Annotated in this window: 116 protein-coding genes and 2 pseudogenes (2 of these 118 cut by a window edge); 49 read left to right on the top strand and 69 right to left on the bottom strand. The window is 69.7% G+C overall.

Features of this window, described 5'->3' with window-relative positions:
• Together JJ685_RS15975 and JJ685_RS15970 are read left to right on the top strand one after the other, a co-directional pair.
• Positions 1-339 carry the 3' portion of an ATP-binding protein gene (locus JJ685_RS15975; RefSeq protein ID WP_201675252.1) on the top strand. Its footprint begins 1,623 nt before the window's first position, so only the last 339 of its 1,962 coding nucleotides appear in the window; its start codon lies off the left edge, out of view; the stop codon is at positions 337-339.
• Between the two features lie 100 nt (positions 340-439).
• Positions 440-2,380, top strand: coding sequence for a PAS domain-containing hybrid sensor histidine kinase/response regulator (locus tag JJ685_RS15970; RefSeq protein WP_236599021.1), 1,941 nt, complete (start codon positions 440-442; stop codon positions 2,378-2,380).
• Here JJ685_RS15970 and JJ685_RS15965 read toward each other — a convergent pair.
• From JJ685_RS15965 to JJ685_RS15950, 4 genes are all read right to left on the bottom strand, one after another.
• A complete protein-coding gene (locus JJ685_RS15965) occupies positions 2,367-3,785 on the bottom strand; it encodes a multicopper oxidase family protein (protein ID WP_201675251.1) in 1,419 nt (472 codons plus the stop codon). The two genes, JJ685_RS15970 and JJ685_RS15965, sit on opposite strands and share 14 nt — an antisense overlap.
• A gap of 15 nt (positions 3,786-3,800) precedes the next feature.
• On the bottom strand, positions 3,801-6,038 hold the full coding sequence (locus tag JJ685_RS15960; protein WP_201675250.1) for an alpha,alpha-trehalose-phosphate synthase (UDP-forming): 2,238 nt from the start codon (positions 6,036-6,038) through the stop codon (positions 3,801-3,803).
• Between the two features lie 74 nt (positions 6,039-6,112).
• Positions 6,113-6,721, bottom strand: coding sequence for an aromatic-ring-hydroxylating dioxygenase subunit beta (locus JJ685_RS15955; protein WP_201675249.1), 609 nt, complete (start codon positions 6,719-6,721; stop codon positions 6,113-6,115).
• 10 nt (positions 6,722-6,731) lie between these two features.
• On the bottom strand, positions 6,732-8,021 hold the full coding sequence (locus JJ685_RS15950) for an aromatic ring-hydroxylating oxygenase subunit alpha (protein WP_201675248.1): 1,290 nt from the start codon (positions 8,019-8,021) through the stop codon (positions 6,732-6,734).
• A 169-nt stretch (positions 8,022-8,190) separates the two neighbouring features.
• Here JJ685_RS15950 and dctP point away from each other — a divergent pair, with 169 nt between their 5' ends.
• The 6 genes from dctP to JJ685_RS15925 all read left to right on the top strand — a co-directional run bounded on the left by dctP (position 8,191) and on the right by JJ685_RS15925 (position 14,742).
• Positions 8,191-9,162, top strand: a complete 972-nt coding sequence (gene dctP / locus JJ685_RS15945; protein ID WP_201675247.1) for a TRAP transporter substrate-binding protein DctP — start codon at positions 8,191-8,193, stop codon at positions 9,160-9,162.
• Entirely contained in the window at positions 9,159-9,692 is a 534-nt protein-coding gene (locus JJ685_RS15940; RefSeq protein ID WP_330901781.1) for a TRAP transporter small permease, read from the top strand. The genes dctP and JJ685_RS15940 overlap by 4 nt, the downstream gene beginning before the upstream one ends.
• Before the next feature lie 13 nt (positions 9,693-9,705).
• The gene (locus JJ685_RS15935; protein WP_201675246.1) at positions 9,706-11,025 is read left to right on the top strand and encodes a TRAP transporter large permease; all 1,320 of its coding nucleotides are present in this window, start codon (positions 9,706-9,708) and stop codon (positions 11,023-11,025) included.
• Between the two features lie 110 nt (positions 11,026-11,135).
• Entirely contained in the window at positions 11,136-12,371 is a 1,236-nt protein-coding gene (locus JJ685_RS15930) for a virginiamycin B lyase family protein (RefSeq protein WP_201675245.1), read from the top strand.
• Positions 12,372-12,517: 146 nt separating this feature from the next.
• Complete coding sequence (locus tag JJ685_RS29855) at positions 12,518-13,738, top strand: virginiamycin B lyase family protein (protein WP_236599020.1); 1,221 nt, start codon at positions 12,518-12,520, stop codon at positions 13,736-13,738.
• Positions 13,735-14,742 carry an alpha/beta hydrolase gene (locus JJ685_RS15925; protein ID WP_330901780.1) on the top strand — a complete coding sequence of 336 codons (1,008 nt, stop codon included), beginning with the start codon at positions 13,735-13,737 and terminating at the stop codon, positions 14,740-14,742. The genes JJ685_RS29855 and JJ685_RS15925 overlap by 4 nt, the downstream gene beginning before the upstream one ends.
• 9 nt (positions 14,743-14,751) lie before the next feature.
• On the opposite strand, the gene JJ685_RS15920 is transcribed toward JJ685_RS15925, so the two are convergent.
• Positions 14,752-16,008: a YihY/virulence factor BrkB family protein gene (locus tag JJ685_RS15920; protein WP_201675243.1), complete on the bottom strand. Its 1,257-nt coding sequence runs from the start codon at positions 16,006-16,008 to the stop codon at positions 14,752-14,754.
• Positions 16,009-16,171: 163 nt separating this feature from the next.
• Here JJ685_RS15920 and JJ685_RS15915 point away from each other — a divergent pair, with 163 nt between their 5' ends.
• The 3 genes from JJ685_RS15915 to JJ685_RS15905 are packed head-to-tail and all read left to right on the top strand — an operon-like array spanning position 16,172 to position 19,420.
• On the top strand, positions 16,172-17,320 hold the full coding sequence (locus tag JJ685_RS15915; RefSeq protein WP_201675242.1) for a mandelate racemase/muconate lactonizing enzyme family protein: 1,149 nt from the start codon (positions 16,172-16,174) through the stop codon (positions 17,318-17,320).
• 19 nt (positions 17,321-17,339) lie between these two features.
• On the top strand, positions 17,340-18,314 hold the full coding sequence (locus tag JJ685_RS15910; protein ID WP_201675241.1) for a Bug family tripartite tricarboxylate transporter substrate binding protein: 975 nt from the start codon (positions 17,340-17,342) through the stop codon (positions 18,312-18,314).
• Entirely contained in the window at positions 18,311-19,420 is a 1,110-nt protein-coding gene (locus JJ685_RS15905) for an enolase C-terminal domain-like protein (protein WP_201675240.1), read from the top strand. The genes JJ685_RS15910 and JJ685_RS15905 overlap by 4 nt, the downstream gene beginning before the upstream one ends.
• Here the strand turns inward: JJ685_RS15905 and JJ685_RS15900 are convergent, their stop codons facing one another.
• From JJ685_RS15900 to JJ685_RS15885, 4 genes are all read right to left on the bottom strand, one after another.
• Positions 19,421-20,149 carry an ABC transporter substrate-binding protein gene (locus tag JJ685_RS15900; protein WP_201675239.1) on the bottom strand — a complete coding sequence of 243 codons (729 nt, stop codon included), beginning with the start codon at positions 20,147-20,149 and terminating at the stop codon, positions 19,421-19,423. It lies immediately after the preceding gene.
• A gap of 143 nt (positions 20,150-20,292) precedes the next feature.
• Positions 20,293-21,087: a MetQ/NlpA family ABC transporter substrate-binding protein gene (locus tag JJ685_RS15895; protein ID WP_201675238.1), complete on the bottom strand. Its 795-nt coding sequence runs from the start codon at positions 21,085-21,087 to the stop codon at positions 20,293-20,295.
• A 35-nt stretch (positions 21,088-21,122) separates the two neighbouring features.
• Positions 21,123-21,788, bottom strand: a complete 666-nt coding sequence (locus JJ685_RS15890; RefSeq protein WP_201675237.1) for a methionine ABC transporter permease — start codon at positions 21,786-21,788, stop codon at positions 21,123-21,125.
• A complete protein-coding gene (locus JJ685_RS15885) occupies positions 21,778-22,809 on the bottom strand; it encodes a methionine ABC transporter ATP-binding protein (RefSeq protein ID WP_201675236.1) in 1,032 nt (343 codons plus the stop codon). The genes JJ685_RS15890 and JJ685_RS15885 overlap by 11 nt, the downstream gene beginning before the upstream one ends.
• Positions 22,810-23,137: 328 nt before the next feature.
• On the opposite strand from JJ685_RS15885, the gene JJ685_RS15880 reads away from it, so the two are divergent.
• From JJ685_RS15880 to JJ685_RS15870, 3 genes are all read left to right on the top strand, one after another.
• Positions 23,138-23,488: a hypothetical protein gene (locus JJ685_RS15880; protein WP_201675235.1), complete on the top strand. Its 351-nt coding sequence runs from the start codon at positions 23,138-23,140 to the stop codon at positions 23,486-23,488.
• A gap of 110 nt (positions 23,489-23,598) precedes the next feature.
• Entirely contained in the window at positions 23,599-24,036 is a 438-nt protein-coding gene (locus JJ685_RS15875) for a copper chaperone PCu(A)C (RefSeq protein ID WP_201675234.1), read from the top strand.
• A 170-nt stretch (positions 24,037-24,206) separates the two neighbouring features.
• Entirely contained in the window at positions 24,207-24,644 is a 438-nt protein-coding gene (locus JJ685_RS15870) for a four-helix bundle copper-binding protein (RefSeq protein ID WP_201675233.1), read from the top strand.
• Between the two features lie 8 nt (positions 24,645-24,652).
• Here JJ685_RS15870 and JJ685_RS15865 read toward each other — a convergent pair whose 3' ends face one another.
• The gene (locus tag JJ685_RS15865) at positions 24,653-25,219 is read right to left on the bottom strand and encodes an RBBP9/YdeN family alpha/beta hydrolase (RefSeq protein ID WP_201675232.1); all 567 of its coding nucleotides are present in this window, start codon (positions 25,217-25,219) and stop codon (positions 24,653-24,655) included.
• 2 nt (positions 25,220-25,221) lie between these two features.
• A complete protein-coding gene (locus JJ685_RS15860; protein WP_201675406.1) occupies positions 25,222-26,235 on the bottom strand; it encodes a sulfate ABC transporter substrate-binding protein in 1,014 nt (337 codons plus the stop codon).
• Between the two features lie 123 nt (positions 26,236-26,358).
• Here JJ685_RS15860 and JJ685_RS15855 point away from each other — a divergent pair, with 123 nt between their 5' ends.
• The gene (locus JJ685_RS15855) at positions 26,359-27,285 is read left to right on the top strand and encodes a pseudouridine-5'-phosphate glycosidase (protein ID WP_201675231.1); all 927 of its coding nucleotides are present in this window, start codon (positions 26,359-26,361) and stop codon (positions 27,283-27,285) included.
• Between the two features lie 286 nt (positions 27,286-27,571).
• Here JJ685_RS15855 and JJ685_RS15850 read toward each other — a convergent pair whose 3' ends face one another.
• Positions 27,572-27,964, bottom strand: coding sequence for a response regulator (locus JJ685_RS15850; RefSeq protein ID WP_201675230.1), 393 nt, complete (start codon positions 27,962-27,964; stop codon positions 27,572-27,574).
• A 118-nt stretch (positions 27,965-28,082) separates the two neighbouring features.
• Positions 28,083-28,400 (bottom strand): 2Fe-2S iron-sulfur cluster-binding protein, encoded by a 318-nt coding sequence (locus JJ685_RS15845; RefSeq protein ID WP_201675229.1) that lies wholly within the window; start codon positions 28,398-28,400, stop codon positions 28,083-28,085.
• Positions 28,401-28,536: 136 nt separating this feature from the next.
• Here JJ685_RS15845 and JJ685_RS15840 point away from each other — a divergent pair, with 136 nt between their 5' ends.
• The 3 genes from JJ685_RS15840 to JJ685_RS15830 all read left to right on the top strand — a co-directional run bounded on the left by JJ685_RS15840 (position 28,537) and on the right by JJ685_RS15830 (position 31,309).
• Positions 28,537-29,517: a cyclase family protein gene (locus tag JJ685_RS15840; RefSeq protein WP_201675228.1), complete on the top strand. Its 981-nt coding sequence runs from the start codon at positions 28,537-28,539 to the stop codon at positions 29,515-29,517.
• A 69-nt stretch (positions 29,518-29,586) separates the two neighbouring features.
• On the top strand, positions 29,587-30,915 hold the full coding sequence (locus JJ685_RS15835; protein WP_201675227.1) for a 3-oxoacyl-ACP reductase: 1,329 nt from the start codon (positions 29,587-29,589) through the stop codon (positions 30,913-30,915).
• A 175-nt stretch (positions 30,916-31,090) separates the two neighbouring features.
• Complete coding sequence (locus JJ685_RS15830) at positions 31,091-31,309, top strand: hypothetical protein (RefSeq protein WP_201675226.1); 219 nt, start codon at positions 31,091-31,093, stop codon at positions 31,307-31,309.
• A gap of 181 nt (positions 31,310-31,490) precedes the next feature.
• Here JJ685_RS15830 and JJ685_RS15825 read toward each other — a convergent pair whose 3' ends face one another.
• Complete coding sequence (locus JJ685_RS15825; protein WP_201675225.1) at positions 31,491-31,832, bottom strand: hypothetical protein; 342 nt, start codon at positions 31,830-31,832, stop codon at positions 31,491-31,493.
• A 322-nt stretch (positions 31,833-32,154) separates the two neighbouring features.
• Between JJ685_RS15825 and JJ685_RS15820 the strand changes: the two genes are divergently transcribed.
• On the top strand, positions 32,155-32,388 hold the full coding sequence (locus JJ685_RS15820) for a hypothetical protein (RefSeq protein WP_201675224.1): 234 nt from the start codon (positions 32,155-32,157) through the stop codon (positions 32,386-32,388).
• Between the two features lie 13 nt (positions 32,389-32,401).
• Here JJ685_RS15820 and JJ685_RS15815 read toward each other — a convergent pair whose 3' ends face one another.
• Positions 32,402-32,887, bottom strand: coding sequence for a GNAT family N-acetyltransferase (locus JJ685_RS15815; RefSeq protein ID WP_201675223.1), 486 nt, complete (start codon positions 32,885-32,887; stop codon positions 32,402-32,404).
• Between the two features lie 103 nt (positions 32,888-32,990).
• Here JJ685_RS15815 and JJ685_RS15810 point away from each other — a divergent pair, with 103 nt between their 5' ends.
• Together JJ685_RS15810 and JJ685_RS15805 are read left to right on the top strand one after the other, a co-directional pair.
• Positions 32,991-34,007: a TGS domain-containing protein gene (locus tag JJ685_RS15810; protein WP_201675222.1), complete on the top strand. Its 1,017-nt coding sequence runs from the start codon at positions 32,991-32,993 to the stop codon at positions 34,005-34,007.
• 162 nt (positions 34,008-34,169) lie between these two features.
• Positions 34,170-34,487 (top strand): ATPase with chaperone activity, encoded by a 318-nt coding sequence (locus JJ685_RS15805; protein ID WP_201675221.1) that lies wholly within the window; start codon positions 34,170-34,172, stop codon positions 34,485-34,487.
• A gap of 13 nt (positions 34,488-34,500) precedes the next feature.
• Here the strand turns inward: JJ685_RS15805 and JJ685_RS15800 are convergent, their stop codons facing one another.
• The 4 genes from JJ685_RS15800 to JJ685_RS15785 all read right to left on the bottom strand — a co-directional run bounded on the left by JJ685_RS15800 (position 34,501) and on the right by JJ685_RS15785 (position 36,674).
• A complete protein-coding gene (locus JJ685_RS15800) occupies positions 34,501-34,821 on the bottom strand; it encodes a hypothetical protein (RefSeq protein ID WP_201675220.1) in 321 nt (106 codons plus the stop codon).
• A 421-nt stretch (positions 34,822-35,242) separates the two neighbouring features.
• Positions 35,243-35,884: a hypothetical protein gene (locus JJ685_RS15795; RefSeq protein ID WP_201675219.1), complete on the bottom strand. Its 642-nt coding sequence runs from the start codon at positions 35,882-35,884 to the stop codon at positions 35,243-35,245.
• Positions 35,885-36,036: 152 nt separating this feature from the next.
• Entirely contained in the window at positions 36,037-36,435 is a 399-nt protein-coding gene (locus tag JJ685_RS15790) for a hypothetical protein (RefSeq protein WP_201675218.1), read from the bottom strand.
• Between the two features lie 89 nt (positions 36,436-36,524).
• Complete coding sequence (locus tag JJ685_RS15785) at positions 36,525-36,674, bottom strand: hypothetical protein (protein WP_201675217.1); 150 nt, start codon at positions 36,672-36,674, stop codon at positions 36,525-36,527.
• Positions 36,675-36,873: 199 nt separating this feature from the next.
• Here JJ685_RS15785 and JJ685_RS15780 point away from each other — a divergent pair, with 199 nt between their 5' ends.
• The 3 genes from JJ685_RS15780 to JJ685_RS15770 are packed head-to-tail and all read left to right on the top strand — an operon-like array spanning position 36,874 to position 38,556.
• Positions 36,874-37,188: an NIPSNAP family protein gene (locus JJ685_RS15780; RefSeq protein WP_201675216.1), complete on the top strand. Its 315-nt coding sequence runs from the start codon at positions 36,874-36,876 to the stop codon at positions 37,186-37,188.
• Entirely contained in the window at positions 37,185-37,874 is a 690-nt protein-coding gene (locus tag JJ685_RS15775) for an ArsR/SmtB family transcription factor (RefSeq protein WP_201675215.1), read from the top strand. Before JJ685_RS15780 ends, JJ685_RS15775 begins: the two co-directional genes overlap by 4 nt.
• 10 nt (positions 37,875-37,884) lie before the next feature.
• Positions 37,885-38,556: an aspartate/glutamate racemase family protein gene (locus tag JJ685_RS15770; RefSeq protein ID WP_269117404.1), complete on the top strand. Its 672-nt coding sequence runs from the start codon at positions 37,885-37,887 to the stop codon at positions 38,554-38,556.
• 43 nt (positions 38,557-38,599) lie between these two features.
• Here JJ685_RS15770 and JJ685_RS30120 read toward each other — a convergent pair whose 3' ends face one another.
• A complete protein-coding gene (locus tag JJ685_RS30120; protein WP_201675213.1) occupies positions 38,600-38,866 on the bottom strand; it encodes a cupin domain-containing protein in 267 nt (88 codons plus the stop codon).
• Positions 38,867-39,362: 496 nt separating this feature from the next.
• Between JJ685_RS30120 and JJ685_RS15760 the strand changes: the two genes are divergently transcribed.
• Positions 39,363-39,596: a hypothetical protein gene (locus JJ685_RS15760; RefSeq protein ID WP_201675212.1), complete on the top strand. Its 234-nt coding sequence runs from the start codon at positions 39,363-39,365 to the stop codon at positions 39,594-39,596.
• Between the two features lie 54 nt (positions 39,597-39,650).
• On the opposite strand, the gene JJ685_RS15755 is transcribed toward JJ685_RS15760, so the two are convergent.
• The gene (locus JJ685_RS15755; RefSeq protein WP_201675211.1) at positions 39,651-40,202 is read right to left on the bottom strand and encodes a sugar O-acetyltransferase; all 552 of its coding nucleotides are present in this window, start codon (positions 40,200-40,202) and stop codon (positions 39,651-39,653) included.
• Positions 40,203-40,255: 53 nt separating this feature from the next.
• Entirely contained in the window at positions 40,256-41,635 is a 1,380-nt protein-coding gene (locus JJ685_RS15750; RefSeq protein WP_201675210.1) for a TAXI family TRAP transporter solute-binding subunit, read from the bottom strand.
• Positions 41,636-41,808: 173 nt separating this feature from the next.
• Between JJ685_RS15750 and JJ685_RS15745 the strand changes: the two genes are divergently transcribed.
• Positions 41,809-42,054, top strand: coding sequence for a hypothetical protein (locus tag JJ685_RS15745; RefSeq protein WP_201675209.1), 246 nt, complete (start codon positions 41,809-41,811; stop codon positions 42,052-42,054).
• A 7-nt stretch (positions 42,055-42,061) separates the two neighbouring features.
• On the top strand, positions 42,062-42,619 hold the full coding sequence (locus tag JJ685_RS15740; protein WP_330901779.1) for a thermonuclease family protein: 558 nt from the start codon (positions 42,062-42,064) through the stop codon (positions 42,617-42,619).
• On the opposite strand, the gene JJ685_RS15735 is transcribed toward JJ685_RS15740, so the two are convergent.
• A complete protein-coding gene (locus tag JJ685_RS15735; RefSeq protein WP_236599018.1) occupies positions 42,616-44,118 on the bottom strand; it encodes a M48 family metalloprotease in 1,503 nt (500 codons plus the stop codon). The two genes, JJ685_RS15740 and JJ685_RS15735, sit on opposite strands and share 4 nt — an antisense overlap.
• Before the next feature lie 156 nt (positions 44,119-44,274).
• Here JJ685_RS15735 and aqpZ point away from each other — a divergent pair, with 156 nt between their 5' ends.
• Positions 44,275-44,997 (top strand): aquaporin Z, encoded by a 723-nt coding sequence (aqpZ, locus tag JJ685_RS15730; protein WP_201675208.1) that lies wholly within the window; start codon positions 44,275-44,277, stop codon positions 44,995-44,997.
• A gap of 25 nt (positions 44,998-45,022) precedes the next feature.
• On the opposite strand, the gene JJ685_RS15725 is transcribed toward aqpZ, so the two are convergent.
• On the bottom strand, positions 45,023-45,271 hold the full coding sequence (locus JJ685_RS15725; RefSeq protein WP_201675207.1) for a hypothetical protein: 249 nt from the start codon (positions 45,269-45,271) through the stop codon (positions 45,023-45,025).
• 189 nt (positions 45,272-45,460) lie between these two features.
• On the opposite strand from JJ685_RS15725, the pseudogene JJ685_RS30410 reads away from it, so the two are divergent.
• Together JJ685_RS30410 and JJ685_RS15715 are read left to right on the top strand one after the other, a co-directional pair.
• A pseudogene (locus tag JJ685_RS30410) lies at positions 45,461-45,847 on the top strand (GAF domain-containing protein); the annotation flags it as partial.
• Positions 45,848-46,058: 211 nt separating this feature from the next.
• Positions 46,059-46,865: an N-acyl homoserine lactonase family protein gene (locus JJ685_RS15715; RefSeq protein WP_201675206.1), complete on the top strand. Its 807-nt coding sequence runs from the start codon at positions 46,059-46,061 to the stop codon at positions 46,863-46,865.
• Between the two features lie 36 nt (positions 46,866-46,901).
• On the opposite strand, the gene JJ685_RS15710 is transcribed toward JJ685_RS15715, so the two are convergent.
• From JJ685_RS15710 to JJ685_RS15695, 4 genes are all read right to left on the bottom strand, one after another.
• The gene (locus JJ685_RS15710; protein WP_201675205.1) at positions 46,902-47,561 is read right to left on the bottom strand and encodes a beta-class carbonic anhydrase; all 660 of its coding nucleotides are present in this window, start codon (positions 47,559-47,561) and stop codon (positions 46,902-46,904) included.
• 89 nt (positions 47,562-47,650) lie between these two features.
• Positions 47,651-48,997 carry a sensor histidine kinase gene (locus tag JJ685_RS15705; protein WP_201675204.1) on the bottom strand — a complete coding sequence of 449 codons (1,347 nt, stop codon included), beginning with the start codon at positions 48,995-48,997 and terminating at the stop codon, positions 47,651-47,653.
• Positions 48,994-49,671, bottom strand: coding sequence for a response regulator transcription factor (locus JJ685_RS15700; RefSeq protein ID WP_201675203.1), 678 nt, complete (start codon positions 49,669-49,671; stop codon positions 48,994-48,996). The genes JJ685_RS15705 and JJ685_RS15700 overlap by 4 nt, the downstream gene beginning before the upstream one ends.
• A gap of 84 nt (positions 49,672-49,755) precedes the next feature.
• Positions 49,756-50,118, bottom strand: coding sequence for a DUF4148 domain-containing protein (locus JJ685_RS15695; RefSeq protein WP_201675202.1), 363 nt, complete (start codon positions 50,116-50,118; stop codon positions 49,756-49,758).
• A gap of 190 nt (positions 50,119-50,308) precedes the next feature.
• Between JJ685_RS15695 and JJ685_RS15690 the strand changes: the two genes are divergently transcribed.
• Positions 50,309-51,409: a hypothetical protein gene (locus tag JJ685_RS15690; RefSeq protein WP_201675201.1), complete on the top strand. Its 1,101-nt coding sequence runs from the start codon at positions 50,309-50,311 to the stop codon at positions 51,407-51,409.
• On the opposite strand, the gene JJ685_RS15685 is transcribed toward JJ685_RS15690, so the two are convergent.
• From JJ685_RS15685 to JJ685_RS15660, 6 genes are read right to left on the bottom strand one after another with little or no spacing between them, the layout of a single operon-like run.
• Positions 51,390-52,397 carry a transketolase family protein gene (locus JJ685_RS15685; RefSeq protein ID WP_201675200.1) on the bottom strand — a complete coding sequence of 336 codons (1,008 nt, stop codon included), beginning with the start codon at positions 52,395-52,397 and terminating at the stop codon, positions 51,390-51,392. The two genes, JJ685_RS15690 and JJ685_RS15685, sit on opposite strands and share 20 nt — an antisense overlap.
• Positions 52,394-53,239 (bottom strand): transketolase, encoded by an 846-nt coding sequence (locus JJ685_RS15680; protein WP_201675199.1) that lies wholly within the window; start codon positions 53,237-53,239, stop codon positions 52,394-52,396. Before JJ685_RS15680 ends, JJ685_RS15685 begins: the two co-directional genes overlap by 4 nt.
• 18 nt (positions 53,240-53,257) lie before the next feature.
• On the bottom strand, positions 53,258-54,517 hold the full coding sequence (locus tag JJ685_RS15675) for a TRAP transporter large permease (protein ID WP_201675198.1): 1,260 nt from the start codon (positions 54,515-54,517) through the stop codon (positions 53,258-53,260).
• Positions 54,514-55,032, bottom strand: coding sequence for a TRAP transporter small permease (locus tag JJ685_RS15670; protein ID WP_201675197.1), 519 nt, complete (start codon positions 55,030-55,032; stop codon positions 54,514-54,516). The genes JJ685_RS15675 and JJ685_RS15670 overlap by 4 nt, the downstream gene beginning before the upstream one ends.
• A gap of 15 nt (positions 55,033-55,047) precedes the next feature.
• The gene (locus JJ685_RS15665; RefSeq protein ID WP_201675196.1) at positions 55,048-56,031 is read right to left on the bottom strand and encodes a TRAP transporter substrate-binding protein; all 984 of its coding nucleotides are present in this window, start codon (positions 56,029-56,031) and stop codon (positions 55,048-55,050) included.
• A 31-nt stretch (positions 56,032-56,062) separates the two neighbouring features.
• Positions 56,063-56,812, bottom strand: a complete 750-nt coding sequence (locus tag JJ685_RS15660; RefSeq protein WP_201675195.1) for an SDR family NAD(P)-dependent oxidoreductase — start codon at positions 56,810-56,812, stop codon at positions 56,063-56,065.
• Positions 56,813-56,929: 117 nt separating this feature from the next.
• On the opposite strand from JJ685_RS15660, the gene JJ685_RS15655 reads away from it, so the two are divergent.
• Positions 56,930-57,817 (top strand): LysR substrate-binding domain-containing protein, encoded by an 888-nt coding sequence (locus JJ685_RS15655; RefSeq protein ID WP_201675194.1) that lies wholly within the window; start codon positions 56,930-56,932, stop codon positions 57,815-57,817.
• Between the two features lie 154 nt (positions 57,818-57,971).
• Entirely contained in the window at positions 57,972-58,520 is a 549-nt protein-coding gene (locus JJ685_RS15650; protein WP_201675193.1) for a hemerythrin domain-containing protein, read from the top strand.
• A 17-nt stretch (positions 58,521-58,537) separates the two neighbouring features.
• Here the strand turns inward: JJ685_RS15650 and JJ685_RS15645 are convergent, their stop codons facing one another.
• The 6 genes from JJ685_RS15645 to JJ685_RS15620 all read right to left on the bottom strand — a co-directional run bounded on the left by JJ685_RS15645 (position 58,538) and on the right by JJ685_RS15620 (position 65,471).
• Positions 58,538-59,314, bottom strand: coding sequence for a ParA family protein (locus tag JJ685_RS15645; RefSeq protein ID WP_201675192.1), 777 nt, complete (start codon positions 59,312-59,314; stop codon positions 58,538-58,540).
• A 73-nt stretch (positions 59,315-59,387) separates the two neighbouring features.
• Positions 59,388-62,117 carry an MGH1-like glycoside hydrolase domain-containing protein gene (locus tag JJ685_RS15640; protein ID WP_201675191.1) on the bottom strand — a complete coding sequence of 910 codons (2,730 nt, stop codon included), beginning with the start codon at positions 62,115-62,117 and terminating at the stop codon, positions 59,388-59,390.
• A 43-nt stretch (positions 62,118-62,160) separates the two neighbouring features.
• Positions 62,161-63,627 (bottom strand): alpha-amylase family glycosyl hydrolase, encoded by a 1,467-nt coding sequence (locus JJ685_RS15635; protein ID WP_201675190.1) that lies wholly within the window; start codon positions 63,625-63,627, stop codon positions 62,161-62,163.
• A 21-nt stretch (positions 63,628-63,648) separates the two neighbouring features.
• Positions 63,649-64,620: a hypothetical protein gene (locus JJ685_RS15630; protein WP_201675189.1), complete on the bottom strand. Its 972-nt coding sequence runs from the start codon at positions 64,618-64,620 to the stop codon at positions 63,649-63,651.
• A gap of 82 nt (positions 64,621-64,702) precedes the next feature.
• Positions 64,703-65,263 carry a DUF1643 domain-containing protein gene (locus tag JJ685_RS15625; protein ID WP_201675188.1) on the bottom strand — a complete coding sequence of 187 codons (561 nt, stop codon included), beginning with the start codon at positions 65,261-65,263 and terminating at the stop codon, positions 64,703-64,705.
• A gap of 25 nt (positions 65,264-65,288) precedes the next feature.
• Positions 65,289-65,471, bottom strand: coding sequence for a hypothetical protein (locus JJ685_RS15620; protein ID WP_201675187.1), 183 nt, complete (start codon positions 65,469-65,471; stop codon positions 65,289-65,291).
• 288 nt (positions 65,472-65,759) lie between these two features.
• Between JJ685_RS15620 and JJ685_RS15615 the strand changes: the two genes are divergently transcribed.
• Positions 65,760-65,960, top strand: a complete 201-nt coding sequence (locus tag JJ685_RS15615; RefSeq protein ID WP_201675186.1) for a hypothetical protein — start codon at positions 65,760-65,762, stop codon at positions 65,958-65,960.
• A 201-nt stretch (positions 65,961-66,161) separates the two neighbouring features.
• On the opposite strand, the gene JJ685_RS15610 is transcribed toward JJ685_RS15615, so the two are convergent.
• From JJ685_RS15610 to JJ685_RS15560, 11 genes and pseudogenes are all read right to left on the bottom strand, one after another.
• Positions 66,162-66,686: an ATP-binding cassette domain-containing protein gene (locus JJ685_RS15610; protein WP_201675185.1), complete on the bottom strand. Its 525-nt coding sequence runs from the start codon at positions 66,684-66,686 to the stop codon at positions 66,162-66,164.
• Positions 66,683-67,312 (bottom strand): annotated as a pseudogene (locus tag JJ685_RS15605) (3'-5' exonuclease). Before JJ685_RS15605 ends, JJ685_RS15610 begins: the two are co-directional and overlap by 4 nt.
• Before the next feature lie 62 nt (positions 67,313-67,374).
• Entirely contained in the window at positions 67,375-67,674 is a 300-nt protein-coding gene (locus JJ685_RS15600) for a hypothetical protein (protein ID WP_201675184.1), read from the bottom strand.
• Positions 67,674-67,931 (bottom strand): MoaD/ThiS family protein, encoded by a 258-nt coding sequence (locus JJ685_RS15595; protein WP_201675183.1) that lies wholly within the window; start codon positions 67,929-67,931, stop codon positions 67,674-67,676. Before JJ685_RS15595 ends, JJ685_RS15600 begins: the two co-directional genes overlap by 1 nt.
• Positions 67,932-67,937: 6 nt before the next feature.
• Positions 67,938-69,212 carry an NAD(P)/FAD-dependent oxidoreductase gene (locus tag JJ685_RS15590; protein ID WP_201675182.1) on the bottom strand — a complete coding sequence of 425 codons (1,275 nt, stop codon included), beginning with the start codon at positions 69,210-69,212 and terminating at the stop codon, positions 67,938-67,940.
• A gap of 9 nt (positions 69,213-69,221) precedes the next feature.
• Positions 69,222-71,072, bottom strand: a complete 1,851-nt coding sequence (locus JJ685_RS15585; protein ID WP_201675181.1) for an aldehyde ferredoxin oxidoreductase family protein — start codon at positions 71,070-71,072, stop codon at positions 69,222-69,224.
• Positions 71,073-71,085: 13 nt separating this feature from the next.
• Positions 71,086-71,562 (bottom strand): 4Fe-4S dicluster domain-containing protein, encoded by a 477-nt coding sequence (locus JJ685_RS15580; protein ID WP_201675180.1) that lies wholly within the window; start codon positions 71,560-71,562, stop codon positions 71,086-71,088.
• Positions 71,563-71,670: 108 nt separating this feature from the next.
• Positions 71,671-72,696: a serine hydrolase domain-containing protein gene (locus tag JJ685_RS15575; protein WP_201675179.1), complete on the bottom strand. Its 1,026-nt coding sequence runs from the start codon at positions 72,694-72,696 to the stop codon at positions 71,671-71,673.
• 22 nt (positions 72,697-72,718) lie between these two features.
• The gene (locus tag JJ685_RS15570) at positions 72,719-73,123 is read right to left on the bottom strand and encodes a YciI family protein (protein WP_201675178.1); all 405 of its coding nucleotides are present in this window, start codon (positions 73,121-73,123) and stop codon (positions 72,719-72,721) included.
• 40 nt (positions 73,124-73,163) lie between these two features.
• Positions 73,164-73,643, bottom strand: coding sequence for a VOC family protein (locus tag JJ685_RS15565; protein ID WP_201675177.1), 480 nt, complete (start codon positions 73,641-73,643; stop codon positions 73,164-73,166).
• 194 nt (positions 73,644-73,837) lie between these two features.
• Complete coding sequence (locus JJ685_RS15560) at positions 73,838-74,050, bottom strand: hypothetical protein (protein WP_201675176.1); 213 nt, start codon at positions 74,048-74,050, stop codon at positions 73,838-73,840.
• An 86-nt stretch (positions 74,051-74,136) separates the two neighbouring features.
• Between JJ685_RS15560 and JJ685_RS15555 the strand changes: the two genes are divergently transcribed.
• Positions 74,137-74,421, top strand: a complete 285-nt coding sequence (locus JJ685_RS15555; RefSeq protein ID WP_201675175.1) for a DUF2277 domain-containing protein — start codon at positions 74,137-74,139, stop codon at positions 74,419-74,421.
• A gap of 33 nt (positions 74,422-74,454) precedes the next feature.
• Here JJ685_RS15555 and JJ685_RS15550 read toward each other — a convergent pair whose 3' ends face one another.
• The gene (locus tag JJ685_RS15550) at positions 74,455-74,841 is read right to left on the bottom strand and encodes a hypothetical protein (protein ID WP_201675174.1); all 387 of its coding nucleotides are present in this window, start codon (positions 74,839-74,841) and stop codon (positions 74,455-74,457) included.
• A gap of 218 nt (positions 74,842-75,059) precedes the next feature.
• On the opposite strand from JJ685_RS15550, the gene JJ685_RS15545 reads away from it, so the two are divergent.
• Entirely contained in the window at positions 75,060-76,352 is a 1,293-nt protein-coding gene (locus JJ685_RS15545; RefSeq protein ID WP_201675173.1) for an acetyl-CoA hydrolase/transferase family protein, read from the top strand.
• A 31-nt stretch (positions 76,353-76,383) separates the two neighbouring features.
• Here JJ685_RS15545 and JJ685_RS15540 read toward each other — a convergent pair whose 3' ends face one another.
• From JJ685_RS15540 to JJ685_RS15525, 4 genes are all read right to left on the bottom strand, one after another.
• Positions 76,384-76,851 (bottom strand): hypothetical protein, encoded by a 468-nt coding sequence (locus JJ685_RS15540; RefSeq protein ID WP_201675172.1) that lies wholly within the window; start codon positions 76,849-76,851, stop codon positions 76,384-76,386.
• 127 nt (positions 76,852-76,978) lie between these two features.
• Positions 76,979-77,521, bottom strand: coding sequence for a DUF4256 domain-containing protein (locus JJ685_RS15535; protein ID WP_201675171.1), 543 nt, complete (start codon positions 77,519-77,521; stop codon positions 76,979-76,981).
• A 262-nt stretch (positions 77,522-77,783) separates the two neighbouring features.
• Positions 77,784-79,385 carry a SulP family inorganic anion transporter gene (locus JJ685_RS15530; protein ID WP_201675170.1) on the bottom strand — a complete coding sequence of 534 codons (1,602 nt, stop codon included), beginning with the start codon at positions 79,383-79,385 and terminating at the stop codon, positions 77,784-77,786.
• Between the two features lie 87 nt (positions 79,386-79,472).
• On the bottom strand, positions 79,473-80,168 hold the full coding sequence (locus tag JJ685_RS15525; protein WP_201675169.1) for a carbonic anhydrase: 696 nt from the start codon (positions 80,166-80,168) through the stop codon (positions 79,473-79,475).
• A 645-nt stretch (positions 80,169-80,813) separates the two neighbouring features.
• On the opposite strand from JJ685_RS15525, the gene JJ685_RS15520 reads away from it, so the two are divergent.
• Entirely contained in the window at positions 80,814-81,167 is a 354-nt protein-coding gene (locus tag JJ685_RS15520; RefSeq protein WP_201675168.1) for a heavy metal-binding domain-containing protein, read from the top strand.
• Positions 81,168-81,219: 52 nt separating this feature from the next.
• Here the strand turns inward: JJ685_RS15520 and JJ685_RS15515 are convergent, their stop codons facing one another.
• Genes JJ685_RS15515 through JJ685_RS15505 form a run of 3 tightly spaced genes read right to left on the bottom strand, consistent with a single transcriptional unit; the run spans position 81,220 to position 83,749 of the window.
• Positions 81,220-82,104: an NAD(P)-dependent oxidoreductase gene (locus tag JJ685_RS15515; RefSeq protein WP_201675167.1), complete on the bottom strand. Its 885-nt coding sequence runs from the start codon at positions 82,102-82,104 to the stop codon at positions 81,220-81,222.
• A 3-nt stretch (positions 82,105-82,107) separates the two neighbouring features.
• Positions 82,108-82,803 carry an SDR family NAD(P)-dependent oxidoreductase gene (locus JJ685_RS15510; protein WP_201675166.1) on the bottom strand — a complete coding sequence of 232 codons (696 nt, stop codon included), beginning with the start codon at positions 82,801-82,803 and terminating at the stop codon, positions 82,108-82,110.
• Positions 82,793-83,749, bottom strand: a complete 957-nt coding sequence (locus tag JJ685_RS15505) for a Bug family tripartite tricarboxylate transporter substrate binding protein (RefSeq protein ID WP_201675165.1) — start codon at positions 83,747-83,749, stop codon at positions 82,793-82,795. Before JJ685_RS15505 ends, JJ685_RS15510 begins: the two co-directional genes overlap by 11 nt.
• Before the next feature lie 118 nt (positions 83,750-83,867).
• On the opposite strand from JJ685_RS15505, the gene JJ685_RS15500 reads away from it, so the two are divergent.
• Both JJ685_RS15500 and JJ685_RS15495 read left to right on the top strand, forming a co-directional pair.
• Complete coding sequence (locus JJ685_RS15500; protein ID WP_201675164.1) at positions 83,868-84,773, top strand: LysR family transcriptional regulator; 906 nt, start codon at positions 83,868-83,870, stop codon at positions 84,771-84,773.
• Positions 84,774-84,973: 200 nt separating this feature from the next.
• Positions 84,974-85,195 carry a hypothetical protein gene (locus tag JJ685_RS15495; RefSeq protein WP_201675163.1) on the top strand — a complete coding sequence of 74 codons (222 nt, stop codon included), beginning with the start codon at positions 84,974-84,976 and terminating at the stop codon, positions 85,193-85,195.
• Between the two features lie 31 nt (positions 85,196-85,226).
• Here JJ685_RS15495 and JJ685_RS15490 read toward each other — a convergent pair whose 3' ends face one another.
• A complete protein-coding gene (locus tag JJ685_RS15490) occupies positions 85,227-86,138 on the bottom strand; it encodes a pyridoxamine 5'-phosphate oxidase family protein (protein WP_236599016.1) in 912 nt (303 codons plus the stop codon).
• A 107-nt stretch (positions 86,139-86,245) separates the two neighbouring features.
• Here JJ685_RS15490 and JJ685_RS15485 point away from each other — a divergent pair, with 107 nt between their 5' ends.
• Complete coding sequence (locus tag JJ685_RS15485) at positions 86,246-87,139, top strand: LysR family transcriptional regulator (protein ID WP_201675162.1); 894 nt, start codon at positions 86,246-86,248, stop codon at positions 87,137-87,139.
• 11 nt (positions 87,140-87,150) lie between these two features.
• On the opposite strand, the gene JJ685_RS15480 is transcribed toward JJ685_RS15485, so the two are convergent.
• From JJ685_RS15480 to JJ685_RS15470, 4 genes are all read right to left on the bottom strand, one after another.
• On the bottom strand, positions 87,151-88,719 hold the full coding sequence (locus tag JJ685_RS15480; protein ID WP_330901778.1) for a cation:proton antiporter: 1,569 nt from the start codon (positions 88,717-88,719) through the stop codon (positions 87,151-87,153).
• 65 nt (positions 88,720-88,784) lie between these two features.
• Positions 88,785-89,732 (bottom strand): S1C family serine protease, encoded by a 948-nt coding sequence (locus tag JJ685_RS29845; RefSeq protein WP_236599015.1) that lies wholly within the window; start codon positions 89,730-89,732, stop codon positions 88,785-88,787.
• A 99-nt stretch (positions 89,733-89,831) separates the two neighbouring features.
• Positions 89,832-90,332 carry a C40 family peptidase gene (locus JJ685_RS15475; protein ID WP_201675160.1) on the bottom strand — a complete coding sequence of 167 codons (501 nt, stop codon included), beginning with the start codon at positions 90,330-90,332 and terminating at the stop codon, positions 89,832-89,834.
• A 375-nt stretch (positions 90,333-90,707) separates the two neighbouring features.
• A complete protein-coding gene (locus JJ685_RS15470) occupies positions 90,708-91,112 on the bottom strand; it encodes a PPC domain-containing DNA-binding protein (RefSeq protein ID WP_201675159.1) in 405 nt (134 codons plus the stop codon).
• A gap of 275 nt (positions 91,113-91,387) precedes the next feature.
• Here JJ685_RS15470 and JJ685_RS15465 point away from each other — a divergent pair, with 275 nt between their 5' ends.
• Entirely contained in the window at positions 91,388-92,272 is an 885-nt protein-coding gene (locus JJ685_RS15465; protein WP_201675158.1) for a sulfurtransferase, read from the top strand.
• A 170-nt stretch (positions 92,273-92,442) separates the two neighbouring features.
• On the opposite strand, the gene JJ685_RS15460 is transcribed toward JJ685_RS15465, so the two are convergent.
• Positions 92,443-93,378 (bottom strand): LysR family transcriptional regulator, encoded by a 936-nt coding sequence (locus JJ685_RS15460; RefSeq protein WP_201675157.1) that lies wholly within the window; start codon positions 93,376-93,378, stop codon positions 92,443-92,445.
• Positions 93,379-93,489: 111 nt separating this feature from the next.
• On the opposite strand from JJ685_RS15460, the gene JJ685_RS15455 reads away from it, so the two are divergent.
• The 5 genes from JJ685_RS15455 to JJ685_RS15435 all read left to right on the top strand — a co-directional run bounded on the left by JJ685_RS15455 (position 93,490) and on the right by JJ685_RS15435 (position 98,640).
• Positions 93,490-94,467 carry a tripartite tricarboxylate transporter substrate binding protein gene (locus tag JJ685_RS15455; RefSeq protein WP_201675156.1) on the top strand — a complete coding sequence of 326 codons (978 nt, stop codon included), beginning with the start codon at positions 93,490-93,492 and terminating at the stop codon, positions 94,465-94,467.
• A 34-nt stretch (positions 94,468-94,501) separates the two neighbouring features.
• The gene (locus JJ685_RS15450) at positions 94,502-95,971 is read left to right on the top strand and encodes an amidase (protein ID WP_201675155.1); all 1,470 of its coding nucleotides are present in this window, start codon (positions 94,502-94,504) and stop codon (positions 95,969-95,971) included.
• The gene (locus JJ685_RS15445) at positions 95,968-97,398 is read left to right on the top strand and encodes an FAD-binding oxidoreductase (protein ID WP_201675154.1); all 1,431 of its coding nucleotides are present in this window, start codon (positions 95,968-95,970) and stop codon (positions 97,396-97,398) included. Before JJ685_RS15450 ends, JJ685_RS15445 begins: the two co-directional genes overlap by 4 nt.
• 125 nt (positions 97,399-97,523) lie before the next feature.
• A complete protein-coding gene (locus JJ685_RS15440; RefSeq protein WP_201675153.1) occupies positions 97,524-98,123 on the top strand; it encodes a hypothetical protein in 600 nt (199 codons plus the stop codon).
• 19 nt (positions 98,124-98,142) lie between these two features.
• Positions 98,143-98,640, top strand: coding sequence for a flavodoxin family protein (locus JJ685_RS15435; RefSeq protein ID WP_201675152.1), 498 nt, complete (start codon positions 98,143-98,145; stop codon positions 98,638-98,640).
• Positions 98,641-98,722: 82 nt separating this feature from the next.
• Here JJ685_RS15435 and msrB read toward each other — a convergent pair whose 3' ends face one another.
• Positions 98,723-99,196, bottom strand: a complete 474-nt coding sequence (gene msrB / locus JJ685_RS15430; protein ID WP_201675151.1) for a peptide-methionine (R)-S-oxide reductase MsrB — start codon at positions 99,194-99,196, stop codon at positions 98,723-98,725.
• A gap of 164 nt (positions 99,197-99,360) precedes the next feature.
• Between msrB and JJ685_RS15425 the strand changes: the two genes are divergently transcribed.
• Positions 99,361-99,756: a hypothetical protein gene (locus tag JJ685_RS15425; RefSeq protein ID WP_236599014.1), complete on the top strand. Its 396-nt coding sequence runs from the start codon at positions 99,361-99,363 to the stop codon at positions 99,754-99,756.
• A 148-nt stretch (positions 99,757-99,904) separates the two neighbouring features.
• On the opposite strand, the gene JJ685_RS15420 is transcribed toward JJ685_RS15425, so the two are convergent.
• From JJ685_RS15420 to JJ685_RS15410, 3 genes are all read right to left on the bottom strand, one after another.
• Positions 99,905-102,529: an Ig-like domain-containing protein gene (locus JJ685_RS15420; RefSeq protein ID WP_201675150.1), complete on the bottom strand. Its 2,625-nt coding sequence runs from the start codon at positions 102,527-102,529 to the stop codon at positions 99,905-99,907.
• A gap of 395 nt (positions 102,530-102,924) precedes the next feature.
• Positions 102,925-104,460 carry a flavin-containing monooxygenase gene (locus tag JJ685_RS15415; protein ID WP_201675149.1) on the bottom strand — a complete coding sequence of 512 codons (1,536 nt, stop codon included), beginning with the start codon at positions 104,458-104,460 and terminating at the stop codon, positions 102,925-102,927.
• A complete protein-coding gene (locus JJ685_RS15410; RefSeq protein WP_201675148.1) occupies positions 104,421-105,401 on the bottom strand; it encodes an alpha/beta fold hydrolase in 981 nt (326 codons plus the stop codon). Before JJ685_RS15410 ends, JJ685_RS15415 begins: the two co-directional genes overlap by 40 nt.
• A 147-nt stretch (positions 105,402-105,548) precedes the next feature.
• On the opposite strand from JJ685_RS15410, the gene JJ685_RS15405 reads away from it, so the two are divergent.
• Positions 105,549-106,382 carry an isocitrate lyase/PEP mutase family protein gene (locus JJ685_RS15405; RefSeq protein ID WP_201675147.1) on the top strand — a complete coding sequence of 278 codons (834 nt, stop codon included), beginning with the start codon at positions 105,549-105,551 and terminating at the stop codon, positions 106,380-106,382.
• Positions 106,383-106,792: 410 nt separating this feature from the next.
• Positions 106,793-107,255 carry the 5' end (the start) of a ferritin-like domain-containing protein gene (locus JJ685_RS15400; RefSeq protein ID WP_201675146.1) on the top strand. 848 nt of this gene lie beyond the right edge of the window, so 463 of the gene's 1,311 nt are visible here — the first part of the coding sequence; the start codon lies at positions 106,793-106,795; the stop codon falls past the right edge of the window.

The raw sequence follows: 107,255 nt of genomic DNA, 5'->3' as shown, positions 1-107,255 counted from the left end.
GATGCCGTGTTCGACCGCGCCCACGCGCTGGAGCGCCTCGGCGGCGACCGGGAACTGCTGCAGGTCGGGCTCGCGGCCTTCCGCGCCAACGCGCCCCAGCTGCTGCAGTCCGTCCGCGCCGCCCTGGCCGGTGGCGCGGCCGCCGACCTGCGCCGCCACCTCCACTCGCTGGCGGGCTCCGCGTCCATGGTGGGCGGGCCCGCGCTGCACCGGCTGGCCAAGGAGCTGGAAGCGCATGCCGCAACCGGCGCACTGGCGTCGGTGGAAGCGCGGCTCGCCGAGCTCGAGGCGCTGCTCGCGCGCTTCCTCGACGAGACCGCCTCGCTCGAGCGGGATTGAGAAGAACGTTTGCCGGGCCCAGCGCGTCTGTAGGACGCCGCCTGATTTACGGCTTGCCGCCCCGCCCGGGCTGGCTCGCTGCCGATAATGGCCTGCTCCCATGACCATGATCGCCGAGTCCCGCCCGGAAAACACGCTCGAGCAGCGGCTGCAACTGCTGATCGAGGCGGTCACCGACTACGGGATCTTCATGCTGGATCCCGGGGGCCACATCGTCTCCTGGAACAGCGGCGCGCAGAAACTGAAGGGCTACAAGCGCGAGGAGATCCTCGGCAAGCACTTCTCCATCTTCTACCCGCCCGACGCCGTGGCCTCGGGCTGGCCCGAAGAGGAACTTCGGCTCGCGAAGCTGCGCGGCCGCTTCGAGGACGAAGGCTGGCGCCTGCGCAAGGACGGCACGCGCTTCTGGGCCAACGTCACCATCACCGCCCTGTACGGCCCGATGGGCGAGCTCGCCGGCTTCGCCAAGATCACGCGCGACCTGACGGAGCGCCGCCGCCACGAGGAAGAACTGCGCGTCAGCGAGGAACGCTTCCGCCTGCTGGTGGACTCCGTGCAGGACTACGCCATCTTCATGCTCAGCCCGTCCGGCATCGTGGAGAGCTGGAACGCGGGCGCCGAGGCGATCAAGGGCTACCGCCCCGACGAGATCATCGGCCATGACTTCCGCGTGTTCTACGCCCCCGAGGACCGCGCCGCCGGCAAGCCGGATGCGGCGCTGAAGACGGCGCTGGAGCACGGCCGCTTCGAGACCGAGGGCTGGCGCGTGCGCAAGGACGGCGGCATGTTCTGGGCCAACGTCGTGATCACGGCGGTGCGCAGCCCGGCCGGCGACCTGCGCGGCTTCGCGAAGGTCACGCGCGACATGAGCGAGCGGCGGCGGCTGGAGGAGCTGGAGAACTCCAGCCGGCGCATGAACGAGTTCCTGGCGATGCTCGCCCACGAGCTGCGCAACCCGCTCGCGCCGATCCGCAATGCCGTCACCATCATGCAGCTGGAGACGCTGACCAGCCCGGTGCTGCGCAACTGCCGCGACGTGATCGACCGCCAGCTCTCGCACGTGACGCGGCTGGTCGACGACCTGCTGGACGTGGGGCGGCTCTCCACCGGCAAGGTCACCTTGCGCAAGGAACTGGTGCGCCTGTCGGACGTCGTGTCGCGCAGCGTGGAGACGGTGCGCCCCCTGATCACCACGCGCCGCCACGTGCTGGAAGTGCACCAGCCCGAGGAGCCGGTGTACGTCAACGGCGACTCCACGCGCCTGTCGCAGGTGCTGCAGAACCTGCTGGTCAACGCGGCCAAGTACACGCCCGACAACGGCCGCATCGACCTGCGGGTGCGCACCGACGAGGGCATGGTGTACGTCTACGTGCAGGACAACGGGCGCGGCATCGCGGCCGAGGACCTGCGGCGCATCTTCCAGCTGTTCATGCAGGCCGAGGCGGCGCAGTCCGCCGCGGCCGAAAGCGGGCTGGGCATCGGCCTGACGCTGGCGCGCTCCCTCGCGGAGATGCACGGCGGCAGCATCGAGGCCACGAGCCCCGGCCTCGGCCAGGGCAGCACCTTCACGCTGCGGCTGCCGCGGGCGACCCAGGTCCTGGTGCCGAGCGAGAAAGAGGACTCGGACGAGACCGCCGGCGGCCTGCGCGTGCTCGTCGTCGACGACAACCGCGACTCCGCCGACAGCGCGACCGACGTGCTGCGCCTGCTCGGCAACCAGGTCGAGTCGGCCTACGGCGGCGAAGCGGGCATCCAGGTGGCGCGCCGCTTCCACCCGCACATGATCCTGCTGGACCTGGCCATGCCGGGCATGGACGGCTACGAGGCGCGCCGCCGCATGATCGCGGAGGCGGGCGCCTCCACCGCCTACCTGGTCGCGATGACCGGCTTCGGCAACGAGGAAGACAAGAAGCGCACGCGCGGCGCCGGCTTCGACGCGCACCTCACCAAGCCGGTGGAACTCGACGCGCTGATCGCGCTGCTGAACGAGGCGCGCACGCGCTTCGGCAAGGAAGCCGCGCCGGCCTTCACGTCACCGTGAACTGGCCCATCATGCCGGCGTCCTCGTGCTCGAGGATGTGGCAGTGGTACATGAACGGCACCCGCGGCGCCGGCTGCGTGAAGTGCACCAGCAGTTCCACCGCTTCCTGGACCAGCACCGTGTCGCGCCGGCCCGCGTCCAGCGGCCCCGGCGGCTGGCCGTCGCGCCGCAGCACCTCGAAGTGCACGCCGTGCATGTGGAAGGGATGGGGCTGGTCCATCATCATCCCGGGCAGCGCCGACACCTCCCACACCTCCACGTCGCCGAGCTTCACGCGCTGGTCGATGCGCGCCATGTCGAAGGGCTTGCCGTCGAAGCCGTGCGGCATCGGCATGCCGTGCATGCCCTGCATCCCGCCCGTGCCTTCCATGCCGGTGGTCATCGTGAGGCGCCGCCGCTGGGCGACCGCCCCGCGCGAAGGCGTCTGCCAGCTGGCGAGCTTCCGCGGCAGCGCGGTCGGCCTGCGTTCGCCGGCCGGGGCGAAGTGCAGCAGCGGCTGCACCGCGGCGGGGGTGCGGTTCACCAGCAGGGCCGGACGCGCGTCGGAAAAGTCCACCAGGATCTCGGCGCGCTGGGCCGGCGCCAGCGGCAGCCGCTGCAGCGGCACCGGTTCGCGCAGCAGCCCGCCGTCGCTCGCGATCCAGTGGAAGCTGCGGCCGTCCTCGAAGGCGAGGTCGTAGACGCGCGCATTGGCGCCATTGAGCAGGCGCAGGCGGACGAGACCGGCGGGCACCGCCGCGCGCGGCGCGCGGACGCCGTTGACCAGCAGGGTGTTGCCGTGCACGCCGTGCATCAGCGCCATGGGGCCGCGCGGATAGATCAGGCGCTGGCCGCGGTCGAACACCTTGTCCTGCAGGAGCAGCGGCAGGTCGTCCACGCCGTAGCGGGAGGGCAGGCCCAGCGCCTGCTCCTCGCGGTCCGTCACGATCAGCATGCCGGCCAGCCCGCCGTACACCTGCAGCCCCGTGCGGCCATGCGGGTGCGGGTGATACCAGCAGGTGGAGGCCGGCTGCCGCACCGGCAGCACCGCTTTCCAGCCCGCGCCGGGCTCGATCGGGTCGTGCGGCCCGCCGTCCGCCGTCGCCGGGACCAGCAGGCCGTGCCAGTGCACCGTGGTCGCCTCCGGCAGTTCGTTGCGCACCTCCAGGGCGACCTCGTCGCCGCTGCGCACGCGCAGGGTCGGCCCGAGCAAGCTGCCGTTGTAGCCCGCCGTGGGGCTGGGCTTGCCGGGGAAGAACTCCGTGGCGCCGACGCGCGCGGTGAGCGTCGCCGGCACGCCGGGCTGCAGCTCCACCAGCGGCGGGACCGGCAGGGCGGGGGGTTCCGGGGCCGCGGAACGCCCCGGCACGGGAGCGAGGCCCGCGACCGCCAGGCCCTGCAGGATATCGCGGCGACGCAGGGGCATGGCGCGAATCTCCGTCTAATCCACGGCGTGGTGCCGCTGCACGCGCTCCGACACGCGCTGGCGCAGGCGCAGGCGGGCCGCATCCGTCAGCATCCGCCCCGCCCAGCGGTAGACGTTGAATTCGTGCACCGTGCTGCGCAGGCTGGCCATGCGCTCGCGCTGCTCCGCCGGCGGCATGGTCAGCGCCTGCTGCAGCGCGTCGGCCGTTTCCTCCACGTGGTACGGGTTGACGATCAGCGCCTCGGGCATCTCGCGCGCCGCGCCGGCGAAGCGGCTGAGGATCAGCACGCCGCGCTCGTCGTCGCGGGCCGCGACGAACTCCTTGCACACCAGGTTCATGCCGTCGTGCAGGCTGGTCACCAGGCACACGTCGGCCGCGCGATAGAGCTTGTTCACCTCCTCGTGCTCGTGGTGCTGCGCGAGCAGGCGGATCACCGGCGCCTCGGGCCGACCGAAGCGGGCGTTGATGCGCTCGGTGGCGCGCTCGATGCGCTCGCGGAAGCTGCGGTACTCCTCCAGCGCGCTGCGCGAGGGAGCGGCCACCTGCACGAAGGTGATGCGATCCCGCCACTCGGGGTACTTCTCGAGCATGCGCTCGACGGCGTTGAGGCGCTCGAGGATGCCCTTGGTGTAGTCGAAGCGGTCCACGCCGACGGCGACCCGGTGCGCGTGCGGGATGCCGAGCCGCTCGAACACCTCGGCGCGGCACTGGCCGGGGCTGGGCCACTCGCGCGCCGCCTCCGGCGAGGGCCACTCGATCGAGATCGGGTAGGCCTCCACCAGCGTCTGCTCGCCGCCGAAGGAGATGGTGGAGTGCTCGTGCTCGATCCGCGCTTCGAGGTAGCGGTCGACCGTCTCGATGAAGTTCTTGCAGTGGAAGCGCGTGTGGAAGCCCAGGATGGTGCTGCCCAGCATCCCTTCGAGGATCTCGCTGCGCCAGGGGCAGATGCCGAAGGACTCCGGGTTGGGCCAGGGGATGTGCCAGAAGGTCAGGATAGTTGCGCGTGGCAGGCGGCGCCGCACCATCGCCGGCAGCAGCGCGAAGTGGTAGTCCTGCACCAGCACCACCGGGTCCTCGCTGCGCGCCTCGGCCACCACCGCATCGGCGAACAGCTGGTTCACGGCGCGGTAGTGCTCCCAGTCGCCCTCGCGGAACACCGGTCGCACGTGCGCCACGTGGCACAGCGGCCAGAGCCCTTCGTTGGCGAAGCCGTAGTAGTAGCCCTGCTCCTGTTCGGGGGTGAGCCAGATGCGGCGCAGCAGATAGTCCTGCTGCCCCGGCGGCAGCGCGACGCGGTCGTGCCGGTCCACCGCCTTGCGGTCGCCGCTGCCGCTGCCGTGCGCGATCCAGGTGCCGGAGCAGGCGCGCATCACGGGCTCCACCGCCGTGACCAGGCCGCTCGCCGGCCGGCGCACCACCAGCTCGCCGTCGTTCACCTCGTGCGTGTAGGGTTCGCGGTTGGAGACCACGATCACCTCGTCGCCGCGCAGCTGCGTGCGCAGCAGCGCCTGCAGCCGCTCGGGTCCCCACACGTCCTCCGGGCGCTGCGCGCGGCGGTATTCGTCCTCCAGGTCGCGCAGCCGCTGCCGCAGGTCGGCGGCGAGCGGGGCCAGTTCCGGCGCGGCCGGGACCATGGGACGCACCAGCCCTTCGCCGCGCAGCAGCGCGCGCGCACCCGAGACCCAGCCGCGCCAGCTCAATTGCGCGACCACCACCGTCACCAGCGCGATGGACGCGCCCAGGATCGCGAAGAGGATGATCATGTACTTGCGCGTCTGCTGGCTGCGGCGTTCGATGAAGCTCAGGTCGTGCATCAGCACCAGGTTGCCCGCGGGGCCCGCCTCGCCGGTGATCGTGTGGAAGCTGACGTGCACCGGCCCGCCCTCGATGTGCAGCTCGGCGTCCTTGCCGGCCGCCACCTCGCGCGCCTCCTCGCAGGTGAGGCTGTCGGGGAAGCGCTGCGTGTGCCGCAGCACCTTGCCATCGACCGAACACCAGCCGATCGCCACCAGGCGTTCGTCCTGCAGTGCGCGCTCGAACAGCGCCTGCAGGCGGCGGCCGCGCGGTTCCTGCAGGGCGTCGGTGAGCGAATCCGACAGCGCATTGGCGACCAGCGCGCCGCGCATGTCGAGGTCGCGCGCGAACCAGCGCAGCGTCAGCTTGTCCATCACGGGCAGCGCGAGGTAGGCGGTGGCGGCGAGGATGATCACCAGCGGCACCAGGAAGCGCAATTGGAGGCGGAAAGTCTTCATGAGGTCCGTCACCCGGCGTGGCCGGATGTGTTTGGACGACTGTAAGCCCGCTTGGTTCTGCGGGGGGCCGGGATTCAGACCCAGACCTGCAGCACGTAATCGTACGGCGCCTGGCTGTTGAACAGGTCCACGCGCTGCAGGCGGATGCGCAGCTGCCCGGCATCGTCGCGCACCAGCGTGTGCCGGTAGCTGCCGCCGAAATGCCGGACCTGGTCGCGCCGCAGCTCCATCATGTGGAAGCGCGAGCGCACCTGCAGCTGCTGCCCGTCGCCTGCCTCGATGACGACGTGGCTCACGAGGTGGCTGGTGGCCCACTGCGGGGCCTGCGACCACGCGTTCGGATGCGTGACCCGGCCCCGGCGGATCTCCATCATCTGCCTGTCCTCGGCGAAGATGGAGGGCGAGCCTTCCCAGTCGGACTGCTCCGGCGTGATCGGCATCCAGTACACGCCGGCGGCGTCGAACAGGTCGATCCACGCCTGCCAGTGCTTGCCGTCGAGCAGCTCCGCCTGGCGGTAGAGGAACTGCTCCACCTCGCGCTGCAGGTCGAGCCCGGCGGAGAGGCCCGGGCGCGGCAGCGTCGGGAGGGTCCGGGCGCCCGCGGCGCCGGAGTTCGCCGCCTCCTGCGCCACCAGGTGCTCGAAATCGGGCCCGGCGTCCGGGATCGCGCGGCTCTCGTTCATCGCGGGCTCCTCATTGCGCCATGTAGCCGGTCCAGGCCCGGAACTGGTTGCGCATGACCGCCTCGGACGTTCCGTGCCGGGACGCCACCACGCCGTCCTCCTCCTGGTCGTCGCCGTACCAGCGGTGGAAGCTGACCCAGTCCAGCCCGTTGGACTGCAGGCCCCATTGCGCGCGGGTCCAGTTCTCCAGGTCGTCGGCGTTGATCATGGTGGCCGGCGAGTTGACCAGGTTGAAGTACCACAGGCTGCGGCGGTAGATCGCCTCCGGCGCGCCCTTCAGGCGGAAGTGCCAGATCTCCGACAGCGTCCGGTCCGGCGCGATCGGCCGCAGGCAGCGCAGTTGCTGCAGCGGGCTCTGCACCGACAGGTAGGGGTACACCAGCACGTGGTGGATGCTGCGTGACAGGTACTCCTCCATCTTCTCCTTGCCGTAAGCCCGTTCCAGCAGCGCCTCGTAGGCCTTGGTGTCGGCGTCCTGCGGACGCAGGCCCATGTAGGCCTTCAGGATGCCGTGGCCGCGCGGGAAGTTGAGGGTCTGCACGCTGTCCCACTGCGCGAAGCTGGAGGCGAAGGCCGAGAGGTAGTGGTAATAGAGGGGCGGCGTGCCGCCCTCCGCCTTCAGGCGCCGCTCGACGCGGCTCGCCGCAATCCCGGTGGACTGGTGCGTCACGGACGGGTGCAGCGCGTCGAGCTGGTTCTCCATGAAGAACTTCCAGTTCGACTGCTGGATCACGCGGTGGCACCAGGGCACGACCTCCACCTCGCCCTCGGGCGAGCGGTCGCACATGTCGTCGAAGGCCACCTTCGCCTCGCCCAGGAATTCCGGCAGCGAGGGGCCCTCGGCCGCGAGGCTGGCGAACACGAAGCCGCGGTAGCTGTCCACGCGCGCCGCGCGCTTCATCGAGCAGTCCGGGTTGTCGCGCGTCATGCGCGTGTTCTCGTAGCCCTGCGCCAGCGGGATCGCGCGCACGCGGCCGTCGAGGTGGAAGCTCCACGCATGGTAGGAACAGACCAGCGCGCTGCCGGCATTGCCGCTCTGGTTGCCCACCACCTGCACGCCGCGGTGCGGGCAGCGGTTGTACAGCACCTGGATGCTGCCGTCCGGCTGCCGCACCATCAGCATGGGCTGGCGCCCGATCGTGACCGCGTGGTAGTCGCCCGGCGCCTTGACCTGCGAGGCGTGCCCGCAATAGACCCAGGCCCGCTCGAAGATCCTTTCCATCTCGGCATCGAAGATCGCCTGGTCCGTGTACACGGTGCGGTGCACGCGGTCCGGCTCGACGAGGTGGTCGACTTTCATCGGAAGAAGGCCTCCATGCTGGCGGAGACTGCGCAGGCTGCTCTCGTCGCCCGCGGGCCAACACTGGTGAAAACCCTGAACGCCGGCGCCCGCCGGACGTCGCGTCTCCCTGAATTGACCCCGCCCGCCCCTGCGGCTAGTGTCTGCCCCACCGCAAGGAGACCAGACCATGGAAAGACGCACCCTCGTGCGGGCTGCGGCCGCCCTGCTCGCCACCGGCCTGGCCGGAGGAGCGGCCGCGCAGGAAGTCACCCTCCGGCTCGTGAGCGCGTTCGCCGAGAACGGCATCTACGTGCAGCGCCTGCAGCCCTGGATCCAGAAGTTCAACGCCGAGGGCAAGGGCCTCCTGCAGATCAACTTCATCGGCGGCCCGCGGGCCATCCCCACGTTCGAAGTCGGCAACGCGGTGAAGACCGGCGTGGTGGACCTGGCGATGTCCACCGGCGCGTTCTACACCAACGTGATGCCCGAGGCGGACTTCCTCAAGCTCACGCAGGTGCCGATCGCGGAGCAGCGCAGGAACGGCGCCTGGGAGGCGATCAACCAGGTGTGGAACGAGAAGGGCAACATGCAGTACCTGGGGCGGATGGTGGAGAACCAGCCCTTCCACATCTACGTGAACAAGCCGGTGAGCAAGCCGGACCTGACGGGGCTGAAGATCCGCATCACGCCCGTGTACCGCGACTTCTTCCAGGCCCTCAACGCCAACGTGATCACCACCGCGCCGGGCGAGGTCTACACCGCGCTGGAACGCGGCGTGGTCGACGGCTACGGCTGGCCCATCGGCGGCATCTTCGACCTGAACTGGCAGGAGAAGACCAAGTACCGCATCGACCCCGGCTTCTACGACGCCGAGGTTTCGCTGGTGATGAACCTGCCGGCGTACCGCAAGCTCACGCCGCAGCAGCGCGACTTCCTGCAGAAGCAGGTACTGGCGCTGGAGGGCGAGAACACCTTCTGGACGAAGTACGCGGCGGACGAGGCCGCGCGCCAGGAGAAGGCCGGCATCCAGGCGATCCGCTTCGACGCCGCCAGCTCCAAGGCCTTCGTCGACAAGGCCTACCAGGTGGCCTGGGCGAGCGCCGAGAAGCAGAGCCCGGACGTGGCGAAGCGCTTCAAGCCGCTGTTCGCGCCCAAGTGAGCCGCGCCCGCTTCGAGCGCGGTTTCGGCTCCCTCCTCGCCGGCCTCGCCTGGGCCGGCGCCCTGGTCCTGCTGGCGATGATGCTGGTCATCGTCGGCGACGTCGCGCTGCGCAACATCGCGGTGCCGGGCCTGCCGCGCGGGCTGGCCTGGAGCAACGAGGTCTCCGAGCTGATGCTGTACCTGCTCACGATGTGCCTCGCGCCCTGGATGCTGCGGCGGGGCCAGCACATCCGGGTCGACGTGCTGCTGCAGGCGCTGCCGCGCCGCACGGCCTGGATGCTGGAGTGGGTCGGCGACGTGCTGGGGCTCGCGTGCTGCCTCGTGATGACCTGGTACGGCGCGCGGGCGGCGCTCGCGAGCCACGCCGCGGGCGCCGTCAACATCAAGACGCTGGTCACGCCGGAATGGTGGTCGCTGGCGCCGCTGCCCATCGCCTTCGCCCTGCTGTCCGTGGAGATGCTGTTCCGCATGGCGCGCCTGCACGCGGGGCCGCGCGCGCCGCGCCACGACGCGGTGAGCACGGGATGAGGAGGCGCCCTCCATGAGCGGTTGGGGCCTGGCGGCCTGGCTGATGCTGGGCGGCTCGACGCTGCTGCTGTTCATCGGCATGCCGGTGGCCTTCACCTTCATGACGGTCAACATCGCCGGCGCCTGGCTCTACATGGGCGGCGAGGCGGGGCTGGCGCAACTCGCGCGCAGCAGCGTGAGCTCGGTCGCGGCCTTCTCGCTCACGCCGATCCCGCTGTTCATCCTGATGGGCGAGATCCTGTTCCACAGCGGGCTGGCAGTGAAGGTGATCGAGGGCATCGAACGCCTGATCCGCAAGGTGCCGGGGCGGCTGGCCGTGGTGGCCGTGGTGGCCGGCACCGTGTTCTCCGCCATCTCGGGGTCCACCATCGCGACCACGGCCATGCTCGGCTCGCTGATGCTGCCGGTGATGCTGGCGCGCGGCTACCACCCGACGCTCGCCACCGGCCCGATCATGGCCATCGGCGCGGTCGACATGCTGATCCCGCCTTCCGCGCTGACGGTGCTGCTCGGGTCGCTCTCCGGCATCTCGATCTCCAAGCTGCTGGTGGGCGGCGTGCTGCCGGGGCTGATCCTGTCGGTCGCGTTCGTGCTCTGGATCGTGGCGCGCGTGAAGCTCTCGCCCGGCCTCGCGCCGGCGGAAGAGGAACAGCCCGCCTACGCCGGCTGGGAGCGCTTCCGCCCCTTCGTGCGCTACGTGCTGCCGACACTGTCGATCTTCGCCGTCGTCGTGGGCGCGCTCACCCTGGGGTGGGCCACGCCGACCGAATGCGCCGCCGTCGGCGCCTTCGCGACGCTCGTGCTGGCGGTCGCCTACCGCTCGCTGACGCGCGAGGTGCTGATGAAATCGCTGCAGGGCACGGCGGCGATCTCGGGGATGATCCTGTTCATCATCGTGGGCGCCACCACCTTCGCGCAGATCCTGTCCTTTTCGGGAGCGAGCAGCGGGCTGGTGCAGGCGATCACCGGCCAGGGGCTGTCGCCGGGGCTGATCGTGGGGGGCATGATGCTCACGCTGATCTTCCTCGGCGTCTTCGTGGACCAGGTCAGCATGATGATGATCACCCTGCCGATCTTCATGCCGATCGTGCAGGGGCTGGGCATCGACCCGGTCTGGTTCGGCGTCATGTTCCTGATCTGCATGCAGCTCGGGCTGCTGCTGCCGCCGCACGGACTGCTGCTCATGACGATGCGCGGCGTGGCGCCGCCGGCGGTGACCATGGGCCATATCTTCCGCGCCGTGGTCCCCTACGTCGCCATGAGCCTGCTGCTGCTGGCGGCGGTGTTCTGGATCCCCTCGATCGCCACCTGGCTGCCGGCCCGCATCGGCTGAAGCTTCGTCCGCCTCCGGGCGGCCGAGCGACAAAACAGCGGTTTGTGCGGTTGACTTCGGCGCCTGGACCGCTAGCCTGCAGGCATCAAGAGGAGCCGAGGGGAAATTCCATGCAATCACTGCGTGCCGTGCACACGGGCACCGCTGCGGCCTTGCTGCTGCTGGCCGGCGGCGCCGCCTTCGCCCAGGACCGGTTGCCGCCGGGCCCCGGGCGCGACGTGGTCGCGGCGAAGTGCTACGCCTGCCATGCCTTCGAGGCACGCGTGGGCAACGGCTACACGGCCGAAGGCTGGCAGACGGTGCTGCGGATGATGACCAACCACGGCGTCGAACTCGCCCCGGCGGAGATCGCGCAGGTCACCCCCTACCTGGTGCAGAACTTCCCGGAGAAGAACAAGGTTCCGGCGGTGATCGTCCCCGGCCCGGTGCAGGTGACCATGACGGTCTTCCAGTCCGGCATCACGCCGGGATCCCGGCCCCACGATCCGCTGGCGGCCCGCGACGGCTCCCTCTGGTACACCGGCCAGATGACCAACACGCTGGGGCGGGTCGACCGGAAGACCGGCCAGGCGAAGGAGTTTCCGCTCAAGACCCCGCATTCCGGCCCCCACGGCCTGGTGGAGGACCGCCGGGGCAACATCTGGTACACGGGCAACACCGGTGCGCTGGTCGGCATGCTCGACCCCCGGACCGGCGCCGTCACCGAGTACAGGATGCCGGAGGCCAAGGCCGACCCGCACACGCTGGCGATCGACGCCCGCGGCCTGGTCTGGTTCACGCTGCAGAACGCCAACCAGGTGGGGCGGCTCGATCCGCGGACGGGCGAACTGAAGTTCGTCGCCATCCCCACGCCCGGCGCGCGCCCCTACGGCATGGCCTTCGATCCGCGCGGCGTCCTGTTCGTCGTGGAGTTCGGCACCAATGGCATCGCGATGATCAGCCCGGACAAGATGACCGTGCGCGAGTTCAAGCTGCCCGACGCGGGCTCGCGGCCGCGCCGCATCGCGGTCACGCCGGACAACATGGTCTGGTACACCGACTACGCCAAGGGCCGCCTTGGCCGGCTCGATCCCGCCACCGGCGAGGTGAAGGAATGGCCGTCGCCCGGCGGGCCGAAGTCGGCGCCCTACGCCATCTCGGCCATCGGCACCGTGCTCTGGTACAGCGAATCGGAAACCACGCCCAATACGCTGGTGCGCTTCGACACCGAGACCGGCAAGTTCCAGAGCTGGGCCATTCCGGGCGGCGGCAACATCGTGCGCAACACCTCGGTCACGACCGAGAACGACGTGGTGCTGGCGAACAGCCTGATGAATGCGGTGACGCTGGTGAAGCCCCAGCGCTGAGGCTCATTCGCGGCAGGCCGCACAACGGCCGAGCTGACGGACGCGCAGATCAGGGTTCTCCCGATGAACTTTGGTCTGCACGCCGCTAGCCTGCATCCCTCCCCGCCAAATTTTTCAGGAGGATGCATATGCGTGGACACCGTGCAATGAACCCGCGCACCGTCGCCGCCGGCGCGCTGCTGCTGGCCGCGGGCGCCGCCTCCGCCCAGCAGGCCCTGCCTCCCGGGCCGGGCCGCGACCTCGTCGCCGCCAAGTGCTACGCCTGCCACACCTTCGAGGCGCGGGTGGGCAACGGCTACACGGCCGAGGGCTGGAACACGGTGATGCGCATGATGACCAACCACGGCCTCGCGCTCACGCAGGCGGAGATCGCGCAGATCACGCCCTACCTGGTGCAGAACTTCCCGGAGAAGAACAAGGCGCCGGCGGTGATCGTGCCCGGTCCCCTCAACGTCGAGATGACCCTGTTCAGGACCGGCATCACGCCCGGGTCGCGCCCGCACGATCCGCTCGCCACCCGCGACGGCGCGCTCTGGTACACGGGCCAGATGACCAACACGCTGGGCCGCGTCGATCCGAAGACCGGCCAGGTGAGGGAGTTTCCGCTCAAGAGCCCGCACTCCGGCCCGCACGGCCTGACCGAGGACCGCCAGGGCAACATCTGGTACACGGGCAATGCGGGCGCGCTGGTCGGCAAGCTCGACCCCCGGACCGGCGACGTCACCGAATACAAGATGCCCGGCGGCAAGGGCGATCCGCACACGGTGCTGATGGGCCGCGACGGCGCGGTCTGGTTCACGGCGCAGAACGCCAACCAGGTCGGCCGGCTCGACCCGAAGACGGGCGAGATCAAGCTGGTCTCCATGCCCACGCCCGGCGCGCGCCCGTACGGCATGGCCTGGGATCCGCGCGGTAACCTGTTCATCGTGGAGTTCGGCACCAACGGCGTCGCGATGGTGACCCCCGAGACGATGGCGGTGCGCGAATTCAAGCTGCCCGATCCGGGCTCGCGGCCGCGGCGCATCGCGATCACGCCGGACAACAAGGTCTGGTACACCGACTACTCGCGCGGCATGCTCGGCCGCCTCGACCCCGGCACCGGCGAGGTGCGGGAATGGCCGTCCCCGAGCGGCGCGAAGTCGGCGCCCTACGGCATCTCGGCGATCGGCGACGTGATCTGGTACAGCGAATCGGAGGCGGCCCCGAACACGGTGGTGCGCTTCGACCCGAGCACCGAGAAATTCCAGAGCTGGGCGATCCCGGGCGGCGGCAACATCGTGCGCAACACCTCGGTCACGACCGATGGCAACTTCGTGCTGGCCAACAGCCTGGTCAATGCCGTCACGCTGGTGAAGATCCCGAAGTGACGGACGCGCCCTCGCGCCGCGGCTTCCTCGTGATCGCGGGAGCGGCCGCGGCGCTGCCCGGCGCCGCCTCCGCGCAGCCGTCTTCCGGCGATGTCCCCGGCAGCGAGCACTGGACGGTCAAGCGCACCGGCGGCCAGGACGTACGCCTCTTCCTTTGGCGCCGCAATGCCCGCACGCCGGGGCCACGGCGGGGGACGATGCTGTTCGTGCACGGCTCCTCCGTGTCGTCCACGCCGGTGTTCGACCTGGAGATCCCCGGACGGCCCGAGTCCTCCACCATGCAGTGGTTCGCCCGCAAGGGGTTCGACACCTGGTGCTTCGACTGCGAGGGCTACGGCCGCGCCGACAAGACCCGCCCCGTGAACGCGGACGTGGCCTGCGGCGCCGACGACCTCGCGGCGGCCAGCGAGTACATCCTGCGCACGACCGGTGCGCCGAAGCTGATGCTGTACGGCGCGTCGTCCGGCGCGCTGCGCGCCGCCCTGTTCGCGCAGCGCCATCCCGAGCGGGTGCAGCGGCTCGCGCTTGACGCGATGGTCTACACGGGCGAGGGCAGCCCCACGCTGGCCGAGCGGCGCAAGCGCCTGGCCAGCTTCCGCGCCAGCCACCGCCGGCCCATCGACCGCGAGATGATCCGCAGCATCTTCACGCGAGACCATCCCGGCACCAGCGACCTCACCGTGGTGGAAGCCTTCGCGGACGCGGTGCTGAAGCTGGACGACTCGGTGCCCACGGGGACCTACGTCGACATGTCGGCCAACCTGCCGGTGTGCGATCCGGCGAAGATCCCGGTGCCGACGCTGGTCATGCGCGGGCAGTACGACGGGATCGCGAGCTTCCGCGACCTGGCGAACTTCTTCGAGTTGCTGCCGAACCCGGACAAGCAGTTCATCGTGATGCCGGGCATCGCGCACACCAGCACGCGATCGAAGAACTACGCCGTGGCCTACCACGTGATCGAGCAGTTCTTCTCGCAACCGGCGCCGGTGTACACCGGCGCGTGACGCAGCGCGTCAGGCCAGCCTCTGCCGGCGATGCTGCAGGATGCGGCGCAGCAGTGCGACCACCACGCCGCCGGCCACCGCCGAGGCTCCCGCGGCGGCCGCCTCGAGGCCCGGCTTGTCCCACCAGGCGCGCGGCTCCAGCGCGTCGCGCCGGACCTCCTCGCTGCGCAGCAGGGCGCGGTTCCCCTCGAGGCGCACCGCGCCGGACACCTTGGGCAGCGGCACGGCCGGGCCCGCTGTTTCTTCTTCCGGCTCGACGGCGGCGGCCGTGGCGCACACCGGAGCGGCCCCCACCGGCGCGACCCCCATCGGCGCGACCCCCATCGGCGCGACCCCCATCGGCGCGACCACCTGCTCGGTATCGGCCGGAGTCCCCGTGACCGCGGTCGCCTTCGTGGCTTCCATCGCCGCCTGCGCGGCGTGGGAGCCGTGCTCCTGCGCGTACACCTTGGTGAACTCGGCACCGAGCAGGAAGATCTGCGCCGCGTAGTAGACCCACGCGATCAGGATCACCAGCGAGCCGGCGGCCGCGAAGGTCTCCGTCATGCTGCTCTTGCCCAGGTACAGGCCGATCAGGAACTTGCCGATCTCGAACAGGACGGCCGTGGTGCCCGCGCCCACCCACACGTCGCGCCAGGCGATCCGGACCGAGGGCATCAGCTTGTAGATCATCGCGAACAGCAGCGTGGTCGCGCCCAGCGAGACGACGAAGTTCAGCCCCTGCAGCAACGCCTCGCCGGCCGGCAGCATCCGGCTGGCGTAGGCGCCGAAGGCAGCCACCGCCGCGCTCACCGCGAGCGAGACCATCAGCAGGAACACCATGCCGAGGATCAGGCCGAAGGACAGCAGCCGCGAGCGCAGCGTGTTGAAGATCCCCTTTGGCTTCTGCGACGGCGGGACGTGCCAGATCCGGTCCAGCGCGCTCTGCAGTTCCGCGAACACCGTGGTGGCGCCCATCACGAGCACGGCGCCGCTGACCAGCCCCGCGAGCAGGCCCTTGTCCCGGTCGCTGGAAGCCGCCACCAGGCTCTGCACCAGCGACGCGCCGTCGTTGCCGATCAGGCCGGACAGCTGCGCCACGATCTGGCCCTGCACCGCCTCGCGGCCGAACACGGCGCCGGCCACGGCGATCACGATCACCAGCAGCGGCGCCAGCGAGAACACCGTGTAGTACGAAATGGCGGCACCCATGCTGGGCGCGTAGTCCTCCGACCAGGCCTGGGTCGCCTTGACGATGAGCCGGAACAGGTGAGCGGGACGCATCATGCGGGAGTCCTCCAGTCCACCCCCCGTTGTAGCCCGCGCGCACCAGTGGGCGGTGTCGTCCGCCGCAGGCAGGGAGCGTCGGATGAAGCTAGGAAGCCGGCTCAGCCTCCGGCGGGTAAACCCGCTTTGCGCGCCCCCGGCCCGGCCCGCACGATGCCGTGCCATGAAGATCACCTCCATCACGGCCATCCCGGTCTCCTACCGCCTGCCCGAGGGCAGGACGGTGACCATGGGCATCGGCAGCACGCTCAAGCGCGACGCGGTGATCGTGCGCGTGCAGACCTCGGAAGGCCTCACCGGCTACGGCGAGGCCCATCCGGGCCGCAGCCCGGGCGCGATCGCCAGCCTGATCCAGAACACCCTCGCGCCCCTGCTGGTGGGCATGAAAGCCACCGACGTGGTGGGCGCGTGGCAGCGCGTGCACCGCATGCAGCTGTCCAGCCACGGCGTGGGCAGCGGCGCCGCGCTGGCGCTCTCCGGCATCGACATGGCGCTGTGGGACATCCGCGGCAAGGCGGCCGGCATGCCGCTGTACGCCCTGCTGGGCGGCAGCCGCCGGCGCCTGCCGGCCTATGCCGGCGGGATCGCGCTGGGCTACCAGCCGAAGGAGTCGCTGGCCGACGAGGCCGCGGAGTACGTGGCGCGCGGCTACCGCGCGCTCAAGCTGCGCATCGGCGACAACCCGCGCGACGACATCGCGCGCGTGCTGCACGTGCGGCAGACGCTCGGCGACGAGGTCGACATCCTCACCGACGCCAACACCGCCTACACCCTCGCGGACGTGCGGCGCGTGCTGCCGCTGCTGGAGGACATCCGCGCCGGCTGGCTGGAGGAGCCCTTCGCCTGCAACGACTTCGCCTCCTATCGGGAGGCCGCGGCCATCAGCCGGCTGGTGCCGATCGCGGCCGGCGAGAACCATTACACGCGCTTCGAGTTCGCGCAGCTGCTGGAAGCCGGCGCGGTGAAGGTGTGGCAGCCGGACCTGTCCAAGTGCGGCGGCATCACGGAAGGCCTGCGCATCGCCGCGATCGCCTCGGCCTGGCGCATCCCGATCCACGCGCACAGCTCCGCGACCACGATCAACCACGCGGCCACCATGCACTTCCTGGCCGCGATCGAGAACGCCGGCTACTACGAAGCCTGCGTGTCGAAGTTCAATCCCTTCCGCGACCTGTTCGGAGACATCGCGCGCATCGGCAGCGACGGCTGCGTGCAGCCGCCCGAGGGCCCGGGCCTCGGCATCGAGGTCAACGAGTCCGTGTTCGCGAAGTACCCCCTCATCGACGGCCCCGGCTACGTCGTCAAGTTCTGAACCTCCAGGAGATTTCGGCATGCCCCACGTGAGCAGGAGAACCTTCGCCCTTGGCGCCGCGGCGCTACTGGCAGGCACGCGCGCGCAGGCGCAGAACTTTCCCGAGCGCACCGTGAAGTTCGTGGTGCCCTACCCGCCCGGCGGCTTCAACGACACGCTGGCGCGCGTCTCGGCCGACAAGCTGACGAAGATGTGGAACCAGCCGGTGGTGGTGGAGAACAAGCCGGGCGCCAACACCACGCTGGGCAACAGCCTGGTCGCCAAGTCGCCGCCCGACGGCTACACCATCCTGATCACGCCGCTGCCCTTCTCCGCCCTGCCCGGCCTGTACGGCGCCAACCTGCCCTACGACGCGCTGAAGGACTTCACGCCGCTGGTGTGGGCGGGCAGCACGCAGAACGCGCTGGTGGTGCGCAACGACCTGCCGGTGAAGGACGTGCAGGAACTCCTGGACTACGCGCGCAAGAACCCGGGCAAGCTCAACTACGGCTCCACCGGCTCGGGCTCGTCCAACCATCTCTCGATGGAACTGCTGATGCGCATGACGGGCGTGAAGCTCGCGCACATCCCCTACAAGGGCAGCGCGCCGGCGGTCACGGCGCTGCTGGGCGGAGAGATCGACGCCCTGTTCGACAACGTGCCCAACGTGCTGCAGCACATCAAGGCCGGGAAGATGAAGGTGATCGGCGTCAGCGGCCTGCAGCGTTCGCCGCTGCTGCCCGAGGTGCCCACGGTCAACGAGTCCGGCGTGCCGGGCTACGAGGTGAACGTGTGGTTCGGCATGCAGCTGCCGGCCGGCACGCCCAGGCCCGTCGTCGATCGCCTGAACCGGGACATCGTGCAGCTGCTGAAGGAACCCGACACCGTGCAGCGCTTCCGCGCGCAGGGCGTGGAGGTGGTGGCCAGCACCCCCGAGGAGTTCCGCGCCTGGGTGGGCAAGGAAGTCGTCAAGTGGACTCAGCTGATCAAGGACGCCAACATCCGCATCGAATGAAGATCACCGACGTCACGCTCACGCTGTTCGCCTGGGACGGCATTCCGGCAACCAGCTACGGGGCGCACACGGGCAAGTTCGCGGGTGCGAGCCAGCTCGGTCTGCTGGCGATCGAGACCGACGCGGGACTCACGGGCCACGCCTTCCTCGGCTCCGCCTTCCACGCGGCGGACATGGACGGGCCCGGCCTGGTGCGCTACCTCAAGCCGCTCCTGGTGGGACAGGATCCGCTCGCACGCGAGCGCCTGGGCAAGGCGATGTGGAAACGCGTGCGGACCACCACCGTGCGCGCCATCGGCGCGGTGGACATCGCGCTGTGGGACATCGCGGGGCAGGCCGCGGGTCTGCCCATCCACCAGCTGCTCGGCTCGTACCGCGATCGCATCCCGGCCTACATCAGTTCGGCCGTCCTCGCGAGTCCCGAAGCCTATGCGGAGGAGGCGCTGCACTACCGCGCGCAGAAGCTCGCCGCGTACAAGATCCACCCGCCGCAGCAATGGCGCGAGGACATCCGCGTGTGCGAGGCGGTGCGCCAGTCGGTCGGCGACGACTACCTCCTGATGCTGGATTCGGTGTGGAGCTACGACTACCCGGCGGCCCTGCGCGTGGGGCAGGCGATCGAGCGCCTCGGCTTCCACTGGTACGAGGACCCGCTGGCCGATGCGGACATCTACAACTACCTCGAGCTGAAGAAGCACCTGCACATCCCGATCCTGGCGACCGAGTACCCGGCGGGTGGGCTGGATTCCTACACGCCGTGGGTGAAGCAGCGCGCCACCGACTTCCTGCGCGGCGACGTCGCGGTGAAGGGCGGCATCACCGGCTGCATGAAGGCGGCGCACCTGGCCGAGGCCTTCCACCTGAACTTCGAGGTGCACCACGGCGGGAACTCGCTGAACAACATCGCCAACCTGCACGTGATCATGGCGCTGCAGAACACCGAGCTGTTCGAGGTGCTGCTGCCCGCGGCCTCGCAGAAGTACGGACTGGTGGAGGACATCGAGATCGATGCGGAGGGGTTCGTGCATGCCCCGATGGGACCGGGGCTGGGCGCGAGCATCGATTTCGAGCTGGTGAAGCGCAAGACCGTCGCGGTGCTGCGCTAGTCACGCCGCCGGTGGTGCGACGCTCGCGCCCTGGATGCCGTGGCGCGCGAGCGCCTGGGCGACGAAGCCGCCGGCCTTCATCTCCTCCACGAAGGCGCGCAGCGCGGCGGCGGTGGCCGGCCGGTCGTCCGGCACGCCGGTCGCCTGCTGGATCACCATGAAGCGGCCCGGGAGCAGGCGCAGGCCGCCGAGTCGGGCCGCGTCGCCTTGCAGTTGCTGCTTCACCCCCGCCGCAACTTCGGCCCCACATTGCAGGAAGTGCTCCACGACCGCGGGCGAGGTCGGCGCGCGCACGATTTCCGCCTGCTTGAGCTCGCGCGTGAGGTACAGGTCGTAGGCGCTGCCCTGGCCCACCACCACGCGGGTGCCGGGCCGGTCGACCTCCTCGTTGGCACGCAGCGGCGACGCATCCTTCACCAGGTAGGCGCCTTCGATCAGCACGTAGGGCGCGGTGAAGGCGATGCCCTCCGAGCGCTTCGGGTCGATGGCGAAGAAGCCCAGGTCGGCCTTTCGCGAACGCACCGCCTCCACCGATTCGCCGGCGGTAGGCAGGACGAGCAGCTCCACCTCCACGCCGAGGCGCTGCGCGAAGGCGCGCCCGAGGTCGACCGACACGCCGGCCGCGCCGTCCTCGCTGCGGCGCGCCAGGATCGGATTGCCGACGTTGATCGACAGGCGCAGCTTGCCGGTCGGCGCGGCTTCGGCCGCGAGGCTGCTCAGGGGGTGCATGCGTTTCCTTTCAGGCCGCCAGCGCCGTGCGCTCCTCGGCGAGGGTCTTCTCCAGGATGGCGGGCCCTGCGATTGTTCCACCAGTCCGGCAAGGTGCGAGGCCGCGGAGACCACCGCGGAGCGCGGCTCCGCGGCCGCTTCGCTCAGAAGCCGGGGACCACCGCGCCCTTGAACTGCGTCTGCACGTACTGGCGGACCTCCTCCGACTGGTAGGCCTTCACCAGCTTGGCCACCCAGGGCTTGTCCTTGTCCTGCTCGCGCACAGCGATCAGGTTGACGTAGGGGCTCTTGGCGCTTTCCTGCGCGATGGCGTCCTTGCTGGGATGCAGGCCGGCGGGGATGGCGAAGTTGGTGTTGACGGCGGAGGCGTCGAGGTCGTCCAGCGAGCGCGGCAGCTGGGCGGCTTCCAGCTCGATGAACTTCAGCTTCTTCGGGTTCTCCACGATGTCCAGCGGCGTGGCCTTGAGGCCCGCGTTGGGCTTCAGCTTGATCACGCCCTGGTCCTGCAGCACCAGCAAGGCGCGGCCGCCGTTGGTGGGATCGTTCGGGATGCCGAAGCGCGCGCCTTCCTTCAGGTCCTTCAGGCTCTTGACCTTCTTCGAATAGATGCCGATGGGGAAGTTGACGGTGTAGCCGACCGACGTGATCTTGTAGCCGCGGTCCTTGACCTGCTGGTCGAGGAAGGGCTTGTGCTGGTAGCTGTTGGCATCCAGGTCGCCGCCGGCGAGCGCCGCGTTCGGCTGGATGTAGTCGGTGAATTCGACGATCTGCAGCTTGAGGCCGTCGCGCTCGGCGACCTTCTTCACCTGCTCCAGGATCTGGGAGTGCGGGCCGGCGGTGGCGCCGATCTTGATCGGCTTGTCCTGCGCGAAGGCGGCGCCGGTCGCGGCGGCGATGGCGAGGGCGAGGGTGGACTGGAGAAGCGTGCGCTTGTTCATGGCGTGTTTCCTTGGAATGGAGGAGAGGGAGGCGATTACTTGTGGCTCAGGCGCCGGACCGCCCAGTCGCCGAGGCTCTGCACGGCCTGCACGAAGGCGATCAGCACGACGACGACCGCCAGCATGATTTCCGGCAGGAAGCGCTGGTAGCCGTAGCGGATCCCCAGGTCGCCCAGCCCGCCGCCGCCGATGGCGCCGGCCATGGCCGAATAGCCGGTCAGGCTGACCAGGGTGATGGTGAAGCCGCCGACGATGCCGGGCAGCGCTTCGGGCAGCAGCACCTTGAAGACGATCTGCCAGGTGGTGGCGCCCATGGCCTGCGCGGCCTCGACCAGCCCGTGGTCCACCTCGCGCAGCGAGGCTTCCACCAGCCGCGCGATGAAGGGCGCGGCGGCGATCGTGAGCGGAACCACCGCGGCGGCGGTGCCGATCGAGGAGCCGGCGACCAGCCGCGTGAACGGGATGATCGCCACCAGCAGGATGATGAAGGGCGTGGAGCGCACCGCGTTGACCACGCCGCCGACGACGCGATTGATGCCCGCGTTCTGCAGCACGCCGCCGCGATCGGTCAGGCGCAGCAGCACGCCCAGGGGAATGCCGATCAGCGAACCGGCGAGGCCGGAGATGCCCACCATCAGCAGCGTCTCCCACAGGGAGCCCGCGAACAGTTCCAGCATGGCGGGGCTGAAGTCATCCCACATGGGCCACCTCCTCCACGTGGACGCCGGCGCCGCGCAGGTGCGCCGTCGCCGCGTCGATGCGTTCGCGCGCGCCGCGCGCGAACACGGCCAGCGAGCCGAAGGGCTGGCCCTGCACCTCGTCGACCTGGCCGTGCACGATGCTCAGGTCGATGCCGTGCTGGCGGACGATGTCGGACAGCAGCGGCCGGTCGGTGCCGCTGCCGGCGAAGGCCAGGCGCAGCAGCTGCGCTTCCTGCGCGGGGCGCCCGGTCATGAGGGCGCGGATGCGCGCCAGCACGCTCTCGGGCAGCGCCTGCGGGACGATCTCCTCGATCAGGCTGCGGGTGGTGGCATGCCGCGGGCGCGTGAACACCTCGATCACCCGCCCCTGCTCCACGATGCGGCCGGCGTCGATCACGGCCACGCGGTCGGCGACCTGCTTGATCACCTGCATCTGGTGCGTGATCAGCACGATGGTGAGGCCGAACTCGCGGTTGATCTGCTTCAGCAGGCCGAGGATGGAACGGGTGGTCTCCGGGTCGAGCGCGGAAGTCGCCTCGTCGGACAGCAGCACCTTGGGCCGGTTGGCGAGCGCGCGGGCGATGCCCACGCGCTGCTTCTGTCCGCCGCTGATCTGCGCCGGGTATCGGTCGCGCATGTCGGCCAGCCCCACCAGGTCCAGCAGTTCGTCGACGCGTTGGCGGATCTCGGCCGGCGCGACGCCCGCCAGTTCCAGCGGCAGCGCCACGTTCTGCGCCACCGTGCGCGAAGACAGCAGGTTGAAGTGCTGGAAGATCAGGCCGATCTCGCGTCGCGCGGCACGCAGCTGCGCTTCCGGCAGCGCCGTCAGTTCGCGGCCGCCGACAATCACCTTGCCGGCCTTGGGCCGGTTCAGGAGGTTGATGGTGCGCACCAGGGAGCTCTTGCCGGCGCCGCTGCGGCCGATGATGCCGAAGATCTCGCCCGGCGCGACGTCCAGGTCGATGCCGCGCAGGGCTTCGTGCGCGCCGTAGGCCTGGGTGATGCCTTGCAGTTGGATCATGAACAGTTTCTTTCGTGCGGACGCAAGCGCGCCCGGCCGCCTCGTGCGGGCGGAATGGGAGATGGAAACGGAAAGGGGAAGCGAAGGGAGCGCCGCAGGCGCTCAGGCGCTACATCGCGTGCGGGGACGCATTCGGATCGGAGCAGGTCCAGGACTCATGCAGCGCATTGTGATCGGGAAAACCCGGATCGCGAACCAACAAATTCTTGGATGCTTATTCCGCGGGGGCGGCTCCCCGCATTCGGGGCGCTTTCCCCGCCGGCGCGGCGTGAGGCCGCGCCGCGCCTCGGAAAACAGGTGGCGCGGGCCTTGCATGCTGACGTGCATCATGGAATCGCTGCGCCGCGCCCATCGCCTGACCCGCCTGCTGCTGACGTGGTTCGCGTTGTCGTTCGTCGCCGCGATGGCCGCGACCGTCCTGCATCCGCAGCGGATGGAACTGGTGTGCTCCGCCTCCGGTCCCGCCCGCTTGATCGTCGCCGGCGAGGAACCGGTCCAGGCGGCGGCGCACAAGCACGCCCAGGACTGCAGCCAATGCGTGCTGGCCGCCGCGCCACCGCCATCGCAGGACTTCGCCGTCCACCGGCTGCCCGCTGCGGCGCCCGTGTCCCTCCACCCTGACTCCATCGCGGCCGACAGGCCCTGCCCGTTCGCGGCGCGGGCTCCACCAGCCATCTGAATCGACGGGGGCCTCGCGCCCGCACCTTCGCTTCACCCAGATCTTGCGGGCATCGCGCGCCTCGCGCCGCTGCTCGCACCCCTATTGCCCCGATGGCAGGAGAAACTCCGATGAAACGTCTCGTCTTCGCCCTGGCCGCCCTGCTGCTGGCCGCTTCCTCTTTCGCCCAGGTCACCGTGAAGGATGCCTGGATCCGCGCCACGGTGCCGCAGCAGAAGACCACCGGCATCTTCATGCAGCTGAAGTCCGCGAAGGACATGAAGCTCGTCGCTGCCCGCACGCCCGTGGCGCGCGTGGTGGAGATCCACCAGATGATGATGCACGACGACATGATGCACATGCACGCCGTGGACTCGCTGGCGCTGCCGGCGGGCAGGGAAGTGGCCCTGCAGCCCGGTGGCTTCCACCTGATGCTGCTGGAACTGAAGGAGCAGGTGCATGCCGGAACGAAGGTTCCCGTGACCCTCGTGCTCGAAGGACCGGACGGCCGCCAGGAGACGCTGGACCTCCAGGCCACCGCGCGCGTTCTCAACTCCGCGCACCACTGAGCGACGGGAGGCGCAACGCCTCCCTCCGGCGAATTCCTGCAGCCCGCACCCGGCGGGCTGTCTCCTGCCCGACACCTGCAGTTGCATCGAAACAGACGGGGAGCACAATGGTGCGGCCCGGCGGGCCGCAGTCGCCCGGCGTCGCGCGAATCAGAAAACAGGAGGATTCCATGGACCGGAGGGAAGCACTTCAGGGTGTCGTGGCCTTGACCGCCGTCGCGGCGGCAGCCAATGCATCGGCGCAGCAGGAGCAGCATCACCATCATCACGGCGGCGGCAAGTACGCGGCGCTGATGGAAACGGCGGGGGATTGCGTCAAGACTGGCGAGACCTGCCTCACGCACTGCCACGACAGCCTGGCCACGGGCGACAAGAGCCTGGGCCAGTGCGCCAAGCGCGTGAGCGAACTGATGGCGGCCTGCAGCGCCCTGCGTTCGCTGGCGGCGCAGAACTCCCGGTTCGTGCCGCAGTACGCGCGGCTGACCATGCAGGTCTGCGATGCCTGCGAGAAGGAATGCCGCAAGCACGCCTCCAAGCACGAGTCGTGCAACGCCTGCGCGGAATCGTGCGCGGCTTGCTCCAAGGAGTGCAAGGCGCTGACGACCTGAGCCCTTCGTCAGGTCGCGACCGCCTCCGGCGCCACGGATGCCGGGGCCATCAGCGTCTGCAGCAGGGCCAGGCCCAGCGGCCAGTCCCCGTGCCCCGACTCCACGTTGATGTGCCCGGCATCCGGCAGCCGCAGGAACTCGCTGCCCCAGGCGCGCGCGTAGGCGCCCGCCAGGCGCGCCGGGCAGTAGGGATCGTTGCTGCTCGCCACCACCAGGCTGCGGTACGGCAGGCGCTCGTACGGCACCGGCGCGAAGTCGCTCAGGACCGCGCGCCGCTCGGGATCGGCCGGCGCCACCAGCAAGGCCGCGTGCACGCGCCGCGCCACCTCGCGCGGCAGGTGCACGGTGGCGATGCAGCCGAGGCTGTGCGCCACGATCACCACCGGCGCGGGCGCCTGCAGCACACAGCGCGCGAGCGTCGCGACCCACTCGGCGCGCCCGGGACTCATCCAGTCGCGCTGGACGACGCGGCGCGCGCCGGGCAGGCGTTCGGCCCACAGCGACTGCCAGTGGCCGGGCGCCGAATCGCGCCAGCCGGGCACGATCAGCGGCACGGCGGCCTGGTGCGCGCACATCGTCATTTCTTCGTGTAGATCTGGTCGAAGCTGCCGCCGTCGGCGAAGTGCAGCTTCGTCGCGTTGTCCCAGCCGCCGAAGCCCTGGTCGATGGTGAACAGGTTCAGCTTCGGGAACTGCTTCGCGTACTTGGCCTGCGCCTTCTGCGAGGCGGCGGGGCGGTAGAAGTGCTTGCCGGCGATGTCCTGGCCCTCCTCGGAATACAGGTACTTCAGGTACTCCTCGGCGACGGCGCGCGTGCCACGCTTGTCCACCACCTTGTCGACCACCGCGACGGCGGGCTCCGCCAGGATGCTGAGCGAGGGCACGACGACATCGAACTTGGTGCCGAACTCCTTCTCCAGCAGCCAGGCCTCGTTCTCCCAGGCGATCAGCACGTCGCCCTGCGCGCGCTGGGCGAAGGTGATGGTGGAGCCGCGCGCGCCCGTGTCCAGCACCGGCACGTTGCTGAACAGCCTGGCCACGAACTCCTTGGCCTTGGCATCGCCGCCGTACTTGCGCTTGGCGAACTCCCAGGCCGCCAGGTAGTTCCAGCGCGCACCGCCCGAGGTCTTCGGGTTGGGCGTGATCACGCTGACGCCGGGCTTGACGAGGTCGTCCCAGTCCTTGATGCCCTTGGGATTGCCCGCGCGCACGACCAGGACGATGGTGGAGGTGTAGGGCGAGGCGTTGTGCGGCAGGCGCTTCTGCCAGTCCGGCTTGATCCAGCCGCCGTTCTTCACCAGCGCGTCGGTATCGCCGGCCAGGGCCAGCGTGACGACATCGGCATCGAGGCCGTCGATCACGGACCGCGCCTGCTTGCCCGAGCCGCCGTGCGACTGCTTGACCGAGACGTCCTGGCCGGTCTTGCCCTTCCAGTACTTCGCGAAAGCCTGGTTGAACTCCACGTACAGCTCGCGCGTGGGATCGTAGGAGACGTTGAGAAGCTGCACGCCCTGCTGCGCGAACGCGGCGGAGGCAGCGAGGCCCAGGAGGGTGGAGGCGGACAGTTTCAGGAACTTGCGACGAAGCGACATCGAGGGGACCTCCAGGTGGGCGGTTGTTCTGCGTCGCATTCTGGAAGCCGCCGTGCGGCAAGGGAACGATGGAGTTTTCAGTTGCTTATCGGCATAAGCAAATCTCCGGCACACTGTCCCGGCATGAACGCCGACACTGCCTGCCCCTGGCTGATCCGCAGCGCACCGGTGACGGCCGCGCAGGCGGCCGGCCGTCCCGTCGTGGCCCTGGAGTCCACCATCATCTCGCACGGCATGCCGTACCCGCAGAACGTGCGCACCGCGCGCGAGGTGGAGGCCGTGATCCGCGGCCTCGGCGCGGAGCCCGCCACCATCGCGGTGATCGGCGGGCGCATCCGCATCGGCTTGTCGGACGAGGAGCTCGAGTGGCTGGGACGCTCGGGCGAAGCGCAGAAGGTGAGCCGGCGCGACCTGCCGGCGGTGCTGGCCAGCGGCGGCCTGGGCGCGACCACGGTGGCCGGCACGATGATCTGCGCGGCGCTCGCGGGCATCGAAGTGTTCGTGACCGGCGGCATCGGCGGCGTGCACCGGGGCGCACCCGAGACCTTCGACATCTCGGCCGACCTGCAGGAACTGGCGAAGACGTCGGTGGCGGTGGTGTGCGCCGGCGCCAAGTCGATCCTCGACATCGGCCTCACGCTGGAATACCTGGAAACGCACGGCGTGCCGGTGCTCGCCTGCGGGCAGGACAATTTCCCGGCCTTCTACACGCGCGACAGCGGCTTCCGCGCCGACTTCCGCATCGACGACCCGGCGCAGCAGGCGCGCTTCATCCGCGCGAAGTGGGACCTGGGCCTCGCGGGCGGCGTCGTGCTGGCGACGCCCGTCCCGCAGGCCTCGGCGATGCCGCGCGAGGAGATCGACGCGATCACGGAACAGGCCCTCGCCGAAGCCTCGCGGCAGGGCATCGCCGGCAAGGCGCTGACGCCCTACCTGCTCGATCGCATCCAGGCCCTGACCGGCGGGCGCAGCCTCGCCACCAACATCGCGCTCGTGAAGCACAACGCCGAAGTGGGCGCCCGGCTGGCGCTCGCGCTGGCCGCGGCCTAGTCACGGCGGGAAGCGGGCCGGGTCGCATCCCTGCCTCCGGGCCGAATGCCTAAGCAGGAACGGAAGGGCGTGTCCTCCTTTGTCCGACACCGCGCTTCTCGGGCCGGTCTGGGTGGGCGAATCCACCCGCCTTTGGGGGAACCCATCCCGCAACCCCTTGTCGTCCATGGGATAGGCATGGCGTTTTGACGCCATCGGACTGGGCTTTGGGGGAGGCGGCTCAGCCGCGACTGGGGGGGCAGGAAGGCGGCCCAGCCGCGAGAGCAGGGCCGGCCGCCGGTGCCGCTCAGGGCGCGCAGGTACCGCAGCGGCAGTTGGCGGAGGCGGTCTGCAGCCAGCGCTCCATCTCGGAAAGCGCGAACGGCTTCTGCAGCACGTGCACGACCTCCTGCTCGCCGGCGCGCCAGATCACGGTCTCGCTGGTGTGGGCCGTCATCATGACGCAGCCGCAGGGCGCCTCTTCGGTGGCGCGCATGGCGCCGAGGATCTGGAAGCCGTCCATGTCGGGCAGCTCGTAGTCCATCAGGACGAGGCAGGGCCGCAGGCGTTCGTATTCGGCGAGGGCGAGTTCCCCGGTGCGCGCGAGCTGGGCGTCCCAGCCCCTGCGACGCAGGTATTCCTGGAGATTGCTTCCCAGGAAGTGCTCGTCTTCGACGATCAGAACGGACGCGCGCGACACGGAAACCTCCTCGAACCCAATACTGTGACGCAGGAACCTGAGCACGTCCTGTGCCAGTAACCTAAGGAAGCACTCCCGCATGCGACGGAATGCGCACCCGATGCACATTCGGTGTGCATCATTCGTCCCCGGCGCTGCCTGAGCCGCTCCACCACCCTGGCTGGGCCGGCGCACCCAGCACCACGTCCGAGCGGGGCTCGGCCACGCAGGGCAGGACCCAGCCGTCCGAGCGCTCGTCCGGGCTCAGCCCCGGCCAGGGGATGCGATATTCCACCGCGCCAGACTCCAGCCGGCGCATGCAGGTGCGGCAGGTGCCATTGCGGCAGGAGCTCTGCAGCGCGATCCCCGCGGCCTGCGCAGCCTCGAGCAGCGACTCGTGTTCCGCCGCGGGATAGGACAGGGCCGGGGCCAGCAGTCGGATCGTGTGAAGGGGCATGGCCCCCGAGCATACGCATGAGCCTCTGACAGGCGCCCTGAACCCCTTGCCTGCCGCGGCCGGGACCGGGATCATTGCCGGCGCCGGCGGCGCCACCTCTCGTCAGGCGCCGGGCGCTCCAACGAAAGGACCCAGCATGAAGAAGGCGTACGCGCTCCCGTTCGCAGTCCGTCCCGTTCGCGCCGTGCTCGCTGCCGCGCTCGCCGCGCTGTGCGCCGGCTGTGCCGCGCCCGGCCCCGGCGGGTCCTCCGCGGCCACGCCCGCCTTCATCGCCTCGCTGCGCAGCGCGCGCCTGATCGACCTGTCGCACACCTGGGAGATCCAGTCCCCCGTGGCCTCGGTGAACCCGCCCTATTCCTTCGCGCTGAGCGCCACCCACGGCAAGACGCGGGGCAGCTTCCGCGACGACAATCAGCTCTCCTTCGCGGCGGAGCAGATGCAGTGGAGCGGCCAGCACGGCGCGCCCAGCATCGACGCCATCGGCCACATCGGTCGCGAAGGCAAGCTCTTTGGCGGCGTCGATGCGGAGCGCGCGACGGCGCAGCCGGAAGGCATCGGCGCGAGCGGCGTCGGCGCCCACCTCGCCATCGACCAGTTCCCCAACGACCTGCTCGTGAACCGCGGCGTCCTGCTGGACGTGGCCAGCGTCGTCATGAACGGGCCGGCGCCGCTGCCCGCGAACTTCGAGATCACCGGCGAGCACCTGGAACTGGCGGCGCGCCAGCACGGCGTGCGCCTGCAGCGGGGCGACACGGTCTTCATCCGCACCGGATGGGGCCAGCACTTCAAGGGGAATGCGGCGCTGTACGCCGGCGACAACTCGCCCGGCCCCAGCCTGAATGCCGCCGAATACCTGATCCGCCAGGGCGCGCGCGTGGTCGGCGACGACACCCTCACCTTCGAGAAGCGGCCGCCGATCGTCACCTCGCCGAAGTTCCAGGTCTTTCCCGTGCACATGCGGCTGATCGCCGACTCCGGCATCTACATCGTCGAGAACCTGAACCTGGAGGAACTCGCGGCCGCGAAGGCCTACGAGTTCGCCGTCGTCGTGCCGCCGCTGAAGGTGAAGGGCGGGACCGGATCGGCGGTGCGCATCTTCGCGCTGGTCCCGCGCTGACCGGCGGGGCGGCGAAGCGGCCGCGTTGGAACGTTCGCGTACCATAATGGCGTGCCTCGCTGGAGCTGCATGCCCGACCGCCTCGTCTCTCTCGCCAACCACCCCTTGACGCGCCCGCTGGTGCGCGGCCTCGGCCTGCCGCAGCCCGCCCGGCTCGCCCGCAGCACGCAACCGTACCGGCCGCTGGAGCTGCAGGGGCGCAGCGTGCTGGTGGCCGCCGTGCCCGCGGCCGGCCTCGCCGAGACGGTACGGCGCGCGGTCGTCCGCCTCGGGGGCGTCCTGGAGCACCTGGGCTGCGTGCAGGCGGTGATCGTCGACGCGACCGGCTGCAGCGCGGTGGACCAGCTGCGCGAGCTGTACGACCTGCTCCATCCGGCGCTGGGCCGGCTGGACGCGCACGGGCGCGTGCTGCTGCTGGCCGACGGCGAGGGCGACGGCGCCGAAGCCGCCGCCTGTGCGCGTGCGGTGGAGGGCCTGACGCGCTCGCTGGCCAAGGAAATCGGCCGGCACGGCGCGACGGCCAATGCCCTGCGCATCCGCGGCGCCTGGCCGCAGGGGCTGGATGCGGCGCTGTCCTTCTTCTGCACCGACCGTTCGGCCTTCGTGTCCGGCCAGGTGCTGGACCTGCGCTCGCCCACCCCGGAAGTGGAGCGCATCGCGCAGCCGGCCTTCCACGGCCGCGTCGCGGTCGTCACGGGCGCGGCCGGCGCCATCGGCGCGGCCACGGCCCGCCGCCTCGCGCAGGACGGCGCGAGCGTGGCGTGCGTGGACGTGCCGTCCTCGGCCGGGCGGCTGGCGGCCCTGGCCGAGGAGCTGGGCGGCCAGGCGCTGCCCCTGGACCTCACCGTTCCCGAGGCGTCGGCGCGCCTCGGCGAATTCGCGCGCGGCCTCGGCGGCATCGACATCCTCGTGCACAACGCCGGCATCACGCGCGACCGCACCCTCGCGAAGATGAGCGGGCGCGAATGGGACAGCGTGCTGGACGTGAACCTGCGCGCCGTGCTGGCGATCGATGCGGCCCTGGACCGCGGCGGCGCGATGAAGCCCGCCGCCCGCGAAATCTGCCTGGCCTCGATCAGCGGCATCGCCGGCAACGCCGGGCAGGCGAACTACGCCGCCTCCAAGGCCGCCCTCATCGGCTACACGGCCGCGCGTGCACGCGAGCTCGCGCCGCGGGGCGGCACGGCGAACGCCGTGGCGCCGGGGTTCATCGAGACCGAGATGACGCGGCGCATCCCCTGGATGCTCCGCCAGGTCGGCCGTCGCCTCAATGCGCTCCAGCAGGGCGGCCTGCCGGAAGACGTGGCCGAGGCCATCGCCTTCCTCGCCCGCTCCGACGCGCAGGCGGTGACGGGACAGACGCTGCGCGTCTGCGGGCAGTCCTTCCTCGGTGCCTGAGCCCGGCAGCGGGAATCAGGAGTAGGACGCGGCGCACGGGCACGTGCCGGACGCGCTTGCCCGCCCGCGCTGAATTCGCCGACGAGGCGCGGTGCGGTCCTTGTTCGTAATGGCGTGGCGGCTTCGGGCCGCCTCCATCCCGCCGGAGCCGGGGCGGTCGAACGGATCCACCACCATGGACAAACTCCTTGCCGCCATCTTCGTCGCGCTGGCGCTCGCCGCCTGCTCGTCCACGGGAAGCACCTCGCGCATGGGCAACAACACGTCGAACCCCGCCGAGACGAAGAACAGCTCGGATGCCAACCGCTCGGGCAATCCCGCCGCGGTGAGCCCGGGCGGTGGCGGTGGCGGCGGCAGCGCCGGCGGCGCCGGCTCGGGCTCCGGCGCGAGGTAAGCCTCCCGCACGCGAGCACCTCCGGGCGCGGGCGCGCTCCGAGTCCCCGCGATTACCCGCTGCGGCTTGGGATGCGGTCCGGGGGGTGCTTGGGCGAATGCGCACCGGTGCCATCGCGCCGGTGCGGGTTCCGAGGGACCTCGAAGCCGGCGCGTGCAGCCCACGCGCAGGAGCTCGCGGCTTACTTCTTCGTGTCGACGTCGTCGAGGCGGCCCGATCCGGCCTTGGCGGCTTCCTTGCCGGCGGCCTGGCGCTTCGCCTTGCCGAGGGCCTTTTCCTCGTCCGAGACCTTGACGGCCGAGCCGGGCTTGGTGGGCTGGTCTTCCAGCCGGCCTTGGTCCTTGGCGGCCACGTCCTTGCCGGCGGCACGCCGCTTTTCCTTGGCGGCTTCCTTTTCCGCCTTCGTGGCCGGCTTGCTGGCCTTGGCGGTGTCTTCCTCCGGCCGAGGAGTCTGGGCAAAAGTCAGCTGGGAGGCGCCGAACGCCGCGACCGCGGCACAGATGACGAGAAGCGACTTGGTCATGAAAGTCTCCAGTTGACGGGCCGACGAATAGCTGGGCCGACCCGAGTCCAGTGCGCACATCGGCTCGCCGGGAGGGCCCGGTCGGAGCGGGTTGGGGAAAGGAAGATGCGCGCGCGACCACACCCGGACGCGAGGGTGCCCCGAACGCTGCCGCCGCGCTATTGGTCCAACGTCCCATACGGGCGCCGCCGGACGATCCCGGGAAGCCGCCGCGGCTGGCAAGAAAGGCCCGAGGGTGGGACCCCCTTCGGCACGTTCGGGCGTTCCGGCGAACGAGCCCGGACCGTATCGTGGCGGGACATACTCATTGGGAGGGCCAGAGATGTCTCATGCAACCGCCATCGATTCCGAGCCGATCCGTGCGGAACCGGTCCGTGGCGGTTGGGGACGCCTGCTGGCCGCCCTGTACCTGCTCTACGCCCCGGCCATCGCGCTCATGGCCCTCTTCACGTCCGCCCCGACGGAGCGCACGGCTTGCCTGCTCACGGCAACCATCGTGATCGGCGCCTGCGTTCCGGTCTACGCCCTCTGCGAGCTGGTTCGCCGCCGGGTTTGACGGCCGGGTTCGCTCACGTCTCGGCCCCCGCGAACGCGTGCACCATGAAGACGGCGTCGTCGCCGTAGCACCGTAACTCCCGCGCGGCCGTGCTCCGGGCCTCGAAGCCCTGCCGGCCCCAGAAACCCGCGGAGCCGCTCACCGCGACCAGCGACACGGAGTGCAGGCCCAGGCCGCGCGCCAGCCCGAGCAGCTCACGCACCACCTCGCCCGCCGCACCGCTGCCACGCGCGCCCGGCAGCAAGGCCAGGTCATGCAGGTACAGGGTTTCCGGCCGGGCCGGCAGGGTCGCCAGCAGCGAGTCGAGCGGGACGGGCAAGGCTTCCTGCCAGGGGTGGCTCAACACATAGCCGTACAGACGCCCGCGCGCGCCGACCAGCGTCCGGCACCCGGCCGGAAAAAGGCGCAGGCGCTCGGCGAAGACGGCTTCGTCTTCCGGGAAGTCGGGATGGGCGGCCGCGGCGATCTCCATCAGTGCCGGGAGGTCGCCGTGCTGCATCCCGCGCCAGTGCAGGGGCGGCGGAGGGGGTGGCACGCCGCGGAGAATACGCCTCCCTCGGCCCGTGCTCGACGCGGCGCGGCCGCTGCATTAAGGTCGGGGCGTGCCCGCCAACCTCTCGCCCGAGTACAAGGCGGCCGAAGCTGCCTTCCGCAAGACGCGCGACCCGCACGAACGGCTGGGGACGCTGCGCGAGATGCTGCGGACCATCCCCAAGCACAAGGGCACCGAGCACCTCCAGGCCGACATCAAGGCGCGGATCAAGGACCTGGCGGACCAGATCGAGGGCGGCCTGCGCAAGGGCGGGGTCCACGGCGGGCCCACGCTCGTCATCCGCCCCGAAGGGGCCGCCCAGCTGGCGCTGCTCGGCCCGCCGAACGCCGGCAAGTCGTCGCTGCATGCGCGGCTGACCGGTTCCAGCGCGCACGTCGGGCCCTACCCTTTCACCACGCAGTATCCCGAGGCCGGGATGCTGCCCTTCGAGGACGTCCACTTGCAGCTGGTCGACCTGCCGCCGGTCAGCGCGGAGCATCCGGTGCCCTGGCTGGTGAACTCCCTGCAGACGGCCGATGCCGCGCTGCTGGTGGTGGACCTCGGCGACCCGGAGTGCGTCGACCAGTTGCAGTCCGTGCAGGACGTGCTGGCGCAGCAACGCGTGACGCTGGGAGGGCCTTGGCCCGGCGATGCGGACCCCTCCGCCCTGGAGGAAGACCCTTTCGCGCTGCGGCTGCCCGCCCTCCTGCTGGCGAACAAGGCCGACGGCAGCGCCGACGCCGACGCCGAATTGCAGGTGTTGCGGGACTTGAGCCGCGCGCAGTGGCCGATGCTCGCCGTCTCGGCGGAGAGCGCGCAGGGGCTGGGGGAGGTCGGGCCGTGGTTGTTCCGCCACCTGGGCATCGTGCGCGTCTATACGAAGCTGCCCGGCCACGCCGCCGACAAGCATCGCCCGTTCACGCTGCGCCGCGGCCAGACGGTGGGCGACGTGGCCCGGCAGGTCCATGGCGACGTGGCGCGCTCGCTGCGCTATGCGCGCGTGTGGGGCCACTCCGCGTTCGATGGCCAGCACGTCGGCCCGGAGCACGTCGTCGAGGACGGCGACGTGGTGGAACTGCACGCCTGAGGCGCCTGGCGCATCAAGCGCGACGGGCGAGGCAGAAGTGCACCCGGCAGCGGCTCTCGTGGGCCTCGCTGGCCAGGCAGTCGAGGAATTGCGCGCGGAAGGCGGGGCATTCCGCATCGGCGCGGGGCCGCTATGCTTCGACAGGCTCTACTTCCCGCACGCATGGACGACTTCAACCAGATCGAAGTGCCGCCATCTTTCCTGGCGCTTTTCACTTCCCCCGGCGGGCATCGCCTGCTGCAACCGATGCCCACGGTGCGCGCGCGCTACGAGCTGTGCGAGGACCTCGCGCAGCTCTCCGCCGAACAGGCGGCGAGCGCGCACTTCAAGTCGGGCGGCAGTGAGCGCGAGACGCTGGCGCGGATGGAGCTCGCGCTCTCGGATGCCGGAACCGGCCTGGAGCCGGGCGAGGTCTCGTGGGTGGTGACGCGGCTGGCCGAGGTGCTGGGCTGGGAGCTGCCTCGACCAGCGCAGGCTTAGCGCGCGGGAAGCGCTATTGCTTCGGGGCGGCCTTCAGCTGCTTGCCCAGGAATTCCTCCAGCACCACCGACGTGGTGGTCGCCTGGCAGGACGCCATCTCGCCGCCGGCGCCCGGCGCCAGCTTGGCCGCCGGAACACCGCAGGTCGTGGCGGCGATCCCGACGGGGAGTTGCACCGAGGCCGGGATCTTCTCGGCTTCGACGTTCATGTTCTTGGCGACCGTGTTGGCCACCGTGCCGAGATCGACCTTGACCATGCCTTGCGGCTGCTGCGCGAACGCGAGGCCGGCGACCAGGCCCGCGGCAACGAACAGGAATGCATTCGGACGTTTCATGAAAACTCCTTGGAGGAGAACAGGGACCCCGCAGATTAGGGGCAAGAAGGGCCTTCGCAGCGCTCTGCGCCGCACTCTTACCCGGCTTACGGGTTGCCTGCCGCGCGTGACGGAATCGGTCCACGGGGAAGTTCCGGACCGCAGCCGAGCCGCGGATCCTCCACGGTGATGTCACTGTGTGTGGCGCGAGGCCGGTGTGCGCATCGCCCGCTGATGGCAAAGCCTGGAGGCGCCTGGACAGCGCGCGAGCATCGATCGGGTCGCGCCCTGGTTACGATCGTGAACAGCACCCTCGCGCGCCTGCGCCTGCCGGCCAATCCACACAGCACTTACAGGTGTAGCGGCGGCACGCCGCGGGCGACCTCACCCCGACACCCCCTCGCAGGGAGAGGGAGAAACATCCGCTCTGCGGAGCAGGCGCTCAGGGAAGGATGGTGACGTCCAGCGCGACGGCCTGGAGCATGGAGACCCAGATCTGGTCTCCGGCGCGCACGCCGACGAGCGAGCTTCGGTCGTAGACCGAGAGGTCCTCGAGTTGCCCGCCGGGGACTTTCAGCAGCAGTTTGAGGTTGGTCCGGTCCACGGACACCACGTCGGCGGCGAAGGTGAGGGGAGGCTCGTAGGCATCGATGCCTGGCGACTCGCGATTTTCGACGGCCACCGGGAGCGGCGGCTTGCGCGGCTCCGTGGCGCCCTTGCGCGCCTTGATCAGGTAGCCGGCCACGTAGCCTACCCGTACGTGGCCACCGACCTGGATCTGCTCCACGTTGGGGATCGTCGAGTCCAGGCGGAAGATCATGCTGCCGGCGGCAAGCTTCAGTGCCATCAGGCGCGCCTCGGCATCGACGGCAGTGACGGTGCCGGTGGCGGACGATCGCATGACCATGTCGCGACCATCGCCGAGACGCGTTCCGATCTGGTAGCCCCAGTCGGCTGCGGTGGCCATCGGCGCGGCAAGCGAGCCGGCCAGCGTCACGCAGAATGCAAGCAGGTGAAGCCGGTACATCGCGGCGACCTCCAGACCGTGATGGTCGCGCGAAGGAGTCGGCGCGCCATTGGACATAGGTCCCATTCTCGCGCGCCAGCCCGCCGTCGGTGGCGTCCGCAAACCGGTTTTACATTTCGAGCGGGCTCGCGCGCCTCGCGCGCCTCGCAAGCTGAGCCAGGACGCGATCGCCAGTCCGGCCCACAACCACCGAGGGCCGCGGTCGCGACTCAGCGCTGCACCTTCCAGAGGCCACCCGCCTCCAGCCTGGTGTCGCCGGGCTGGGGCACCAGGAAGTCGACCTCCACCTCGTCGCCCGGCTTCAGCGAGGCGAGGTCGAACATGTCGCCCTGCACGTGCACGACGCCAGTGCGGCCGCCTTCGTCGCGCAACTGCAGCGTGTCGGCCTGGGTGTCCACGGCCACGACGACGAAGACCCCCGGCAGCGGACCCGACGCCACGCCCGCGCCCGTGTCGAGGCGGCCCGGGCCGAGCGGTCCTCCGGGGCGAGGCGGGCGCACGATCGGGTGCACCGGACGCTGCGCCCGCACGCTGCTTGCAGTCCCGATGGCACCCGCAATCAATCCCGCGCAAGCGATGCTCGACACGAAAGTTCGCCGCTGCAGCATTCAGTCCCTCCTCACGTCCTTGTCAGATGGCGAGTTCACGAGCGGGTCGGCACGTCGGCCCGAGTGGACGCGGCGCACCGACTCCCGCTTCAATCGGGATGGACGATCACGTAGCTGGCGTGCTGCGCGCAGTTGGGTGGTTCGAAGGGATCGCACATCTGCGCGATGGGCGCGCTGCCACAGCCCGCGAGCAGGAGCAAGGTGGCAAGGAGGCAGGCGCGGAACGAAAGCAGTCGCATGGCGTGGCCTCGGTTCGGATGGGTTGATGGGAAGTGAAAGATTGGCACGGGAACGCAGCTTGCGCGTTGCCGTCGGTCAACATGCCGGACACGGGATGCAGTCGAGCAGCAGGCGGCCGCGACGCTTCGGCCTCGACCGAAGCGTTGCACCGGCTCGGCGGCGCACAGTGCGTGCCATCGCAACCCACCAGCGAACGCCATGGCTATCACCTGCTTCATCCGCTACCAGATCGACCCCTTCCAGCGCGAAGCCTTCAGGCGCTACGCCGAGGCCTGGTCGGCCGTCATTCCCCGTTGCGGCGGCCACCTGATCGGCTACTTCCTGCCGCACGAAGGCAGCAACGACGTGGCCTGGGGCCTGGTCGGCTTCGAGGACCTGGCCGGCTACGAGCGCTACCGCGCCGCCCTCCAGGCCGACCCCGACGGTCGTGCCAACTTCGAGCGAGCGCAGGCGGAGCGTTTCATTCTCCGCGAAGAGCGCAGTTGGCTGGAGAATGTGCCCGCCGCCCCATGACCGCATCGCACGAACCCCGCCTCGCCCGCGTCGCCGCCCTGGTGGCCGACCCCGCGCGCTCGCGCATGCTGGCCTACCTGCTGTCGGGCGAGTACGCCAGCGCCGGCGAACTGGCGAAGGCCGCCTCGGTCACGGCGGCCACGGCCAGCGGGCACCTGGGCAAGCTGCTGGATGCCCGCTTCGTCGTCTGCGAGCCCCGCGGGCGGCACCGCTATTTCCGGCTCGCCGATGCCGAAGTGGCGCATGCGCTGGAGGCGCTTGCCCTGGTGGCGGAGCGCGACGAGCACGACCGGAGCTGGTCGCATCCCGAACGCAGGCGCCTGCGCCGCGCCCGGTGCTGCTACGGCCACCTGGCCGGGCAGTTGGCGATCCAGCTGTTCGAGGCCCTGGTGTCGCGCGGCGGACTGGAAGACGCAGCGGAGGGCTATGCGCTGACGCCGGCCGGCTGCACGTGGCTGCAGGCCATGGGCCTGCAACCGAGCCCGCCCAGCGGCCGGCGCCGGTATGCGTACCGATGCCTGGACTGGTCGGAGCGTCGCGACCACCTCGCGGGCCAGCTCGCCGACGAGATCTTCGGCCACTTCCTCGAAGCGGGCTGGCTGCGCCGGACGCATGGAAGGGTGGTGGACCTCACGCCGCGAGGCGAGCAGGAGTTGCTGCCGCGATTGCGCGCGGCGGGCCATTGAGGCTGTCGCCTTGCCCCAGGGCTTCCTCGGCATCCTGATGCTCGACACGCGGTTCCCGCGGCCGGTCGGCGACGTGGGAAATCCGCAAACGTACGGGCGCGCCGGCATTCCCGTGCGCTTCGCGACGGTGCGGGGCGCTTCGCCCCATCGGGTGGTCAACGAAGCGGACCCCGCGCTGCTGCAACCCTTCCTCGACGCGGCACTGGAGTTGGAGCGCCAGGGCGCATCGCTGCTGTCGACCAGCTGCGGCTTCCTGGCGAGCTGGCAGGCGACCTTGTCGCGCGCGCTCGCCGTGCCCGTCGTCACCTCCAGCCTGCTGCAGGTGTCCCGCTGCCGCCGGCCCGGCATCCTGACGATCGCCGCTGCGTCCCTGACGCCTGCCGTTCTCGATGCCGCCGGCGTTCCCGCCGGAACGCCCCTGCAGGGTGTCGAGCCCGGCTGCGAGTTCCACCGGCGCATCCTCTCGAACGACAGCACGATGGACCTGGCGCAGGCGGAGCGGGACGTCGTGTCGGCCGCGCTCCGTCTCGTCGGCCGCCACCCGGAGGTGGCCGAGATCGTCCTGGAGTGCACGAACATGCCGCCGTACAGGAACGCGGTCGCGCGGGCGACGGGTCGACCGGTGCACGACATCGAGACCTTGCTGCTGGCGGAGTGGGAGGCTCTCGGGGCCGGAAGGTGAGCGCGTGGGTTCGATCGTTATGGGAAGCCCCTTCCGCGGGGCTTCAGCCGACGAATTTCAGGTCCAGGTCCCCGTGCGCATAGATCACCACGCCCGTGTCCGTCTCGGTGATGCGGTGGCCCGTGCCGGCCGGCGCGAGCTGGTAGTCGCCTTCCTGCAGCAGCATGTCGTCCAGGAACAGTTCGCCCTGCACCATCAGGCATTCCTCGTCGTGGCCGTGCGTGTGCATCGGGACCGATGCGCCCGGCCGCGCGTAATAGAGCATCGCGGCCTGCCCTCCGTGCTGCCAGAGCACGCGGCCTGCCGCCACAACCGGTAGTAGGCATCCTCGACCACCTCTTCCGCCATGGCGGCGTTGCGGACGATGGGAGCCCGCACGGCACTGCGCGCGCGGCATGCTGGATACGCAGGCGCCGGCAAGCCGGACGCTTGTCCCTGACGTGGCAGGGGATTCGCGAGGCATCGCCGTGGGCCTGGACTACGGGGAATCCCCACCACTCTCACCGCGCGCGCACCTGGCAGGTGCAGGCCCGTACGGCTTTCGCCACTCAAATGTCGCCTCGCTCAATCTTGAGCGACGCTTTACATTTGGCACCGATTTTGCAACACTCAGATACATACACAACGCGGCGCACGACGCCGCGGTTCCCCCGACGGGCCCGCAGCCACGGCCGCGAGGCTTTCCGCACGAAGTAGATGGTCGCCTCGCGAAGGCCTTCGCCGCGCCGCACTGGCAGCGCTGCGACGGCCTGGACCCGGCGAGATGACGGAACCCACTGGAACGCAGTGCAGACGGAGGAAGAGCCATGCGAATCAAGAACACCCACCGGCGGACCGCCGACTGCGACCTCGGTATCGAGATCTCCGCGGCCTCAGGCAGCGGAACCGAGCCGATCACGAAGCCTCGGCGGGCGCTGTCGGACCGCGCCCCGCGCGTGGAAGAGCCCGGGGCAAGCGCCAGCTACAGGCTGGAATCTGGACCTCCCGGGGAGCCGGAGGCGGAGTTCTGCGTTCCCGAGGAAGCGCACCTGCTGCAATGAGAGAGCGCCCGCCAGGGCGCGCACTTGGCGGCGCGGAGCCCGGCCCGCGCCGCTTCATGCCAGCGGGCGCACGACCCGGCAGGGATTGCCGGCGGCGAAGACGTCGGCCGGGAGGTCGCGCGTGACCACGCTGCCCGCGCCGATCACCGTGCGGTCGCCGATGCGCACGCCGGGAAGGATGATCGCGCCGCCGCCGATCCACACGTCCGAGCCGATCGTGACGGGCTTGCCGTACTCCTGCCGCCGGCGCAGCGCCGCGTCGAAGGGGTGCAGCGGCGTGTAGATCTGCACGGCCGGCCCGACCAGGGTGTGGGCGCCGATCCGGATCGTGCACACGTCCAGCAGCACGCAGTTGAAGTTGAAGTAGACGTTCTCGCCCAGTTCGATCTGCGTGCCGTAGTCGCAGAAGAAGGGCGGCGTGACGAACACCGTGTCGCCGCCGGCGCCGAACAGCGCCTCGAGCAGGCCGCGCCGCCGCGGATGGTCGTACGCCAGCTCGCCGAGGCGCAGCGCCAGCGCGCGGGCGCGTTCGCGGCCGGCCACCAGCTCGGGGTCCTGGGCGTTGTAAAGCTCGCCGGCGAGCATCTTCTCGCGCTCGGTCTTCATCCGGCCATTCTGGGCCGGCCCGGCCCGGAGGGCCCCGTAGGACGCCGCCGCGATCACGACGCCTCGGCCCCGGTGGCGGGGACCGAGGCCTCGGCGGCCACCCAGGCCCTGCGCCGCACCGCCGCGATGTTGTTGCGCAATTCGTAGAACTCGTCCACGTACGCCAGCGGCACGACGATACGCTCGGTGCGGTTGTCCAGGGCCTCGAGCTCGCGCAGCAGCTCGGGGGCGCGCTCCGGGTGCAGCTGCAGCTGGCGTTCCAGCTCGCGCAGCTTGCCGTACCAGCGGAACACGCGCCGGCGGATGCGGAACGTGTACAGCGGCGGAACGATGCGCGAGAGCGGCAGGACGAGCGCCACGACCAGGCCGAAGACGATCCACATCCGCTCCACCAGGTTGGCCATCCAGAACGGCAGCCAGCGTTGCAGGAAGGGCTGGCCGGAGCGGTAGACGCGTTCCGCCTCGCGCGACACCATGTAGCCGCTGCGCTGCGTGACGGGGAAGGCGCCGGCGCGGTTGAACCAGCCGGCCGGCCCGTGGATGTCGTTCGCGGCCTGCGCGAACAGCTGCAGGATCGCCGGGTGCGTGCCCTCGCGGGCGATCAGCTCGGTCGTCGTGGCGACCAGCCGCACATCGTCCGGGGGCTGGTCCTGCGCCAGGTCCACCACGCCGCGCGGCAGCACCACGGGCGTCAGGAAGGGGAAGCGGCGCGAGTAGGCCTCGCTCTGGCTGAAGTCCATCAGCTTGACGCCGGGCGTCGCCAGCAGCATCTGCACCATCAGCGATTCGGGCGCGGAAGCGAACACGAGCGCGTCCAGCTGTCCGTCCAGCAGGGCGGCCGTGGCCGGCGTCTCCTCGAGCCGGGTGAGCTGCAGCCGGCCCGAGTCGACCTTGTTGGCGCGGAACAGCTTGTCCATGAGCACCGGCACGCCCGTGCCGCTGCTGCCCACGTTCAGCGACAGCCCTTCCAGCTGCGTGAGCGAGAGCAGGTGGCGCGCGCCCGCCTTGCGCGCGACCTCGTCGCGGTACACGTCCTCGCGGTAGAACAGCCACAGGGGCTCCAGGAACAGGCTGCCCAGGGTGACGAGCGACTCCTCCCGGCCCGGTGGGGGGTCGTTGCTCCCGCCCTGCACGAAGGCGAGGTCGGCGCGGCCTTCGCGCAGCAGTTGCAGGTTGTCCAGCGAGCCCTGGCTCGGCAGCAGGACCACCTCGACGCCGTACGGGGCCAGCGCGTCGTGATAGCGCTGGCCGAATTCGTCGTAGGCGCTGCGCGCCAGGCCGGTGGCGAGCACGACGCGCTTGGGAGGGTTGGGGTCCAGCCAGAAGTACGCCAGCACCAGCAGCCCGATCGCCAGCAGGATGACCGGGGCGGCCGGCAGCAGCAATTCGCGCAGGGATTCGCGGGTATCGCGCATCGCCTCGACGAGCTTCATGCCGTGGAGTGTGGGAAGGAGGCCGGCGGGTGACTATAGGCCTTCCGTCCCATGCGCCGGACCGGGGACCCGCCGTCGCGATAGCCACTACGCGCCCCTGGGCGCGTGGACTTCATCACAGGACAGCTGTGCAAGAATTCCCTTGCGCACCCCGCGCTGTCCGGAGACCCCCCATGAAGAAACTTGCCGTCCTGGCGCTCGCCGCATTTGCCTTCGTCGCCCACGCGTCCGATTCCGCCTGCATGGCTGCCGCCAAGGAGAAGAAGCTGTCCGGCGCCGCGCAGAACTCGTTCGTGAAGAAGTGCGAGAAGGACGCCAAGGCGAAGTGCGAAACGGCCGCCACCGAGAAGAAGCTGGCCGGCGCGGCGAAGAACAGCAACGTGAAGAAGTGCGTCCACGACACCGGGCCGGCCGCCTGAAGGGCCGGTGGGCCGCCTTCCCCGCCAGCCCTTGAACCTGCGGGCCCGGCGCGCCTGGGCGTGGGCGCTCGCCGGCGCCCTGCTCTGCGCGCTGCCTTGCGCCGCGGCGAGCCTGTCAGGGGTGGTCGTCGGCGTCGCCGACGGCGACACGCTGACCGTGCTGGACGCGGGCCTCGCGCAGCACCGGGTGCGGCTGGCTGGCATCGACGCGCCCGAGAAGCGGCAGGCCTTCGGGCAGCGCTCCAAGCAGAGCCTCGACCGGCTCGTTCACGGCCGCCCGGTGCGGATCGAGGGCCGCAAGACCGATCGCTACGGGCGCCTCGTCGGCAAGGTGCTGGTCGGCGACCTGGACGTGAACCGCGAGCAGGTGCGCCGCGGCTTCGCCTGGCACTACGTGGCCTACGCGCGCGAGCAGTCGCCGGCGGACCGCCGGCTCTACGCCGACGCCGAAGCCTCGGCGCGGCAAGAGCGGCGCGGGCTCTGGTCCGAGCCGGGCGCGACGCCGCCCTGGGAATTCCGCCGGCAGGCCCACGCGCACGCAAACGCGCACGCGCAGCGGCCCTAGTTCACCACCTTCACCATCTGCCCCGGCTTCGGTTCGGCGCCGCCGCCGTACACGCCGTTGAGCAACTTCAGCTCGGCCTCCGCCTTGGCCGGCGGCAGGGCCGATGACTTCGCCAACTCGGTGAAGCCGCCGCGCGGATAAGGCACCGTCTGCACCTTCAGGGGCCTGGCCGCCGCGCGCTCGGCCGGCGACATCAGCCGGAACGAGGACTCGGCCTCCTTCAGGCCGGCGTCGGCCCGCTTGCGGGCGTCGGCGTTCTTCGCCGCGTACTGCAGCCAGTAGTTGCGCTCGCCCGGGCCGGTGACGACGGTCAGCGCCACGGGCCGGGTCTGCCCCTGTTCGTTGCGGATCGTCCCGTTGAAGTGCGTGGCGGGCATGCCGTGGATCGTGCGCCGCTCGGTGCGGCCGTCGACGGGCTGCAGCACGTTGCGGATCACCTCCTCGTGCGTGTTGCCGGCCTTCGCGGGCACCGGCCGCACGACCAGGGCGGCGTCGCCGGCCCCGTTGACGAGCACGACGGCCTCGGCGGAGTTCTGGATCTTCCAGCCCTGCGGTGCCGTGAGCGCGATGCCCAGCGGCTCGTGGAAGAAGTCGCGCCCGCGCACGAAGCCCTGTTCGGCGCTCTCGCCGAAGGTCATGCCGGCGATGGCCTGCAGGTAACGCGCCCGCCCGTCGTCGGCATAGCCTTCCTGGCCCTTGTAGCGGGCGGCAAAAGCCTTGATGCCGGCCAGTCGCTTGTCGTTGGCCGGGTGCGAGGCGAGCCAGTTCGACCCGGACGGCGCCTGCTTGCCTTCCGCCTTGGCCGCGTCGATGGCGAACTGTTCCTGGTTCTTCAGGACCCGGATCACGTCGACCATGTTCTGCGGGTCGTACCGGTTGCGAGACAGGTATTCGGCGCCCAGTTCGTCGGCCTGCGACTCCTGGTCGCGGCTGTACGACGCGATGAAGCCGGCGGCGGCCGTCTGCGACACCTGGCTGGCCAGGTTGGTGGCGCCGCTCAGGCCGCCGACTTCGAGCACCGCGCCGAGCACGGTGGCGGCCATGACGCCGATGCCGGCCGTCTTCTCGCGCGTCGCGCGCTGCGCGCCGTGCCGCGCGGTGACGTGGCCGATCTCGTGGCCCATCACGCCGGCCAGCTCGGCCTCGCTCTCGAGATAGGCCATGATGCCGCGCGTGACGTACACGTAGCCGCCGGGCAGCGCGAAGGCATTGATCTCGGGGCTGTCGAGCACCGTGAAGGTCCACTTCAGGGTGGCGCGGTGCGACTGGGCGGCGAGCTTCTGCCCCAGCCCGTCCACGTAGGCCTGCAGGCGCGGATCGGCGTAGACGCCGTACTCCTTCAGGACCTCCTCGTGGGAGTTGGCGCCCTCCTTGATCTCGGTCGCCTCGTCCATCACCAGGCGCTCGGTGCGCCCGGTGGCGGGGTTCACCATCGGGGTGCCGCAAGCGGACAGCAGCAAGGCTGCCATCAACAGCGGGCGAATGGGGCGCATGCTCATGGCGAACCTCCACCGGTCGCGGCCCATGGCGGGCTCGGCTTGAAGCATAGGCGTGGAAGCGCGCGCATGGCCGACCGTGCGCGACGCATGGGACCAAAGTCCAATTCAGCGCGCCGCGCCGGCGGCGTTTCATGGGAACCGCATCGAGGAGACGCCATGCGCAAGCTCGTCGCGGAAGCCTTGGGAACGTTCTGGCTCGTATTGGGTGGCTGCGGCAGCGCCGTGCTCTCCGGCCGCTTCCCCGAACTCGGCATCGGCATCCTGGGGATCTCGCTCGCCTTCGGCCTGGCGGTCGTGAGCGGCGCGTACGCGCTCGGGCCGATCTCGGGCGGGCACTTCAACCCCGCGGTCACCGTGGGGCTCTGGGCCGGCGGCCGGTTCCGCGGTGCGGACGTGCCCGGCTACATCGCGGCGCAGGTGGCCGGCGCGATCGCGGGCGCCGGCATCCTCTACATGATCGCGAGCGGCGGGCCCGGATTCGATCCCGCGACGGCAAGGCTGGGATCCAACGGCTACGGCGAGTTCTCCCCGGGCAAGTACTCGCTGCTGGCGGGCGTGGTGAGCGAGGTGACGACGACGGCGGTGTTCCTCGTCGTGATCCTCGGCGCCACGCACCGGCGCGCGCCGGGCGCTTTCGGCGGGCTCGTCATCGGGCTGACGCTGGTGTTGATCCACCTGCTCACCATCCCGGTCACCGGCACTTCGGTGAACCCGGCGCGCAGCACGGGCCCCGCCCTGTATGTCGGCGGCGCGGCGCTGCAGCAGCTGTGGCTGTTCTGGGTCGCTCCGCTCGCCGGCGCGCTCGTCGGCGGGTACGCCTACCGGGCGCTCTGGGAAACCGAGAGCGAGCCTGTCGTCACCGGCCAGGCCCACGCCTGACCGTCCCGGCGGGCCGCCGCCGACGCTACTTCGAGCCGGCGCCCATCTTCCCCTGCAGCACCGCGACGAGGTGCTGCTTCGCTTCGGCCAGCTGGGCCTTGTCCGCGTCGTGCACCTTGCGGAAGAAGGCCGCGCATTCGGGGGACTTCGCCGCCTCGGCGTCCTTGATGTACTGGTCGTAGGCCATCAGGGCCTGGGCCTTGTTCTGGATGAGCGTGATCCAGTCGTAGGCGAGGTCGCTCAGCGGATGCGGGTCGGCGGCTTTTTCCTGCATGGTCTTTCCTTTCGGGAACGGGGGTCCGGGCCAGCGTAGGGCACGGCACGACGCGCCGGCGTCAGCCAAGCCCGGACGATCGCATGGTCGAAAGCCCTACCCGGCAGCCCGGCCGTGTCGTCGCCGTGCGCAAGCGCACCCGGGTTGGCCCCACTGCAGCGAGCAGCGCCCGCCGGGACAATCCGGCGCATGCTGCTCCAACCCATGCTCCACAGGCTGCGCGGTGCCAGCGGCCTGCGCCAGCAGCTGCATACGGCGCTCAATGACGTTGTCGCGCTGCATGGGGCGGAGCGCGGGAATCTCCAGCTGATGGATGCCGAGCAGCACTTGGTGATCGTCGAGCAGCGCGGCCTTCCCGACGCTTTCCTGAAGTCGCTTGGCCGCCTGTCCCTCGATTGCGGAAGCGTGTGCGCGCAAGCCGTTCGCGCACTGGAGACGGTGTTCGTCTCCGACATCGAAACGGACGAGGAATTCGCGCACCTGCGCGCCATCGCGCGCACCGTGCCGTTCCGGTCCGTGATCTCGGCGCCCATCCTCGCGCCCGGCCGGGAGGTCGTCGGAGCCGTGTCCGTGCACTTCGCCAACCGCTTCGAGCCCACGCGGCTCGAACTCGAGTCGCTGGCGGCCTATTGCGGGATGCTCGGCGCGCTGATCACGCAGGAGGATTCGCCGGCGAGTTGCGACGGCAGGCTCCGCTGCTGGCCCAGGGCGCGACGTCCCCATAGCGCCGCCGCGGGGCTTGCGGCACACTCTCGGCCCTTCCCAACCAGCGTCCACGGAGACACACATGCGTCGGATCCTTTCCGCACTGGTGATCGCGAGTGCCTTTGCCGGGCTGACCGCCTCCGGCCAGCCGGCCGCCGAAGTGAGCCTGACCCGGCTCGACTGCGGCAACGGCTTCAACGACCAGCGCCGCTTCAGCGACACCTTCGCGTACACGGAGCCGCGCGTGCCGTTCACGTTCAGCTGCTACGTGATCCGGCACGGCGACGACTACATGGTGTGGGACACGGGTTACCTGCCCGGCTCGAATCCGAATGCGCCGACCATCACCCTGCTCGAGCAGCTGGCGCAGATGAAGGTGAAGCCGGAGCAGGTGAAATTCGTCGGCATCAGCCACTTCCACGCCGACCACACGGGCCAGCTCGGCTCGCTGCCCAACGCGACGCTCCTCATCGGCGAACGCGAGTGGGCCGCACTCACGGCGCCCAAGCCCATGGCGGGCGCCAACGTGGCCGGCTTCACGCACTGGATCAGCGGCGGCGGCAAGATCGAAACCCAGGCGGCGGACAAGGACGTCTTCGGCGACGGCAGCGTCGTGATCCTGCGCACGCCGGGCCACACGCCGGGGCACCAGGCGCTGCTGGTGCGGCTCAAGGAGAAGGGGCCCGTCCTCCTCAGCGGCGACGCTGCGCACTTCCACGAGAACTACGAGAACAACGGCGTGCCGGGCTTCAACTACGACCGGGCCGAGACGATCGCCTCGCTCGAGCGGCTCAAGCAGATCCAGAAGAACCTGAAGGCCACGGTGATCATCCAGCACGACCCGCGCGACATCGGCAAGCTGCCGCCCTTCCCCACGGCAGCGCGATAGCGCATCGAAGCTGGAAGTTCTGACCCCTCCGGAGCGTCAGCCGGCGGGCCCGATCGGCCCCGGGTAGCTCACTTCCTGCAGCGCGCCGGTATCCACGTCGTAGACGAAGCCCCGCACCGTGATCGCGTCGGGGCCCTCCGTCGGGATCCACGCGTGGTTCAGGATGGCGGACATGCCTCGCCGCACGTCCCACGCGAGGCGCTCGCGGTTCGTCGCGTCGGGCGGCGCATCCAGCGGCTCGGGCTGGCCGCGGAAGGCATGGAAGGCCGAGGGCGATGCAGCGCACTCCCCGCAACTCACGAACGCGCGCTTCGTTGCCTGTGCGAGCACCCGGGCGGAATTCGCATCGCCTTCGAGGCCCGCCTTCAGCAGGTCGTCGGTGAATGCGAGCATGCCGCAGCGGGTGTGGTGGATCAGGATGAACTCCTGCGTGTCCAGCAGGTGGTGGGAAATGATCAGGGAGCGCAGCGCGTCTTCCGTCACCACGCCGCCGGCGTTGCGGATGATGTGCGCCTCGCCGGTCTGCAGTCCGAGCAGGTCCTCCACATCGAGGCGCGCATCCATGCAGGCCAGCACCGCCACCCGCCTGGCGGGGCGGATCGGCTGCCTGCCGGGATGGCCGGGCTTGTGGATCGCCTCCCCGCCCGCGTACCGTCCGTTGTGGCCCAGGAGGACATCGGTGGTGGAATTCGCCATGGCGCGCATCTCCTTGAAACAGAAGAAAGGGGCGAGGCGGATCGTACCCACCGGCGCGGCGGCACGATCGCTTGACAAGGCAGGAGGGCCTAAGTCGCCGGTTCGATCCGCGCGATCAGCCCGCTGCGGTCCTGCCGGTTGCGCAGCGTCAGCAGGAGGCCCGCGCGCTGCGCCGCCGCCTGGGCGATCGCGAGGCCCAGGCCGCTGCCGCTGCCGCCGATCCCCGGCACGCGGAAGAAGCGGTCGAACACGCGCGGCAGCAGTTCCTGCGGGATGCCGGGACCGGTGTCCACCACTTCCACGGCCACGCGGCCCTGTTCCTGCAGCAGGCGCACGTCCACCATGCCGCCTTCCGGCGTGTAGCGCAGCGCGTTGTCGATCAGGTTGTCGACGAGGCTGCGCAGGTCGCCCTGCGCGCAGCGCAGGGTGAGCGGCGTCGCACCCGGCGCGGGGCCCACCAGGCCGAGGTCGATGCCGCGCTGGTCGGCGAGTCCGATCAGGGTGTTGATGCTGTCCCGCAGCTGGACCTGCAGGTCCACCACGGAGGGCCCCTGGTCGCGCGCGGCCTCCTGGCGCGACAGCCGCAGCATCTGCTCGACCAGGCGCTGCGCGCGCTTCACGCCCGCCTCCAGCTGCGCGTAGCGGTGCGCGGCGGCGGCGCAGTTCACGTCCTGCCGCATGTTTTCCAGCTGCAGGCCGAGGGCCGCAATGGGCGTGCGCAGTTCGTGCGCGGCATCCTGCACGAAGCGGCGCTGCGTGGCGAAGGCATCGCGCAGCCGCCGCAGCAGGGTATTGAAGGCCCTCACCAGCGGCGCGATCTCCGCCGGCACGTTGTCCAGTGGAAGCTCGGCGATGCTGTGCTCGTCCTGCTGCAGCGTGCGCCGGCCGATGTCCTGCAGCGCGGCGGACATGGCCCGGGCCACGCCCCACAGGGCCAGCATCGACAGGGGCAGCAGCAGCAGGATCGGCAGGATCGCGGAGCCGGCCCGCTCGGCCGCGAGCTTGGAGCGGAAGCCCTCGCTTTGCGCGACCTGCACCGCGCTGCCCGGCGTGGCCGAGGGCAAGGTGTACACGCGCCAGGAATGGCCGCCGCTTTCGACGTCGTGGAAACCTTCGCCGTCCTGCAGCCCCAGCCGCAGTTCCGGCCAGGAGCTCACCCTCAGCGCGCCGCCATCGTAGGTCTGCACCACGTAGGCGCCCTTCTTCAGTACGCGCTCGGCGTTCTGGGGCATGGGCTGGATGTTCTTGTTGTCCGCCGCCGTCGAGGCCAGCTGCAGCATCTGGTCGTCCATGAAGGTGCTGACCATGTGCGCGTACGACCAGTAAGACACCCCCGCGCCCAGAACGCCCACGGCCAGGAACAAGGGCACGAGCCACAGCAGCAGGGCCCGGCGCATCGAGCACATCGGCCCGCGCGGGAAGACGTGGTACTTCATGCCGCCCCTCCGCTGCCGGCCGCCGCCACGCGCCAGCCGAGGCCGCGCACGTTGCGGATGGTGTCGGGCCCGAGCTTGCGGCGCATGCCGTGGATCAGGACGTCGACCGCGTTGCTGGTGACTTCCTCGCCCCAGCCGTAGATGCGGTTCTCCAGCTGCTCGCGCGACAGGATCGCGCCCGGGCGCTCCAGCAGCGCGTGCAGCAGGGCGAATTCGCGCGCCGAGAGCTGCGCGCGCTCGCCCTGCAGGATCACCTCGCGCGTGGTCAGGTCCAGCTGCACGGCCGTACTGCCGATGACCGAATGCGCGCTGCCGTCGCGGCGCCGGATGACGGCGCGCATCCGGGCGAGCAGCTCGCGCATCTCGTAGGGCTTGAGCAGGTAGTCGTCGGCGCCGAGGTCGAGGCCGTGCACGCGGTCGTCCACGCCGTCACGCGCGGTCAGCACCAGGACGGGCGTCGCGTCGCCGCGGGACCGTGCCTGGCGCAGCACCTCGACGCCATCGCGCTTGGGCAGCGCCAGGTCCAGCAGCACGCAGGCGTAGTCGCCGTCCGCCCACGCGCTCTGCGCCAGCAGGCCGTCCTTCACCCAGTCGACCGACCAGCCTTGCGCGGAGAGGGCCTCCCGCAGGCTGTGGCCGATCATCTCGTCGTCTTCCACCAGCAGCACTCGCATGATCGCCACTCCCGGACGCACACACTAGCACCGCTGTCTTAGCCGGACATGAGGAGGGGCCAAGCTCGGCCCCTCCCCTGCGCGCTAGTGCATGTCCACCGCGCGGCCGGCCAGGACCGGCGTGGACGCCACGCGACGCGCCTGCACGGCCAGGTACGCCGACCCGCTGTCTTCCGCATTCAGGGCGGCGACCTCGTCGCGCGACTGCAGGTATTCGGCCGTGACGTCCGCGCGAGTCCTGCCGCTGGTGAAGCGGGCCAGCGGGTTGTAGCTGGTAGACCAGGGGTTCACGCCGCCGGCCTTGTACTGCTGCAGTTCGGCCTGCACGTCGGCGCGCGTCATCGAGGGCACGAAGCGGTGCGTCTCGACCGTGGGGTCGTCGGCGAAGGCCACGTTGGTGGAGGCGGCGGCGACGGCCAGGAGGGAAGCAAGAAGATAGCGGTTCATGACGGTTCCTCACGGTGGCAAAAGGGGTTTCTTCCCGGCTGCGGAGGGCTTCGATGCCTGCGCCAGCCGTGCGTGCACTGTAGGAACCGGTCGTTAGGCGACTCTGAGCCTTGTCTTAGCTGGGCGTGAGTTGGCCCCCGCCGCGGTCAGGGGCCGGGGAGAATGTCAGCCTCGCCAGCAGGAGAATTCCATGACCACCGCGCTCCCGCCCTCGCTCCTCGACCGCGTCCTGGGCCTGGAGCTCGGAGCGACGGACCCGGAGACCGGCAACCGTTGCCTGCTCGACGGCCTCGCGTGGAGTTCCGCGCAGGATGGCGCGCTGGAGTTCAGGGCCCGGAGGCTGGAGGCGACGGCCCTGCGTCTTGCGTCCGGACCCCTCACGCTGGAGATCGGCCGCATTGCCGTCCACAAGCTCGCGGGGCAGGTCCGTTTCGACGACGGACGGCCGCACCTGGGCTCCCTGGTCGCGGAGAGTGCCGAACTCTCGGGCGTGACGGTGCAGGGGCCCGTGATCCTTCCGCAGCGGTCCAACCCCGCCGCCGCGGGCGAGCCGGCCAGCAGCGCCTGGTCCCTCGGGCCCCTCGCCGCGGCCGACGGAACCCTTCGAGGGAAGATCGTCGACGCCCACCTGCTGTTCGACGCCGACGTCACGGTGCCGATCCGCCAGGGCGCGATCCACTTCAACGACGCGACGGTGGAACACGTGGGCCCCGATTCGCGCATGGGCGTGAGCCGGATGGGCTTCTACGTCGACGCGCCGAACGGGCGCAGCTATCTCTACCAGTTCCCGACTGCGCCGGTCTGCGGCGTGGAGTTCGAGCGGCGGGGCGCCTTGCTGGGGCCGTGGGTCACGGACCGCGGCAAGCTGCAACTGCAGGCGTTCGGCGAATGGCTGCTGGGCCACGCCCTGGTGGAGCGCGGGCTGGGCATGACCGAGCAGGCGCGCCTGCTGCTCGGTCGCACGGCCCTCTCCGGCGAAGTGCAAGCGGGCGACGGCAGGCTCGCGGCACCCGGCGTGCAAGCCGATCTCGTGGGGCGCGCCGAAGGACGCAACGCCGTGCGCATCCACTCGGAAGCCGTGGGGCAGGGGCTCACCGTCGAAATGAGCGCCCTGTCGGCCCGGGACGCGGTACTGCGCGCGAGGGGCACGGAGGTGCGCTGCGGCGAGATCGCCGCGCGGCTCACCCTCCAGCTGTTCCTGGAGGGCGGGCAGCTGCGCTCGAAGTTCACCCTCGCGAGCATGAACCTCACCGGGCTGCGCCTGGGTGGACTCAGTCCAGCCAGCGCTTGATGCGCGCGCCCAGTGCCTCGCGGCTGATGCCGTAGCGCTCGTGCAGGGTCGGCAGCGCGCCCGCATCGAGGAAGGCATCCGGCAGACCCGCCAGCTGGAAGCCGGCCGGCTGCACGCGGTGCCGCAGCAGGGTGCTCGCCACCGCTTCGCCGAGCCCGCCCACGATGGAGTGGTTCTCCGCCACCACGACGAGGCGATGCCGGTAGCGCACCGCTTCCACGATGGCGGCCTCGTCGAGCGGCTTGATCGTCGGGCAATGCAGCACGGCGACGTCCACCTTGTCGGCGGCCAGATCGCGCGCGACCTCGAGGGCGCGCATGGTCAGGAAGCCGCTCGAGATCACCAGGACGTCGGCGCCATCGCGCAGCAGCTTTGCCTTGCCGAGCTCGAACCGGTAGTCGTACTCGTCCAGCACCAGCGGCACGTTGCCGCGCAGCAGGCGCATGTACACCGGCCCCTGGTGCGCGGCGATCTGCGGCACGGCCTGCTCGATGTCGAGCGCGTCGCAGGGATCGACGATGGTGAGCCCCGGGATCCCGCGCATCATCGCGATGTCCTCCGTCGCCTGGTGGCTCGGTCCATAGCCCGTGGTGAGTCCCGGCAGGGCGCAGCACATCTTGACGTTCAGGTTTTCCTCGGCGATGACCTGGTGGATGAAGTCGTACGCGCGGCGCGTGCCGAACACCGCATAGGTGGTGGCGAATGGCACGAGGCCTTCCTTGGCGAGCCCGCCGGCCGCCCCCATCAGGAGCTGCTCGGCCATCCCCATCTGGAAGAAGCGCTCGGGATAGGCCTGGGCGAACAGGTGCAGGTCGGTGTACTTGGCGAGGTCCGCCGTCATGCCGACGATATCGGGGCGGGTCGCCGCCAGTTCGACGAGGGCCTTGCCGAAGGGCGCCGCCTTGACGCGCTGCCCTTCGGCGGCGATCGAGGCGATCATGGCGGAGGTCGTGAGGCGCGGCTTCTTTTCGGCGACGGCGGTGTTCATGCGGGGACTCCTTCGGTCTGCTGCGATTCGTCGAGGATGCGGATGGCTTCCTGCCATTCCGGCGGATCGACGCGGATGAAGTGGTTCTTCTCGCGCTGCTCCAGGAAGGGGACGCCCTTGCCCATCAGCGTGTCGAAGAGGATGACGCGTGGCCTGGCCTCGCGCAGTGCGCGCGCCGCATCGAAGGCCTCCAGCACCGCGGCCAGGTCGTTGCCGTCGACGCGCTGCACGTGCCAGCCGAAGGCCGCCCACTTGTCCGCCAGCGGTTCGAAGCCCAGCACCTTGCCCGAGGGGCCGTCCGCCTGCTGGTTGTTGATGTCCACCAGGCACACGAGGTTGGAGAGCCCGTGGTGCGCCGCGGCCATCGCGGCTTCCCACGTGGAGCCTTCGTCGAGCTCCCCGTCCGACATGGAGTTGTAGACGAAGGCGGGGTTTTCCTTGCGCCGCAGCCCCAGGGCCATGCCCACCGCAATGGGCAGGCCCTGGCCCAGCGAGCCGCCGGAGATCTCCATGCCCGGCGTGTAAGTGGCCATTCCCGACATCGGCAGCCGGCTGTCGTCGCTGCCATAGGTGTCCAGTTCGCTTTCCGGGATCACGCCGGCCTCGATCAGCGCGGCGTAGAACGCGATCGCGTAGTGGCCATGCGAGAGCAGGAAGCGGTCGCGCCCCTCCCACTGCGGCTCCGACGGCCGCAGGCGCAGCGCGTGACGGTAGGCGACGGCCAGCACGTCGGCGTAGCCGAGCGCCTGGCCGATGTAGCCCTGGCCCTGGACCTCACCCATGCGCAGCGCATAGCGCCGGATGCGGTAGGCGCTCTGGCGCAGGTTCTGGAGTTCTTTCATGTTCATCCTCACGGGAGTTCAACGCAACGTCAGCCAGGGCAGGTAGGCAAACCCCAGCAGCAATCCGATGGCAACGAGATAGAAGGGAATGAGCTCGATCACCACGTCCCCGATGCGGACCTTCGCGATGGAGCTGGTGATGAAGAGGGTGGTGCCGATGGGCGGGTGGTACAGGCCGATCGACAGGTTGACGATCATCATGATCCCGAGCTGGATCGTGTCCATGCCGACCGCGGCGGCCAGCGGCACGAACATCGGCGTGAGCAGCAGCACGGCCGCCGGCAGGTCGATGAACATGCCCGTGGCGAGCATGATCAGGTTCATCGCGAGGATGATCAGCCACGGCGATTGCAGCGTCTCGGTGGCGAAGCGCGTGAATGCGGCGGGCAACTGCTCGTAGGTCACGATCCAGCCGACGATGCTCGACGCCATGATGATCAGGAGCACCACGCCGGTGGAGATGCCCGCCTCGATCGCGGCGTGCCGGAGCTTGGCGAGGTTCAGGTCGCGATAGAGCAGCCCCGAGACCACGAGGGCATACAGGGTCGACATCACGCTCACTTCCGTCGGCGTCGCGATGCCGAAGCGCAGGAACACGATGATCAGCACGGGCATGGCCAGCGCGGGGCCGGCTTGCACCAGCTGCGTGCCGAAGGCCTGCCAATGGAAGGGCGAGTCGTCGCGCGGGAAGCCCCGGCGGCGGCCCTGCACGTAGCAGACCAGCATGAAGCCGCCGCACATCAGCAGGCCCGGCAGGATGCCCGCGACGAACAGGGCCCCGATCGATGCACCCGACACCAGCGCGTAGACGATCATCGGGATGGAGGGCGGGATCAGGATGTCGATCGTGGCCGCCGCCGCCAGCGTGCCCGCAGCGAAGGGCGCCGGATAGCCCAGCTTCTTCAGCCAGGGGATCAGCATCGAGCCGATCGCCGAGGCATCGGCCACGGCCGAACCGGAGACGCCGCCGAAGATCGTCGACGACAGCACGCCCACCTGCGCGGGGCCGCCGTGGACGCGGCCGATCAGCATCGACAGCAGGTTGACCAGGCTCTGCCCCAGCTTGCCGCTGACCATCAACGCACCCGTCAACATGAAGAACGGGATCGCGATGAGAGGAAAGCTCTGCATCTGCGAAATCATCTGCTGCACGGCGAGATCGACCGGCACCTTGCCCAGCACCAGCAGGGCGCCGACGGACGACAGGACGAGCGCGTGCGCGATCGGGATCGACGCCAGCGCGGCGACGACGAACAAGCCGATGATGAGGACGGTCATGCGGACACTCCCAGGTGCAGTTCGGGGTCTTCGGCGGCCGGCGCATCGGCGGCCAGCAGCGCGGGGATCCGTACCAGCGTCGTCACCGCGAGCAGGACGAAGCCGGTCATCAGGCAGGCCACGGTGACCGCGCCCGGGACGTGCAGGATCGGGCTGTATTCGTCCGCCGAAATCTCCGCCAGCGGCCATGCGGCCCAGCAGAGCCCCAGGTACAGCGCGGCCACGACGAGCGCTCCGCCGGCCAGCACCCAGCGCCGGCTGGGCCCCAGCTTCTGGGTCAGGAGGACGACCGCGATGTGCGAGCCGCCTTGCGCGGCGAGCACGACGCCCGCCATGATGATCCAGGGGAAGAGCAGCTCGGGCAGCTCGGAGGCCCAGGCCAGGCTGCTGCCCATCGCGTAGCGCAGGCCGACGTTCGCGCTCAGGATCAGGAAGGTCACTGCCAGCGTCGCGTACAGGACGAGGCGGCAACCTGCGCCGATGGCGCGGTCGACGGAAGCAATGAAGACGTTCACGGGAACCTCCTGCCCTCAGTGCGCCGCGCTGACGATCTTGCGGAGATAGGGGCCGATGGGGCCCGCCAGCCACTTGTCGGTCACCTTCTGGGTGGCGGCCGCAAAAGCATTCCGGTCCACCGTCGTGACCTGCACGCCCTGCGCCTTGAGGTCGGCAAGCAGCTTCGCCTCCGCTTCCGCGGAGAGTCGGCGCTGCAGCGCGGTGGCTTCGGCGGCGGCGTCCTGCACCACCTTGCGATCCGCCGGGGCCAGCTTGTCCCAGGTCCTCTTGCTCATGAGGAAGGGCGTCATCTGGAACTGGTGGTTCGTGAGCGCGAGATGCTTCTGCACTTCGTACAGCTTGCTGGCTTGGATGTTCGCCAGCGGGTTCTCCTGGCCGTCCACCACGCCCTGCTGCAGGGCGACGTACAGCTCGGAGAACTTGATCTGCTGCGCGTCCGCACCGAGTGCCTGCATGATCTCCACCAGCACCGTGTCGGGCGGGGTGCGCATCTTCAGGCCTTTCACGTCCTCGACCTTCGCCAGGGGCCGCTTGCTGTTGGTCATCTGCCGGATGCCGTTGTCCCAGTAGCCGAGGACCACCATGCCCTTGTCCGCCGAGCGATCGGCCAGCTCCTTGCCGAGGGGGCCGTCCAGGACCTTGAAGGCCTGCGCTGGGCTCGCGAACAGGAAGGGCATGCCATAGGCGGCGTACTCGGGGACGGCATTCGCCACCGCGCCCTGCGAGTTCGCGGACAGGTCCAGTGCGCCGGTCCGCAGCGCGGTGACCATCGCGGCGTCGTCGCCCAGCTGGGCCGAATGGGCCACCTGGACTTCGATGCGCCCCGAGGTCTTCGTCTTCACCAGCTCCGCGAAGCGCACCGCTGCTTCGTGGCGCGGGTTGCCGGGGGCTGCGCCGTGGCCCAGCGTGAACTTGACCGCTTGCGCATGGGCGGCCATCGGGAGCGCAGCGGCGACGGCGAGCGCCAGCAGGGCGCGCGTGAAAGTGAAACGGTGCATGGGTTTGTCTCCTCGGGAATCGGGTGGGTCTTCAGTGGATCAACATGCCGCCGTTCACGTCGAGCGTGATGCCGGTGCAATAGGCGGAGAGTTCGCTGGCCAGGAACACGCAGGCGCCCGCCACGTCCGCGGCCCGGCCCAGGCGGGCGAGCGGGATGGATTCCGCGATCTCGGCCTTCTTCGTTTCGGTCAGCTTGCCCTGCGTGATGTCGGTCTCGATCAGGCCCGGCGTGACGCTGTTGACGCGGATGCCGTCGATGCCGAATTCGCGCGCCATCGCCTTCGCCAGCCCCAGCACGCCGGCCTTGGCGGCGGAGTAGTGCGGGCCGCCGAAGATCCCGCCGCCGCGCTGCGCGGAGACGGAGGAGATGCAGACGATGGAGCCGCTGCGGGCGCCGCGCATCGCGGGCAGCACGGCCTGCGACATGTACAGCGTGCCGCGCAGGCTCACGTCCAGGATGCGGTCGTAGTCGGCGCCGGTGATGTCCAGCGTCTTCACCGGCTGCGTGATGCCGGCGTTGTTGACCAGCACGTCGATGCGGCCGAGGGTCTGCAGCACGGCGGCGACGGCGGCTTCGCACGAGGCCTTGTCGGTCACGTCCGCGACCAGGCCGATGTGGCCGCTTCCCAGGCGCGCGGCGGCGGCCTCGGGCTCGGCGCGCGCGAGGTCGAGGATCGCGATCCTCGCGCCCTGCTCCGCCATGAGGCGGGCGGTCGCGAAGCCCAGCCCGTTGGGGCCGGCGCCGCCGGTGATGACGGCGACCTTGTCTTTCAGAAGCATCGGGAAGTCTCCAGGTGGGTTGGCGTGGGCGAATGGTCGGTGCCGCCCAAGCTGAAGACAAGCGATATATCTTCACGCTAGGATGACGGTTCGTCATCTGACACCGGGGTTGACCCTATGGCTGCCGTCCCGCCCGTCACCAACCTGCTGGCCTTCGAGGCCGTTGCACGCCGGCGCAGCTTCGCCCTTGCGGCGGCGGAACTGCACCTCACCGCGTCCGCCATCAGCCACCAGGTCGCACGGCTGGAGTCGGAGCTCGGCGTGCGCCTGTTCGAGCGCAGTGCCCATGGAGTGCGCCTGAGCGTCGCGGGCGAGCAGTACCTGGCGCGCGTCGGCGGGGCCCTGGCGGCCCTCAGTTCGGCGACCGAGGACCTGCGGCACGGGGTCAGCAACAGCCTCTACGTGCACTCGGCGCCCAGCATCGCGAGCCTCTGGCTCATGCCGCGCCTGCGCGCCTTCGCGCAGGCGTATCCCGCCATTTCGCTGAACCTCTCGGCGGCGCACACGCACAGCGACTTCGCGCTGGGGCAGGCGGACATCGACATCCGCTACGGCGTGCCGCAGTGGCCGGGCCTGGAAGTGGAGCCGCTGTTCGAGGAGCGCATCGTGCCGCTCGCGAGCCCCTCGTTCATCCGCGAGCACCGCCTCAAGCGCCTGGAGCAGCTGCTGGAGTTGCCGCTGATCCAGAGCAACGTGAGCGTGGTGCAGTGGTCAGACTGGTTTGCCGCCGTCTCGGACCAGCGCGCGCCCGAGCGCTTCGCGGTTCGCTTCGACCGGGCGCAGATGGCGCTCGACGCGGCCATGCAGGGCCTCGGCGTGGCCCTCGAAAGCACCACCATCGCGGCCGGGCACCTGGCGGATGGCAAGCTGAGGCCCGTGTTCGGCCTGGACAAGGCCGTGAAGCTCAAGGCGCATTTCGCGGTCTACCCGCCCCGCCATGCGCGGCGGCCGCCAGTGGAAGCCTTTCTCGCCTGGCTTCACTCGGAGGCGGCGAAGAGCAAATAGCTCCGGGGCACGCGATCCCGCGAAGCGCGCACTTTCACCGGATTCGCCGGAATGGTGACGATGTGCAACATGGAGGACTGATCCAGGTCATTCGATGCGGCATCCCGGCCAGTAGATTGAATCGCGAAAGACCTGCGCGCAACACGAGCCTGCCATGCCCTACACCGACAGCCCCCATCCGGTCCACATCGACGCTTCGCTTGCGGGCTTTTCCGAATGCCACCACGACTTCGTGGCGCAGCTGCATTCCGCGCTCTACCTGCCGGAACTGGTCGAAGCCGCGGCGAAGGCGCGCGTGATGGCCAACGACCTGTTGAAGATGTTCGGCCACGGCGTCAGTAGACACCACGCGGAAGAGGAGAACGAGCTCTTCCCCGCGGTGCTGCGCGCGGCCGAATCCGGCCCCGAGTTCGACAAGGTGCGTGCGATGGTGGACCAGCTCGTGGGCGAACACCGCGACATGGAGGCCCGCTGGGCCCAGCTGCAGCCGGAGGTGGAAGCGGTGGCGCGCGGTGAAGTCCGCGCCATGGATGCGGCGCTGATCCAGGACATGGTGCAACACTTCTTCGCGCATGCGCATTTCGAGGAAGAACACTTCCTGCCGCTGGCACAGAAGGTCCTCGGGCGCGACAGCGAGTCCATGGCCGCGCTCGGGCACGCGCTGCACCAGCGGCACCGGCAGCAGGAGGCTGCCGACGCCTAGCCGCAAGCGCGTCGCGGCTAGGCCGCGCTCGCGTGCAGCTCCTCGTGCAAGGCGACGTATTCCTGCGTGAGCTTGTGCCGCGCGTCCAGGAAGATCATCGGCCTGGCCAGGTCGTGCGACTCCTTCACCCGGACCGACGAACTCAGATAGGTCCCCAGCACCGGAAGCCCCTCCTCCAGCATCTCGCGCACCAGCCGCTGCGGCAGGTTAGCCCGTGGCTGGAACTGGTTGACGACGATGCCCTTGACCTCGAGGTTCTCGTTGTGGTCCGCCTGGATCTCCTTCACGTTGTTCAGCAGCGTGTAGAGCGCCTGGCGCGAGAAGTCGTCGCAGTCGAACGGAATGACGCAACCCTCGGCGGCGATGAGCGCGGATCGCGTGTAGAAGTTCAGGGCCGGTGGCGTGTCCACGTAGATGCGGTCGTAGACGCTGGCCAGTTCCTCCAGGCCCTCGCGAAGCTTGTAGATCTTGCCGCGGGACTCGAGCTTGCCGTGCAGGTCCTCGAGGTCATCCCCCGGCGGCAGCACGGAGAGGTTGTCGAAGGGCGTGTCCACCACGAAGTCCGCGATCGGCTTCGCGCGGACGACGAACTTCAGTGTCTGGGCGAAGTAGCCGGCGATGCCTTCGCCCGCTTCGCGCGCGGCCTCCCCCAGCAGGTAGCGGGTGGAGTTGCCCTGCAGGTCCAGGTCGACGACCAGCGTCTTGAATCCCTGCTGCGCGCTGATCGCGGCCAGGTTGCACGTGATCGTGCTCTTGCCGACGCCGCCCTTCTGGTTGAAAACGACGAGTCCCATCTGCATTCCCCATGTTGTACCGCGCGATTATCCGCGTGCCGGGGCGCGTGACCCCGCCTCGCATCGGCCCGCCTCAGCGGAAATAGGTGTGCATGATCGGCCTCAGGCCTCCTTCGAGCACCTTCTCCGCGTCCAGGACATGCTGCAGCTGGATCAGCTTGGCAACCAGGCCGGTCCAGCCGGTCTGGTGGCTGGCGCCGAGGCCGGCGCCGTTGTCGCCGTGGAAGTATTCGTAGAAGAGGACGTGGTCGCGCCAGTGGGGGTCGGCCTGGAAGGTCTCGCAGCCGCCGTAGACGGGCCGGCGGCCCTGCGCATCGCGCAGGAAGATCCGGGTGAGGCGGCGGGAGATCTCCATGGCGACCTCGAACAGGTTCATCGAGCGGCCCGAGCCCGTCGGGCATTCGATCCGGAACTCGTTGCCGTAGTACAGGTAGAACTGCAGCAGGGCCCGCAGCAGCATCACGTTGAGCGGCAGCCAGATCGGCCCGCGCCAGTTCGAGTTGCCGCCGAACATGCCCGAATCGGACTCGGCCGGAAGATACTTCACCTCGTAGCGCTCCCCGTGCACTTGGCACGCATAGGGGTGCTCTTCGTGCCACTTGGACAGGGAGCGGATGCCGTAGGGCGAGAGGAAGCGCTGCTCGTCGAGCATTCGCGTGAGGATGCTGCGCAGCTTCTTCTCGTTGCAGATGCCCAGGAGCCGGCGCCCCCTGGCGCCGGGCACGGTAGGCGGGGGAAGGTTGGCCAGGATGGGGCCGTGCCGCTGCACGAAGTCTTCCAGCCGCCGGGTGAAGCGGGGAAACCGGGTGCCCACGTCAGGCGGGAGCACCGTCGTGGCACAGAGGGGCAGCAGGCCGACCATCGAGCGCGTCTTGATGCGCTGGACCGAGTTGTCGGGGAAGCGCAGCAGGTCGTAGAAGAAGCCGTCCTCCTCGTCCCACAGTTCGTCCTCGTTGTCGCCGATCCTGTCCATGGATCCCGCGATCCAGAAGAAGTGCTCCATGAACCGCGCGGCCTCGTCCTCGTAGCTGGCATCGTGTTCGGCCAGTTCCAGGGCGATCTCCACCATGTTCTGGCAGAAGAAGCACATCCAGGCGGTGGAGTCGGCCTGCTCCAGGCTGCCGCCGGTGGGCAGGGGCGCGCTGCGGTCGAACACGCCGATGTTGTCCAGGCCCAGGAAACCGCCCTCGAAGACGTTGTTGCCGTCGCCGTCCTTGCGATTGACCCACCAGCTGAAGTTCAGCAACAGCTTGCGGAAGGTCTCCTGCAGCTTGCCGACGTCCGCGCTTCCCAACTGCTTTTCCTGCACGTAGTTGAAGAGCGTGGCGAAGGCGTGGACGGGCGGGTTGACGTCGCTGAAGTTCCACTCGTAGGCCGGGATCTGCCCGCACGGGTGCAGGTAGCGTTCGCTCAGCATCATGCGCAACTGCTCCTGCGCGAAGTCGCGGTCCACCATGTTCAGCGCGATGGTGTGGAAGGCGAGGTCCCAGGCGGCGTACCACGGGTACTCCCACTTGTCCGGCATCGACAGCACGCCCTCGTTGACCATGTGGACCCAGCCGCGATTGCGCATCAACTTGCGGCCGCCGCGCAGGAAGTTGGCCTGGTGCTCGGTGAGCCACTCGTCGAGGTCGAAGTAGTAGTACTGTTTGCTCCACAGCATGCCCGCCAGGGCCTGACGCAGCACCCGCGCTTCGTCCGCGCTGGCCTGCGGGGGCGTCAACGAGGCATAGAACGCGTCGGCCTCCTGCAGCCGGGTGGCCAGGGTGTGGTCGAATGCCGCCCCGAAGGGGAATCCGGCCGCGCGCACCGCGCGGCCCTGCGACGCCGGCGCCTGCTCCACGAGGCGCAGGCGGAGGGTCGCGGAGCCCTGGGGGGCGATCTTCAGTCGGTAATGAGCCGAGGCTTTCGTTCCGGTGAGGTCCGGGTTCACCGCCCCCGCCTTCCCGTGCAGCAGGAAGTCCTCGATGCCGTCCTTGACCCAGCGCGTCGGGTTCGGCTGCGTGGGAAAGAGCCGGAGGTTGTTGGTCTCGTTTTCCGTGAAGAGGAGCGGCGCTTCGCCTTCGCAGTGCAAGTGGTACAGGCCGAGGGTCGGGTGCGCGGCGGCGATCGCCCGCGTGCCCCGGGGGGCGTCGGTGCTCTGGAGGACCGGCTTCTCGCTGCGCGGGCCCGCCCTCCCCCAGGTGTTGCGGAACCACAGTGTCGGCAACACGTGCAGGTCGGCCTCCAGCACGCCGCGGTTGCAGACCGTGATCCGGATCAGGATGTCCGCCGGCCCCTCCTTGGCGTATTCGACGAAGACGTCGAAATAGCGGTCCTCGCTGAAGACGCCGGTGTCCAGCAGTTCGTACTCCATCTCACGGCGCGAGCGCCGCCGGTTCGTCTCCACCAGGTCCGAATAGGGATAGGGGTCCTGCGGGTACTTGTACAGATACTTCATGTACGAGTGCGTGGGCGTGTTGTCGAGGTAGAAGTAGTACTCCTTCACGTCCTCGCCGTGGTTGCCCTCGCTGTTCGTGAGCCCGAACAGGCGCTCCTTGAGGATGGGGTCCCGCCCGTTCCACAGCGCCAGCGCGAAGCAGAGGCGCTGCCCGTCGTCGCAGAGTCCCGCCAGGCCGTCCTCGCCCCATCGATAGGCTCGGGACCGCGCATGGTCGTGGGGAAAGTGGTTCCAGGCGTCGCCGTTGTCGCTGTAGTCCTCGCGCACCGTGCCCCATTGGCGTTCGCTCAGGTAGGGTCCCCACAGCTTCCACGGCGGTCCGCCGGGCCGTGCCGCATCCAGTCGTTCGCGCTCGGGGTTCATGGGCATCTCCTCGTTGGAGCTCGCAGGAAAGCGGCGGGCGGGCTTACCGTGGCGCAATCCGCAGCAGGTGGAAGCCCCAGGGCGGCAGGTCCACGTACAGCCCCGGTTGCCGCATCGTGTCGCCGTCCCGGTCGTAACGGGCCTGCGAGAGCAGGTCGTCCAGTTGCCAGGACCGCCCGGCCAGGTCCTCCCAGGGAAGTTGCACCTGCGCCTGCGCGGGCCGCTCGGACAGGTTGACGGCCACGAGGAAGCGCGCGTCGCCCCGGCGCCAGCACCAGCCCACGACATCCCGCCAGCTCGGGTTGTCCGCCCAGCCGCCGCGTTCGCACAGGGTCCAGTCGCCGTCGTGGAAGGTTCGATCGGCGGTCGCGGCCAGCAGGGTTCGATAGAACGCGCGCAGTTCCTCGTCCACCGGTTCCTGCGGACGGCGGGCCAGGAACACCGGCAAGCGCACGCGCCGGCCTTCCAGCTGGCCTTCGTGCAGCAGCCGCGCGCCGCACTGGGTGAGCGCCAGCAGCGCCGCCGCGCGGGCCTTGGCCGGCGGGAACGCGGCCGCCGCGCGAGGCTCGTCGTGGTTCTCGATGAAGCGCAGCAACTTCCGCTGGAACGCCAGCTCCGCGCAGAGGTGCAGGCGGACGGACTCGGCATCGGCGTGTTCGAGCCGGTCGACCAGGCGCTTGTCGTAGCACCAGTCGAAGCCCTGCTGCTGCAGCTCCCACTCCAGGTCCCAGTAGGCCTCGGCGACGAAGCGGAAATCCGCGTGCTGCTGCCGCACGGCGGGAATCAGCTCGCGCCAGTAGTCGAGCGCCCGCGGGGCAGCGACGCGACTGCCCCAGGTGCGAGCGAACACGGCATCGAGCATGAGCATGGCCATGTCGCAACGCACGGCATCGCACTGGCTGGCGATGTCGCGCACGGTGTCGATGGCAGCCGCGCGCAGGCCCGCCGAGAACGCGTCGAGCTGGAGCACGTCGGGCCAGGCCGGGAAATAGGGATCGCGGCCGCAGGCGAATACGTGGCCGCCCACCGCGACGAAGGAGGACGGGTCGCGCTCGGCGTCCTGCGCGCAGCCGCGCACGAAGTAGTCGGGATGGCCCGCCGCCCAGGGGTGGTCCGGCGCGACATGGTTGGGCACGAAGTCGAGCACCAGCCGCAGGCCGCGCCGCGCCAGCGCGGCACGCGCGCGGGCCAGCCCTGCCCTGCCGCCCAGGCGCGGATCCACCACGTAGTCGCGCACGCAGTACGGCGAGCCGGCGTTGTCCTCGCCGCGGAAGTCGGGCAGCGCGCGGCGGAAATCCGCCTGCAGGTCGGCGTTGCGCGCGGCGATCTCGCGCCCCGCGGGGCTGCGCTGCCACACGCCCATGAACCAGACGGCATCGAAACCGAGCGTCGCGATCGCATCCCACTCGGCCTCAGGGACCGAATCGAGCGTCACGCCGCGACCGAGCTCGCCCAGCCAGACCCAGGTGTTGATCTCGTAGATGGAGGGATGCCGGGGCCAGGGATCCACGCGAGCCTCTGCCGCCTGGGGTCAGGTGTTCCAGTCGTCGCCGCCCTCGTCGAGGCCGAAATCGTCGCCGCCGGCGTCATCCCAGCCGCGGTTGTCGGCGATGCCGAAGTCCTGGCCGCCCATGTCGGCGTTCGGGTCCCCGCGGCTGTCTCCGGTGAGGGCGCCAAGGCCCGCGTCGCGCGCGAGCGGAGAACCGACGGCGGAGCCCCCCTCGCCCGGCGGCGAGGCTGCGGGCCGCCCTTCGTGGTCGAACATGCGACGCCCGATTTCCTGCGCGGCGACCGCGCCCGCGCCGACGGCGAGACCCGTGGCGAGGCCGCGCCCGAGCGTGGAACCGAGCGACGGTGCGGCGGCCTGCGGCGCATTGCCATAGCCCGCCTGCGGCGAGTTGCCATAGCCCGGCGGCGGCACGTTCGCGTCGTAGCGGCCGAAGCCTGCGTCGAGGCCCTGCGGCGCATACGCGGGCGGTGGCGGCGGGGCGGCGCGCCTGCGCGAGCGCAGGAAGAGGACCACCCCGAGGACCAGCAGGCCCAGCAGCAGCAGGCCCCCCATGGGGAATCCGCCGCCCGCGCGGGGCGGCGGCGGCGGCGGCGCCATCCGGCGCGGATCGATGGGCGGGGGTGCCATCGGCCGCGGCGCCGGCCGAGGTTGCGAGAGTTGATCGACCTGGGCGCGCAGCGCCGTCACCGCCTCGGGCTTGGCGAAGGGCAGTCCGGGCGCGAGCTTGTCCGCGATCTGCAGTTCGGTGCGCGCCACGGCGGCGTCGCGCTGCCGCGCCGCGATCTCCGCCTTGACGTAGTGGGCTTTGGCACTGTTCGGGTGCTTGGCGATCACCTGGTCGACCATCGAGCGGGCGCCGGTGAGGTTGCCGCTGCTCGCGGCCTTGTAGATGTCGTCGACGGTGGGGTCTTTCGTGTCCTGCGCGCGCGCCGCCAGGCCCGCGAGGACCAGCAGCAGGGTGAACAGGAGGACGAGGAATCGCTGGGTGCGCATTCTCGGAGGCTCCGGGGAACTCGATGCGCGAAATATGAGGCCGGCAGGCCTCCGGCACAAGAGTGGTGAAAAGCCTTGTCGCTCAAGGTTCGCCGGGGGCCTCGCCGAAGCTGAACGCCTTCACGCCGACCTCCAGGTTCCGGTAGATGATCCGCGCGTTGCCCGGATGCGGCGGGAAGCTCGTGCCGAGGTCGAACTGCAGGATCCTCTTGCCCGCGAACAGCGGCCGAAGTTGCTCCAGCCGCTCGGGAAAGCGATAAGCCCCTTCGTTCTTCACCTGGCCGAAGACGAACAGGAAGTCCCGGTGCTTGCGGATCGCGCAGCGCAGGATGCGGTCGGCCTGTCGATGTTCGACATCGCCCGCTGCCTTGTGCCTGTCCACGCGCGTGTACAGGTTCAGCATCAACATCGCACCGTACTCCGGAAGATGCGCGTGGACGTAGCGCTCCAGGTAGTTCACGGTCTTGTCGGCCCGCTGCTCGTCGGCGTCGCTGGGGTTCTGGCCGACGACGCAGAGCGTGCCCTTCGACTCGCGATCGCGGAACGGTATCTTCAGGAGGGCGCGATGCGTGCCGCCGCGGACGAAGATGGCCCGGACGCGCGCAAGGTCGACGGCCTCGAAGTGCGGAACGGGCCTGGCCATCGCGTCCGGCTTGCCGCGCCCGCCGCTACGTCTTCGCGCGAGCCTCGGGAGGCGCCGTGCAGGCGCGCTTGGTTTGGTCGCGGACGCATTTCTTGATGAAGGCCGCCTTGGGCGTGTCACTCGCCTCGGCCCGGGGCGCGGGGGCGGCGAGGTGCAACGCGGGAACGGCCAATGCAACGGCAGCGACGATGCCGAGAAGCTTCCACATGAAGGCCTCCACTGGAGCGCCTAGCGTAGCAGCGTTCCGGCGGCTCCGCACGGCACTGCAGGGGCGCTTCGCCATCGACGTGAAGGGCCGCGACCCTTCGGAGGGGCCCCGGGGCCGGACCTGCGTGCGGGTGTGAACTATGCAACGGCAACGCGTGGCACGGCCCCTCGACCTTGAGTTGCATCAAGAGTTGCCGCAAGTTCCCGGGAACCGGGCGTGCGCCGGGGAACACCGACAGTTCGGGCGGTCGCGCTTTTCTCGTCGATCGCCATCCTCGTGAGACCCTCCATGAACAAATCCCAATCTCCCGCCACCCAGTCCCGCCAGTCCCGGAAGTCCTGCGCCGTGTCCAAGGCTTCCCCGCCCGCAGTGCGTTCCTCCGAGCAGCCTTCCCCGGGCAATCAGGCCGAGCTCGCGGCGGTGCAGGCCCGCATGCCGGCCTGCCTCGGCGCGAAGGTGGTCACGGGGCTCCCGCGCGGGCGCTTCTGAAATGGGGCCGCGACGCAAGGCCCAGCTCCTTGGAACGGTGGTGCCCGCCCTGGCTGCGTCTGCGTATATCCACGCCGAGTCCAGCCCGGGCAGCCTGCAGGCCACCGTCGCCGTGGCCTGCGGGGTCGCCCTCGGCTGGCTGCTCCTGAAGGGGGAATCGCCGGCCGGAACCGGGAGCGCGAAGCCCGATTCAAAGCGCGCTCAAGGGAGCACGATCCGGCGCCGCCACGGCAGGCGCGGATCCGCCTCGTAGTCGGCGACCACCCAGGTACGGACCGCGTGGTCCGCCGCCTCGGCCAGGAAGTCCCGCAGCACCGCGGCAGAGGCTGCGTCCAGGGCGGCGAAGGGCTGGTCCAGGCAGGTGACTGTGGCCCCGCTCGCCAGCAGGCCCACGAGGGCGACCTTGCGGCGGCTTCCCGTGGACAGCATCGACAACTTCTTGTCCAGGTGGGGCCCCAGCCTGAGCGCCTCCACCAGTTCCTCCTGCAGCGCCGGATCCCAGCGCGGGCAGCCCTGCCGCAGGGCATCCCACACCTGGCGAGGCATCAGGTCCTCCTGCCCCGGCAAGGAGAGGTCGAGCCAGAGCGCATCGGCGCACGGGGCTTGCCCCGGCCGCGGGGCCAGGTCGCCGCCCAGGCTGCGCAGGAGGTGGGTCTTGCCCACGCCTTCGTCGCCCGTCACCGCGACCAGGCCCGGAGGCAGCGGCAGCAGGTCGTCAGCCTTCATTGCTCTCGGAGGGACTCGAAGTAGCCCTGGATCGCCTTGGGCATGGCCTTGCGCGGGCAGCGCTGCAGCTCCACCAGCAAGTCGTGCGGCGCCTCTTCCACTTCGTAGCGCGAGCGGATGTCGGACTGGATGCGCGCCAGCAGTGCGGCGGCCACTTCGGCGTCGGCCATCGCGCGGTGGGCCCGGCCCGCCGGGGGGATGGAGTGGAACGCTGCCAACGCGCCGAGACGCTAGCTGCCGGCCTGCGGATACAGACGGCGGGACAGCAACATCGTGCACGCCATCGGGGGATCCCTGCGGGCGTCCTCGCCCAGCCTTTCCGTTTCCGCCGCCCAGAAGCGCCGGTCGAAGGATGCGTTGTGCGCGGCAAGGGGCACGTCGCGCACGAAACGCGCGGCCTCGGACATGACTTCCGCGGCCGGCGGCGCCGCACGGATCATCTCGTTGCTGATGCCCGTGTACGCCTCGATGAACGGGGAGATGGGCACGCCCGCATTCATCAGGGACTGGAAGCGGCCGACGACCTGCGTTCCCTCCAGCATCACGATGGCGATTTCCGTGGCGCGATCGCCCTGCGAGGGCGACAGGCCGGTGGTTTCGAAGTCGACGACGGCAATGGGATCCAAGGCAGGCTCTGGGTTGGCGGACAGCGGAGTATGCCAAGCGCGACCTGTGAGCCCGTCCAAACCTAGCCGCCGCCGCGAAGCATGTACAGGTCGAAGCGCTTCATGAACGCGTAGCGCATCCCGTCGTCGACGTTCTCGAACGAGAAGGCGACGTGCAGGCACGCGAGTTCGAGAAGGGCGATGCGACGCGGCGGCGCTTCATGCCACGAGATCCGCAGCCTCCCGCTCCCGATGCGCACGCGCGCGGAGCCCGGTTCGGGCTCCCATGCGAGAGGCCCGATCGCCCTCGGCAGCCAGCCGAGCCATTCGGCCTCGGTGCACGCCATGTCGCGCTCGAACTGCTCGGGATAGTGGGACTGCATCAGCCCCCGGCGATCGGCGGCCAGATGGCAAGCACGTCGCCTTCGGCGAGGCGCCGGGTGCTGCGCTCGGCGGGCGCCACGTAGATGCCGTTGACCAGCACCAGGTGCACCAGCTTCATCGGCAGCTGGAACGGCGCGACGACTTCACCGATCGAGGCGCCCTCCGGCACGTCGATGTCCACGCTGTTGCTGCCGCGCTCCCGCTCCGGCGGCAGGTAGTCCGTGAGCGAGGCGAACAGCTTGAACTTGATCTTCATGCGCGCCTAGCGCCGTCGCTCGTCGGCCGCGCCCTGCCAGCGGCCCTGGGCTTGTGCGGCGCCCAGGTAGGCCTCCACGATGCGCGTCGGGTCCTCGATCAGCTTGCGCTTCCACGCCCCGAGCCTCACCTGTCCCTCGATGAGCCCGCGCAGCACGCCGACGTGCTGGGTCCAGCCGATGGCGTTCGCGCCGACCATGAGGTCGTCCTTGAACTGCAGCGACAGGTGGCGCGATCCCTCGCGGTCCGTCACTTCGGCGTGCTCGCCGCCGGGAGCCCCCTGCCAGTCGCCGAAGCTCGCGGACACCAGCCCCAGCGTGTCGAGCACGTTGATCTGCGTGACGCCGGGCAGTTCCGCCTCCAGCCCCGCCATGTTCATCGCCGCGACGCGCGCCTGGTCCGAGGCGTTGGGCTGGATCGCGCTGACCATCGTCCTGCCGGTGATCTTGTCGAAGGCTTCGGCGCAATCGCCGGCCGCGTAGATGCCCGGCACGTTGGTCTGCATCCGCGCGTCGGTGAGCACCCCGGCCAGGCAGGCGATCCCGGACTCCTCGAGGAAGCCGATCGAGGGCTTCACGCCGGTGGCGCTGATGACCAGGTCGGCATCGAGCGCCTGGCCGTCCGACAGGCGCACGCGCAGGGGCGCGGCGGCCTCGATGGCTTCGACCTTGGTTCCGGTGAAGACCCGCACGCCCTGCTTCAGGCACCAGTCCTTGATCATCGTGCCGGCGACCGGCCCCATCATGCGCGGCACCATGCGATCGGCCATCTCCACCACGGCCAGGTCCACGTCGCGCGCGGCGAGCGCTTCCATGATGATGCAGGCGATGAAGCCTGCGCCCATCTGCACGACGCGCGCGCCGGGCCGGGCGCGCTCCATGATGTGGCGCGCATCCTCCAGGGTCCAGCAGGGATGCACGCCGGGCAGGTCGACGCCCGGGATCGGAGGCTTTTGGGGCAGCGATCCCGTTGCGATGAGCAGGCGGTCGAACGCCAGCTTGTCCCCGCTCGGGAGCGTGACGGCGCGCGCCTGCGAATCGACGGCGGTGACGCGCGCCTGCATCAACTCGATGCGCTGCTGCGCGAAGTGCTCCCTGTCGTGCCGCAGCCACGTGCCGGCTTCGGGGATGTCCCCCGCCAGCAGGTAGGGGATCGCCATGCGCGAGTACGGCGGCTCCCGCTCCGCGCCGACGATGGTGATGCGGTCGTCCGGGCGGTGCTTGCGGATCGTCTCGGCCGCGATCACGCCCGCCGGTCCGGCGCCGAGGATGACGTGGTGCATGGCGCCCCCTTACAGCCCGAGGCGCTCGCGGGTCTCGGGCTTCAGCGTGCCGTCGGGATTCCAGCCGCGGACCTCGTAGTAGCGCGGCAGCATCGTCCCGAGCTCGTTGACCTTCCCCTTCGCCGGGCCGGTCTTCACGGCCTCTTCCAGCAGGCGCTTCGGCAACTGGTCGTCGGCGGCCGTGAGGCCGGCCCTGTTGTTGAAGTCGCGCTCCATGTTCCAGATGCGCTCGCCGATCTTCTCCAGCTCCTCGGTGGTGAACTCGTCACCGCAAGCGGCGGCCAGTTGCGGCGCGAGGTCCGCGAGTCCCCAGGCGAAGGTGGTGAAGACGCACAGGCCCGACGCATCGAAGGCGGCCGTCGCATCCTGGAAGGCCTTCACCAGCTCCGGCTTGCCCTCGCTCACGAGCGGATCGGTCTTCACGGGGATGCCGAGCACTTCCGATGCGACCGTGTAGCCGCGCAGGTGGCAGGCGCCGCGATTGCTCGTCGCGTACCCGAGTCCGATGCCCTGGATGCCGCGGCCGTCGTAGGCCGGGAATTCCTGGCCCTTCACCGACATCGACAGTTCCGGATGGCCGTACCGGGTGCACAGGCGCTTCGAGCCCTGCCCCAGCTCCTTGCCGAAGCCTTCACCCCGGGCCGTCGCTTCGGCCAGGAACACCAGCGCCTGCGCGGAACCGAAGGGCGCCTCGATGCCGACCTGCTCCTTCGTGAGCACGCCCATCTCGTACAGCTCCATCACGGCGGAGACGGTGGCGCCGAAGGAGATCGGGTCCATGCCCTGCTCGTTGCACAGCATGTTCGCGTACTGCAGCGCCTCGAGGTCGTTCACGCCATTGGAGGCGCCGAGCGACCATGCCGCCTCGTATTCGAGGCCGCCGGAAGCGCCCCAGTACTCGGGCTTGTTCTTCACCGTGAAGTGCGTGGCGTCCAGCTTGCTGACGCGGCCGCAGGCGATCGTGCAGCCGAAGCAGGCCTGGTTGTTCACCAGGTGCTTCTTGCCGTCGGTCTTGCGCGGCGTGGCCATCGCCTCGGCGGAGATGTCCTTCGCGCCTTCGAACTGGCTGTCCTGGTGGTTGCGCGTGGGCAGCGCACCGACCTCGTTGATCACGTTCATCAGGACCTGCGTGCCGTAGGTGGGCAGGCCCTGGCCGGTGACCGCGTTGTCCTTCAGGATCTGCTTCTTCTCCTTCACCACCTGCATGAAGCGCGCGGGATCCTTGATGCCCGCGCCGACGCCCTTCGTGCCGCGCACGGCGATCGCCTTGAGGTTCTTGCTGCCCGCCACCGCGCCGACGCCGGACCGGCCCGCGGCCCGGTGCATGTCGTTGACGATCGAGGCGAAGAGCACCCGGTTCTCGCCTGCCACGCCGATGCACGACACGCGGGTCTGCGGATCCTGCAGCTGCTTGCGCAGGGTCTCCTCGGTTTCCCAGACCGACTTGCCCCACAGGTGCGAGGCGTCACGCAGCTCGGCGACGTCGTCGTTGATGTACAGGTACACCGGCTTGGGTGAGCGGCCCTCGAAGATGACCATGTCCCAGCCGGCGAACTTGAGCTCCGCGCCGAAGTAGCCGCCGGAATTGGAGCAGGCGATGGCGCCGGTGAGCGGCCCCTTCGTGACGACCGTGTAGCGGCCCCCGGTCGACGCCATCGTCCCGGTGAGCGGGCCCGTCGCCCAGATCAGCTTGTTCTCCGGCGACAGGGGATCGACCTTCGGGTCGATCTCCGAGACCAGGTACTTGGTGGCGAGCCCGCGCGAACCGACGTACGTGCGCGCCCAATCCATGTTGAGGGGTTCGGACTTCACCTTGCCATTGGCGAGGTCCACGCGAAGGATTCTTCCGGCCCAGGACATGATCGTTCCCCCTTCAGGCTGCTGCGGGTTGATTGCCGACCTTCTCGGCCCACTGGCGCATGCGCTCGAGGCCGGTCCAGTTCGCGTCGATGAAGGTGATCGCGCCGGTGGGGCACGCCTCCGCGCATTTCGGGTCGCCGCCGCAGAGGTCGCACTTCTGCACCTTGCCGGTTTCCTGGACGTAGTTGATCGTGCCGAAGGGGCACGCGACGGTGCAGACCTTGCAGCCGACGCACGTCGCCGAATTCACGACCTTGGCGCCGGTCAGCTGGCTGAGCGTGATCGCCTCGACGGGGCACGCATGCAGGCACCACGCCTCGTCGCACTGCGTGCAGGTGTACGGGACCTTCCTGCCGGTCTCGTGGAAGTCGAACACCTTGATGCGCGATTTCGCGGGCGCGAAGACGCCGTGGTGTTCGAACGAGCACGCCATTTCGCACTGCAGGCAGCCAGTGCACTTGTCGGCGTTCAGATGCAGCATCTTTCGCATGGGAGTCCCCCAAAAGTTCGCCGGCCATTCTTAGAACCGTATGGCTCGCGCTTCATAAGGGAAAACCCTAGTGCGACATTCCGGCGGAATCCCCGGACGTGGAAACGGCTACCGATACCGCCCCTGCGCCGCCGCGACCAGCCCGTTCCGCAGCATTTCCACCGCATGCCCCCGGCGCTGGCTGTCGGCCGAGACGACCGAAGTCGCCGCGACGACCAGGTCCAGCGGCGGATGGACCCAGATCATCTGCCCTCCATATCCGCTGGCCATGAACGTGCGGCGGGGGGCCTCGTTCGGCAGGATCCACCACAGGAAGCCGTAGGGCATGGCGACGGGCGGCCCGCCACTGTTCTGGGGCCGGGTGGCCTCGGCCACGTAGTCGCGCGGCAGGAGCTGGCGCTCGCCCCATCGGCCCTGTTGCAGGAACAGCTGCCCCAACCTCGCCATGTCCTGCGTCCGCAGGTGCAGCAGTTCCCGGTACTCGGGCTCCGCCATTCCGAGCGGTTGCACCAATTGCCGCCGCGCGTAGTCCGCCAGGGGCAAGCCGGCGACCCGTTCGACGAGAGCGGCAAGCAGGCGGACCACTGCGTTGTCGTACGCGAACCGCTCGCCCGGCGCCGCCGCCAGCGGACGCGCCCACCCTTGCGCCGGCGGCAGCCTGCCCGTCGTGGACGTGGCCGATCCCAAGTCGAATCCGGCGCTCATCGTCAACAGGTGCCGCAAGGTGATCGCCCGGGTGCGCGGGTCGTCGTTGAGGGCGGCCCATTCGGGCACCAGCGCCAGCACGGGCTGGTCCACGCTGGCGATGGCGCCTTGCGCGAGGGCGACCCCCACCAGCGCCGACAGCGCACTCTTCTCCACCGACTGCACGTTGCGCGGCCTGTCCGGCGCGGCATCGCGGTAGAACTCGAACGCCGTGCGCCCTTGCAGGGTGACGGCAACGCTCTCCACATCCGTCCAGCGCTCCTGGAGCCGCTGCCGGACGCCCTCGAAGGCCTCCGCGTCGGCGGCCCGTTGCTCGGACGTTGCCGCGCGGCCCTGCGCCTGCGCGCTTCGCGGCCAGCTTCCGGCGGCGACACAGCCCAGCGCCAACGTGAATGCGCGTCGTTCGACACAGACGGGACGGTGGGTCACTGAAGGGCCTTTCTTGCGCGCATCAGGCGCCCGCCGCGCCGCTCCCGGGCGTCTCGTTGCCCTCGCGATAGGCGCTGGCCCGTTCCGGCTCGATGGGGCGGATCTCGGACAGCAGGCCACAGGCGAGGCAGGGATTGTCGGCGGCGATGCGGGCGGCTTCCTCCAGGCTGCCGGCCAGGATGAACCAGTAGCCGCCGATCACCTCCTTGGCTTCGGTGAACGGGCCGTCCGTGATGCCGGACCGGCTGACCAGCTTCGCCCCTTTCGCGAGCCGCTGGCCGGACTTGAAGCGGCCTTCGGCGACCAGCCTCGCGTGCCAGTCATAGAAGGCGTCGATGGCGGCCTGGATTTCCTGCGGCGACCTGCCGGCGTCCCACTGGCCTCGCGAGATCAGCAGGTACTCGTTGGTGGACGAAGCATTCGGCATCGTTGTCTGCTCTCCCGCAAGTCTTGCGCCGGCCGGGCGCTCAGCCGCGTCGCGCCGCCTCGATCCGTGCGATGTCGATCTTGGTCATCTCCATCATGGCCTCGAACGCGCGCTTGGCGGCGGCGCGGTCCGGGTCGGCGATGGCTTCCATGAGCACCCGCGGCGTGATCTGCCACGACAGCCCCCACTTGTCCTTGCACCAGCCGCACGCGCTCTCCTGGCCGCCGTTGCCGACGATCGCGTTCCACAGGCGGTCCGTTTCGGCCTGGTTCTCGGTCGCCACCTGGAACGAGAACGCCTCGCTGTGCTTGAAGGTCGCACCGCCGTTCAGGCCGAGGCAGGGAATGCCCATGACGGTGAACTCGACCGTCAGGATGTCGCCTTCCTTGCCGGAGGGATAGTCTCCCGGCGCGCGATGCACGGCGGCCACGGAACTGTCCGGGAACGTCGCGGCATAGAACCGCGCGGCCTCCAGCGCGTCGCGGTCGTACCAGAGACAAATCGTGTTCTTGCTGGCCACTGCTTTCTCCACTCGTCGCGGGCCCATCCAGGAAGGCCGTGGAGGGCCGCCCGACACCCCAACCATGGCTGCGGGCCGCATGACCCGTTCTCCCGACGACGAAGGAATCCCTGCCGGATCGACAGCGATCGCCTAGGGATTTCCCTTGCAGCCTCCCGCGCCCCAAGTGGCAAGCGGCGCGGGATGCGTTTTCCTTATTTCTTCGGCGCCATGACGCCCATCATCAACTCCGTGTTGAGCTTGGCGATCTGCTGCATCAGCCCCCACTGGCTCGACATGAGCTGTGCGAACTGCGGGTTCGTGGGGCTGGCCTGACCCGACATGGCGAGCTGTGCGGTCGACTGCGCGATTTTCTGTTGCTCTTCCAGGATCTGCTTGACGGAGGTGTTGTATTCATCCAGGGTCATTGAAGTGCTCCTTGGCGGGTTGCCCGCCGCTGCATCTTAAGCGCGGCCCCCAGCCCCGGGGCGCGTCATCCCTCGCCGGAGGCTCCATGTGCCGGAACATCAGGACGCTGTTCAACTTCGATCCGCCCGCAACCGAACTCGAAATCCGCGACGCCTCTCTGCAGTTCGTGCGCAAGCTGAGCGGATTCACCGTACCGTCGAAGGCCAACGAGGCCGCCTTCGAGCAGGCCGTTCAGGAGATTGCCGCGTCCGCACGCGTCCTCATACGCTCGCTCGTCACCAGCGCCGAGCCGCGCACGCGGGAGGCCGAGGCGGCCAAGGCGAAGGAGCGCGCAGCGCTCCGGTTCGGAGGGGCGAACGAACGTCAGTAGGCAGCCCGCTCCCGCGAGGAGCGGACGCCGGGCTCACTTCGCCGGCGGCTTCTTCGGCGACCTGCGCGCTGCCTCCAGCGCCGCGGCCTTCTCCGCATGCTTCTCGGCGCGTGTCCTGCGTGCCTTGGGCTTCTTGGTCTCCTTGGCGGCGTGGGCGTCGTCCTTGGCCTTGGGCTTGTCCTTGGCCTGGGCGTGATGCGTCCGCACCAGCCGCTCGAGCGCGCTGGGCCTGGGCAGCAGCGCCTGCGCGTGGCGCTTCTCCCTTTCCTCCTTCAGCTGCCTGCGCTCCTCGATCAGGGCCAGTTCGGTCTCCGAAGGCGGCTGGTCCGCCCCGGCGGTTTCCCGGCGCATCATGGCGCGATGCAGCGCCTGGCCGTTCTCCGAAATTCGCTTGGTCAACGATGCAGTACGAATCGGCATTTGGGCGGTTCCTCACGTTGCAGCGGAGGGCCACTGTAGGCCAATCCGCAGGGTGACGCCAGCGGCCGTTGCGGCGCCGCGCGGACTCACCCTGCGGAGTGCCACGGGCGCCTGACCGAGATCAACGACGAATCCGGGCGATGATGTGAATCTCGCCGGTCTGGAGACCGGTGCAAGCCTGGCACCGGCAGCAAGCAAAGGCGAAGCAGGAGGTCCCCATGTCGAAGGAGCAATACAACCAGAAGCGCCGCTCGGCGCACGACGCCGTGAACGAAGTGCGGGATGGCGACGTCATCGTCGTCCCGACCGGCGTGGGCGAGCCGCCTGCGCTGCTGCAGGCGCTGTCGCAGCGGCGGCGCGAGTTCCACGGCGTGCGCGTCGCGCAGATCCTGCCGATCGGGCGCTACGGCTACTTCGACCCGGAGACGGTGGACAACGTGCGGCACATGGCCTACTTCCTGGGCGGTGCGTCGCGGGCCGGCGGCCAGCAGGGCTGGATCGAAACGCTGGGCAGCAACTTCTCGGAGCTGCCGGAGCTGATCCGCCGCGGCCTGACGCCGGCCGACGTGGTGTTCAGCCTGGCCTCACCGATGGACGAGCACAGCTACTTCTCGCTCAGCCTCGGCACCGACTACACCATGGCCGCCGTGGAGCGGGCGCGGGCCATCGTGCTGGAGGTGAATCCCAACGTTCCGTTCGCCCATGGCAACTGCCACGTGCACGTCTCGCAGGTGGCCGCCCTGGTCGAGAGTGAGACGCCGCTGGCGGAGGTGGGCCTGCCCACCATCGGCCCGGTGCAGGAGGCCATCGGCCGCTACGTCGCCGACATGATCGAGGACGGCTCGACGCTGCAGATCGGCTACGGCGGCATTCCCGACGCCGTGGTCATGCAGCTGAAGCACAAGCGCGAGCTGGGTGTGCACACCGAGATGATGGGCGACGGCCTGCTGTCGCTGATCGAATGCGGCGCGGTGACGAACCGGTCCAAGAGCTACCTGCCCGGGAAGTCCATCGCCACCTTCGCCCTGGGCTCGGCGAAGCTGTACCGCTACATGCACCGCAACCCGGGCTTCGAGATGCACCCGGTGGACTTCACCAACGATCCCTGGCTGGCGGCCCGCAACGACAAGCTCGTCTCGGTGAACGCGACGCTGCAGATCGATCTGTTCGGGCAGTGCGGGTCGGAGTCGCTCGGCCCGGTGCCCTACTCCGGCACCGGCGGGCAGACGGACTTCGTGCGGGCCGCGAACCGCTCCGCGGGCGGCAAGTCCTTCATCGTCGTGCCCTCCACCGCCAAGGACGGGCGCATCTCGCGCATCGTGCCCACGCTGGAGCCGGGCACCCTGGTGTCCACCAGCAAGAACGACGTCAACTACGTCGTGACGGAGTACGGCGTCGCCCAGTTGCGCGGCATGACGATGCATGAGCGCGCCCGCGCACTCATCGCCATCGCCCACCCGGACTTCCGCGACGAGTTGCGGGAGCAAGCTGCTCGGCTGCGGCTGCTCTAGCGATTGCGCAGGATGGCCCGCGGTCGACGGATCAGCGCAGCAGCCCGTTGATGCCGTCGACGACCATCATGGACCCCACGGCGACCAGCAAGATGTCGCCTGCGACCTGCACGTACTTGTGGCCGACCGGCACCGGCGGCAGGGCCACGACGATCTGCTGCGGCACGGGGTGCACCACCACCGACGAAGCCAGCGGCTGGCCGACCGCCCACTGCTTCTTCGCCTGGCCGGGCGGCATGCAACCGTTGTTCTTCTTCGCCAGCCCCGGGGGGCACTTCTTGGCCGAGGCGTAGTAGTGGTGGACGGCATCGCGGTTGCCGGCGGTGAAGAAGGCGCCCTGCTCGGGTTCGTGGCCGTCGTGCTTGTCGCCGGAGTGCCCCTTGCCCTTGTTGCCGTGCCCCTCGCCGCCGCCGTGCTTGCCCGCCCATGCAGGCCCGGTGCCGATCAGGGTTGCAAGCCACAGCACGATGGCGCGTCGAGAGTGATGGTTCGTGGGCATGGGATCCTCCATCCAGGCTGCACGAAGAGGCCCGCGCGCAGTTGGCCGGCGCGTTGACCCTGGCTGCCTGAGCGGAAATGTAGCGCCTCGGACGGCGCGCTCCCAAGCCGACCGGCCGCCCGGGAATTCAGAGGCGCAACAGGCCGCGGAAGCCCCTTGCGGCGTAGTAGGACTGCGCTCCGTTGTGGTACACGAAGACCTTCCCGTAACGGCGGTCGCAAAACAGAGCGCCCCCCAGCGAGCGGACGTCCGGGGGCGTGAGGATCCAACTGGAGGTCTTCAGGTCGAACTCATCCAGTTGCTGGAGGTGGCGGTACGCGGCCTCCGAGAGGAGTTCGATGCCCATCGCCGACGCCCGCTCCATGGCACTCCCCTCCGGCTTCTGCTCCTTGCGCGCGTCCAGCGCTTCGCGGTCGTAGCAGAGACTCCTGCGTCCGGCAGGACTTTCGCGGGAGCAGTCGCAGAACAGGAATTGGCGACTCGCTTCGTCGAAGCCGACCACGTCCGGCTCCCCGCGCGAGGCCTCCATCGCGGCGATCGACTTCAGCGCCGCCGAGCGTCCGCGCAACCGGGTCGCGACTTCATTCCATGGCATCCCGGGATGCCGATGCGGGTTGGCATCGAACCGGGCCTGCAATGTCCGCAAGAGGGATTCCTGAATTTGCGTCATGGGTACTCTGCAAAGGGTGGCGCCGGGCATCATTTTGCGCGCCCTTTGGAGAGGTCCGGGACCGGTCCGGGCGACTTCGCGAACAACACGAAGGATATTCCCGGATTGGATATGGCAATTCCAATTCAATTTCCCTTTTCGTGGAACCCGGGGCTCGAAGAATTAATGCGCCACAAGAAGGTTGGCTTGAATTTCCCCGCACGCGGGGCCGCGGCCGACATTTGCGTATTGCCGACCGCGGCTTTTCCAATTCGGACCGTCCCTAGATGGCTACGCGGTACGCCGGCAGCCGATCGGGAAGGGCGGGCAGGGACAGCCGGCGGAACACTTCCGGCAGGTGGACGACCCCGTTGCCGAGCAGCGCGATCCGGTCGGCGGGCACGCCTGCGTGGTTCAGGCGATCGCTGGTCGACTGCTGCGCGACCCAGACCTGCAGGCGCGGGTGGCGGTCCAGCAGGCGGGCCAGCATGAGCGCGCCGGTGGCATCGATGTAGTGGGCCTCGAGCAGGTTGAGCGTGCGGACGCGCCCGTCACCCAGGTGGCGCTCCATCTCGGCCAGCAGGCCGGGGCTGGTCAGGAAGGTGATGGTCTGGCTGACCGCCAGGACCGTATGGCCGTGCTGGTCGCAGACATCCAGGCGCTTGCCATCGAGCATGCGTCGCAGGGCGAGCATGAGCATGAGGGCGACGCCCAGCGGCACGGAAACGGTCAGGTCGACGGTCACGGTCAGCGCCGCCGTGGCGACCGCGAGCGCGCCTTCGACCCGGTCGATGCGGGTGATCGTGCGCAACTCGTGGACCTCGATCAGGCGGCGGGCGGTGAGGAGCAGGATGGCGGCCAACGCGGCCAGCGGCAGCATCCCGATCAGCTTGAACAGCAGGGCCACGAAGGCTGCCAGGCACAAGGCATGGATGGCGGCGGCCGTCTGGTGGGTGCCGCCGCTCATCACGTTGGTGCTGCCGCGGACGATCACGCCGGAAGCCGGCAGGCCGCCAAGGAAGGGCACGGCGAGGTTGGCCAGGCCAAGGCCGAACAGCTCGCGGTCCGGGTTGTGGCGGGTGCCGGTCATCGTGTCCAGGGCCTTGGCCGAGAGCAGCGTTTCGACCGCGATCAGGATGCCCAGCGTCAAGCCGGCCGGGGCAACCGCCGGCAGTTGACGCGGGATGGCAGCGAGAAATCCGGGCGACCACGCGATCCCATCGATCGAGATCTTGTACAGCGCGCCGATGGTCCGCACCGGCAGGCCGGCGTCGGCCAGCGCCACGGCGCATGCCGTGCCGACACCGAGCGCGACCAGCGGCGCCGGGACCCAGCGCGCCACCCGGTAGCGCGACCAGACCAGCGCGCTGGCCAGGGTGGCGGCGAGCACGGCGAGTTCGGCCAGATGGCCCTCGCGCCAGTGGCTCAGCGTGTAGGCGACCTTGTGCAGCGCATCCTTGCCCGGCGCGTCGATCCCGAGCGCCGCCGGAACCTGGCCCAGCAGGATCAGCAGACCGATGCCGGTGGTGAAGCCGACGATGACCGAGTGGGGCATCAACTCCATCAGGCGTCCGAGCCGCAGGCCGGCGATGGCCAGCACGACGAGGCCCGCGAGGAAGGTCGCGGCCAGCAGGGCGCCGAAGCCGTGCTGCGCGACGATGCCGTAGATGACGGTGATGAAGGCGGCGGCCGGACCCGAGACCTGGTAGCGGGAACTGCCGGCGAGGGCGGCGATGAGCCCGCCGACCACGCCCGACACGATGCCGGCCATCGGGTTGGCCCCGGAGGCGATGGCGAAGGCGATGCACAGGGGCAAGGCGACGACGGCGACGATGAAGCCGGCGAACAGGTTGTTCAGCCGGAAACCGGACAAGAGTGCTTTCAAAGGGTCTCCTGGCGAAGGGGAGTGGGATGGGTGCCGAGGAAGGCGGTCAGGCCGCCCAGCGCGTGGCTGACGGCACGTTGCGGGCGCTCAGGCTGCCCGGCGCGTGGCCGGCGGCACCTGGCGCTCGATCGGCACGAAGGCGAGGCGGTCGGGATCGTAGGCTTCGATCTCGCCGCTCTCGATCTCGTAGTACCAGCCATTCAGCTTGAGTTCGCCGGCGGCGACCCGGTGGGCGACTGCGGGATAACTCATGAGGTTGCGCAGGTGCTGGACCACCATGGCCTTCTCGGTGGCGCGCAGGACCTGCTCGCGCTCGGCCCGGCTCCGGAACACCGGGGCGCCCGGGCCGTAGTCGGGGGCGGCCTGGTGCAGCACCAGGTCGCGAACGGAACGGCCCTGCTCCAGCCACTTCCCGGTCAGGACCAGCTCCGGGTTGCTCCTGTCCTGGAACAGCGCGGCGCAGGCGCCGCAGTGCGAATGGCCGCACACGGTGATGTCCCGCACGCCGAGCACGGTCACCGCGTACTCGATGCCGGCGCCGGTGGACGGGCAATGCTGGCTGCCGTTGCACGCCGGGACCATGTTGCCGACGTTCCGGATGACGAAGAGCTCGCCGGGATCGGTGCCGGTCACGGCGCTGGGAATGATCCGCGAATCCGCGCAGGTGATGAACAGCGTGGCCGGATTTTGCCCATTGCGCACGAGGTCCAGGTATTTCTCTCTTTTTTTCCGGAAATAGCCGCGGCGAAAACGGGCGGTGCCGGGAATCAGGGTATCGGACAATTGGCTCTCCTTGCTCTATCGGGATGGGGCCGCCGGGCCTCCCTCCGGGCAATGAATTGAACGGGATCGGAGTCTGAACGATTTTTGGCCGCCCTCCCTGTATCCGGAGACCGTGAAATTGTGGGCATTTGTTGCGGCGCAGCAATTACGGTGTGATTCGATTGTTGCGACGTCGCAAAAATAATGACGGCTAAATGACGGCGGGGAATCGGATATCGGCAATTGGGCCGCGTGGAGCCGGCAAATCGCCCCAATCGCTTAATTCAAATCCGTACTCCGGGAAGTCCCCTTCGGCCTGGCGTCGCCGCCTGGGCCCGCCGATGGACGCGATGCCCGCCGCGACCGGGCCCAGGCGCGCGCGATGAACGTTCGAAACCCGCGCTACCACATTGCCGAGACCCTCTGCTCACAGCTTCGGTGGAAAGACCTGTGGACAACACGCCCCGGACTTCGGCCGAGCGAGTGCCGGCGCGGCTTCCAGCCGCGTGCCGGGTTAATGAGCACGAAAGCGAAAAATGTTCGTTCCTCGCCTGCGGCGGGGCGCAGCGCCGACCGGCGGCGAAGGACCCGCCGAGTCGACGAAGACCACGCATGCAACTACGATGCGGCCAGCTTGTTCAGCCTCTTCTCGACAAGGAGCTTGGTATGGGCTGGTTCTCGAAGTCGGACGAAAGCTTCTTCCTCGCCACGATCGTGCCGAATGGCGAAGGCGCGCGGGTCGGCAAGTTCCTCGGCGTGGTCAATGGCGAGGCGATCATCGGCGCCAACATCTTCCGCGACATGTTCTCGTCGATCCGCGACGTCGTGGGCGGACGCGCCGGCGGCTACGAGCGGGCCCTGTCCGGTGCGCGCGATGCGGCGCTGCAGGACATGATGGCAGCGGCGAAGGAACTTGGCGCCGACGGCATCGTCGGGATCGATTTCGACTACGAGGTGCTGGGCGAGAACAACGGCATGATGATGGTGGCCGTGAGCGGGACCGCCGTGAAGATGGCTTGAGCTTCTCTCCCCGCAGGCCGCACGGTCCGCACCGGCAGGCCTGCGCGCGTTCCTAGCCTGGCCTGCTGCGGCCCCGCAGTTGCAGCACGATCGCGGCGTTGTCCAGTTCTCCCCGCCCCTGCTCCACCGCTTCCGCCAGCAGGGCGGCATGCAGACGCGAAAAGGGCAGGTCCAGGCCGCTCGCAGCCGCGCTTTCGAGCATCAAGCCCACGTCCTTCTGGTGCTGCCGGATGCGCGACCGGGGCTCGAAGTCCCCGGCCACCATCAGGGGCCCCTTCACCTGCGCCGCATCGGAGCGCGCCGGCGTGGCGAGCACGAGGGCGAGGAAGCGGTCCGGCGCGATGCCCAGGCTCTCGGCGAACGCCAGGCCTTCGGCGAACACCGCGCGGTTCAGGCCCAGCACGAGGTTGGTCGCCAGCTTGGCCTTCGCGCCCATGCCGGGACCGCCCACGTGGATGCACTGCGCGGCCAGCGAGGACAGCAGCGGCTGCGCGGCATGCCACGCGTCCTGTTCCGCCCCGACCAGCGCCACGGCCTCGCCGGCGGCGATCTGCTGGCTCGACCCGGACAAGGGCGACTCGATGAACTCCACGCCGCGCGCGCGCAAGCGCCGTGCGAGCGCTTCGAGCTCCGCCGGCGCGCCCGTGGAGCAGTCCACGATGCGACGCACACGGTGGCCGCCCGACAACAGGCCCGCCCCGCCTTCCACCACTTCGAGCACGCCGCGCGTGTCGAACACCGCGAGCAGCACCGTCTCCACCTGCTCGCCCAGGCGCGCCAGCGAAGACACGGTTTCGCCGCCTTGCGCGCGCAAGGCTTCGGCCGCTTCCTCGCGCAGGTCATAGCCGATCGTGCGTCGGCCGCCCGCGCGCAGCCGCGCCGACAGCGCCTGGCCCACGAGACCCAGGCCCACCACGCCGATCGCTTCGCGCTCCATCCCTCAACTCCCCAGCGAGGCGCCGCCGCAGACCTGGATCTCCTGGCCCGTGATCGCGCCCGCGGCCGGCGACAGCAGGAAGGCCACGAGCGCTGCCACCTCCTGCGGCTGGATCAGGCGGCCCATGGGCGTGGGACGCGGCGGCACCGACTGCCGCGCCGGATCCTGCAGCATCTGTGTGTCGGTGGCGGCGGGGGAGACGACGTTGACGGTCACGCCAGAGGGCGCGAGCTCCGCGGCCCAGCTGCGCGCCAGCGCCACCAGCGCCGCCTTCGTCGCGGCGTATTGGCTGCGGCCGGCGGCGCCGCGGGCGACGCGGCTGCCCACCAGCACCACGCGGCCCCCCCGCGCGCGCGCCATGGGCGGCAGCAGACGATCGGCCAGCCGCGTGGCGGCGTCCACGTGCAGGCGCCACATGCGCTCGCCCGCGGCGCCATCGAGTTCGCCCAGCGGCGCAACGCGGAGCACGCCGGCCGCGTGGACCAGCGCCTGCGCGCCGCTCGCGCGCTGCGCCGCGGCGTCGCACTGCGCGGGATCGCACAGGTCGACCGTCATCGCCTCGAAGCCCTCGTGCACGATCTGCGCGGACGCCTGGTCCAGGCCGGTGACCTGCCAGCCGCCGGCCAGCAAGGCCTCGCTGATGGCCAGGCCGATCCCCGAGCTGCTGCCGGTGACGACGGCGCGCCGTTCATTCGACACGGATCTGGCCTTCGGTGATGATCTTCAGCGACTTCGCCATGTCGGCTTCCTGGAACTTCGCGAAGTCCGCGGCCGACCCCGGCTGGAACACGAGGCCCTGCGCGCTGAACTTGTCGCGGAGTTCGGCGGCGATGGCCTTGTTGGTTTCCGCGTTGAGGCGCTGCACGATGTCGGCCGGCGTCTTCGCGGGCGCCCACAGGCCGTACCAGCTGTAGAACTCGTAGCCTGGCAGGGTTTCCGCGACGGTGGGAACCTCCGGCAGGTTGGGAGTGCGCTTGTCGGAGGTGACCGCCACGACCCGCAGCATGCCGCTGCGGTGGTATTGCAGCGACCCGAGGATGGGATCGATGAAGCCCGCGATCTGGCCGCCAATCAGGTCCTGGAAGGCGGGCGCAGTGCCCTTGTAGGGAACCACCATGTAGTCGATGCCGGCACTGCGTTTGAGCAGCTCGGTCGCCAGGTGCCCCGCGGAGCCGATGGAGCCGACCGCGAACGTCAGCTTGCCCGGGTTCGCTTTCGCATAGGCCTGCAGCGACTTGAGGTCCGTGACCGGCAGGCTCTTGTTGATCGCCACCGACAGCGGCGCCTTGGCCACCAGCGCGACGGGCGCGAAGTCGCGCGTCACCGCGTACGGCACCGACTTCATGGTCATGGGCGCGGTGACGAAGGTGGATGCGTTGAACAGCAGGGTGTAGCCATCGGCCTGGGCCTTGGCCACCGCGTCGGCTCCGATCACGCCGTTGCCGCCCGGCTTGTTCTCCACGACGAAGGGCTGGCCGGTCTGCTCCGCCAGCTTCTGCGCCAGCGAGCGCCCCAGCGTGTCGAGCGTGCCGCCCGGCGGGAAGGGGATGATCACGCGCACGGGACGCGACGGATACGTCTGCGCCATCGCGCCCAGCGCGGCAAGGCCCAGCGCGGCGGCGGCAAGGAAGCGGGTGAAAGGCATGTTGTCTCCTGATGGCTCTCGCGCCTCGGGGGCGGTTGTCGCATCTTCCGGGCGCGGCACCATCAGGTCAAATCATGTTTTCTGACGCCGCTATCATTTGGCCTGATATCGAACGGCCATGGACTACCGCCAGATCCAGTACTTCGTCGTGCTCTACGAAGAGGGTTCGGTCACCCGCGCCGCCAACCGGCTGAACATCGTGCAGCCCGCGTTGAGCATGCAGGTGGCGCGGCTGGAGGAGGAGCTGGGACGCCAGCTGTTCGTGCGCAGCAACCGCGGCATGGTGGCCACGGCGCATGCAGCGCAGATGTACGCGCGCTTTCTCCCCATCCTGGCCGAGTTCGAGCGCGCCCGCGCGGAGCTGCTGGAGACCGGCGGCGAGCTGGCCGGCCATGCGCGCATCGGCCTGCCCGCGAGCATCGCGCAGGACGTGCTGCCCGCCGCGCTGGCAGAGTTCCTGGAGCGCTTTCCGCGCGTGACGGTCTCGGTGACCGAGGCCTACAGCGAGGCACTGGTGCAGGGCGTGAACAGCGGACAACTCGACACGGCGATCGTCAACAAGCCGCGGCGGCTCGCATTGAAGGCGGAGCCGGTGCTGGAAGAGGAGTTCGTGCTGGCCACGGGACCGCGGCATGCGCGGCTGCCGGACAAGATCGCTTTGCGCGAAGTGGCTCGCCTGAAGCTGGTGCTGCCCACGCGGCAGCATGGCTTGCGCGTGGCGCTGGAAGGCTTCGCGGATGCGGCCGGCTTGCAGCTGGAATGCGCGCTGGAGATCGACTCGCTGCCGGCCATCGCGCAAGTCGTGGAGCAGGGCGAGCTCGCCACGCTGCTGCCTCGCACCGCATTGCGCAGCAGGCTCGCCGAGGGGCGATTGCGCGCGCACCGCGTGGTGCGGCCCACGCTGGCGCGCCAGCTGGTGGCGGTATCGCATCCGCGCCACCCGGTGCCGCCGCCAGCGGCCAGCCTGCTGGAAGTGCTGGTACGGCATCTGCGCGAACGGGGCGGAGGTGGCAAGCGCGCCTAGCATGCGCGCATTACTGCGAGGACCTTTGCGGCGTTGTACGAGCCGCACGAAGGACGTTCCATTGCGCTACCTCAAGTAACCCCCATGCAACAGTGTGTGGCTGCGCCGCGCCTGCGTCAGTGTGCGGCCGCACCGCGCCTGCGTTACAGCACGGGGTCTGCGTTACAGCGTGGGGAGCATGGGCCCGTATAAACGGCTCCATGATTCATCACGCTCCGATTTACGCCCCCGTTCACGAATCCCCGCGCAAACTTTTCCTGGCCCTGGCCGCCTTGCTGGCGTTGCTTCCACTGCCCCTTTACATCGCGATCCACTACTTCAAGCTGCCGATCTTCGATACCGCCTGGGTCGCCGGCATCATGCCGGGTTGGCCGCTCGCACTGTTCCTCGTCATCCAGGGCCTGCCGAACTCCAGCGACTGACGCGCCGGCGCGATGCTTCCATCGCGCTTCCTCACTCTTCCTCCCACCGCAGGGGCAGCCCTCCTGCAACCCGCACTGCGCGCTCCACCTGGAATCGCAGTGCGCGCAGCGCGCCGGCCCATGAGCCGGCTGCTGCCGCTTCCGGCACCAGTGCCGCGCGGCAGGCGAGATGCAGGCGTTCGCCGCGGCGGAAGTCCAGGAACAGCAGGCCGCAACGCGGTTCCACCTGGAGGTTGCCGAGCGTGTTGAAGAACATGTTGCCGGGGTAGTCCGGCGCCAACAGCGCGCTGTCGGCCTCGACGCGCACGAATCCGGCGGGTCCGCCGCGATGCGACACGTCCACGCCTTCCGCGGGGTCGCGCGAACGCGATGCCGCGGGATGCGCGCTCGCGATGAAGAACGTATCGGCACTCCGCACGATGCGCGCTCCCGCCTCGTCGAGCGCATCGCCCGTGGTGACTTGCACCGGTGCGGGAGAGCGCGTGTGCACCGCGCGCCGCGGATGGATGTACTTCGGGCAATTGCCGAAGCTCTGGCCCACGGCGACCTCGAACGCGCCGTCCTGGTCGCCCACGATCCAGCCGTTCATGCGGTTGCGCCGCCCCGTCTCGGCCTGCAGGCCCAGCAACGCGACGGCAGCGCCTTCACGCCACGAGGGCGCGACGGGATCGCCCGGCAACGCGCGCGCAGCGAGCCGCAGCCGTTGCGGCGTCGGCGAGGAAACGAAGCCCGGTGCGCCCGCCAGCAGCGTGGCCCAGGGCTGCCCCTCCCGATCGAGCAGGCCGGCATACACGACCGGCAGTTCGGCGAAGAACAGCCGATGCTGCTCGGGCATGTGGTCCCGCAGCGCGCGCGCGCCGACTTCCGCCATGCGGGCGGCGATCCCCTCCCGGCGATGCAGTTCCTGTTCGCCGGCGTGCCAGGCCTCGGCGTTCATGCCCATGGTGTTCTCCTGTCGGAAGCAGTGAGGCGATTCTGTTTGCTGCCGCAACCGGAATAAATGGCGCACGACGCAGGACACTGCTCCGATTGGCGCAGTAATATGGGCCGGTGGACAAGTTTCGCGCGATGCAGACCTTCGTCGGGATCGCCGAGGCAGGCAGCCTGACGGCGGCGTCGCGCACGCTCGGCACCTCGCTGCCCGCCGTCGTGCGCTCGCTGGCGGCCTACGAACGCGAGCTGGGCGTGCGGCTCTTCCAGCGGACGACGCGGCGGATCACGCTCACCGAGGAAGGACGCCAGCACCTGGAGCGTTCGCGGCACATCCTCTCCGCCCTGCAGGACGCGGAGGCGGCGCTGCGCGCCGAGGCCTCCACGCCCGCGGGACACCTGCACGTCACCGCCCCCGTGCTGTTCGGCCAGATGTACGTGGCGCCGGTGGTCACCCGCTTCGTGCAGCGCCACCCCGGCATGCGCTGCACCACGCTGCTGCTCGATCGCGTGGTGAACCTGCTGGAGGAAGGGCTGGACCTCGGGGTCCGCATCGGGCGACTGGAGGACTCCTCGCTGGTCGCCCAGCCGCTCGGTGAAGTGCGTCGGGTCGTGGTCGCCACCCCGGCCCTGCTGCGCCGCGCGGGCGTGCCCCGGCACCCGCGCGAGTTGCAGGGGCGCGACTGCATCCGGGTCTTGTCCGGGCGCACCGGCTGGGGCGACTTCCAGGAGAACGGGCGCGTCTTCCAGGTGCCCGTGAGCGGCCCCCTGGAGTTCAACCATGTCTGGCCCGCGGTGCAGGCCTGCGCCGACGGCGCAGGCTTCGGCATGTTCTTCTCCTACCAGGTGGAGCCCCTGCTCCAGCGCAAGCAGCTGCGCGTCGTGCTGGAGGACTTCGAACTGCCGCCGCGCCCGATCAACATCGTGTATCCGCACGCACGGCTGCTGCCGGCCCGCACGCGGGCCTTCATCGAGTTCGCCCGGCAGGAACTCACCGGCTTCCGCCGGGATTGAGGCGAGCGCCGCTACTCCGTCGCGTCCGCGTTGGCCGCCCGCAGCGGGTCCGACACCTCCATCCAGTCCAGGTCGTTCTCCAGCGTGTGGAACGCGTCGTCGCCGATGTCACCGCTGTCACGCATCGCGAGCAGCACCTGCCTGGCGGCGCGCAGGGCGCCGCGGTACGCGCTGTCGTACTCCACGGCGAAGGACGCATGGGGCCCCTCGCCGCGCTGCAGCTGCCCCAGCCGGATCTTCAGGTCCTTGCGCACGAGGTTCACGGCCGGCGCATCCCCGGAAGGCAGCTGCGCGTACGCCGCTTCCAGCATGCGCCGGCGCGCCTCGTGCTCCTCGCGCGCCACGGGGTCGCCGTCATGGAGATCCAGTGCGCGCAGCAGCGACTTCAGCGTGAGGCCCTGGATCAGCAGCGTCCCCAGGACCACGAAGAACGCCGTGACCACGATCAGGTCGCGCGCCGGAAAGTCCCCGGGCAGCGCCAGCGCCGCCGCGAGCGTGACGATGCCGCGCATGCCGGCCCAGGAGATCACCAGCCCGCTGCCGACGGTGGGCCGCAGCATGGGCCGGGGCGGATGGAAGCCATGGCGGCGGTCGCGCCAGCGGATCACGGCGTTGAAGGACATGTGCCAGCCGATCCGCACCAGGATCACGGTGGCGAGTACGGCGGCCGCCACCAGCAGGTACTGCTCGCGTGCCGAGGACGGCAGTTCCACCAGGATCGGGCGGATCTGCAGCCCGATGAAGATGAAGGCGAAGATGTTCAGGGCGAACACCACCGTGGCCCACACCGCGTTCGTCGGAACGCGGATCCGTGCCGGCGTGCGCGCCGGTGCCGTGCGTCCCAGCGTCATGGCGAAGCACACCGTGGTCAGGACGCCCGAGAGCCCGACGTGTTCGGCCACGAGCCACACGGTCAAGGTGCCCACGAACTGCAGGATGATGGCCGTGGGGATGTGCTGCACCTGCTCCAGCAGGCGCTGCACCAGCCAGCCCAATGCCGGCCCCGCGACGAGGCTGCCCAGGACCGCCAGCAGGAAGGTCGGGGCCACCGCCTGCACCGAGAAGCCGCCGGCCGCCACCGCGCCCACGGCGAGCCGGTAGATCAGGAGCGCGCTGGCGTCGTTCAGCAGGCTTTCGCCCTCGAGGATGCCAAGGATGCGCTGGGGCGGACGCAGCGGCCGCAGCACCGCGGTGGCCGCCACCGCGTCGGGCGGCGCGACGATGGCGCCCAGTGCGATCGCCGCGCCCCACGGAAGGCCCGGCACGAGCGCGTGGGCGACGGCGGCCACTGCCGCTGTCGTGAGTCCCACCGCGAAGATCACCAGGCTCACCAGCGGGGCCCAGTTCTCGCGCAGGTCGCGCAGCGAGGCGTCGTAGCCGGCATCCACCAGGATCGGCGCCACGAACAGGGCCAGGACAAGTTCGGGCGGCAGGACCGGACTCGGTGCACCGGGGATGAAGGCCAGCAGCGCGCCGCCGATCGCCAGGAAGACGGGATACGGCGCGCCGGCTCTGCGTGCGGCGGCGGCCAGCAGCACGGCGGCCACGAAGAGGGCCAGGATGTGTTCGAGTTCCCGCACGAGGCGGAGTATGGCGGCGCCGGCCGCGGGAAGGAACCGCGATCGGAACCGTCGAGCCGGCCGCGCTACCGGTCCCAGACCACCCGCTGGTCCACGGCGTAGATCCTGCAGCCCTTCCCGTGGCGGGACCGGCAGTAATCCAGGGCGCGCTCGATGGGGTCCCTGGCTTTCGAGACTTCCGGGTGCGGCGATCCCGCGCCGTTGGCCCAGGCGCATTCGCCGGCGGTGCTGATGGCGAAGGCGCGCGGGGCGCGGGACGTCAGGAACTTGCGGTAGTCGCCGCGGCAGCCCTCGCTGGTTGGAACGGCCGCGACGTCATTGATGTCGCGCGCCGAACGTGCCGCGCTCGCGGCCGCGCGCGCCGACGCGACCTGCCTGGCCGCTTCGCCGCGCTCCGCCAGTTCGCTCACCCAGTTGGCCGGGAGGGCGAAGTTGAGATTCTGCGCATCGTCGAAGCCGCTGGCGGTGATGCCGACCAGCCGTCCCTGTTCGTCGAACAGCCCGCCCCCGCTGGAGCCGTGCGAGATGGGCGCGCTGAACTGGATCCGCCGGAGCTTCTGGTCGTCCGAACGCCGCAGCGCCGATACGAGACCGTCGCTGAACGTGCGCTCCAGGCCGCGCGGATTGCCCAGCGTGTACACCTTCTGGCCGACGACGACGGTGTCGCTGTCGCCCAGCGCCACCGCGGGCGCCCGCAGGTTGCGCGCCATGACCTGGCAAAGGTCGCGTTCCGCGTCGATGTACTGCGGACGCGCTTCATGCGTGACGTTGTCGTTCGTGACGGTGAAGCGCTTCGCGCCCTCGAGCACGTGGCAGTTGGTGACCAGGGTCTCCGCCGCGATCACCACCGCGCTGCCCCGGGCCAGCGGCTTTCCGCCGTCCCCGTAGGTGTGGACGAGCCAGACGCTGGGCGCAAGCCGCTCGTACAGCTGTTGCGGCGTGGGTGCCTGCGCGTGGGCGGCGAGGCTGGCAAGAAAGGGCAAGGCGCGCACGAAAAAGGCAAACGGCTTCATGGTTTCGACAGGCGCTGCCCGCGCGGGACATCCGCGAAGGCGGGAGGCATGCGGAGCATTATGGGCACGCCGGCGGGACGGAGCTGGCCGCGCAGAAGCTCAGGCGCGCCGGTAATCCAGCAGACGGGTTTGCCAGTACCGTTCGCGGATTTCGTTCAGGCGAACGGTTCCGCCGGTGCTTGGCGCGTGCACGAAGCGCGACTCACCTGCATGGATGGCGGCGTGGGACGGTGAACCGTCGCTGCCGAAGATCACCAGGTCGCCCGCGCGCAAGTCACCGGCACTCACGGACTGCCCCCAGCGGCCAAGTTGCGCGAGGGTTCGAGGCGGTGCAATCCCTGCCGCTCGCAAGTACACATAGCCAATCAAGCCGCTGCAATCGAAACCGGCCTCTGGCGTGTTGCCCCCAAATCGGTAGGGGGTCCCCACCAGACTCAGGGCCAGGAACGCGGCTTCGCCGGCCTGCCGGTCGGACATCGGCGAAGGGCGCGGAAAGGAGGCGCCCTGGCGCCCATCTTTCGCTGGCGCCGCGCAGCCGGCCAGGCCGGCCAGAGCGAGCCAACCCGCGCCAGCGACGAGTCTTCGCCGTTCGATATTCATGGGTGCGATCGTACGTCCTTCAGGCATTGGAGAGCCTGGATCCCGGGGAAGTTCGTCGCCGCGAAAGTCAGCCTCTTCGTTCAAGCCGCGAAGGCGTGCGCTACGCAGAATCCATTTCCACGAACCCGCCGGGTTCGCCCACCCAGGAAAGGAAATCCCCATGCATTCCCTCGACGCCTCCCCCTGCCAATGCACCAACTGCCCGGGCCGCGATTGCTCCTGCGGCTGCCAGGGTACCGCGCCGGCCACGCGAGCCGGCAGCGCGGGCTGCGCATGCCCGAGCGGCTGCGCTTGCGACGCCGCGGAGTCTGGCTGCATTTGCGCTGCGTCGGCGCCCGCCGCCTGAGCGCGAACGGAGGTCCACCGCGCGCCCTCTCAGGGCGCTTCGTGCCGCCTCGCGACGAGTTCCAGGAAGCCGGTCGTCGCATCGACTTCCCTGGACAGGCGCAAAGACTCGACGCCGACGATCAGGAGCTCCGCGGTGGTCCGCACATGGTTGCCGTAAAGGACATGCCCGCCAGAGACGCCGCCTTGCGCGGACGAGATGCTCGCGTGAAGGTGTGCGCCATCGGGGGTGACCGAACCGGCCAGCGTGAGGATCTCGAACGGCCCTTCGAAGCGGGTCTCGTCGTCCTGGCCCGCCAGGCGCAGCAAGGGGTGCATGAGGCTGCCGATGCCGCAGAGGACGAAGCCTCCGCCCGGGAGACATGCACGACACTGTGTCTCGACCGCTCGTCGCAGGTCGGCGCCGGGCTCGAGCCGAAGGACCAACTCCCGCATGGCCCGAGATTACACCCCAGCACCCGCATCCGGAGCCGAAGCTGCCCTGCCCGCGCGCGCGGTCACGGCGCGGCCACCGGCTGGGAAAGGCGGCAGCCGATTCCGGTAAGCTGCGAACCGATGGCCCTGTTCCTGCGGTCCCGCCCTGCCGGCGCGTCGAAGCGTCGCAGCGAGGTCCCGTCTTTCCGCGCCGCTCCACGACCCCCCGAGAGAATTGCAACGTCCGAATGCCGCGGCGAGCCCACTTCGAACAAAGATCCGCTGCACGCACTGCGATGCTGCCCCGCCGCGTCCCGCGCTGGCAGCAGCTGGTGACGCCCGAGTGGCTGGCCGCGCTGCTGGCTGGCGAAGCAGTCGATGCCGCGCCCTCGATCGACTGGCGGCTGTTCGAAGTGTCCAGCGATTTCGGGCAGCAGGCGGCGCAAGGCCACATTCCGGGCGCCGGGTACCTGGACACGCATCAACTGGAAAGCGGGCCGCTCTGGAACAAGGTGCCCGACGCGGCGTTGTTGCGGGTCCTGCTGGAGCACGGGATCCGGTTCGACACGCCCGTCCTCTTGTACAGCCGGAACCCGCTGTGCGCGGCGCGCGCCGCCCACCTGATGCTGTATGCAGGCGTTCAGGACGTGCGACTCCTCGATGGGGGCTTCGCGGCGTGGTTGCGATCGGGCCGGCAGGTGACAACGGGTGCTCCGCGCCGGTATCCAGCCGCGGAGAGCTTCGGCAGTCGTTTCCCGGCACGACCGGATTACCTGGTGGGCATGGACCAGGTGCGCGGCCTCGTGCACCGCGACGACGGCGTGCTGGTGAGCATCCGCAGCTGGGGCGAGTTCACCGGTCAGACCTCCGGCTACAGCTACATCTGCGCCAGGGGGGAGATTCCCGGTGCACGCTGGGGCCGCGCCGGTCATGACGGCGACGTCCAGAGCATGAGTGACTTCCACCATCCCGATGGCACCATGAAGTCGGCGGCCGAGATCCAGGCTTTCTGGAAGGCTGCGGGGATCCACCCGGCCAAGCACGCCACCTTCTATTGCGGTACGGGATGGCGCGCATCACTCGCCTTCTTCTATGCGTGGGTGATGAACTGGGAGCGGATCAGCGTCTACGACGGCGGCTGGCTGGAATGGAGTTCGCATCCCGGCAACGCTGCGGCGTGACATTGCTCCTCGCCGGTCTCGGCATTGCCCTCACCCCGGACTTTGTCGTGGCCAACCTCGTGCGATCAGGCGCGCTCCAGGTGTTGCTGCCTTCTTTCGAGCCGCCGCCGATGGTCGTTGACGGCGTCAGGGCGCAGCACAGTTACCTGCCCCGGAAGGTCCGGCCGCGGTCAGGGCCGCGAGGCCCCGGGCGCCGGCGATCCCTCTCCGGCAAAGACTCGCCGGATCCTCTCCCGGACGAAGTCGAGCGACGGGGACGACGTGCGGTCGGCAAGCCGCACCATGGCGTAGAGGCCCATCGGCATTGCCGATCGCGTCCGGATGTGCAGGGGCACGATGGTTCCTGCATCGATCTCCTCCTGCACGATCGAGTACAGGGAAAGGATCACCGTGTCGGTCCGCAGTGCCAGGTCACGCTGCACCTGGTAGCTGTCGCAGAAGTGCGTGACGAGGCGTGCGGGATGCGCCCCAGGGCCGAGCGCTTCCACCAGGCGGCGCGCGAAGGCCGCGGTGGAGCTCACTGCGGCGACGGGAAAGCCATGGATCTCCTCCACATCGAGGTCTCTTCGTTGCGCCAGCGGATGCCCTTGCCGCACCAGGAAGCCGCCGGCCTGTGGATGGAGCTGCTCGATGTCCAAGCCTTCCGGACTTTCGAGGAAAGTGGCGTCGAGGACGACCAGGTCGAACCTTTCCTCCTGCAAGCCGCCGAGCAAGTCCTCGTTGCTGTCGATGCGTGCGTGCATGCGCAGCCCGGGCCGGAAGCGTGTCACCTCCAGCATCAGCGGCCGCATGAGTACCGCCCCTGGCGTGGGGCTGGTGCCGAGGCGGATCTCGGCCAGATCGCCAAGGCGACACAGGCCGGCCTGTCGCCGCAGGTCCCTGGCATCGGCGAGCAGCTTGCGTATGGCGGGCAGCAGCTGGCGGCCGGCGGGGGTGAGCACCGTCCCCTGCGTGAGCCGGTCGAACAGCGGCACTTCGAGGTCTTCCTCGAGACCCTGGATGCTGCGACTGAGGGCGGACTGGCTCAGGTGCACCGCTTCTGCCGCGCGGTGGAAGGTCCCGTGCTCGCACAGAGCGAGGAAGTGCTCGAGCCGGCGCAAGTCCATGGCCCAGTATAGGAGCGTATGTAAGCGGCGCATCGGAGCGATGCAAACAATGCGCTAGGCGCAAGGCGCGTGCCTTTCTAGACTGCGGGCGCAACCAAGGAGCCCAAGTCCATGTCCATCCTCTCAGTCGTTCGCCGCTGCGCCGCCCTGGCTGCCGTCTTTGCGCTGGCCGGCACCGCTGCCGCCCAGGTGTTCCCCGGCAAGACCGTGTCCCTCATGGTTCCGTATCCCGCCGGGGGGGCGTCCGACTACCTGGCCCGCCAGATCCAGGCGGACTACCAGAAGCAACTCGCGCAGCCGGTGATCATCGAGAACCTCGGTGGCGTGAGCGGCGCGCTGGGAACGCAGAAGGTGCTGAATGCCGCTGCCGACGGGCACAGCCAGGTGCTGGTCACGCCCATCGAGGCCATGCTGGCGCCCTTCAGCCTGTCGGCCGTCAAGTACAAGCCCGAGGACCTGCGGCTCGCGAGCCTGATCGCGACCACGCCCGTGGTGCTGCTCGCGCGCAAGGACATCCCCGCCTCGAATCTCGAAGAGTTCCTCGCCTGGGCGAAGGGGCGCGACGTCTCCTATGGCAGCGTCGGTCCCGGGTCGCTGTTCCACATCCTGGGCGAGAAGCTGGCGGCCCGCACGAACCTGAAGATGCTGCACGTCCCGTACAAGGGCGGGACGCAGCTCATCACGGACATCGCAGGGGGGCAGATCGACGTCGCGTTCTTTGCATTGGCCGGCCCCGTGCCCGGAATGATCAAGGACCAGCGAGTGCGCGCCATTGCCGTGACTTCGCGCGAGCCGCTCCACGCCTGGCCCGGACTGAAGCCCTTTGCCCAGAGCAGGCAGATGAACGACTTCGTCTTCGACATCTGGGCCGGCGTCGCGGTCCCGCGCAACACGTCCGACGCGGCGGTGCTGCGGATCAACCAGGCCGTCACGGAGGCCATGAAGAACCCTGCGACCCGCAAGAACCTCGAGGAGGCGGGCTCCACCATTGCCAGGCCGATGACGATCCAGGAGCTGGACAAGTTCTACGCGGCCGAGATCACGGAATACCGGCAGCTGTTCAAGTCCATCAGCTTCCAGCCCCAGTGAGCTTGCCCTTTCGGCCACTTGCGGTGGGAAGTCCATGACGCCTTTCGCCCATGAAGCCCTGCGCCTGCTCTCGCAGGGCGCAGCCTCCAGCAGCGAGTTGCTGCAGGAGCAGCTCGATCGCGTCGCCGCCCACGATGGCGCCATCAATGCGATCGCCGTCCTGGATGACGAACGTGCGCGGCGTCGCGCTGCCGAAGCCGACGCGGCTCGCCGGCGCGGCGAGAGCTGGGGTCCGCTGCACGGGCTGCCCATGACCGTCAAGGAATCCTTCGACGTCGCCGGTCTTCCCACCACCTGGGGCTACCCGCAATTCAAGGACAACGTCGCGCAGCGAAATGCAGAGGCGGTGCAGCGCCTGGTCGATGCCGGCGCCATCGTGTACGGGAAGACCAACGTGCCCGTCGCCCTGGCGGACTGGCAGACCTTCAACCCGGTCTACGGCACCACCAGCAATCCCTGGGACACGACGCGCGTGCCCGGTGGCTCGTCGGGCGGGGCTGCCGCGGCCCTGGCCGCGGGCTTCACTTCGCTGGAGCTCGGCAGCGACATCGGCGCCTCGATCCGCAACCCCGCACACTACTGCGGCATCTTCGGCCACAAGCCGACGTGGGGCGTGGTGCCCATGGGCGGGCACCAGCTCCCCGGCCTCGCCTGTCCCGACAGCGTGGACATCGGCGTGGCGGGGCCGATGGCGTGCAGCGCCCGCGACCTGCGCCTGGCCATGGACGTCCTCGCCAGTCCGCCGCGCCGATTCGGCCCGCACGGCTGGCAGCCCGGGCAATGGTGCGACCCGGGGCGGCCCATCGACCAACTGCGCATCGCGGTGCTGACGGACGACTCGCATGCCCGCGTGGACAACACGATCGTGCACCGCCTGCACGAGTTGGCAGAGTTCCTGCGCAAACGCGTCCAGCGGGTGGACATTGACCGCAGGCCCGTCGACAGTGCCGAAGCCCGCATCGTCTACCTGCACCTGGTGCGCGCAGCCACCGGCGCCTTCCTGGACGCCACCGCCTACGACGCCGCGTGCCAGGCAGCCGCGCAGTTGCAGCCGGACGATGTGAGCTACCGCGCCTGCCATTACCGGGGTACCACGCTGACGCACCGCGACTGGGTCGGCTTCGACCAGCGCCGCTCGCAACTGAAGGCGCAATGGGCGCGATTCTTCCAGGACTTCGACCTGCTGATCTGCCCCGTGGCCACCACCACCGCCTTCGCACACAACCAGACGGGGCAGCGCTGGGAACGCCTGGTGGACGTCAACGGCACGGCGCAGGAAGGCACGGATTCCATGTTCTGGGCCGGCTACCCGGGCGTGGTCGGCTTGCCCGCGACGGCCGTGCCGCTGGGCCAGGACGCGCAGGGCCTGCCCTTCGGGGCCCAGCTGATCGCACCGGCTTTCGCCGACCCGCTCGCGCTGCGCTTCGCCGAATGGCTGGAGCACGAGTGGTACGCCTTCCGGGCGCCGCCGCTGCGCTCCGGCACCGAGCGGACCGCGAAATGAACGAGGTATTTCTTTCGGTGCTGCGCTCCATCGTGGGCGTCGCCAATGTCCTGACCCACGAGGATCCCGGCAGCGACCTGGGCGCCTGGGAGAACGACTGGCGCGGACTGGCGCAGGGGCGCGCGCTGGCGGTGGTGCGGCCCGCTTCGACGCAGCAGGTCGCCGACGTGGTGAAGGCCTGCGGCGCACACGGCATTTCGCTCGTTCCGCAGGGCGGCAACACTGGGCTGGTCGTCGGGTCCACGCCGGACGCGAGCGGCCGGCAGGTGGTGCTCAGCCTGCGGGGCATGAACAAGGTCCGGCGCTTCGATGCCGCCAACGCCACCATCACGGTGGAGGCCGGCTGCGTGCTGCAGGCAGTCCAGGAGGCGTGCGAAAGGGAGGGCTTCCTGTTTCCCCTCAGCCTGGGCGCCGAGGGCAGTTGCACGATCGGCGGCAACCTGGGGACGAACGCGGGCGGCACGCAGGTGATCCGCTTCGGCAATGCCCGGGACCTGTGCCTGGGCCTGGAAGTCGTCACCGCGGACGGAGGGGTCTGGACCGATCTCTCTGGGCTGCGCAAGGACAACACCGGCTACGACCTGCGCAACCTGTTCATCGGCTCGGAGGGCACCCTGGGCGTCATCACCGCGGCGACGCTGAAGATCTTTCCCCTCCCGGTCGCCACCCTCACGAGCTTCGTGGCGGCGCCGTCGGTCCACGCCGCAGTCGACCTCCTGAAGCTGGCGGCTGCGCGCCTGGGGCCTGCCCTCACCGGCTTCGAGCTGATGAACCAGCAGGCGCTCGCACTGGTGGCCGCGCGCTACCCGCAGCAGCGCGTGCCGTTCCATGAAGTCTCGCCCTACTGCGTGCTCCTGGAAGCGTCGGACCACGAATCGGAGGCGCACGGCCGCGCGCTGCTCGAACAGTTGATGGAGACCGCCTTCGAGCGGGAACTCGTGACCGACGCGGTGATCGCGGAGAGCCTCGCCCAGTCCCGCGCGTTGTGGCACGTCCGTGAATCCATCACCCTGGCGCAGGCCGAGGAAGGCGCGCACCTGAAGCACGACATCTCACTGCCCATCTCCGCCATCCCTCTCTTCGTCGACGAGATCGATCGCGTGCTGCAGCAGCAATTCGCAGGCATCCGCATCGTCAACTTCGGCCACCTGGGAGACGGCAACCTGCACTACAACATCCAGGCGGGTGTCACCGACAAGGACGGTGGCGAGCTCTCCAGGGTGCAGGCGAGGATCACCAGGACCGTGTACGACTCCGTAGCCAGCTTCGGCGGCACGTTCTCGGCCGAGCACGGCATCGGCAGCCTCAAGCTTGGCGAACTGCAGGACTACAAGCCCGCCGCCGCCGTGCGCCTGATGAGGAAACTGAAGGACGTGCTCGATCCCGGGAATGTCCTGAATCCGGGCCGCGTGCTTCCATTGGGTTAGGGAGGGCTCGAACGCTGGCCCCGGGCGTTCTTCCTTCTGCACGCGCGGCTTGGTAGTGACTGCGCTATCCTGCCGGCCGTACCTCAGTCGGCACAGCCCTCGCGCGAAAGTCCGCGCCCGCTCCCATGGACCTCTATCTGCTCATTGCCCCGCTGGTGGCTGCCGCCTGGATTCTCAAGTCCAGGATGCAACGCCAGCGAATCGCGCTGCTCGCGCGTTTCCTGTCGCGCCATTCCATCGAAAAGAACATGGAGGCGGTGACGCAAGGCTACCTTCGCGCCCTCGGCGAAACCGACCCTGCCCGCCAGGAGCAGGTCTGGGGCGTGCTGCGCGCCCCAGAACAGGAACTGTGCGCCCAGATCACCCGCCTGGCCTCCGACTTTTCGTCCGTCGCGCCCTCGATTGCGCGAGTCAGCCGGCTGCCGGTCTGGGTGCCCTTCTCGCTCGCCTTGTTCCCGGGGTTCGACATGCGTGAAGCACTGGCGGTCCATGCGCGCGGCGTCCGTTGCGCCATCGAGTCGACCGCTGCCGCCTCGGCGCGCGATCGCGCCTATGCCATCTCTGCCGAACTCCTCCTGATGCAGCACACGTGCCACTGGTTCTGCAGATCGAAGCTGGTCGCTTCCGCACGCATGCTCTCGCGCCACCGAACCTCGTACGATCAGCTGGTCTCCGCAGTGCTGCCGCAGACCCGCTCGGAGTACCTTGCTCTCGTGGGAGGGTGAAGGGGATGGAAGGAGCGACATGACTCCCAAGACACTTCTCGTCGTCTACCACACGATGACGGGGGGCACCGAGCAGATGGCGCATGCGGCCGCCGAGGGCGCACGCGGCGAATCCGGCGTGGTCGTGCGTCTGCTGCGCGCGCCGCAGGCGCAACCCGAGGACGTGCTGGGTGCCGACGGCTACGTGTTCGCCACGCCCGAGAACCTGGCTGCGATGGCCGGGATGATGAAGGACTTCTTCGACCGGTGCTACTACGCCGCGCTGGATCGCGTCAACGGCCGGCCCTACGCCTTGCTGGTCTGCGCTGGCAGCGATGGCCAGAACGCCGCCCGGCAAGTCGAACGCATCGCTACTGGCTGGAGGCTGCGCGGCGTGGCTCCGGCATTGATCGTCTGCACCCATGCACAGACCCCCGAGGACATCGCGCGGCAGAAGCAGATCGGCAGCGCGGACCTTGCGCAATGCCGCGAGTTGGGCGCCGCGCTCGCTGCAGGGCTGGCGCTGGGGGTGTACTGAGGGATCCCTCGCGGGCGCTGAAGCGCGCCGAATCGGCTGCGGGGGACGACCGGCCTCCATGCTCCATCTGCAGATCCCGAATTCATGCGGCCTCCGGCACGAAGCGCAACGCCACGCCGTTGTTGCAGTAGCGTTTCCCTGTGGGCGGCGGGCCATCCCCGAACACATGGCCCTGATGGCCGCCGCAGCGCGCGCAGTGGTACTCGGTACGAGGGATGATCAGCAGGAAATCGAGTCGGGTGTCCACGGCGTCCCGCAAGGGGGCGAAAAAGCTGGGCCAGCCGGTGCCGCTTTCGAACTTGGTGGCAGACGAGAACAGCGCGAGATCGCAGCCGGCGCAACGATAGGTGCCGGCCCGCTTCTCGGCATTCAGCGGGCTGCTTCGGGCCCGCTCCGTGCCGGCCCGGCGCAGGACGTCGTACTGCTCCCCGGTGAGGCGCTGCTTCCACTCGGCCTCGCTCAGGGCCAGCGGCTCGGGCCGGGCAGCCGATGCGGCGACCGCAAGGCCATCCAGGCCAGCCGCAGCAAGGATCTGCATGAGTTGGCGTCGCGTCATGGCGTCCGTGCTCCTTCACTCGCAACGCTGCCACCTTACGCCTGGTCCGATGAAATTGCAGGCGCGCGATCATTGACGCGCGTCAGCCACGCGCCCCGGCGCTGCTCCTACGCTGCGATGGCGACGCCGATGTTGAAGCGTGCGTGCAAGGAGGCGACGGCACGATGTCCCGCGCGATGGCTGTCAGGGCGCTGTTGGTGTGGCTCACCATCCTGGTGCTTGCCGTGGCAAACGGGGCGCTGCGGGAAGCGCTGCTCACTCCACGGCTGGGACGGAACACGAGCCTCTTGCTCAGCGGAATCCTTCTTTCCGCCCTGGTGCTGCTCGTCGCGCGAATCTCGGTCGGCTGGTTGAAAGCCGATTCGGCGAACACCTCCTGGCGGGTGGGCGCACTCTGGGCAGGGCTGACCCTCGTCTTCGAATTCGGCTTCGGCTCTCTCGTGCAGCACAAGACCGGGAGCGAGATGCTGCAACCGTACCTGTTCCGCGACGGAAACATCTGGCCGGTCGTCCTCGTCGTCATCCTCATTGCGCCACGGGTCTGCTACAGGGTGCGCTGACGCACGCCATTGCGGCCATGCAGCCCTTTCCCATTGCGCACGAGGGACGGCGACCCGAGCGCGAAAGTGCCCCGCCGGAAGCGCCATGCCGCTGGGGCATGCAGGATGCGGCGCTTCCTGCGGGGCTCGATCCCCGTTCTCCTCCTTCCTACTTGAACGAGATGCCCGTGTTCTGGCCTCCGCCCAGCACGGGGCTGCTGGAGAAGGTGCGGATGTTCTTCGGCAGGACGGACCAGGTGTTCTTGTCGGTCGGGTCCTTCGGGCCGCCGGGCGAGCCGACCTGGTCGAAGGACCAGTTGCCCGCCGCGTCGACCTGCGCCGTGCCCACCACGCAGGCCGCCACCGCGGCCGACCCGTTGCAGCTCTGGCCCGTGGCCTTGAGCTGGCCGTCGGCGTAGGCGATGGTCAGGATCTGGTTGCCGCGCACCGTGTCCGTCCCCGTCACCGTCCAGCGGGTGCTGGTGGCGCCGCCGATGTTGCCCGCGGCCTTGAAGATCTGCTTCGTGTACGCGATGGTCTCGGAGCCGATCACGGTCACCGTGCCGGTCCCGGTGTTGGCGGAGACGAGCCCCGCCGCATCGCGCACCTGGTAGCCAAAGGTGAAGTTGCCGGTGGCGCTGGGCGTGAAGCTGATCGCGCCGCCGACAGGCGTGGGCTGCGCGCCGAGCTGCGCGGGCCAGCTCGTGATCACCGCGTTCTTCACGTCCGCGTTGCCGTCCGGGTCGGTGGCGGAGGCGATCAGGTTCATCACGTTCTCGCGCGCGACCACGCCGACCACGCTGGCATTTCCGGCCACCGGCACGTCGTTCACCGGCGTGATGTTGATCGCCACCACCGCCTGGTTGGACACCTGGCCGTCGACGCTGACGGTGTAGGCGATGTTGTCGGTGCCGTTGGCGTTCGCGCCCGGCAGGTAGGTCACGAAGCCGTCCGGCGATACCAGGATGTTGCCCAGGCGGGGGGCTTGCGCGGTCACCTGCACGGTGCCCATGTTGCCGGCCACGAAGGCGCGCAGGTTGACGAGCTGGCCGTTCAGCAGCACGGTGTCGTTGGCCAGCAGGTCCACCGTCACGCCCTGGCCCGGGGCGCAGGCGGTGGCGGCCGCCGGCGAGCAGTCCTCGAAGATCGTGGCGCTGTCGTTGACGGCGGCGGGGATGCCCACCATCACGGCCTTGCCGTGCGCGGTGACGACCTTCTGGATCGCGCCGCCGCCGCGCGAGGACACGATCTGGACGGTGGACGGGGGCGCTTCGATCCCGACCACCTGGCCGACGCCGCCGGCGAGCTCGAGCCCGAGGCCCGCGCCCTGGCCGGCGGAGACCCCCGGCGTAGCCGGCGCCGAGGGGCCGTAGCCGGCCAGAGTGAGCAGCGCGGTCGGATCGCTCGAGACCGCGTTGACCGTCAGGGTGCCGTTCTGTTGGCCGACGTAGTTGGCGGCCGTGACCGTGACGTCATCGCTCACGGATTTCATGTAGTAGGCGGGGACCACCTGGCCGGCGGTGTTGCGGGCCGTCACGTCCTCGATGCAGATGTGGCTCGGCGGCAGGCCGCCGGGCGAGCTCTGGCCCCAGTAGTCGGTGCCGGTCCGCCCCATCCCGTGCGGCGTGGCGGCGGGCGCGGTGTAGGGCGGCAGGTTGACGACCGGCAGCCCCGTGTTCGCGTCGACGCCCAGCGCGCCGCCGCAGGCCTGGTCGTAGAAGTTGAGGACGGGCGTCGTCGCGGGCTGCTGCGGCTGCGTCGGCAGGCGCGAAGGCAGGGTGGGCGCGGCCTTGGCGAACACGTCGAGGTCGGTGACGTTGCCCGTCGCGTCGGCCTTGTAGAGCGCGCGCATGCCGCTCAGGTTGCCGGGCAGCGTGCCCGTCATGAGGCGGCCGCCGATCGCGAAGTTCGTCTCGCCGTCGGAGGTGTAGATGACGGGACCGTCGTGGTTGGGCGCGGGCGCGCGCACCTCGATGCGGAAGGTGTTGTGGTTGCGCGCGGCGCCGGTGCTGTCGGTGAAGTTGCCCAACTGGCTGCCGGTGATCGGGCCGATGCGCGCCGGGTCGGCCAGGTACTTGCGGCCCGTGCCGGGATTGGCCGTGGGCGCGACGCCGCCGGCGAGCAGGGCATCGAAGAACGGGTCCGTGCCGGTGGGCGCGTCGATCAGGTCCGGCATGGGCGGCACTTCGGCGCCGCCAGCCGCCGCCGAGGGCAGCAGGAAAGGCCCGAGGTTGCCGCTCATGGCGCACTCGAAAGTGGCGATGCACGCGGTGCCGACGTCCTGGGTCTCGAAGATGCGGTCGCCCGCCTTCTGGTCGTGATAGGTCACGTCGTCGAAGGGGGTGATGACGCGGTAGTCGCCGTCGAACGGCAGGCTGGGGATGAACAGGCGCGTGCGGGCGAAGACCATCTGGTCGCCGTCGATGGCGGGACCGTTCGCGAACGCGGCTTCCAAGGCGATCACGAGCCGGGCGCGGAAGCGGTTGGGGGGATCGCTCAGCGTGTTGTCCGCCATGAAGTAGAAGTGCTCGTCGAAGAAGGCGTTCGGAAACGTCTCCGGAAACAGCCCGTCCGGCGGGATGAGCACGCACCAGCCGCCATCGAGTTCGGCCTGGGTCTTCAGGTCGCAGAACTCCAGCGCGATGCCCGTGCGGTCCTGGAACCACGCGGGGTAGCCGCCCACGCCGGGAGAGTGGTCGATCGGTCCCATGCGCTCCAGGACGGCGTGGGCGGGGCTGGTGGCCGCGAGCACCAGGGCTGCGGCGGTGGCGATGACGGTGCGTTGAGCTTTCATGATCCGGTCCTTGAACGCCGGTCTCGTGCCGGCGTAAAGGACTTCGCATGAGCCAGGCCAGCCTGCGCCGGCTCCGCTGCCGGCACCAAGGTGCCATGGAGGGGGCAGCGCGCGCGAGCGCCGGTTTTCAGAGGAGGGGACGCGCCGGGACGGGGGCCGCGAAGGCGCGGAAGCGGCGCCTGGGGCGCTTCCGGCACGGCACCTTGGTGCCGGCGCTGTTAGTACCTTTTACCCAATTCTGGGTAACATAATTGGGGAATTTCAAACATTTTCTTACTTGCAAATGACGTCGCGGCGACATAGGCCCCGCTGTCGCGCCGGTAGGCCGGCGCACGCGACCCGGTGGGCTCGCCGACGCTTCTGAAACGCGGCTCCCGCCACGCAAAGCCCGCCGGCTATTCGGCCGACGGCACGGGATCCGCGTTGCCGGGCACGGCCGCCCACTCGCCCGCGCGGGCGAAGCGCAGCGCGCCGTCTTCCAACCGCGACCAGCGCAATGCCAGCCACTCGCGCAGGTAGTTCTGCTCCAGGCGCCAGGGCGCCCGCTCGCCCTGCCGCGGCAGGACGGCCGCAGCCCGCCGCACGTAGCCCGATGTGAGATCGATCGCCAGCCGGGTCGCCGGCTCCGGCTCCTCGTACACCGGCACGCACAGGTCGACGCCGCGCCTGCGCATGTGGTTCAGGAGCCGGCAGGCATGGCGCGCGACCAGTTCGGCCCGCAGGGTCCACGAGGCGTTGGTGTAGCCCATGGTCAGGACCAGGTTGGGCACGCCGTTGAACATCAGGCCGCGGTAGGTCACGCGGCGCGCCAGGTTCACCGGCTCGCCGTCCACCGTGAGCCGGGCCCCGCCGATCATCTGCAGCTTCAGCCCCGTGGCGGCAACCACGATGTCCGCGTCCAGCGCCGCGCCCGAGCGCAGGCGCAGGCCGGTGGGCGTGAAGCTCTCGATCTCGTCGGTGGCGATGGACGCGCGTCCTCCGCGCAGGGCTCGGAACAGGTCGGCGTCGGGGATGAAGCACAGGCGCTGGTCCCAGGGCGCATAACGCGGCACCAGGTGCGGCTCGATGGCGAAGCCGGGCAGGTGGCTGCGCGCCTGTTCCAGCAGCCACCGCTTCGTTCCCTCGGGCCAGCGGCGCGATGCCTGGTACAGCGCCCACGCGATCAGGATGTTCTTCCAGCGCACCAGGCGATACGAAACCCCGGCGGGCAGCCAGCGCTGCAAGGCTGCGCCGATGCCGTCACGGGCCGGCACGGCCAGGATGTAGCTGGGCGAGCGCTGCAGCATGGTCACGCGCGCGGCGCGCCGCGCCATGTCCGGCACGATGGTGACGGCCGTGGCGCCGCTGCCGATCACCACCACGCGCTTGCCCGTGCAGTCGAGGTCCTCGGGCCAGTGCTGCGGGTGGACGACGCGGCCGCCGAATCCGGCGCGTCCGGGCCAGTCCGGTTCGTGGCCTTGCGCGTAGTCGTAGTAGCCGCTGCAGAAGAAGAGAAAGCGGCAGCGCAGGCGCCGCTCGCCGTCCGCGGTCCGCGCCGTGACGGTCCAGCGCGCGTCCGCGGTGGTCCAGGCGGCCTGCGTCACGCGGTGGCCGAAGCGGATGCGGTGCTCGATGCCTTCTTCGCGGGCGGTCTCGCGCACGTAGTCGCGGATTGCGGGGCCCGGCGCGATGCTGCGGTCGCTGCGCCAGGGTCGGAAGCTGAAGCCCAGGGTGAACATGTCGGAGTCGGAACGCACCCCGGGGTAGCGGAACAGGTCCCAGGTACCGCCGATGGCGTCGCGCCCTTCGAGGATGACGAAGCTGCGCCCGGCGCAGCGCTCGCGCAGGTAGTGGGCCGCGCAGATGCCGGAGATCCCGGCGCCGACGACGATGATGTCGAACTCCTCCGCGCTCACGGTCGCGAAACCCGGGCAGGGCTCGACAAGAACCATTGGACCTCCCGCACGGTGCTTGCCGGGTCCTCTTCCTGCGGCACGTGCCCCAGCGTGTCCAGGACCACCAGCCTGGCGTCCGCGATGTCCCGTGCGAACCGCTGGCCGGACTCCAGCGGCACCAGGCGATCGCGACCGCCCCAGAGGATCAGGGTCGGTGCCTTGATCTTTCCCAGCAGGCCCACATTGCCCGTGTAGCCCTGCTCGAAGCGGCGTCCCAGGGCCTGGCGGTTCCCCTCGCGCAGCGTCATCGCGGCATAGAGGTCCACGAGTTCGGGTGTGACCCTGGCCGGATCGCCGTAGACGTTGCGCACACTGCTTTCGATCACCTTGCGCGGCAAGGTGCGCTGCATGAGCCACCGCAGCCCCGGTGTGTTCGCGATGCGGAACCCGATCGGCACGGAGGGGGGTTGCTTCAGGGATTCGGGTGCGTACCCGCTCGCATCGACCAGGATCAGCCTGGCGACGCGATCGGGATAGGTTCCCGCGAACGACCAGGCGATCTGGCCGCCCAGTGAATTGCCCGCGAGCACGACTCGCCGCAACTGCAGCTTGTCGAGCATCGCGGCCACGAATGCGACGTAGGCGTCTGTCGAATAGTCGTTCTGCCGGTTGGGGCCGGTGAGTGCGAAGCCGGGCAGGTCGAAGCGAACGACGCGCCGGGTCGGGCGCAGTTCGCGCGCCCACCCTTCCCAGGTGTGCAGGCTGGCCGACGTGCCATGGAGCAGCACGATGGTCTCGGCGTCGTCGCGAGGTCCTTCGTCGCGGTAGTGCACCTGCAATCCGTCGAGTTCGAGGAACCGCGACGGCGGGGGCGCCCAGCGCGCCTTGAGCTGGTCGACGGGCACGTCGGGCGCCCAGGACACGGCGACGCCCGCGGCTCCCAGGAGCACCAAGACGAGCAACAAGCCCACCAGGATGACGCGCAGCTTGAGCTTCATGGACGCGAACTTCGCATCAATGCGCCCGGGCGCGCCGCGATTCGCGCCTTTTCCGGACCGACGCCATGGTCAATCCAGGGCCTTCTCCCGGATGGGATGCGCGGACGTCGAGAATGGCCGCCCTTCCTTGCGCCTGCCGGAGGTTGCATGCTCCAGTCGCACGACGTGGCCGCCCGCCGGCGGATCTTCCGCGAGTTGCACGTTTCGGGCTGCTTCGTGATCCCGAACCCCTGGGATCCCGGCAGCGCCCGCTACCTGGAGCAGCTCGGATTCCAGGCCCTTGCCACCACCAGCTCCGGCGTGGCGTGGCGGCACGCGAAGGCGGACGGGCAGATGAGCGTCCAGGAAGTGCTGGCGCACCTGCGCGAGATGGTCGTCGCGACCCGCCTGCCGGTGAATGCCGACTTCGAAGGCGGCCACGCGGAAGACGCCGCGGGTGTCGCCCGCAACGTTCGCCTGGCGCTGGAGACGGGGGTGGCGGGCGTGTCCATCGAGGACTCCACCGGGGATCCGGATGCGCCGCTGCGCGAGATCCCCGCCGCGGTCGAGCGCATGCGCGCGGCCCGGCGCGCGATCGACGAGGCCGGCGGCGAGGCCCTGCTCGTGGGGCGCGCCGAAAACTTCATCGTCGGCCGGCCGGACCTGGACGACGCCATCCGCCGCCTGGAGGCCTACTCGGAAGCAGGCGCCGACTGCCTGTACGCGCCGGGCATCCGTACCCGTGCGCAGATCGAAGCCGTGGTGCGTGCGGTCGCCCCGAAGCCGGTGAACCTGCTGGTCGGCGCCGCGTCGGAGTTCACGCTGCGCGACATCGAGGCCATGGGCGTGCGGCGCGTGAGCGTCGGCGGTGCGCTGGCGCGTGCGGCGTGGGCGGGTTTCATGACGGCCGCGAAGCAGATCGCATCGGACGGACGTTTCGACGCCTTGGCGCATGCCGCCTCCGGCGCCGAACTGAATGGGCTGTTTCGCGGGAGCCCGTGACCTCGCCGACCTGCGCGTGCTCGACGGGTCCCCTTTCCTCATCAACAGCCGCAGCTTCCTCGCCCCGTGCGTGTGCAGTTGTTAACGCTTGAGTGGCGAGCTTCCACCAATGGCGTCGTAGGCAGCGGTGCGCTGTGATCGTGTCACGTTTTGTCAACGCTATTTTCATCTTGATGAAACTTCCGCCGTGTGCTACTTATTGCGCACCGGCTCAAGTTTGTCGCTGACGTAACACTTTCCACCATTTTCGCGACGGAGGTGATCATGTGTAAAAGGCATGAGGGGATCAGTCGTCCTTTCAAGGGATTGGCGGCAACAGCGAGGGCAGCCCGTGAGGGGGCGGCCATCAGTCGGCGGCGGCAGGCCCCTGATGCCTGTGCCGGGTTCCATGCAGGCCGAGGAGAGGCATCGTGCGCGCACAAGTGAGAACCCTCGAGCACGACGACGCGCTCTCGCCCCGGCGGTCGTTCCTCCAGAGGCTCGCCGCGCAGGGCGTTGCCATCCCCGCGGCGTACTTTGCCGCGCAGCGCGATGCGCGCGCGCACCAGCCCGGCGACGTGTACAACTCCGTGCCTGTGCACGCAGGCCGCAGGCACATCGTCCGCGACTTCGCCGAGCCCTACATCGAGCTGATCCGACTCCTGCGGCAGGCCACGGAGATCGAGCACGCCCTGATGGTGCAGTACCTGTACGGAGCGTTTTCGGTGAAGCCTCACTACGCCGGGATCGTCGGCTCCGGCCTTCCGAACTCGAACGACCTGCTCGGCGTCTCGGCGATGGAAATGCAGCACCTGCGGGACGTGAACGGCTTGCTGATCGCGCTTGGCGCCGCTCCGAGCCTGGAGCGCCAGGGCTTCCCTTTCGAGCCGGAGG

Origin of the sequence: Ramlibacter monticola, assembly GCF_016722785.1 — a bacterium.
Taxonomy (GTDB): domain Bacteria; phylum Pseudomonadota; class Gammaproteobacteria; order Burkholderiales; family Burkholderiaceae_C; genus Ramlibacter; species Ramlibacter monticola.
This window is presented reverse-complemented; position numbering and strand designations above follow the sequence as displayed.

Excerpts from the sequence above, each read along its gene's own strand:
- JJ685_RS15560 (WP_201675176.1), bottom strand. The coding sequence starts at position 74,050 with ATGACCCTGGATGAATACAACACCTCCGTCAAGCAGATCCTGGAAGAG.
- JJ685_RS15750 (WP_201675210.1), bottom strand. The coding sequence starts at position 41,635 with ATGAAGCTCGTCGAGGCGATGCGCGATACCCGCGAATCCCTGCGCGAA.
- JJ685_RS15520 (WP_201675168.1), top strand. The coding sequence starts at position 80,814 with ATGGGCTGGTTCTCGAAGTCGGACGAAAGCTTCTTCCTCGCCACGATC.
- JJ685_RS15665 (WP_201675196.1), bottom strand. The coding sequence starts at position 56,031 with ATGCACCGTTTCACTTTCACGCGCGCCCTGCTGGCGCTCGCCGTCGCC.
- JJ685_RS29845 (WP_236599015.1), bottom strand. The coding sequence starts at position 89,732 with ATGAAGCCGTTTGCCTTTTTCGTGCGCGCCTTGCCCTTTCTTGCCAGC.
- JJ685_RS15490 (WP_236599016.1), bottom strand. The coding sequence starts at position 86,138 with ATGGGCATGAACGCCGAGGCCTGGCACGCCGGCGAACAGGAACTGCAT.
- JJ685_RS15760 (WP_201675212.1), top strand. The coding sequence starts at position 39,363 with ATGCGAATCAAGAACACCCACCGGCGGACCGCCGACTGCGACCTCGGT.
- JJ685_RS15625 (WP_201675188.1), bottom strand. The coding sequence starts at position 65,263 with ATGGCCAGGCCCGTTCCGCACTTCGAGGCCGTCGACCTTGCGCGCGTC.
- dctP (WP_201675247.1), top strand. The coding sequence starts at position 8,191 with ATGGAAAGACGCACCCTCGTGCGGGCTGCGGCCGCCCTGCTCGCCACC.
- JJ685_RS15950 (WP_201675248.1), bottom strand. The coding sequence starts at position 8,021 with ATGAAAGTCGACCACCTCGTCGAGCCGGACCGCGTGCACCGCACCGTG.
- JJ685_RS15845 (WP_201675229.1), bottom strand. The coding sequence starts at position 28,400 with ATGCCCCTTCACACGATCCGACTGCTGGCCCCGGCCCTGTCCTATCCC.
- JJ685_RS15820 (WP_201675224.1), top strand. The coding sequence starts at position 32,155 with ATGTCTCATGCAACCGCCATCGATTCCGAGCCGATCCGTGCGGAACCG.
- JJ685_RS15440 (WP_201675153.1), top strand. The coding sequence starts at position 97,524 with ATGGACCTCTATCTGCTCATTGCCCCGCTGGTGGCTGCCGCCTGGATT.
- JJ685_RS15425 (WP_236599014.1), top strand. The coding sequence starts at position 99,361 with ATGTCCCGCGCGATGGCTGTCAGGGCGCTGTTGGTGTGGCTCACCATC.
- JJ685_RS15805 (WP_201675221.1), top strand. The coding sequence starts at position 34,170 with ATGGACGACTTCAACCAGATCGAAGTGCCGCCATCTTTCCTGGCGCTT.
- JJ685_RS15790 (WP_201675218.1), bottom strand. The coding sequence starts at position 36,435 with ATGCTGCAGCGGCGAACTTTCGTGTCGAGCATCGCTTGCGCGGGATTG.
- JJ685_RS15690 (WP_201675201.1), top strand. The coding sequence starts at position 50,309 with ATGACCACCGCGCTCCCGCCCTCGCTCCTCGACCGCGTCCTGGGCCTG.
- JJ685_RS15930 (WP_201675245.1), top strand. The coding sequence starts at position 11,136 with ATGCAATCACTGCGTGCCGTGCACACGGGCACCGCTGCGGCCTTGCTG.
- JJ685_RS15415 (WP_201675149.1), bottom strand. The coding sequence starts at position 104,460 with ATGGTTCTTGTCGAGCCCTGCCCGGGTTTCGCGACCGTGAGCGCGGAG.
- JJ685_RS15450 (WP_201675155.1), top strand. The coding sequence starts at position 94,502 with ATGACGCCTTTCGCCCATGAAGCCCTGCGCCTGCTCTCGCAGGGCGCA.
- JJ685_RS15870 (WP_201675233.1), top strand. The coding sequence starts at position 24,207 with ATGGACCGGAGGGAAGCACTTCAGGGTGTCGTGGCCTTGACCGCCGTC.
- JJ685_RS15515 (WP_201675167.1), bottom strand. The coding sequence starts at position 82,104 with ATGGAGCGCGAAGCGATCGGCGTGGTGGGCCTGGGTCTCGTGGGCCAG.
- JJ685_RS15455 (WP_201675156.1), top strand. The coding sequence starts at position 93,490 with ATGTCCATCCTCTCAGTCGTTCGCCGCTGCGCCGCCCTGGCTGCCGTC.
- JJ685_RS15600 (WP_201675184.1), bottom strand. The coding sequence starts at position 67,674 with ATGCAGTCCCACTATCCCGAGCAGTTCGAGCGCGACATGGCGTGCACC.
- JJ685_RS15855 (WP_201675231.1), top strand. The coding sequence starts at position 26,359 with ATGAACGCCGACACTGCCTGCCCCTGGCTGATCCGCAGCGCACCGGTG.
- JJ685_RS15465 (WP_201675158.1), top strand. The coding sequence starts at position 91,388 with ATGCTGCCCCGCCGCGTCCCGCGCTGGCAGCAGCTGGTGACGCCCGAG.
- JJ685_RS15920 (WP_201675243.1), bottom strand. The coding sequence starts at position 16,008 with ATGATGCGTCCCGCTCACCTGTTCCGGCTCATCGTCAAGGCGACCCAG.
- JJ685_RS15965 (WP_201675251.1), bottom strand. The coding sequence starts at position 3,785 with ATGCCCCTGCGTCGCCGCGATATCCTGCAGGGCCTGGCGGTCGCGGGC.
- JJ685_RS15860 (WP_201675406.1), bottom strand. The coding sequence starts at position 26,235 with ATGTCGCTTCGTCGCAAGTTCCTGAAACTGTCCGCCTCCACCCTCCTG.
- JJ685_RS15915 (WP_201675242.1), top strand. The coding sequence starts at position 16,172 with ATGAAGATCACCTCCATCACGGCCATCCCGGTCTCCTACCGCCTGCCC.
- JJ685_RS15585 (WP_201675181.1), bottom strand. The coding sequence starts at position 71,072 with ATGTCCTGGGCCGGAAGAATCCTTCGCGTGGACCTCGCCAATGGCAAG.
- JJ685_RS15475 (WP_201675160.1), bottom strand. The coding sequence starts at position 90,332 with ATGAATATCGAACGGCGAAGACTCGTCGCTGGCGCGGGTTGGCTCGCT.
- JJ685_RS15895 (WP_201675238.1), bottom strand. The coding sequence starts at position 21,087 with ATGAACAAGCGCACGCTTCTCCAGTCCACCCTCGCCCTCGCCATCGCC.
- JJ685_RS15885 (WP_201675236.1), bottom strand. The coding sequence starts at position 22,809 with ATGATCCAACTGCAAGGCATCACCCAGGCCTACGGCGCGCACGAAGCC.
- JJ685_RS15715 (WP_201675206.1), top strand. The coding sequence starts at position 46,059 with ATGCGTCGGATCCTTTCCGCACTGGTGATCGCGAGTGCCTTTGCCGGG.
- JJ685_RS15875 (WP_201675234.1), top strand. The coding sequence starts at position 23,599 with ATGAAACGTCTCGTCTTCGCCCTGGCCGCCCTGCTGCTGGCCGCTTCC.
- JJ685_RS15825 (WP_201675225.1), bottom strand. The coding sequence starts at position 31,832 with ATGACCAAGTCGCTTCTCGTCATCTGTGCCGCGGTCGCGGCGTTCGGC.
- JJ685_RS15645 (WP_201675192.1), bottom strand. The coding sequence starts at position 59,314 with ATGGGACTCGTCGTTTTCAACCAGAAGGGCGGCGTCGGCAAGAGCACG.
- JJ685_RS29855 (WP_236599020.1), top strand. The coding sequence starts at position 12,518 with ATGAACCCGCGCACCGTCGCCGCCGGCGCGCTGCTGCTGGCCGCGGGC.
- JJ685_RS15410 (WP_201675148.1), bottom strand. The coding sequence starts at position 105,401 with ATGAAGCTCAAGCTGCGCGTCATCCTGGTGGGCTTGTTGCTCGTCTTG.
- JJ685_RS15655 (WP_201675194.1), top strand. The coding sequence starts at position 56,930 with ATGGCTGCCGTCCCGCCCGTCACCAACCTGCTGGCCTTCGAGGCCGTT.
- JJ685_RS15405 (WP_201675147.1), top strand. The coding sequence starts at position 105,549 with ATGCTCCAGTCGCACGACGTGGCCGCCCGCCGGCGGATCTTCCGCGAG.
- JJ685_RS15905 (WP_201675240.1), top strand. The coding sequence starts at position 18,311 with ATGAAGATCACCGACGTCACGCTCACGCTGTTCGCCTGGGACGGCATT.
- JJ685_RS15785 (WP_201675217.1), bottom strand. The coding sequence starts at position 36,674 with ATGCGACTGCTTTCGTTCCGCGCCTGCCTCCTTGCCACCTTGCTCCTG.
- JJ685_RS15705 (WP_201675204.1), bottom strand. The coding sequence starts at position 48,997 with ATGAAGTACCACGTCTTCCCGCGCGGGCCGATGTGCTCGATGCGCCGG.
- JJ685_RS15445 (WP_201675154.1), top strand. The coding sequence starts at position 95,968 with ATGAACGAGGTATTTCTTTCGGTGCTGCGCTCCATCGTGGGCGTCGCC.
- aqpZ (WP_201675208.1), top strand. The coding sequence starts at position 44,275 with ATGCGCAAGCTCGTCGCGGAAGCCTTGGGAACGTTCTGGCTCGTATTG.
- JJ685_RS15775 (WP_201675215.1), top strand. The coding sequence starts at position 37,185 with ATGACCGCATCGCACGAACCCCGCCTCGCCCGCGTCGCCGCCCTGGTG.
- JJ685_RS15800 (WP_201675220.1), bottom strand. The coding sequence starts at position 34,821 with ATGAAACGTCCGAATGCATTCCTGTTCGTTGCCGCGGGCCTGGTCGCC.
- JJ685_RS15970 (WP_236599021.1), top strand. The coding sequence starts at position 440 with ATGACCATGATCGCCGAGTCCCGCCCGGAAAACACGCTCGAGCAGCGG.
- JJ685_RS15555 (WP_201675175.1), top strand. The coding sequence starts at position 74,137 with ATGTGCCGGAACATCAGGACGCTGTTCAACTTCGATCCGCCCGCAACC.
- JJ685_RS15660 (WP_201675195.1), bottom strand. The coding sequence starts at position 56,812 with ATGCTTCTGAAAGACAAGGTCGCCGTCATCACCGGCGGCGCCGGCCCC.
- JJ685_RS15570 (WP_201675178.1), bottom strand. The coding sequence starts at position 73,123 with ATGCCGAATGCTTCGTCCACCAACGAGTACCTGCTGATCTCGCGAGGC.
- JJ685_RS15830 (WP_201675226.1), top strand. The coding sequence starts at position 31,091 with ATGGACAAACTCCTTGCCGCCATCTTCGTCGCGCTGGCGCTCGCCGCC.
- JJ685_RS15910 (WP_201675241.1), top strand. The coding sequence starts at position 17,340 with ATGCCCCACGTGAGCAGGAGAACCTTCGCCCTTGGCGCCGCGGCGCTA.
- JJ685_RS15580 (WP_201675180.1), bottom strand. The coding sequence starts at position 71,562 with ATGCGAAAGATGCTGCATCTGAACGCCGACAAGTGCACTGGCTGCCTG.
- JJ685_RS15590 (WP_201675182.1), bottom strand. The coding sequence starts at position 69,212 with ATGCACCACGTCATCCTCGGCGCCGGACCGGCGGGCGTGATCGCGGCC.
- JJ685_RS15630 (WP_201675189.1), bottom strand. The coding sequence starts at position 64,620 with ATGCGCACCCAGCGATTCCTCGTCCTCCTGTTCACCCTGCTGCTGGTC.
- JJ685_RS15610 (WP_201675185.1), bottom strand. The coding sequence starts at position 66,686 with ATGAAGGCTGACGACCTGCTGCCGCTGCCTCCGGGCCTGGTCGCGGTG.
- JJ685_RS15615 (WP_201675186.1), top strand. The coding sequence starts at position 65,760 with ATGAACAAATCCCAATCTCCCGCCACCCAGTCCCGCCAGTCCCGGAAG.
- JJ685_RS15840 (WP_201675228.1), top strand. The coding sequence starts at position 28,537 with ATGAAGAAGGCGTACGCGCTCCCGTTCGCAGTCCGTCCCGTTCGCGCC.
- JJ685_RS15880 (WP_201675235.1), top strand. The coding sequence starts at position 23,138 with ATGGAATCGCTGCGCCGCGCCCATCGCCTGACCCGCCTGCTGCTGACG.
- JJ685_RS15470 (WP_201675159.1), bottom strand. The coding sequence starts at position 91,112 with ATGCGGGAGTTGGTCCTTCGGCTCGAGCCCGGCGCCGACCTGCGACGA.
- JJ685_RS15960 (WP_201675250.1), bottom strand. The coding sequence starts at position 6,038 with ATGAAGACTTTCCGCCTCCAATTGCGCTTCCTGGTGCCGCTGGTGATC.
- JJ685_RS15795 (WP_201675219.1), bottom strand. The coding sequence starts at position 35,884 with ATGTCCAATGGCGCGCCGACTCCTTCGCGCGACCATCACGGTCTGGAG.
- JJ685_RS15505 (WP_201675165.1), bottom strand. The coding sequence starts at position 83,749 with ATGCCTTTCACCCGCTTCCTTGCCGCCGCCGCGCTGGGCCTTGCCGCG.
- JJ685_RS15865 (WP_201675232.1), bottom strand. The coding sequence starts at position 25,219 with ATGTGCGCGCACCAGGCCGCCGTGCCGCTGATCGTGCCCGGCTGGCGC.
- JJ685_RS15435 (WP_201675152.1), top strand. The coding sequence starts at position 98,143 with ATGACTCCCAAGACACTTCTCGTCGTCTACCACACGATGACGGGGGGC.
- JJ685_RS15685 (WP_201675200.1), bottom strand. The coding sequence starts at position 52,397 with ATGAACACCGCCGTCGCCGAAAAGAAGCCGCGCCTCACGACCTCCGCC.
- JJ685_RS15620 (WP_201675187.1), bottom strand. The coding sequence starts at position 65,471 with ATGTGGAAGCTTCTCGGCATCGTCGCTGCCGTTGCATTGGCCGTTCCC.
- JJ685_RS15535 (WP_201675171.1), bottom strand. The coding sequence starts at position 77,521 with ATGACGCAAATTCAGGAATCCCTCTTGCGGACATTGCAGGCCCGGTTC.
- JJ685_RS15650 (WP_201675193.1), top strand. The coding sequence starts at position 57,972 with ATGCCCTACACCGACAGCCCCCATCCGGTCCACATCGACGCTTCGCTT.
- JJ685_RS15955 (WP_201675249.1), bottom strand. The coding sequence starts at position 6,721 with ATGAACGAGAGCCGCGCGATCCCGGACGCCGGGCCCGATTTCGAGCAC.
- JJ685_RS15550 (WP_201675174.1), bottom strand. The coding sequence starts at position 74,841 with ATGCCGATTCGTACTGCATCGTTGACCAAGCGAATTTCGGAGAACGGC.
- JJ685_RS15735 (WP_236599018.1), bottom strand. The coding sequence starts at position 44,118 with ATGAGCATGCGCCCCATTCGCCCGCTGTTGATGGCAGCCTTGCTGCTG.
- JJ685_RS15890 (WP_201675237.1), bottom strand. The coding sequence starts at position 21,788 with ATGTGGGATGACTTCAGCCCCGCCATGCTGGAACTGTTCGCGGGCTCC.
- JJ685_RS15675 (WP_201675198.1), bottom strand. The coding sequence starts at position 54,517 with ATGACCGTCCTCATCATCGGCTTGTTCGTCGTCGCCGCGCTGGCGTCG.
- JJ685_RS15595 (WP_201675183.1), bottom strand. The coding sequence starts at position 67,931 with ATGAAGATCAAGTTCAAGCTGTTCGCCTCGCTCACGGACTACCTGCCG.
- JJ685_RS15420 (WP_201675150.1), bottom strand. The coding sequence starts at position 102,529 with ATGAAAGCTCAACGCACCGTCATCGCCACCGCCGCAGCCCTGGTGCTC.
- JJ685_RS15695 (WP_201675202.1), bottom strand. The coding sequence starts at position 50,118 with ATGAACCGCTATCTTCTTGCTTCCCTCCTGGCCGTCGCCGCCGCCTCC.
- msrB (WP_201675151.1), bottom strand. The coding sequence starts at position 99,196 with ATGACGCGACGCCAACTCATGCAGATCCTTGCTGCGGCTGGCCTGGAT.
- JJ685_RS15935 (WP_201675246.1), top strand. The coding sequence starts at position 9,706 with ATGAGCGGTTGGGGCCTGGCGGCCTGGCTGATGCTGGGCGGCTCGACG.
- JJ685_RS15640 (WP_201675191.1), bottom strand. The coding sequence starts at position 62,117 with ATGAACCCCGAGCGCGAACGACTGGATGCGGCACGGCCCGGCGGACCG.
- JJ685_RS15900 (WP_201675239.1), bottom strand. The coding sequence starts at position 20,149 with ATGCACCCCCTGAGCAGCCTCGCGGCCGAAGCCGCGCCGACCGGCAAG.
- JJ685_RS15835 (WP_201675227.1), top strand. The coding sequence starts at position 29,587 with ATGCCCGACCGCCTCGTCTCTCTCGCCAACCACCCCTTGACGCGCCCG.
- JJ685_RS15495 (WP_201675163.1), top strand. The coding sequence starts at position 84,974 with ATGATTCATCACGCTCCGATTTACGCCCCCGTTCACGAATCCCCGCGC.
- JJ685_RS15500 (WP_201675164.1), top strand. The coding sequence starts at position 83,868 with ATGGACTACCGCCAGATCCAGTACTTCGTCGTGCTCTACGAAGAGGGT.
- JJ685_RS15725 (WP_201675207.1), bottom strand. The coding sequence starts at position 45,271 with ATGCAGGAAAAAGCCGCCGACCCGCATCCGCTGAGCGACCTCGCCTAC.
- JJ685_RS15755 (WP_201675211.1), bottom strand. The coding sequence starts at position 40,202 with ATGAAGACCGAGCGCGAGAAGATGCTCGCCGGCGAGCTTTACAACGCC.
- JJ685_RS15710 (WP_201675205.1), bottom strand. The coding sequence starts at position 47,561 with ATGGCGAATTCCACCACCGATGTCCTCCTGGGCCACAACGGACGGTAC.
- JJ685_RS15780 (WP_201675216.1), top strand. The coding sequence starts at position 36,874 with ATGGCTATCACCTGCTTCATCCGCTACCAGATCGACCCCTTCCAGCGC.
- JJ685_RS15680 (WP_201675199.1), bottom strand. The coding sequence starts at position 53,239 with ATGAAAGAACTCCAGAACCTGCGCCAGAGCGCCTACCGCATCCGGCGC.
- JJ685_RS15815 (WP_201675223.1), bottom strand. The coding sequence starts at position 32,887 with ATGCAGCACGGCGACCTCCCGGCACTGATGGAGATCGCCGCGGCCGCC.
- JJ685_RS15545 (WP_201675173.1), top strand. The coding sequence starts at position 75,060 with ATGTCGAAGGAGCAATACAACCAGAAGCGCCGCTCGGCGCACGACGCC.
- JJ685_RS15540 (WP_201675172.1), bottom strand. The coding sequence starts at position 76,851 with ATGCCCACGAACCATCACTCTCGACGCGCCATCGTGCTGTGGCTTGCA.
- JJ685_RS15700 (WP_201675203.1), bottom strand. The coding sequence starts at position 49,671 with ATGCGAGTGCTGCTGGTGGAAGACGACGAGATGATCGGCCACAGCCTG.
- JJ685_RS15460 (WP_201675157.1), bottom strand. The coding sequence starts at position 93,378 with ATGGACTTGCGCCGGCTCGAGCACTTCCTCGCTCTGTGCGAGCACGGG.
- JJ685_RS15745 (WP_201675209.1), top strand. The coding sequence starts at position 41,809 with ATGAAGAAACTTGCCGTCCTGGCGCTCGCCGCATTTGCCTTCGTCGCC.